The sequence below is a fragment of the Thalassovita sp. genome, assembly GCF_034670005.1.
Taxonomy (GTDB): domain Bacteria; phylum Pseudomonadota; class Alphaproteobacteria; order Rhodobacterales; family Rhodobacteraceae; genus Thalassobius.
Window position 1 is genome coordinate 1 of sequence record NZ_JAXMOH010000013.1, and the last position, 105,277, is coordinate 105,277.

The 105,277-nt window shown below is 59.2% G+C and carries 105 protein-coding genes, 1 tRNA gene and 1 pseudogene; 55 read left to right on the forward strand and 52 right to left on the reverse strand.

All coding sequences use genetic code 11. The annotated features are described in order from the left end of the window. Window positions 1-586: 586 nt before the first annotated feature. The 3 genes from VOI23_RS17110 to VOI23_RS17120 form a co-directional block, all read right to left on the reverse strand. Window positions 587-1,594, reverse strand: coding sequence for an LLM class flavin-dependent oxidoreductase (locus VOI23_RS17110; protein ID WP_323786213.1), 1,008 nt, complete (start codon window positions 1,592-1,594; stop codon window positions 587-589). A 187-nt stretch (window positions 1,595-1,781) separates the two neighbouring features. After that, on the reverse strand, window positions 1,782-4,007 hold the full coding sequence (locus VOI23_RS17115; RefSeq protein WP_323786215.1) for an ATP-binding protein: 2,226 nt from the start codon (window positions 4,005-4,007) through the stop codon (window positions 1,782-1,784). A 68-nt stretch (window positions 4,008-4,075) separates the two neighbouring features. Then, complete coding sequence (locus VOI23_RS17120) at window positions 4,076-4,591, reverse strand: hypothetical protein (protein ID WP_323786217.1); 516 nt, start codon at window positions 4,589-4,591, stop codon at window positions 4,076-4,078. Window positions 4,592-5,261: 670 nt separating this feature from the next. Between VOI23_RS17120 and VOI23_RS17125 the strand changes: the two genes are divergently transcribed. Beyond that, on the forward strand, window positions 5,262-5,822 hold the full coding sequence (locus VOI23_RS17125) for a DUF4202 domain-containing protein (RefSeq protein WP_323786219.1): 561 nt from the start codon (window positions 5,262-5,264) through the stop codon (window positions 5,820-5,822). 6 nt (window positions 5,823-5,828) lie between these two features. Here VOI23_RS17125 and VOI23_RS17130 read toward each other — a convergent pair whose 3' ends face one another. After that, window positions 5,829-6,935: a class II histone deacetylase gene (locus VOI23_RS17130; protein WP_323786221.1), complete on the reverse strand. Its 1,107-nt coding sequence runs from the start codon at window positions 6,933-6,935 to the stop codon at window positions 5,829-5,831. 103 nt (window positions 6,936-7,038) lie between these two features. On the opposite strand from VOI23_RS17130, the gene VOI23_RS17135 reads away from it, so the two are divergent. Further along, a complete protein-coding gene (locus VOI23_RS17135) occupies window positions 7,039-7,299 on the forward strand; it encodes a DUF167 domain-containing protein (protein ID WP_323786223.1) in 261 nt (86 codons plus the stop codon). Here the strand turns inward: VOI23_RS17135 and VOI23_RS17140 are convergent. Next, a complete protein-coding gene (locus tag VOI23_RS17140; RefSeq protein WP_323786225.1) occupies window positions 7,290-7,532 on the reverse strand; it encodes a hypothetical protein in 243 nt (80 codons plus the stop codon). The two genes, VOI23_RS17135 and VOI23_RS17140, sit on opposite strands and share 10 nt — an antisense overlap. 130 nt (window positions 7,533-7,662) lie before the next feature. On the opposite strand from VOI23_RS17140, the gene VOI23_RS17145 reads away from it, so the two are divergent. From VOI23_RS17145 to VOI23_RS17170, 6 genes are all read left to right on the forward strand, one after another. Continuing rightward, the gene (locus tag VOI23_RS17145) at window positions 7,663-8,397 is read left to right on the forward strand and encodes a M48 family metalloprotease (RefSeq protein ID WP_323786227.1); all 735 of its coding nucleotides are present in this window, start codon (window positions 7,663-7,665) and stop codon (window positions 8,395-8,397) included. Window positions 8,398-8,404: 7 nt separating this feature from the next. Then, window positions 8,405-8,758: a YigZ family protein gene (locus VOI23_RS17150; protein WP_323786230.1), complete on the forward strand. Its 354-nt coding sequence runs from the start codon at window positions 8,405-8,407 to the stop codon at window positions 8,756-8,758. Window positions 8,759-9,181: 423 nt separating this feature from the next. Then, on the forward strand, window positions 9,182-9,451 hold the full coding sequence (locus VOI23_RS17155) for a DUF6455 family protein (RefSeq protein WP_323786232.1): 270 nt from the start codon (window positions 9,182-9,184) through the stop codon (window positions 9,449-9,451). Between the two features lie 2 nt (window positions 9,452-9,453). Next, a complete protein-coding gene (locus VOI23_RS17160) occupies window positions 9,454-9,762 on the forward strand; it encodes a DUF6455 family protein (protein WP_323786234.1) in 309 nt (102 codons plus the stop codon). Next, window positions 9,749-10,003: a DUF6455 family protein gene (locus tag VOI23_RS17165; RefSeq protein WP_323786236.1), complete on the forward strand. Its 255-nt coding sequence runs from the start codon at window positions 9,749-9,751 to the stop codon at window positions 10,001-10,003. Before VOI23_RS17160 ends, VOI23_RS17165 begins: the two co-directional genes overlap by 14 nt. A 208-nt stretch (window positions 10,004-10,211) precedes the next feature. Then, window positions 10,212-10,562: a diacylglycerol kinase gene (locus VOI23_RS17170; RefSeq protein WP_323786238.1), complete on the forward strand. Its 351-nt coding sequence runs from the start codon at window positions 10,212-10,214 to the stop codon at window positions 10,560-10,562. A gap of 48 nt (window positions 10,563-10,610) precedes the next feature. Here VOI23_RS17170 and rimO read toward each other — a convergent pair whose 3' ends face one another. Then, window positions 10,611-11,987 (reverse strand): 30S ribosomal protein S12 methylthiotransferase RimO, encoded by a 1,377-nt coding sequence (gene rimO / locus VOI23_RS17175; RefSeq protein WP_323786239.1) that lies wholly within the window; start codon window positions 11,985-11,987, stop codon window positions 10,611-10,613. Between the two features lie 143 nt (window positions 11,988-12,130). Here rimO and VOI23_RS17180 point away from each other — a divergent pair, with 143 nt between their 5' ends. Then, the gene (locus VOI23_RS17180) at window positions 12,131-14,053 is read left to right on the forward strand and encodes an AsmA family protein (protein WP_323786241.1); all 1,923 of its coding nucleotides are present in this window, start codon (window positions 12,131-12,133) and stop codon (window positions 14,051-14,053) included. Here VOI23_RS17180 and VOI23_RS17185 read toward each other — a convergent pair whose 3' ends face one another. The 4 genes from VOI23_RS17185 to VOI23_RS17200 form a co-directional block, all read right to left on the reverse strand. Continuing rightward, window positions 14,054-14,536: a lytic transglycosylase domain-containing protein gene (locus VOI23_RS17185; protein WP_323786242.1), complete on the reverse strand. Its 483-nt coding sequence runs from the start codon at window positions 14,534-14,536 to the stop codon at window positions 14,054-14,056. A gap of 147 nt (window positions 14,537-14,683) precedes the next feature. After that, entirely contained in the window at window positions 14,684-15,610 is a 927-nt protein-coding gene (argF, locus tag VOI23_RS17190) for an ornithine carbamoyltransferase (RefSeq protein ID WP_323786244.1), read from the reverse strand. 102 nt (window positions 15,611-15,712) lie between these two features. Beyond that, window positions 15,713-16,882 (reverse strand): aspartate aminotransferase family protein, encoded by a 1,170-nt coding sequence (locus VOI23_RS17195; RefSeq protein WP_323786245.1) that lies wholly within the window; start codon window positions 16,880-16,882, stop codon window positions 15,713-15,715. Between the two features lie 270 nt (window positions 16,883-17,152). Further along, window positions 17,153-17,938, reverse strand: a complete 786-nt coding sequence (locus VOI23_RS17200; RefSeq protein WP_323786339.1) for an ABC transporter permease — start codon at window positions 17,936-17,938, stop codon at window positions 17,153-17,155. Window positions 17,939-18,086: 148 nt separating this feature from the next. Here VOI23_RS17200 and VOI23_RS17205 point away from each other — a divergent pair, with 148 nt between their 5' ends. Next, window positions 18,087-18,665 carry a GcrA family cell cycle regulator gene (locus VOI23_RS17205; protein WP_323786246.1) on the forward strand — a complete coding sequence of 193 codons (579 nt, stop codon included), beginning with the start codon at window positions 18,087-18,089 and terminating at the stop codon, window positions 18,663-18,665. Window positions 18,666-18,742: 77 nt separating this feature from the next. Here VOI23_RS17205 and VOI23_RS17210 read toward each other — a convergent pair whose 3' ends face one another. From VOI23_RS17210 to hrpB, 3 genes are all read right to left on the reverse strand, one after another. Then, a complete protein-coding gene (locus VOI23_RS17210) occupies window positions 18,743-20,224 on the reverse strand; it encodes an anion permease (RefSeq protein WP_323786248.1) in 1,482 nt (493 codons plus the stop codon). 85 nt (window positions 20,225-20,309) lie between these two features. Then, window positions 20,310-20,768, reverse strand: coding sequence for an NUDIX hydrolase (locus VOI23_RS17215; RefSeq protein WP_323786249.1), 459 nt, complete (start codon window positions 20,766-20,768; stop codon window positions 20,310-20,312). Window positions 20,769-20,874: 106 nt separating this feature from the next. Next, a complete protein-coding gene (hrpB, locus tag VOI23_RS17220; protein ID WP_323786250.1) occupies window positions 20,875-23,325 on the reverse strand; it encodes an ATP-dependent helicase HrpB in 2,451 nt (816 codons plus the stop codon). A 168-nt stretch (window positions 23,326-23,493) separates the two neighbouring features. Between hrpB and meaB the strand changes: the two genes are divergently transcribed. The 5 genes and pseudogenes from meaB (at window position 23,494) to VOI23_RS17245 (ending at window position 26,266) form a co-directional block, all read left to right on the forward strand. After that, a complete protein-coding gene (meaB, locus tag VOI23_RS17225; protein WP_323786251.1) occupies window positions 23,494-24,480 on the forward strand; it encodes a methylmalonyl Co-A mutase-associated GTPase MeaB in 987 nt (328 codons plus the stop codon). A gap of 167 nt (window positions 24,481-24,647) precedes the next feature. Next, a pseudogene (locus VOI23_RS17230) lies at window positions 24,648-24,875 on the forward strand (hypothetical protein); the annotation flags it as partial. A gap of 91 nt (window positions 24,876-24,966) precedes the next feature. Further along, window positions 24,967-25,254 (forward strand): 50S ribosomal protein L28, encoded by a 288-nt coding sequence (gene rpmB / locus VOI23_RS17235; RefSeq protein WP_323786252.1) that lies wholly within the window; start codon window positions 24,967-24,969, stop codon window positions 25,252-25,254. Between the two features lie 114 nt (window positions 25,255-25,368). Next, entirely contained in the window at window positions 25,369-25,707 is a 339-nt protein-coding gene (locus VOI23_RS17240) for a hypothetical protein (protein ID WP_323786253.1), read from the forward strand. A 49-nt stretch (window positions 25,708-25,756) separates the two neighbouring features. Next, window positions 25,757-26,266: a copper chaperone PCu(A)C gene (locus tag VOI23_RS17245; protein WP_323786254.1), complete on the forward strand. Its 510-nt coding sequence runs from the start codon at window positions 25,757-25,759 to the stop codon at window positions 26,264-26,266. A 71-nt stretch (window positions 26,267-26,337) separates the two neighbouring features. Here the strand turns inward: VOI23_RS17245 and VOI23_RS17250 are convergent, their stop codons facing one another. Then, window positions 26,338-27,030: an NAD-dependent deacylase gene (locus VOI23_RS17250; RefSeq protein ID WP_323786255.1), complete on the reverse strand. Its 693-nt coding sequence runs from the start codon at window positions 27,028-27,030 to the stop codon at window positions 26,338-26,340. A gap of 42 nt (window positions 27,031-27,072) precedes the next feature. On the opposite strand from VOI23_RS17250, the gene VOI23_RS17255 reads away from it, so the two are divergent. Beyond that, window positions 27,073-27,510 carry a low molecular weight protein-tyrosine-phosphatase gene (locus VOI23_RS17255; protein ID WP_323786256.1) on the forward strand — a complete coding sequence of 146 codons (438 nt, stop codon included), beginning with the start codon at window positions 27,073-27,075 and terminating at the stop codon, window positions 27,508-27,510. A 49-nt stretch (window positions 27,511-27,559) separates the two neighbouring features. Here VOI23_RS17255 and VOI23_RS17260 read toward each other — a convergent pair whose 3' ends face one another. Continuing rightward, window positions 27,560-28,423, reverse strand: coding sequence for a branched-chain amino acid aminotransferase (locus tag VOI23_RS17260; protein ID WP_323786257.1), 864 nt, complete (start codon window positions 28,421-28,423; stop codon window positions 27,560-27,562). A gap of 182 nt (window positions 28,424-28,605) precedes the next feature. On the opposite strand from VOI23_RS17260, the gene VOI23_RS17265 reads away from it, so the two are divergent. Then, window positions 28,606-29,151 (forward strand): L,D-transpeptidase, encoded by a 546-nt coding sequence (locus VOI23_RS17265; protein ID WP_323786258.1) that lies wholly within the window; start codon window positions 28,606-28,608, stop codon window positions 29,149-29,151. Between the two features lie 117 nt (window positions 29,152-29,268). Here VOI23_RS17265 and trpS read toward each other — a convergent pair whose 3' ends face one another. After that, on the reverse strand, window positions 29,269-30,315 hold the full coding sequence (gene trpS / locus VOI23_RS17270; RefSeq protein ID WP_323786259.1) for a tryptophan--tRNA ligase: 1,047 nt from the start codon (window positions 30,313-30,315) through the stop codon (window positions 29,269-29,271). 72 nt (window positions 30,316-30,387) lie between these two features. On the opposite strand from trpS, the gene VOI23_RS17275 reads away from it, so the two are divergent. Beyond that, window positions 30,388-31,071 (forward strand): rhomboid family intramembrane serine protease, encoded by a 684-nt coding sequence (locus VOI23_RS17275; protein ID WP_323786260.1) that lies wholly within the window; start codon window positions 30,388-30,390, stop codon window positions 31,069-31,071. Between the two features lie 14 nt (window positions 31,072-31,085). Here the strand turns inward: VOI23_RS17275 and murJ are convergent, their stop codons facing one another. From murJ to VOI23_RS17290, 3 genes are read right to left on the reverse strand one after another with little or no spacing between them, the layout of a single operon-like run. Then, window positions 31,086-32,636 carry a murein biosynthesis integral membrane protein MurJ gene (murJ, locus tag VOI23_RS17280; protein ID WP_323786261.1) on the reverse strand — a complete coding sequence of 517 codons (1,551 nt, stop codon included), beginning with the start codon at window positions 32,634-32,636 and terminating at the stop codon, window positions 31,086-31,088. Beyond that, the gene (locus VOI23_RS17285) at window positions 32,633-35,398 is read right to left on the reverse strand and encodes a [protein-PII] uridylyltransferase (RefSeq protein ID WP_323786262.1); all 2,766 of its coding nucleotides are present in this window, start codon (window positions 35,396-35,398) and stop codon (window positions 32,633-32,635) included. Before VOI23_RS17285 ends, murJ begins: the two co-directional genes overlap by 4 nt. A gap of 18 nt (window positions 35,399-35,416) precedes the next feature. Continuing rightward, complete coding sequence (locus VOI23_RS17290; RefSeq protein WP_323786263.1) at window positions 35,417-36,586, reverse strand: penicillin-binding protein activator; 1,170 nt, start codon at window positions 36,584-36,586, stop codon at window positions 35,417-35,419. Window positions 36,587-36,673: 87 nt separating this feature from the next. Between VOI23_RS17290 and rsmI the strand changes: the two genes are divergently transcribed. From rsmI to gshB, 3 genes are read left to right on the forward strand one after another with little or no spacing between them, the layout of a single operon-like run. Continuing rightward, window positions 36,674-37,531 carry a 16S rRNA (cytidine(1402)-2'-O)-methyltransferase gene (gene rsmI, locus VOI23_RS17295; RefSeq protein ID WP_416376546.1) on the forward strand — a complete coding sequence of 286 codons (858 nt, stop codon included), beginning with the start codon at window positions 36,674-36,676 and terminating at the stop codon, window positions 37,529-37,531. Between the two features lie 16 nt (window positions 37,532-37,547). Further along, a complete protein-coding gene (locus VOI23_RS17300; RefSeq protein WP_323786265.1) occupies window positions 37,548-37,955 on the forward strand; it encodes a YraN family protein in 408 nt (135 codons plus the stop codon). Window positions 37,956-38,012: 57 nt separating this feature from the next. Continuing rightward, complete coding sequence (gene gshB / locus VOI23_RS17305) at window positions 38,013-38,948, forward strand: glutathione synthase (protein ID WP_323786340.1); 936 nt, start codon at window positions 38,013-38,015, stop codon at window positions 38,946-38,948. A gap of 22 nt (window positions 38,949-38,970) precedes the next feature. Here gshB and VOI23_RS17310 read toward each other — a convergent pair whose 3' ends face one another. The 4 genes from VOI23_RS17310 to cobU all read right to left on the reverse strand — a co-directional run bounded on the left by VOI23_RS17310 (window position 38,971) and on the right by cobU (window position 42,425). Next, window positions 38,971-40,485 carry a YifB family Mg chelatase-like AAA ATPase gene (locus VOI23_RS17310; protein ID WP_323786266.1) on the reverse strand — a complete coding sequence of 505 codons (1,515 nt, stop codon included), beginning with the start codon at window positions 40,483-40,485 and terminating at the stop codon, window positions 38,971-38,973. Window positions 40,486-40,563: 78 nt separating this feature from the next. Next, window positions 40,564-41,253: a glutathione S-transferase gene (locus VOI23_RS17315; protein WP_323786267.1), complete on the reverse strand. Its 690-nt coding sequence runs from the start codon at window positions 41,251-41,253 to the stop codon at window positions 40,564-40,566. An 81-nt stretch (window positions 41,254-41,334) separates the two neighbouring features. Beyond that, window positions 41,335-41,907, reverse strand: a complete 573-nt coding sequence (locus VOI23_RS17320; RefSeq protein WP_323786268.1) for a histidine phosphatase family protein — start codon at window positions 41,905-41,907, stop codon at window positions 41,335-41,337. Continuing rightward, on the reverse strand, window positions 41,907-42,425 hold the full coding sequence (gene cobU / locus VOI23_RS17325) for a bifunctional adenosylcobinamide kinase/adenosylcobinamide-phosphate guanylyltransferase (protein WP_323786269.1): 519 nt from the start codon (window positions 42,423-42,425) through the stop codon (window positions 41,907-41,909). Before cobU ends, VOI23_RS17320 begins: the two co-directional genes overlap by 1 nt. A 108-nt stretch (window positions 42,426-42,533) precedes the next feature. On the opposite strand from cobU, the gene VOI23_RS17330 reads away from it, so the two are divergent. The 7 genes from VOI23_RS17330 (at window position 42,534) to VOI23_RS17360 (ending at window position 50,221) form a co-directional block, all read left to right on the forward strand. Beyond that, a complete protein-coding gene (locus VOI23_RS17330) occupies window positions 42,534-43,412 on the forward strand; it encodes an RNA polymerase factor sigma-32 (RefSeq protein ID WP_323786270.1) in 879 nt (292 codons plus the stop codon). Continuing rightward, entirely contained in the window at window positions 43,409-44,212 is an 804-nt protein-coding gene (locus tag VOI23_RS17335; protein ID WP_323786271.1) for a ChaN family lipoprotein, read from the forward strand. Before VOI23_RS17330 ends, VOI23_RS17335 begins: the two co-directional genes overlap by 4 nt. A 65-nt stretch (window positions 44,213-44,277) precedes the next feature. Next, window positions 44,278-45,477 carry a bifunctional phosphopantothenoylcysteine decarboxylase/phosphopantothenate--cysteine ligase CoaBC gene (gene coaBC / locus VOI23_RS17340; RefSeq protein WP_323786272.1) on the forward strand — a complete coding sequence of 400 codons (1,200 nt, stop codon included), beginning with the start codon at window positions 44,278-44,280 and terminating at the stop codon, window positions 45,475-45,477. A gap of 1 nt (window position 45,478) precedes the next feature. Continuing rightward, window positions 45,479-45,943 carry a dUTP diphosphatase gene (gene dut, locus VOI23_RS17345; protein WP_323786273.1) on the forward strand — a complete coding sequence of 155 codons (465 nt, stop codon included), beginning with the start codon at window positions 45,479-45,481 and terminating at the stop codon, window positions 45,941-45,943. Next, window positions 45,943-46,995, forward strand: a complete 1,053-nt coding sequence (locus VOI23_RS17350) for a molybdopterin-synthase adenylyltransferase MoeB (protein ID WP_323786274.1) — start codon at window positions 45,943-45,945, stop codon at window positions 46,993-46,995. The genes dut and VOI23_RS17350 overlap by 1 nt, the downstream gene beginning before the upstream one ends. 113 nt (window positions 46,996-47,108) lie before the next feature. Beyond that, complete coding sequence (locus VOI23_RS17355) at window positions 47,109-49,121, forward strand: M3 family metallopeptidase (protein ID WP_323786275.1); 2,013 nt, start codon at window positions 47,109-47,111, stop codon at window positions 49,119-49,121. Beyond that, the gene (locus VOI23_RS17360; protein ID WP_323786277.1) at window positions 49,118-50,221 is read left to right on the forward strand and encodes an FAD-binding oxidoreductase; all 1,104 of its coding nucleotides are present in this window, start codon (window positions 49,118-49,120) and stop codon (window positions 50,219-50,221) included. Before VOI23_RS17355 ends, VOI23_RS17360 begins: the two co-directional genes overlap by 4 nt. A 146-nt stretch (window positions 50,222-50,367) precedes the next feature. On the opposite strand, the gene VOI23_RS17365 is transcribed toward VOI23_RS17360, so the two are convergent. From VOI23_RS17365 to VOI23_RS17405, 9 genes are all read right to left on the reverse strand, one after another. Continuing rightward, window positions 50,368-51,219 (reverse strand): ABC transporter permease, encoded by an 852-nt coding sequence (locus VOI23_RS17365; RefSeq protein ID WP_323786278.1) that lies wholly within the window; start codon window positions 51,217-51,219, stop codon window positions 50,368-50,370. A 4-nt stretch (window positions 51,220-51,223) separates the two neighbouring features. Then, window positions 51,224-52,081 (reverse strand): ABC transporter permease, encoded by an 858-nt coding sequence (locus tag VOI23_RS17370; RefSeq protein WP_323786280.1) that lies wholly within the window; start codon window positions 52,079-52,081, stop codon window positions 51,224-51,226. After that, window positions 52,081-53,199 (reverse strand): ABC transporter ATP-binding protein, encoded by a 1,119-nt coding sequence (locus tag VOI23_RS17375; RefSeq protein ID WP_323786281.1) that lies wholly within the window; start codon window positions 53,197-53,199, stop codon window positions 52,081-52,083. Before VOI23_RS17375 ends, VOI23_RS17370 begins: the two co-directional genes overlap by 1 nt. A 79-nt stretch (window positions 53,200-53,278) precedes the next feature. Then, window positions 53,279-54,358 (reverse strand): extracellular solute-binding protein, encoded by a 1,080-nt coding sequence (locus VOI23_RS17380; RefSeq protein ID WP_323786282.1) that lies wholly within the window; start codon window positions 54,356-54,358, stop codon window positions 53,279-53,281. Window positions 54,359-54,747: 389 nt separating this feature from the next. After that, entirely contained in the window at window positions 54,748-56,244 is a 1,497-nt protein-coding gene (locus tag VOI23_RS17385; RefSeq protein ID WP_323786283.1) for a phosphomannomutase/phosphoglucomutase, read from the reverse strand. A 138-nt stretch (window positions 56,245-56,382) separates the two neighbouring features. After that, on the reverse strand, window positions 56,383-58,155 hold the full coding sequence (locus VOI23_RS17390) for a capsule biosynthesis protein (RefSeq protein WP_323786284.1): 1,773 nt from the start codon (window positions 58,153-58,155) through the stop codon (window positions 56,383-56,385). Beyond that, window positions 58,133-58,792 (reverse strand): ABC transporter ATP-binding protein, encoded by a 660-nt coding sequence (locus VOI23_RS17395; RefSeq protein WP_323786285.1) that lies wholly within the window; start codon window positions 58,790-58,792, stop codon window positions 58,133-58,135. Before VOI23_RS17395 ends, VOI23_RS17390 begins: the two co-directional genes overlap by 23 nt. A 191-nt stretch (window positions 58,793-58,983) precedes the next feature. Next, complete coding sequence (locus tag VOI23_RS17400; RefSeq protein ID WP_323786286.1) at window positions 58,984-60,231, reverse strand: Na+/H+ antiporter NhaA; 1,248 nt, start codon at window positions 60,229-60,231, stop codon at window positions 58,984-58,986. Window positions 60,232-60,401: 170 nt separating this feature from the next. Next, on the reverse strand, window positions 60,402-61,013 hold the full coding sequence (locus VOI23_RS17405) for a uracil-DNA glycosylase family protein (RefSeq protein ID WP_323786287.1): 612 nt from the start codon (window positions 61,011-61,013) through the stop codon (window positions 60,402-60,404). 95 nt (window positions 61,014-61,108) lie between these two features. On the opposite strand from VOI23_RS17405, the gene VOI23_RS17410 reads away from it, so the two are divergent. Continuing rightward, complete coding sequence (locus VOI23_RS17410) at window positions 61,109-61,900, forward strand: SseB family protein (RefSeq protein ID WP_323786289.1); 792 nt, start codon at window positions 61,109-61,111, stop codon at window positions 61,898-61,900. 71 nt (window positions 61,901-61,971) lie between these two features. On the opposite strand, the gene VOI23_RS17415 is transcribed toward VOI23_RS17410, so the two are convergent. From VOI23_RS17415 to VOI23_RS17440, 6 genes are read right to left on the reverse strand one after another with little or no spacing between them, the layout of a single operon-like run. Next, entirely contained in the window at window positions 61,972-62,904 is a 933-nt protein-coding gene (locus tag VOI23_RS17415) for a glyoxylate/hydroxypyruvate reductase A (protein WP_323786290.1), read from the reverse strand. Window positions 62,905-62,907: 3 nt separating this feature from the next. Beyond that, the gene (gene rodA, locus VOI23_RS17420; RefSeq protein WP_323786291.1) at window positions 62,908-64,047 is read right to left on the reverse strand and encodes a rod shape-determining protein RodA; all 1,140 of its coding nucleotides are present in this window, start codon (window positions 64,045-64,047) and stop codon (window positions 62,908-62,910) included. Then, the gene (mrdA, locus tag VOI23_RS17425; protein WP_323786292.1) at window positions 64,044-65,987 is read right to left on the reverse strand and encodes a penicillin-binding protein 2; all 1,944 of its coding nucleotides are present in this window, start codon (window positions 65,985-65,987) and stop codon (window positions 64,044-64,046) included. The genes rodA and mrdA overlap by 4 nt, the downstream gene beginning before the upstream one ends. Further along, on the reverse strand, window positions 65,984-66,523 hold the full coding sequence (locus VOI23_RS17430; protein WP_323786293.1) for a rod shape-determining protein MreD: 540 nt from the start codon (window positions 66,521-66,523) through the stop codon (window positions 65,984-65,986). The genes mrdA and VOI23_RS17430 overlap by 4 nt, the downstream gene beginning before the upstream one ends. After that, window positions 66,516-67,424, reverse strand: coding sequence for a rod shape-determining protein MreC (gene mreC / locus VOI23_RS17435; RefSeq protein ID WP_323786294.1), 909 nt, complete (start codon window positions 67,422-67,424; stop codon window positions 66,516-66,518). Before mreC ends, VOI23_RS17430 begins: the two co-directional genes overlap by 8 nt. A 31-nt stretch (window positions 67,425-67,455) precedes the next feature. Continuing rightward, window positions 67,456-68,502, reverse strand: a complete 1,047-nt coding sequence (locus tag VOI23_RS17440) for a rod shape-determining protein (RefSeq protein ID WP_058262907.1) — start codon at window positions 68,500-68,502, stop codon at window positions 67,456-67,458. Between the two features lie 211 nt (window positions 68,503-68,713). Here VOI23_RS17440 and VOI23_RS17445 point away from each other — a divergent pair, with 211 nt between their 5' ends. Beyond that, complete coding sequence (locus VOI23_RS17445; RefSeq protein WP_323786295.1) at window positions 68,714-69,499, forward strand: 23S rRNA (adenine(2030)-N(6))-methyltransferase RlmJ; 786 nt, start codon at window positions 68,714-68,716, stop codon at window positions 69,497-69,499. Window positions 69,500-69,556: 57 nt separating this feature from the next. Here VOI23_RS17445 and VOI23_RS17450 read toward each other — a convergent pair whose 3' ends face one another. Beyond that, window positions 69,557-70,372 carry a zinc-ribbon domain-containing protein gene (locus VOI23_RS17450; protein WP_323786297.1) on the reverse strand — a complete coding sequence of 272 codons (816 nt, stop codon included), beginning with the start codon at window positions 70,370-70,372 and terminating at the stop codon, window positions 69,557-69,559. Window positions 70,373-70,528: 156 nt separating this feature from the next. On the opposite strand from VOI23_RS17450, the gene VOI23_RS17455 reads away from it, so the two are divergent. The 6 genes from VOI23_RS17455 to VOI23_RS17480 all read left to right on the forward strand — a co-directional run bounded on the left by VOI23_RS17455 (window position 70,529) and on the right by VOI23_RS17480 (window position 74,779). Next, a complete protein-coding gene (locus tag VOI23_RS17455) occupies window positions 70,529-71,206 on the forward strand; it encodes a cell division ATP-binding protein FtsE (protein WP_323786298.1) in 678 nt (225 codons plus the stop codon). Next, window positions 71,203-72,105, forward strand: coding sequence for a cell division protein FtsX (locus VOI23_RS17460; protein WP_323786299.1), 903 nt, complete (start codon window positions 71,203-71,205; stop codon window positions 72,103-72,105). The genes VOI23_RS17455 and VOI23_RS17460 overlap by 4 nt, the downstream gene beginning before the upstream one ends. Beyond that, window positions 72,105-72,845: a lysophospholipid acyltransferase family protein gene (locus tag VOI23_RS17465; protein ID WP_323786300.1), complete on the forward strand. Its 741-nt coding sequence runs from the start codon at window positions 72,105-72,107 to the stop codon at window positions 72,843-72,845. Before VOI23_RS17460 ends, VOI23_RS17465 begins: the two co-directional genes overlap by 1 nt. Further along, on the forward strand, window positions 72,832-73,437 hold the full coding sequence (locus tag VOI23_RS17470) for a pyridoxamine 5'-phosphate oxidase family protein (protein WP_323786301.1): 606 nt from the start codon (window positions 72,832-72,834) through the stop codon (window positions 73,435-73,437). Before VOI23_RS17465 ends, VOI23_RS17470 begins: the two co-directional genes overlap by 14 nt. A gap of 160 nt (window positions 73,438-73,597) precedes the next feature. Beyond that, a complete protein-coding gene (locus VOI23_RS17475; RefSeq protein WP_323786302.1) occupies window positions 73,598-74,278 on the forward strand; it encodes a nitroreductase in 681 nt (226 codons plus the stop codon). 69 nt (window positions 74,279-74,347) lie between these two features. Then, a complete protein-coding gene (locus tag VOI23_RS17480; protein ID WP_323786303.1) occupies window positions 74,348-74,779 on the forward strand; it encodes a CBS domain-containing protein in 432 nt (143 codons plus the stop codon). A 48-nt stretch (window positions 74,780-74,827) separates the two neighbouring features. On the opposite strand, the gene lpdA is transcribed toward VOI23_RS17480, so the two are convergent. The 8 genes from lpdA to mdh form a co-directional block, all read right to left on the reverse strand. Further along, window positions 74,828-76,216: a dihydrolipoyl dehydrogenase gene (gene lpdA / locus VOI23_RS17485; protein WP_323786304.1), complete on the reverse strand. Its 1,389-nt coding sequence runs from the start codon at window positions 76,214-76,216 to the stop codon at window positions 74,828-74,830. Between the two features lie 117 nt (window positions 76,217-76,333). After that, window positions 76,334-77,311, reverse strand: coding sequence for a glycosyltransferase family 2 protein (locus tag VOI23_RS17490; protein WP_323786305.1), 978 nt, complete (start codon window positions 77,309-77,311; stop codon window positions 76,334-76,336). Further along, complete coding sequence (locus VOI23_RS17495) at window positions 77,308-78,144, reverse strand: hypothetical protein (RefSeq protein WP_323786306.1); 837 nt, start codon at window positions 78,142-78,144, stop codon at window positions 77,308-77,310. Before VOI23_RS17495 ends, VOI23_RS17490 begins: the two co-directional genes overlap by 4 nt. Window positions 78,145-78,284: 140 nt before the next feature. Beyond that, window positions 78,285-79,790 (reverse strand): 2-oxoglutarate dehydrogenase complex dihydrolipoyllysine-residue succinyltransferase, encoded by a 1,506-nt coding sequence (odhB, locus tag VOI23_RS17500; protein ID WP_323786308.1) that lies wholly within the window; start codon window positions 79,788-79,790, stop codon window positions 78,285-78,287. Between the two features lie 3 nt (window positions 79,791-79,793). Beyond that, window positions 79,794-82,763, reverse strand: coding sequence for a 2-oxoglutarate dehydrogenase E1 component (locus VOI23_RS17505; protein ID WP_323786310.1), 2,970 nt, complete (start codon window positions 82,761-82,763; stop codon window positions 79,794-79,796). A gap of 216 nt (window positions 82,764-82,979) precedes the next feature. Then, entirely contained in the window at window positions 82,980-83,867 is an 888-nt protein-coding gene (gene sucD, locus VOI23_RS17510) for a succinate--CoA ligase subunit alpha (RefSeq protein ID WP_323786312.1), read from the reverse strand. A 4-nt stretch (window positions 83,868-83,871) separates the two neighbouring features. After that, window positions 83,872-85,065: an ADP-forming succinate--CoA ligase subunit beta gene (sucC, locus tag VOI23_RS17515; protein ID WP_323786313.1), complete on the reverse strand. Its 1,194-nt coding sequence runs from the start codon at window positions 85,063-85,065 to the stop codon at window positions 83,872-83,874. Between the two features lie 296 nt (window positions 85,066-85,361). Next, window positions 85,362-86,324 carry a malate dehydrogenase gene (gene mdh / locus VOI23_RS17520; protein WP_323786314.1) on the reverse strand — a complete coding sequence of 321 codons (963 nt, stop codon included), beginning with the start codon at window positions 86,322-86,324 and terminating at the stop codon, window positions 85,362-85,364. 161 nt (window positions 86,325-86,485) lie between these two features. On the opposite strand from mdh, the gene VOI23_RS17525 reads away from it, so the two are divergent. From VOI23_RS17525 to VOI23_RS17585, 13 genes are all read left to right on the forward strand, one after another. Further along, window positions 86,486-87,238, forward strand: coding sequence for a sulfite exporter TauE/SafE family protein (locus VOI23_RS17525; RefSeq protein ID WP_416376545.1), 753 nt, complete (start codon window positions 86,486-86,488; stop codon window positions 87,236-87,238). Window positions 87,239-87,431: 193 nt separating this feature from the next. Beyond that, a complete protein-coding gene (locus VOI23_RS17530) occupies window positions 87,432-88,289 on the forward strand; it encodes a CoA ester lyase (protein WP_323786315.1) in 858 nt (285 codons plus the stop codon). A gap of 41 nt (window positions 88,290-88,330) precedes the next feature. Further along, the gene (locus tag VOI23_RS17535) at window positions 88,331-88,876 is read left to right on the forward strand and encodes an NnrU family protein (RefSeq protein ID WP_323786316.1); all 546 of its coding nucleotides are present in this window, start codon (window positions 88,331-88,333) and stop codon (window positions 88,874-88,876) included. Between the two features lie 5 nt (window positions 88,877-88,881). Next, window positions 88,882-89,085, forward strand: coding sequence for a DUF1737 domain-containing protein (locus VOI23_RS17540; protein WP_323786317.1), 204 nt, complete (start codon window positions 88,882-88,884; stop codon window positions 89,083-89,085). Then, a complete protein-coding gene (locus VOI23_RS17545) occupies window positions 89,085-90,116 on the forward strand; it encodes a MaoC family dehydratase (protein ID WP_323786318.1) in 1,032 nt (343 codons plus the stop codon). Before VOI23_RS17540 ends, VOI23_RS17545 begins: the two co-directional genes overlap by 1 nt. A gap of 507 nt (window positions 90,117-90,623) precedes the next feature. Continuing rightward, window positions 90,624-91,007, forward strand: a complete 384-nt coding sequence (gene sdhC / locus VOI23_RS17550) for a succinate dehydrogenase, cytochrome b556 subunit (RefSeq protein WP_323786319.1) — start codon at window positions 90,624-90,626, stop codon at window positions 91,005-91,007. 13 nt (window positions 91,008-91,020) lie between these two features. Then, window positions 91,021-91,392, forward strand: coding sequence for a succinate dehydrogenase, hydrophobic membrane anchor protein (gene sdhD / locus VOI23_RS17555; protein ID WP_323786320.1), 372 nt, complete (start codon window positions 91,021-91,023; stop codon window positions 91,390-91,392). A gap of 13 nt (window positions 91,393-91,405) precedes the next feature. Next, window positions 91,406-93,211 (forward strand): succinate dehydrogenase flavoprotein subunit, encoded by a 1,806-nt coding sequence (sdhA, locus tag VOI23_RS17560; RefSeq protein ID WP_323786321.1) that lies wholly within the window; start codon window positions 91,406-91,408, stop codon window positions 93,209-93,211. A gap of 9 nt (window positions 93,212-93,220) precedes the next feature. Next, a complete protein-coding gene (locus tag VOI23_RS17565; RefSeq protein WP_323786322.1) occupies window positions 93,221-94,009 on the forward strand; it encodes an FkbM family methyltransferase in 789 nt (262 codons plus the stop codon). A 77-nt stretch (window positions 94,010-94,086) separates the two neighbouring features. Then, a complete protein-coding gene (locus VOI23_RS17570) occupies window positions 94,087-94,869 on the forward strand; it encodes a succinate dehydrogenase iron-sulfur subunit (RefSeq protein WP_323786323.1) in 783 nt (260 codons plus the stop codon). 104 nt (window positions 94,870-94,973) lie between these two features. Continuing rightward, window positions 94,974-95,195, forward strand: a complete 222-nt coding sequence (locus tag VOI23_RS17575; RefSeq protein WP_323786324.1) for a hypothetical protein — start codon at window positions 94,974-94,976, stop codon at window positions 95,193-95,195. Between the two features lie 124 nt (window positions 95,196-95,319). Continuing rightward, window positions 95,320-96,960 (forward strand): FAD-binding dehydrogenase, encoded by a 1,641-nt coding sequence (locus VOI23_RS17580; protein WP_323786325.1) that lies wholly within the window; start codon window positions 95,320-95,322, stop codon window positions 96,958-96,960. 264 nt (window positions 96,961-97,224) lie between these two features. Continuing rightward, window positions 97,225-98,070 (forward strand): urea carboxylase-associated family protein, encoded by an 846-nt coding sequence (locus VOI23_RS17585; protein ID WP_323786326.1) that lies wholly within the window; start codon window positions 97,225-97,227, stop codon window positions 98,068-98,070. Window positions 98,071-98,127: 57 nt separating this feature from the next. Here VOI23_RS17585 and glyA read toward each other — a convergent pair whose 3' ends face one another. Then, on the reverse strand, window positions 98,128-99,453 hold the full coding sequence (gene glyA, locus VOI23_RS17590; RefSeq protein ID WP_323786327.1) for a serine hydroxymethyltransferase: 1,326 nt from the start codon (window positions 99,451-99,453) through the stop codon (window positions 98,128-98,130). A 100-nt stretch (window positions 99,454-99,553) separates the two neighbouring features. Between glyA and VOI23_RS17595 the strand changes: the two genes are divergently transcribed. Next, complete coding sequence (locus tag VOI23_RS17595; RefSeq protein WP_323786329.1) at window positions 99,554-100,426, forward strand: LysR family transcriptional regulator; 873 nt, start codon at window positions 99,554-99,556, stop codon at window positions 100,424-100,426. On the opposite strand, the gene deoD is transcribed toward VOI23_RS17595, so the two are convergent. The 3 genes from deoD to VOI23_RS17610 form a co-directional block, all read right to left on the reverse strand. Next, on the reverse strand, window positions 100,406-101,110 hold the full coding sequence (gene deoD / locus VOI23_RS17600; RefSeq protein WP_323786330.1) for a purine-nucleoside phosphorylase: 705 nt from the start codon (window positions 101,108-101,110) through the stop codon (window positions 100,406-100,408). The genes VOI23_RS17595 and deoD overlap by 21 nt on opposite strands. A 9-nt stretch (window positions 101,111-101,119) precedes the next feature. Next, complete coding sequence (locus VOI23_RS17605) at window positions 101,120-101,560, reverse strand: GNAT family N-acetyltransferase (RefSeq protein ID WP_323786331.1); 441 nt, start codon at window positions 101,558-101,560, stop codon at window positions 101,120-101,122. A 126-nt stretch (window positions 101,561-101,686) separates the two neighbouring features. Next, window positions 101,687-101,965, reverse strand: coding sequence for an acylphosphatase (locus VOI23_RS17610; protein ID WP_323786332.1), 279 nt, complete (start codon window positions 101,963-101,965; stop codon window positions 101,687-101,689). Between the two features lie 400 nt (window positions 101,966-102,365). On the opposite strand from VOI23_RS17610, the gene VOI23_RS17615 reads away from it, so the two are divergent. The 3 genes from VOI23_RS17615 (at window position 102,366) to VOI23_RS17625 (ending at window position 104,071) form a co-directional block, all read left to right on the forward strand. Then, window positions 102,366-102,599, forward strand: coding sequence for a hypothetical protein (locus VOI23_RS17615; RefSeq protein WP_323786333.1), 234 nt, complete (start codon window positions 102,366-102,368; stop codon window positions 102,597-102,599). Further along, a tRNA-Ser gene (locus VOI23_RS17620) sits at window positions 102,561-102,650 on the forward strand. Before VOI23_RS17615 ends, VOI23_RS17620 begins: the two co-directional genes overlap by 39 nt. A gap of 149 nt (window positions 102,651-102,799) precedes the next feature. Beyond that, the gene (locus VOI23_RS17625; protein WP_323786335.1) at window positions 102,800-104,071 is read left to right on the forward strand and encodes a tyrosine-type recombinase/integrase; all 1,272 of its coding nucleotides are present in this window, start codon (window positions 102,800-102,802) and stop codon (window positions 104,069-104,071) included. On the opposite strand, the gene VOI23_RS17630 is transcribed toward VOI23_RS17625, so the two are convergent. Next, a complete protein-coding gene (locus tag VOI23_RS17630; protein WP_323786336.1) occupies window positions 104,053-104,235 on the reverse strand; it encodes a hypothetical protein in 183 nt (60 codons plus the stop codon). The genes VOI23_RS17625 and VOI23_RS17630 overlap by 19 nt on opposite strands. A gap of 234 nt (window positions 104,236-104,469) precedes the next feature. On the opposite strand from VOI23_RS17630, the gene VOI23_RS17635 reads away from it, so the two are divergent. Then, entirely contained in the window at window positions 104,470-104,871 is a 402-nt protein-coding gene (locus VOI23_RS17635) for an XRE family transcriptional regulator (RefSeq protein ID WP_323786337.1), read from the forward strand. A 5-nt stretch (window positions 104,872-104,876) separates the two neighbouring features. After that, complete coding sequence (locus VOI23_RS17640) at window positions 104,877-105,020, forward strand: hypothetical protein (RefSeq protein ID WP_323786338.1); 144 nt, start codon at window positions 104,877-104,879, stop codon at window positions 105,018-105,020. Window positions 105,021-105,277: the final 257 nt, after the last annotated feature.

Genomic DNA, 105,277 nt, shown 5'->3' on the forward strand with positions numbered 1-105,277 from the left:
ATAACTATCACCGCCCCCATACGAGCCTCGACGGGCTCACCCCGTGGGAATATCATCAACGGTCGAAAGAGAACCAAAACCTGAACAGAGCTAACTTATAATCGAGGACTCTCAGGGGAGCACGTCATCACATAAAAGCGACTCGGGTCAGCGAACGGCTTCATCCACTTGTACAGAGAGCGTGTGCGACTGCGCTAATGCCGCGAACGCTCCCGAACCGGATAGCTCCGCACCGTGATCTGATGCACGTCATTGTGCTTAAAGTCGTCGCTGGAGTTGTTTGTCCCCATCTCGGTTCCCTTGTCTCAAAGTTAGAAGGCAAAGCGTATACATATCGGGGCACCACAAGGCGCCGTGATTCGCGGGATCGTCATACGACTTCCTGACACACTGCAAACTAGGGTCTGGACCAATTAATCGGTCCTGAGCCTCACGCTGACGAGGCCGCCATTCAGGAGCTATTCGCTAACCATGTTGCAAATGGTGTTCTGGCTTGGGCGCTGGTCGATCAGAATGCGCGGATGAGCCGGATGGTTCAGGCCGGGGGGGCAGACATCTGATTTGCTGACCTGACGCATTTGTTGCGTCAACTGGCTTTGACAGGCTCTTGCAGTTCGCTCAGAACGCCAGCGGCGATTTCGAATGACCGAACCCTTGCCGAATGATCGTGGATCATGCCCGTCACCATCAGTTCATCCGGCTGATATTTGTCAAGGATCGCACCTAGCTGCGCTTTGATTGCTGAAGGCGATCCGGCCGCAGAACACGACAGCATATGCTGCACCCGCGCCATGACAGGCGCGGTGATTTTCGAAGCAAGATCTTCGGTCGGGTAAGGCAGTTTGCCACGTCTGTTTGTGATGATGTTCGCGAAGGACAGCAATTGTGACGACCTAAGCAACTCCGCCTCGGCATCGGTCTCGGCGGCGCATACCCCTGCAGCGATCATCGCATAGGGCCGCGAAAGAGCCTCTGACGGCCGGAAATTCTCGCGGTAAAGGTACAAGGCCTCTTCCAGCATGTCCGGCGCAAAATGCGAGGCAAAACAGTAGGGCAGCCCGAGATAGGCCGCCAACTGCGCGCCATATAGGCTGGAGCCAAGAACCCAAACCGGAACATGCGTCCCAACGCCCGGAATTGCGCGAACAGAGGCGCTTTCGGGCATATCCCCCAGGTAGCCAATGAGTTCCTGTACATCATCCGGAAAGCTATCGTTTTGCGACATATGACGCCGCAATGCTCTTGCCGTTGCCATATCTGTACCGGGCGCGCGCCCAAGCCCTAGGTCGACCCGGCCCTGATAGATTGAGGCCAGCGTCCCGAACTGTTCCGCCACCATCAACGGCGCGTGATTGGGTAACATGATGCCACCGGCCCCGATGCGCATGGTCTGGGTAACAGAGGCCAGATACCCGATGAGAACGGCGGTCGCCGAACTGGCGATCCCGGTCATGTTGTGGTGTTCTGCAACCCAGTACCGGAAATACCCGGCCTTTTCGGCAGCAATTGCCAGATCGGCAGAATTGGACAGGGCATCGGTCGCATTTTTCCCCTCGGGAATAGGCGACAAATCAAGCAGCGAGAATTTTTCCATAGTGGCCTCCGTTCGGACGGAAGCTATGGAGGCCGCGTTTCGGAAACAAGGTCAAATTGGCCTTATGTTCGACACGCCTTCAAAGGAACCCGATAGGCTTGGCTATCCAAACCTACGAAATGTCCGTCTGTTCCTGGGGCGCTAACATATTGGTAGAGATAGCGGCGCCGGACTTTGGGGTCTGAGGTTAGTTGACCAACGCCACTTTCTTGTTTTGCGGCGACACATTGCGCAGCCAGAATTCCAGCTTGTCGCCAAGTTCCTCAATCGAGGTTGGCTTGATCAGGAAATCGTTCATTCCCGCCTCAAGGCATTCGACTTTCTGTTCTTCGAACGCATCCGCAGTCAATGCGATGATCGGGGTTTCATTGCGGCCCTGCTCGGTTTCAAATGCCCGGACCTTGCGGGCAAATTCGATCCCGTTCATCACGGGCATGTTGCAGTCGCTCAGGATCAGATCATAAGCGCTGCTGGTCCATTTTTGCAGCCCCTGAGCGCCGTCACCGACGATATCCACCTCATACCCCATACGGCTAAGCTGGGTACGCAGCACCATCTGGTTGATCTGGTTGTCTTCGGCCAACAGGATTCGATTGCGCCTCTGGATTTCTGTCGGTGCGATGAGTTCGGGAATGTCGACGGGGACGCCACGGGCTTCGGTGCGACCGCTGTTTTGCAGCGCGTCCAGCAGGTTGGACGGAAGAAGCGGTTTGGTGTCCAATACCGTGCAATTGGCAGGCAGCGTCAACTCGGGCACGGCTTCGCTGGCCAGTACGATGAAATGCACTCGCGGATTGCTTTCGGTAATACGGATCATATTATCCAGCAGGGTCTGCGAAATCGCATGTTGCAGCAGAACAACCGGCGGGGTGTCGAACGTGTGCAGCAGATCGACGACTTGCTGATAGCTTTGCGCGTCATGATAGACGCCGTTTGCGGTGCGGATATGGCCGCTGAGGTTTCCAGCTTCTTTCGGGTCGTCGAAATAGCCGATCACCGCCTGATGTTCCAGGTCGACCTTATGTTCATGGGTGACGATTTTCTTGATTGGGAAATCGACACTGAAGGTCGATCCGACGCCCGGTTCGCTGCGGACGTGGATGCGACCGGACATAAGTTCGACGATTTGTTTGGATATGGTCAGCCCCAGACCGGTGCCTCCGAACCGGTTCGATGTGTCGGCCGAGGCCTGAGTGTAGGGGGAAAACAGCCGGTCCACCACTTCCTGGCTCATGCCGATACCATTATCTGAAACCTCGAAATAGGCTCGTCCTGCTTCATTCGCCGAAAAGGTAACGTCGACCGCGCCCTTCCTGCCACTGACCTGCCCTGCAGAAAATTTAATCGCGTTGCTGCACAGGTTCAGCAAAACCTGTTTCAAACGGGTACCGTCGGCATGGATGTTTTCCGGCAAATTGGGTGAAAAGGAAAAGGTCAGATCGACATCCTTTTCCACGGCGATCGACGAACACAGCTGAACAGTTTCTTCGATGGTTTGGCGGAAATCGATCGGTGATGGGGCCAGGTCCATCCGCCCCGCTTCGATTTTGGCGATGTCCAGAATATCATTGATGATCGCCAGAAGGGTCGAGGCCGAAGTCGCGATCAACCCGACATTCTTCTTCTGGTCGGGCTTCAGGTCCGACGATGACAGGATTTGGGTTACTCCGATGATGCCCTGCATCGGGGTGCGGATTTCGTGGCTCATCGATGCCAGATATTTTGTCTTGGCCGCGCTTTTTTCCTCGGACTCGATCACTTCCTTGCTGCGTTCAGTCAGCTTGCGTTCCTTGTTGGTCAGCACATATGCGAAAATGGACAGCGCGGCGATCATGATTACGTTGATGGCGAACAGGAAATTAAAATCGCGCTGCACGTTACCGACAAGATTGATTTCCTGCCGCCGGGCGGTCTGATTGGAAAAATCAGACAGGAAGATCAGTTCAGAATTGAATTCGAACAAATAGGCCTGCAACTTATCGGCCAAGCGCCGCCCCTGATCGGGATCGTTCGATGCCAGGTACTGTTTCACTTCCGTGCCGATCAGATCGACCATCCGCGGCAATGTCTCCACTACCGACATGGACCCGCCTTGCGGCAGATCCGACGTATCCCATTTCTGTGTCGGTCCGTCCTGAGTACGGATTTGCAAAATTTCCTGATGGAACAATATTTCTTCACGGGCGCTATCGGATCCGTGCAACCGGTATTCGTTCACCGCATCCAGCAATTTGCGGAAACGGAATTCGACCTGCATCAAAGCACTGATATCATCGTACATCTCTAGATGATTGAAGGTCAGATTGGGTCGGTCACGCTTAACCGCGAACATGAAGGGTAGCGCTGCCAGGTAGATCAGAACCAGAAGGATAGGGAGTTTCTTGATGCCCGCAACTTTCTGAAAGATACTCATTACCCGTCTCCAAATACTCGCCTTACATGCCTATCTCCCCGTGATCGCGTCGGAGGAGCCTGTCCAAATCAGCTTCTTGAAAACAGGTCTTGCCCGTAAATACGGATCGAAGCAGAAGTTTTTTTATCGGAAATCTCATCCAGCACGATCTGCCCGGAACCGTCGTTGGACCAGAATTCAAGCTTGATCGAATTACGCTGCTCTTGTTGCTGCATCTTTTTCCCATATGGCGTCTGGTTTACGGCAGCTTGGATTTCCTCAAGCAGCGTTGCGCGGCCCATCGGGATCGCCAGATCAATGAGCATCAGGCTGTCAGTCGACGTTTTTGATACGACACGGGTGCCTTCCGGGAAACGGAAGAACGTTCCTTGCGCGACCTTGACCGAAGGCCCTTGTTCTGCCCCGCCAGCAGGTCCAATCCTGATTGTCCGGGCAATGTTACCTGTCGCCTGATCTTTGGGTTGTGGCAATGTAGACGTCGCCGTGGATGACGCTTCTTCCGGGCTGGAATAGTTGGCCAAGACCATCAGATGGGCGGAAACAGACCCGACTGCGGCCAATACGGCTATTGGCTTCCACATCATCCCATTGCCCCTTCGCTCAAAGGCGCGTTCGAACGGATTTGCGGATTCTGGAAGTCATGTTCAGAAAACGGCCACGATCCGGCCGCTGCCCAAAATATCAACCCTTTGTTAATACTCGGAAAATCTGTTTTGTAGCAGATAGTCCCAATCATGACATTCTCTTTTTCATGTACGCGAAACAGCAACTTTTATCTTCACTCACTCATCTGATTAACGTCACACATGGCGTTTGGTTTACCCGAAATATCTCCGCAGGCTTGCAACGAGTGGCTATAAAACAACTCAGGGGATAGTTTTGACAAATAGGGTAGGGATTCCTGACATAGTCACAAAAAGTGCAAACAGCAGAACGGCTTCGTCGTTGCGGCAGAGGGAACCCTGTGAATCCAAAGGGTTTGGCCGTCACGACGATCCGGTCGGTCTGTGGGTACAATCGGCCTGTCGCACCAAGACAAATGTCCAGTCGACATGTTACGCCAAAAAAATGACAATTCCCCGGCTAACTCGCCTTTAAGGTAAAGTGCCTCTTTTGTTTGGTGCCAATACTCTTTGACCTGCGGAATGTATCGGACGGCGTTACCGTGGCGAATTGGGGGTATTGTCCCAACCGCTTGCCTTCAGCTACGGTTTGCGCAGTATTGGAACCCACCTGAACCAACACGGAAACCTCATGACCCGCCTGACCGATGCCCTTGCTGCCATCGACGCTGCCAATGCCGCCGATCCGACGCAGGAAAACAACCGCCCCGCGGCATTGCTATATGGAGAGCGGATGAGCGAGGAATTGGCGAAACTTTTCCCGGATGCATCCGAGGTGTTGCAGATCGCGGCCCGTGGACAGCATGTTGAACGTTGGCAATTGCCGCGCAAGGACTATCCCGAAGGCAAGGCCGGTTATTATGCCTGGCGCAAGGAACAGGGTCGCCGGCACGGCGAACGAGTGGCCGGGATCATGGCCGATGCGGGATATCCCGAGGCCGATCAGGACCATGTCCGGACGTTGTTGCGCAAGGAAGGGATCAAGAAAGATCCCGAAATTCAAGCGCTGGAAGACGTGATTTGTTTCACCTTCATTCGGTGGTATCTGAAACCTTTCGCCGACGACCGAAGTCATGAACAACTGGTCGATATCGTCACCAAAACAGCCCGCAAAATGTCCGAAAATGGCAGGGCACGGGCATTGGCCGAATTCGATATGCCAGATGCCCTTGCTGCCGCGTTCCGGGTCTGAGGCGCATTAGCCCAACAGGTCGGCCGCCATTTCACCGATCAAGCCGCTGATAAAGGCGTCGAACCGGGCATTGGGTTGCCGCGCCTTGACGGTCTCGGCCATCGGATCTTCGGCCTGCAGGGTACTGCCGGACAGTTCCTCCAAGACGGCATGACCGCAAAACGGAACATAGACTTCGGAATAGCCGCCTTCATGGACCATGGCCAACCGGCCATCGCACAGATCATCTGCCGCCTGCATGACCTGACGGGTCATCACGCGAAAGGTTTCCGGTGTACACATCATCCGCGACAGCATGTCGTAAATGCTGGCATCGAAACCACAGGCGACGATGATCACATCCGGTTTGAAACGGCCAAGGGCGGGCAGAACGATCCGCTCCATCGTCTCGATATAGCCATTATGTCCGACCCCGGGCGGCAACGGGATATTCATGTTGAAACCTTCACCCTGACCGCTACCGCGTTGTGACAGTTCGCCGGTGTCCAGTGGGTAATTCCATTCCTGATGCAGCGAAATTGTCAAAACGTCGTCGCGGTTCAGGAATATCGCTTCGGTTCCGTTGCCGTGATGGACATCCCAATCCACCACCGCGAACCGCTGCGCCAACCCGGCGGCCTTGGCGGCTTCGATGGCGATGGCGATATTGTTCAGCAGGCAAAATCCGTTCGGCCAGTCCGGCAGACAGTGATGCCCCGGCGGACGCGACAGCGCATAGGCATTGTCCAGATCGCCGCGCAGCACATCGAACAGGGCTGCCTTGGCCAGCCCCGCCGACAGAGCGGCGATTTCGAAACCGCCCTTCATAAAGGGGGTTCGCAGCCCCAGTTCACCGCCGCCTTGATCTGATAACTGTTTGAATTTGAGTAGAAATTCTTCGGGGTGAACGCGGGCAAGGTCATGCCAGTCTGCCGCCGGGGCCTGCCGCATTGCCAATTCACCCGACAATCCGGTGACATCCATCAGGTTCTTCAGTCGGCGTTTGGTTTCAGGATTTTCGGCCAATCCCCCAGCCGCCAGAGGTTGGACATGTCCTCCGAGTGGGAAAGTGACCGCATAGTCCCCGCCGCCATGCCAGAAACAGCGTTCGTCCCAGTAAAATCCCGTGCTCATCCATGTCTCCCTTGCTGTGCCTGCCCAATATTCGCGGCGGAAACGGGGATGTCCATGCCGTCTAAATCCGGTATGGAAAAGCCGGATCAAACGGGGGGGTGGCATGGCACAGGAAGAACTGAGTCATCTGGCTGTGGCAGGGGCTGAAATCGCGGTGCGTGTTACGCCAAAGGCATCGCGGAACAGGATTATTGTGCAGGACGGCGCGATCCGGGTCTATGTCACGACCGTGCCAGAGGACGGCAAAGCGAACGCGGCGGTGCAGAAGCTACTGGCCAAGGCGTTGGGCCTGGCCAAATCCCGTCTGACGCTTGTGCGCGGGCAGACCGCGCGCGACAAAGTGTTTCGGATTAGTCAGTCCTGATCTGCCGGACGCAGTTTATAGACCCCTTCGGGCAGATCCAGCGCGGCTGCTAATTCCTGCACCTGAGACAGTGAAAAGGTAATTTTCTGCACCTTGTCCAGCCGTGCATCATATTGTTCGACCGTGATGCAATCTTCGAAGGCATTGATGGTGATGTCTTCCTGCAAAGGCGTTGAGCCTTCGTCGATCAGGGTGACGACCGTGGCGTCGAAATCGTGTTCAATGGTAAACATGAAATCAGGATACGCTATGTTTGCCCATAGGCAAGCGCGATCATGACCCGATCGCATCGCGGTCGCTTTTCACAGGCTGGTGCTTGCGCTGCGACATGCTAAAATGGTCTTGCATAGCTAAGGAAATTCAATGCGCCGGTTCTTGATCCTTTTGGTCGCTTTGGGGCTGTCGGGTTGCATGGAACCTTCCGCCCCGGCAGACAAACCCGTCCCGACCGAAACCGCAGAAGCTGCAAAAGTGCCTCAAGAACCGTCGCGCAAGGCGGCGAAGATGTTCGTCGATGTCGTGGCAGCGGTCGAACCGGTAGCGGAGGCACTGTGCCATGAACAAGCGCCGCATCTGAATTGCGATTTCAGATTCGTCGTGGATGAAAAGGATGCCGAAGCTGCCAATGCCCATCAGTTCCTGTCGCGCAAAGGACAACCGATCCTGTCGTTCAACTATGCGATGCTCAATACCGTGCGTAACCCCGAAGAGCTGGCCTTTGTCATCGGTCATGAAGCGGGCCACCATATCGCCGGGCATCTCGCCCGGCAGGAAGTCAGTGCCCGGCATGGGGCCAGTGTGATGGCAGAACTGGCCTCGGTGAACGGCGCGACCAGGACGGAAATCAAGAATGCGCGCAAACTGGGCGCTGTGCTGGGCATGTTGCAGTATTCCAAGGAATTCGAACTTGAAGCGGACCAGATCGGCACGATCATTTCGATCCGGGCGGGATACGATCCGCTGATCGGGGTGAGGTTTTTTAATCGTCTGCCCAGCCCCGCAGATGAAATGCTGGGAACGCACCCCCCTAACGGAAAACGGATTGCCCTCGTTCGGCAAACCGCAAGGGAGCATCCGTTGTCTGCCGCGACCTGGTGAAATTGAAATGTTCCAACTTGAAAACGTCGTTAGCGACCGCGGGTCGCGCTACGCTGTGTCGGGCGGGCCGGTCAACGACCCCGGTGATATCGACACCTTCCTCAAAACGCTCAAGCGGCAGAAAAAATATGCCAAGGCCACGCATAATAGCTGGGCGGTGCTGCAGTCGGACGGCACACAGCGAAAGGGCGACGATGGCGAAAGCGGCGCTGGCAATGTGATCCTGCGGATGCTGGAACGTGATGGCGTCACCGATCAGATCGTCGTGGTCACCCGCTGGTATGGCGGCAAGCATCTGGGCGGGGACCGGTTCCGCCATGTGCAGACCTGTGTGAAGGCTTATCTCGACGCGATTGGTTGAACAGAACCCTTAACGGTTCTTCCCCAAGGCCCTGCAGTTTCGATTCGTAAAACGCGCCAAGCCGAACCGTTTTGGGGAAACAGGACGCGACTCGGACGAATTTCCTGCCGTGCCGGTCTGGCCGCAACGATGACCAAAGCCATTGAATCTGATTTTAAAGAAAACGTTGCGGGCGGGCGAACCGGCTTGGCCGAGGCTACGGATACTGTTCTCGGCGGCACAAGTTAGGTCCGCGCAGAAGGCTGGAAAATCGGCTGCGTAGTGCAAAAGAGGGGCGGTGCTACGTTGCCCTGACATCTACTGCAAGGCTAGATTCTTTGCGCCAGAACTCGCCAAGGCAGGAATTCAACGTTCTTGATCCTCGTCAAAGCGCAGGGTTCAGCATCCGGCTAGCCTGTTCAAAATGACGATAGGGAATGGCTGATGAAACCTTTGGGTGGAACCACGCGTCATTACTGGATGGCGCAACGCATGGCGAAGGCCACGCAGACCGATCTTGTTGGACCTCAGAACGCTGGCATTTTGAGTCAGGAAAAATGGGCCGAGATCGTTCAGGCGTGCCGCGGTTGCACTTGGGTTGATGGCTGCGAACGTTGGCTGGCCAGCCATGACAGCAGCAACGAAGTTCCAAAAGAGTGCCCGAATTGCGGGGCGTATATGCAGCTTAAAGCAGCTGCATTGGAGGAGGAATAGCAATGGGTATCGTGACGCCGCTTGGCGATCCTGTTTTTCACTTCTGGCTGACGCGCTCGGTGGCCCGCAGTATCGATGTGAACCTGAGCGATGCGATGAATGCAGGCCAGATCGATCCGCAGGGGTATGTCGAAATGGTGACGCTCTGCCGACAATGCCGTTTCGTATCGCAATGCGAACAATGGCTTGCCGTGAACGGGGCTGGGGCTGAATCGGCACCCGACATGTGTGTGAACGCCGGAAAACTGAATGCTTTGAAGGCCCCTGGGCGGGCCACAGAAAAAAAGGATGCCGACCATGGGAATTTTTAAGAATATCAGCCGACACGCCGCTGTGATGAATCGAATGGCCGAAACGGTGGGCGCGAATTTCGCCAGCAGAATTCAGGCCGACCCGGAATTCGCCTTTCAATACCGCGGTGCCGTGATGCGCTGCAGTTCATGTAAGCATGATGGCGATTGTTCGGTCTGGATGGATCATCATGCCCGTGCGTCTCAAGCGCCGCGCTATTGCCGGAACAAGGACCTGCTGGAAGCGCTTTCCGAACATTGAACGCATCCCTCCCATTGGGAGGCGTGGATGGGCTGACCTTGTAGGGGAAGTAAGCCCATCCGCGCCAGACTCTGTGAGTAGAGCCGCGGCTAGTACGGAGGCTGTGGCGCATTCCGTCGCAAGAAATATCTTTTCTGACAGTTTTTTGCCGTCCGAACCGTCTTGATCGTCTTGCCGGGCAAGTCCATGATTGCGGATCGGAGGAAATATGCTGTATTTTTTCAAACGCTTGCGTCTGCGCGTGATCTGGAGCTGGGCTGGTCTCGCAGAAGTTTGGCGCAACGAATATTCGTTTCGTAGCTGGATCTGGGCCAATATCGCATCAGCCGGCTTGGCTTTCGTCCTGCCACTGACGGGGGGCGAACGGGCGTTGATCTTGGCGCTGGGCATTCTGGTTCTGGCGGCAGAGCTGTTCAATTCGGCCATCGAACGAGTGGTTGACGATATTTCCAAGCAAGAACGCGATCTGGCAAAACAGGCCAAGGATGCCGGATCGGCAGGCGTCGCCGTGGCGGCGATTGCGGTCGGGGTGGCCTGGGTGGCCGTGTTGGTGTGGTGAGGGGCTGAAATCTTCGTCGCGTTGATCAGCCCCTGCGGTTCGGTCTGATCAGGGCTTCAACACGCCCCACAGATCATATTCCCCGGCTTCATCGACCTCGACCCGCACGATATCGCCAATCGACATCCCATCCGTGCCTTCATCAATGAACAGGTTGCCATCGATTTCCGGTGCGTCGGATTTGGTGCGGCAGGTGGCGATGCCGTCGGCGTCGATGTCATCGACGATCACATCCATCACCTGACCGACCTTGGCTTCCAGCTTGGCCTCGGAAATCGCCTGAGCCTTTTCCATGAAGCGGTTCCAGCGGTCCTGCTTGACCTCGTCCGGTACGTGATCGGGCAGGGCGTTCGATCGTGCACCCTCGACGTTTTCGTATTGGAAACACCCGACGCGATCCAGTTGTGCTTCGTCCATCCAGTCCAGCAAGGTCTGGAATTCCTCTTCCGTTTCGCCCGGGTATCCGACGATGAAGGTTGAGCGCAGGGTGATCTCTGGGCAAATGCCGCGCCATTCCGCGATCCGGTCCAGCGTGCGTTCGGCAGCCGCAGGCCGGGCCATCCGGCGCAGGGTGGCCGGGTGGGCGTGTTGAAACGGAATATCGAGATAGGGCAACACCAAACCGTCGGCCATCAGTGGAATCAGGTCACGCACGAACGGGTAGGGATAGACATAATGCAGTCGCACCCAAGCCCCCAAGGCCCCCAGATCGCGCGCCAGATCGACGATATGCGACCTGTGGCCACGTTCCGACCCGTGCTGCCGGTCCAGCCCATAGGCCGAGGTGTCCTGACTGATCACCAGCAATTCCTTGACGCCGCTTTCTACCAGCTTTTCGGCTTCGCGCATCACCGCAAAGGCAGGGCGGCTGACCAGTTTGCCGCGCATATCGGGAATGATGCAGAATTTGCATTTGTGGTTACAGCCCTCGGAAATCTTCAGATAGCTGTAATGGCGTGGGGTCAGGCTGACCCCGCTGGCAGGCAGCAGATCGACAAACGGATCGGGATCGGGCGGCACCGCAGCGTGGACCGCATCCAGCACCTGTTCGTATTGATGCGGTCCGGTAACGGCCAGAACCCGAGGATGTACGCCGGTGATATACTCGGGGTCCGCGCCCAGACAGCCGGTAACAATCACCTTGCCGTTTTCGGTCAGCGCCTCACCGATGGCTTCAAGGCTTTCGGCCTTGGCGCTGTCGAGAAACCCGCAGGTATTCACGATCACCGCATCGGCCCCGGTATAGTCGGGACTGATGCCATAGCCCTCGGCCCTGAGCCGGGTCAGGATGCGTTCGCTGTCGACCAATGCCTTGGGGCAACCCAGCGACACCATGCCGATGGTGGGTTGGCCGTGGCGGCGCGTATCAGAGATGCGGGCACGCGGGGCGAGGTCGGGGCGAAGATTTGGCGGATTCTGCGACATGAGGGGCATATAGGCGAGCAATCGGGCCTAAGCAAAGGGAATTGCCGCAAAGCGGGTTATCGCTGCTTTGTCGTTCAATTCCGTTGTTGTGGTCTTCACCCTGAATTACGCTACATCCAAAGCTCAGGGGCAAGGGGGTTGCGATGCGTTTGGTATTCCGTCTGATCGGGTTTGTTTTCGTGTTGATCGGCGTGGCTCTGGTTGGGGTGATCTTTTTGCCCGGCGATCGGATCGCGCAAGTGGCGGTCGATCAGATCAAGGCGCAGACCGGACGCTCGGTGGTGCTGAAAGGCGAAAGCAAGGTCAGCTATTACCCGGTTCTGGGCATAAGCACCGGGGCGTTGGAAATCGCCAATGCTGATTGGTCCGATAGCGGACCGTTCATGGTCGCCGACCGGTTGAAGGTCGGGGTTGACCTGATGGCGCTGATTGGCGGAGAGGTGAAAATCACCGGGCTGGAAGCGGTCAATCCCGCGATCCTGCTGGAAAAATCAACTGCTGGGCAGGTGAATTGGCAATTGGGCGTCGAAGGGGTCGCGCCCTCTGGTCAGGCGTCGGGCACCAGCAATGCCTTGGCCTTGTCGCTTGACCGGGCTCTGATTTCCGGTGGCAGCCTGCGCTATGTCGATCACGGGGCGGGTAGTGAAACCCGGATCGGCGACATCGCGCTGGATTTGCGATGGCCAGAATATCGCGGCAATGCGGATTTCGATTTGTCGGCCCGGCCCGACGGGGCTGCGCCCCTGTCTGTGACTGGCAATATCGCCGATCTGGCGGCGTTGATCGAAGGCAAGATTACCAACCTGTCGGTCACCGCCAAGGCTGGTGGCGGCCAAGCGACCTTTGACGGTCGGGCCGGGCTGCCCAATCAGGCACAGGGTAAGGTGACGGCCGACCTGCCCGATACGGCTGGGGTCCTGGCGGCGCTGGGCATTGCCGGGGTTGATCTGCCTCAGGGGTTGGGACGCAAGGCGACGGCTGAGGCAGAATTGACGCTGACATCCGCCATGCAATTAAGCTTGCGGTCATTGCAAATCGCGCTGGACCAGAACCGTTTTACCGGCGAAGTCGATGTCGATCTGGCCGCCAATGTGCCGGTCGTGACGGCAAATCTGTCGGCGGGGGTTCTGGACCTGTCCGGCGGCGACGGGGGTGGCGGATCGACCGGCACGACGGGGTGGTCGAAAGACCGGATCGATGCCAGCGCGCTGGGGCTTTTCAACGGACGTGCCACGCTCAGTTTGCAGGGCTTGCGCGTTGCAGGGCTGAGTTTCGGCAAGACGCAGTTGAGTGCCACGGTCGACCAATCCCGCGCGGTGGTGACGCTGGACCAGATGGCGGGCTATTCGGGCGCCTTTTCGGGGCAGGTGGTGGCCAATAACCGCAACGGGTTGAGTGTTGGCGGCAATGTGCGGGTCAGCGCTGTCGAAGTGCAACAGCTGCTGGGGGATCTGGCCGGGATCACGCGGTTTACCGGTCAGGCGCAAGCGTCGCTCGACTACCTTGGGGCGGGTAATTCGGTGCATGCGATCATGAATTCGCTGTCGGGCAACGGGTCTGTCAGCATGGGGCGCGGTACCATCAAGGGAATCGATCTGGACAGCCTGATGCGCAAGGGACTGGCCACTGGAGGGACCACCGTATTCGACAGCCTGTCAGCCAGTTTCACGATGGAAAAGGGCAATCTTTTCAACAAGGATCTGCTGCTTCAACTGCCGGTGATTTCGGCCCGTGGCGAAGGCCGCATCGGACTGGGCGCACGGGACATTGATTACCTGTTCACGCCCAAGGCCGCCAGCGCGTCGAATGAAAACGGCGTGGTTATCCCGGTACGGATCAAGGGGCCTTGGTCGGGGCCGAAAATCTGGCCCGATCTGGAAAAGGCAATCGATCTGAATCTGCAGGACGAAAAGGACGCGCTCCGGCAAAAGGCCGAAACCCGGGTCAAGGATAAGCTGAAGCAAGAGCTGGGCGTCGAGGTGCAAGACGGCGAAAGCGTCGAAGATGCGGTCAGAAAGAAGATCGAGGACGAGGCGGTGAAAGGGTTGCTCAATCTACTGAAATGATCAGCTGCGCAGCCCCGTTTCTTTTAGCATCCCGCGGCGTTTTGCTTCGTAATAATAGCCCCGTGCATACCACATCACTGCCTTGTCTTGGCTGCCCTCGGACACCATCCAGGCCCCGCGAAGATATTTGACCGCGTATTTCAGGTTGGTTTCCGCATCTAGCAAATCCTTGGCGTCGCCGCGAAACCCCATGCCACGTGCTGTTTGTGGCAGGATCTGCATCAGCCCGTAATAGGGGCCGTTGCGTGCCTTCGGCTGGTACATGCTTTCGCGCTGGACCACCTTGTGAACCAAGCCGCGCGGCACGTCGTAATGATCGGCGTATTTGTTGATCAGGCGGCGCAGTTTTACGGTTTCGTTCGGATGCAGCTGCGGTTCGGAGGATCGCGTGGACCGGATTTCGCGCCTGCGCCGACCGCCACAGGCGGACAGCGCGGCGGCGGAAAACAAAATGAGAGCGGTGCGACGTGAGAACGTTGTCATCTCGGGACTCCTGCAAACTGGCCCGGATTTTACAGATCTCTGACAAAGGAGGACAGAGCTGCGCGAAACGGCAGCGGCTTTTTGCCGGCTGATCGCGGCTGGGTGCTGCACAGTCAGGAAGCGCCCAGCCGCGACCGGTGGCCAGTATCAGACTCCAAGGCACCAGCGCATGATCGCCTTTTGCGCATGCAGCCGGTTTTCGGCCTCGTCGAATATCACCGAATGCGGTCCGTCCATCACCGCGCTGGTCGCCTCGTCGTCGCGATGCGCGGGCAGGCAGTGCATGAACAGGGCATCCGGCTTGGCGTGGCGCATCAGGTCTTCGTTGACCTGATACGGCCGCAGCTGGTTATGCCGCCGTTCGCGGGCCGATTGCGGATCATGCATCGACACCCAGGTATCGGTGACGACAAGGTCGGCACCATCCACCGCGGCGAAGGGATCGCGCACGATTTCGACAGCCGCCCCTTTGGCACGGGCTTCTTCGACGAAGGCCATTTCAGGGTCCAGCGGCGGCGGGCCGGTGAAGGTCAGGTCGAACCCGAACTGCCCAGCGGCATGGGCGAAGCTGGCGAAGACGTTGTTGCCATCGCCGCACCAGACCACCTTCTTGCCCTTGATCGACCCGCGATGTTCTTCGAAGGTCTGGATATCGGCCATGATCTGGCAGGGATGGGTACGGTTGGTCAGCCCGTTGATCACCGGAACGGAGGCATATTCGGCCATTTCCAGCAGGGTTTGTTCCTCGAAGGTCCGGATCATGATCAGGTCGACATAGCGCGACAGCACGCGGGCGGTGTCGGCGATGGTTTCACCGTGCCCCAACTGCATATCCGCACCCGACAGGACCATGGTCTGTCCGCCCATCTGGCGCACGCCCACATCGAAGCTGACCCGGGTACGGGTGGAGGGTTTTTCGAAGATCAGCGCGACCATCTGGCCGTCCAGTGGCTGGTCGTCATCCGGGGCACCTTTCGGGCGCCCCTGGCGGGCGGCTTTCATCATTTTGGCGTTGTCGATCATCGCATGCAGATCTTCGGGGGAGGTGCTATTGATATCGAGAAAATGGGTCATCGTTTTGTCTTTCGTCGGAACGGGGAGGGAGCGCTGCCCCCGTCGTGGAAAATCGGAACGGTTTTCAACGACTCCCCCGGGATATTTTGGAAAAGAAGAAGATTATGTCAGGCTTTGCGCAGCTCGGTCGAGGCGGTTGATCGCCTCGTCGATTTCCTCTTCGCTAAGGTTCAGTGGCGGCAAAAGACGGATCACGTTGTCGGCGGCCGGAACGGTGATGACCAAGTTGTCATAACCGGCCTTTACCACGTCGATATTGGTCCGCTTGCATTTCAGGCCCAGCATCAGGCCAGAGCCGCGAACGCTGTCGAAGATATCGGGATGGGCCGCGACCAGCCCTTCCAGTTTTTGCCGGAAATGACCCGAACGGGCGCGCACGCCGTCGAGGAACGCTTCGTCCGAGACGATATCCATGACCGCGCTGCCGACCGCGCAGGCCAACGGGTTGCCGCCATAGGTCGATCCATGGGTGCCTGCGGTCATACCGCTTGCGGCCTCTTCGGTGGCCAGCACGGCACCCAGCGGGAAGCCGCCGCCGATCCCCTTGGCGACCATCATGATATCGGGGGTGATGCCGGCCCATTCATGAGCGAAAAGCCTGCCTGTCCGGCCCATGCCGCATTGCACTTCATCGAGGATCAAGAGGATGTCGTTGTCGTCGCACAGCGTACGCAGCGCCTTCATATCTGCATCGGGCAGTGGCCGGATGCCGCCTTCGCCCTGCACCGGTTCGATCAGGATCGCGCCCACCGTGTCGGTGATCGCGGCTTCGAGCGCGGCCATGTCATCCCACGGAAGGTGAATGAAACCCGGCAGGATCGGACCGAAGCCCTTGGTCATCTTTTCCGACCCCGCTGCGGCGATCCCGGCCGAGGACCGGCCGTGGAACGAACCCTCGAAGGTGATGATGTCGGTCTTTTCCGGTTGGTCTTTATCATACCAGTATTTGCGCGCCATCTTGACCGCCAGTTCGCAGCTTTCAGTGCCGGAATTGGTGAAAAAGACGGTATCGGCAAAGCTCGCATCCACCAGCTTGTCAGCCAGCGCCTGCTGCTGCGGGATGGTGTAGAGGTTCGACACATGCCAAAGCTTGCCGGCCTGATCGGTCAGTGCTGCGACCAGCGCGGGATGGGCGTGGCCGAGGGCATTCACGGCAATCCCGGCACCGAGATCCAGAAAACGTCGGCCATCCGCTTCGATCAGCCAGGAGCCTTCGCCCTTCACGAATGAAAGCGGCGCACGGGAATAAGTCGGCAGGACAGACGGGATCATTGTTTGAATCCTTGTTCCATAGGAGGCCCCGAGGTTGCATCGCGGGGGCCGGGTGTCAACATTTTAGGTAAGGGTTTGCCGCATTTGCGGCGGTTCAAAGCGAATGGGACGTCAGGCGCGAAGGCGTCGGCGTCGAATCGGAGCGATATGTGTGCTTTTGAACATGGACAGGCGAATAGCCTGTTCAATCCCCTCGCGGAAGAGAAAAACCGCATTCTGTGCGGGATTGTGCTGAATGGATCACGGGTGGGCAGTCGCTGCGCCGGCCGATCAGTTTTTCAGACGGTATCCGCTACGGAACATGTTCCAGGCCAGGACGCTGATCGCAATGGTTGACCCAAGCGCCACCAGCAGCGCCAGCCACGGACTGCTGTCAGACACGCCCAGCACACCATAGCGCACCCCGTCGATCAGGTAGAAGATCGGGTTGAAATGGGTCAGTTCCCGGATCACCGGCGGCAGCGCGCTGACCGAATAGAAAGTCCCCGACAGAAAGGCCAAAGGCGTGACGATGAAATTGGTGATCGCCGCCATCTGGTCGAATTTGTTGGCATAGATGCCTGCGGCCATGCCGATCGCCCCCATCAATGCCGCCCCCAGCACCACGAAGGTCAGCGCCCAGATCGGGTGTTGCGGGACAATGCCGAGAAACAGCGCCAACCCGAGGCTGATCGCCAGCGCCACCATCACGCCGCGCGCGATACCGCCGGCCAGATAGCCGATCACAAGTTCGAGCGGCGCCAGCGGTGGCATCAGCGTGTCGACGATATTGCCCTGCACCTTGGAGATCACAATCGAAGAGGAGGTATTGGCAAAGGCATTCTGGATCACTGTCATCATCAGGATGCCCGGTGCAATGAAGGTCGAGAAGGGCACGCCCATGACATCGCCGCGGGCCGTGCCGATGGCGACGGAAAAGATCATTATAAACAGCGCCGCAGTGGTAAGCGGTGCCACCAGCGTCTGGGTCCAGACCGCGAGGAAACGCTGCACTTCGCGTGCCGATAGCGTGTAAAGACCCAGCCAGTTAACGCGTCCGAAACGCCGTGTGCCCATTTCCATACTCGTTGCTCCTTCAGCGGCAGGTCGCCAGACCCGATTCGATGCCTTGTAACTCAGGCATGGATGGATAAAATAGGGGCTGATCTAGAAATATGAGAGCGGCCCGCGCAAGAGGGGCCGCTTTTTAGGTAAGGAAACCGGCATGTCCTGGACCGATGAGCGCGTCGAACTGTTGAAGAAAATGTGGGGCGAAGGGCAATCTGCCAGTCAGATCGCCAAGGAACTGGGCGGGGTCACCCGCAATGCGGTGATTGGCAAGGTGCATCGTTTGGGGCTGTCGAACCGGTCCAGCGGCACCGCCGCGACGGATGCGCCGAAATCCGAAACCAAGGACAAGCCAGCCACCGCCAAGGCCAAGGCCGAAGCGAAGCCCAAGGCGAAGCCGGCCACCGAGCCAAGCGCGCCTGCTGCGGCCACGCGTCCGGTCGCTATGCCCGCGCGCAAAGCGATCATTCCGGCCGGTCAGCCGCTGCCGCCGCAGCCTTCGGCCAATGAAATCAGCCCTGAAGCCTTGGCCAAGGTGAGCGAGATTGAAAAGAAGGCAAAGCGCCTGACCCTGCTGGAGCTGACAGAACGGACCTGTAAATGGCCGGTGGGCGATCCCGCGACCGAAGATTTCTGGTTTTGTGGTCTGCCTGTACAAGCTGGCAAACCCTATTGCGAAGCGCATGTTGGTGTGGCGTTTCAGCCGATGTCTTCGCGCCGCGATCGCCGTCGTTAAACCGCCAAGCAATCAGACAAAAAGAAAACCCCGCAGGTATCTGCGGGGTTTTTCGTTGTGCGGGCAAGGCAGATGAATCAGCCCGCGACGGAATACAGCAAATAGTAGATCAGCGCCGACATCAGCGCGGCGGCAGGGACCGTGATGACCCAAGCAGCAACGATAGTCATGAAATGCGACCGCCGCACCAATTTGCGCCGACGGCGCTCTTCCAGTGCCAGAAACTTGGTCGCAGACTTTTTCTTGTTTTTGGACTGATACCTGCGTTCGGTATGCCATTCGCGGAAAAACCCGACCCCGAAAACCCCGCCGACCGCGATATGGGTGGAACTGACAGGCAGGCCCAGCCAGCTGGCCACGATCACCGTGATCGCGGCGGCCAGCGATACGCAATAGGCGCGCATCGGGTTCAGCTTGGTGATCTGGCTGCCGACCATGCGGATCAGTTTGGGCCCGAACAGGAAAAGGCCAAAGGAAATCCCGAAGGCTCCAATCACCATGACCCAGCTGGGAATGGCAACTTTGGCCGCGATATCGCCCATGGTGGTGACATGGACGATTGCCGCCAGAGGTCCGACCGCGTTGGCAACATCATTGGCGCCATGAGCAAAAGACAACAGTGCTGCGGACAAAACCAGTGGCAGGCCGAACAGTACCTTTAGCGACTTGTTGCGGTTTTCAAGCCCTTCGGACTGTCGTCGGATCAGGGGTTTTGAGACCAGATACAAAATGACACCGATAACCGCACCGATACCGACCGAGGTCGGCAGGTCGATCCTGATGACATGCTTGAGGCCCTTCAGCGACAAATACGCGGCAAAGGCCGCCGCCATGATGCCGATCAGAACCGGCACCCAGCGACGCGCAGCCGCGATCTTGTCCTCAGTGTAGATGATTTTGGCCTTGATGAAGGCCAGAAACAGCGCCGCGATCATCCCGCCCAAAACGGGTGAAATGACCCAGCTCGCGGCGATCTTTGCCATCGTTTCCCAATTGACCGAACTTAGCCCCGCAGCAGCGATACCGGCGCCCATGACGCCACCGACCACGGAATGGGTGGTCGAAACCGGCGCGCCGACCCAGGTTGCCAGGTTGACCCAAAGCGCCGAAGAAATCAGCGCAGCCATCATCACAAGGATAAAAACCGTGGGTTCGGACATTCCAGCGGGATCGATGATTCCCTTGGCGATGGTCGACACCACATCACCGCCCGCCAGCAAAGCCCCGGCGCTTTCGCAAAACGCCGCGATGAAGATTGCACCGCCCATGGTCAAGGCGTTGGCACCGACCGCCGGTCCCATATTGTTGGCGACATCATTGGCCCCGATGTTCAGCGCCATATAGGCTCCGAAAACCGCAGCCGCCGCGACAGTCAATGTGCCCGAGTTCTGACCAAAGAACATGGCCGCGACCAGACCCGCCAAAATGATGAAGGCGAGCGCGATACCCGGCGCCACTAGAGGGCGTGAAACGTAGTTTGCTGCGTATTCGACCTGTGAAATCCGCCCCAGATCTTTGTCGAGCGTCTTCCATTGCTTGCCAGTGTTCGGGTCAGTCATCGTGGTCTCCAGCCTGCTTTCAGTGCGCCCTAGGTGCAGCGCGCGCTCAAAGCAAGGATTTTGTCACAAAACTGTCGCAGAACCGTTACAAAGACAACAGCAGCGCCTTCAGTTCCTTTTCGTCCACCAGCCGCGCCGCGGCTGCCGGAGTGAGCCATTGCCGGGTGCGTTGATCGGCCTCGGGGTAGTCGGTGCACAGCTCATCGACCTCGACCAAGAATACTTCTGCTTCGATCGGGGTGATATGACCGTCATCGTGCAGCTTGTCATAATGGAACCTGCCCAGCGGCGCTTTAGATACTTTACCGGATTTGACGCCTGCTTCTTCCCAGGCTTCCTGCAGGGCCGCGTCGGCATTTGATTTGTTACGGATCGGCCAACCTTTGGGAACGATCCAGCGACCAGTCCCGCGCGATGTGATCAGCAGAACCTGTTTTTTACCGGATTTTTCGCGCACACAAATGGCCGCCACCTGGTTTGCAGGTGGTCGCAGGGCCAATCGACTGGCCAAGTGGGGCCAAGCTTTCTTTGTGCGTTTGGGCATGAACAGCTGCTCGTTCTTGATTGGTGCACGCCTTAGGGGACGTCTTGGCACACTTGTATATCAGAAAGATAACTTGAGTACAAAATATCAGATTTTGAAACGAAATTTAACGTATACGCGGTTTTGCCCTGAGCGTCGGGTCGGCCTGTGTCGGGTCTTCGGGCCAGGGGTGTTTTGGGTATCGCCCGCGCATGTCCTTGCGCACATCCGCATAGGAACTGGCCCAGAACCCGGGAATGTCTCTCGTTGTCTGCACCGGGCGTCCGGCGGGGGATAAAAGCGTGACCTTCAGCGGCGTATGTCCCACCATCGGATGTGTGGTTTGACCGAACATTTCCTGCAGGCGCAGGCTGATTTCGGGAACTTCACCGGAATAATCAATCGGGATCTGCCGCCCGAGAGGGGTGGTGAAATGCGCCGGTGCCGCCCGGTCGAGCGCCTGCATCTGGTTCCAGTCCAGCATCGCCCTGAGTGGATTGAGAAGATCGAACCTCTTCCAGCCCTCGGCGGTTTTAACGCCGGAAAGATGCGGTAGCAGCCAGTCTTCGAGACTGTCCATCAGTGCGGGTTCGGACATGTCGGGCAGGGCGTTTTCGGCGGTGCGCACCAACATGACCCGCGCAACAAACCGTCTTGCGGCGTCAGATGGGGCAAGGCCCAGATCGCGCACCCCGTCCAGCATGGCACGCGCGATGTACTCGGGCGGTGCGTCTTTCCAAACACGGTCGTCCAGGATCACCGCACCCAGCTTTTCCTGCCTGCGTGCAATGACCCGGCGGTCGCGTCGCGACCATTCACAGTGATCGGTCCAACCGATCTGATCGGTAAAAAGGCCGCGCAGCTCGGCCTCGGATATCTGGATCGCCTGGCGGATACGGGCCTCGCGCGGATTGCCGTCAAGATCGGTGGCAACGATCAGCCGCGCCCCGGCAAGCGGATCGTGGTCGTTCATCACTGCGCCCTTGCCACCTGACAGGATATAGCGCGCGGCGTCGCCCTTGCGGCGTAATCCGATCCGGTCGGGATAGGCGAGGGCAGCCATTTCGGCGTCGCTCATCCCTCCTGTGCGGTCGGGCTTCGTCCGCTTGGTCAGCCGTTTCGCCTCTGATTTGATCCGCTCCACAGCACCGCGATTGGCGGGGAAGGGATGGCGGTCGTTGTAGCCGCGCAGGTCGCGCAGGGCCATCAGCCGTAGCGACAGATCCACCGGGGCCGACCGGGCCAGCGGATCGCGGTCGGCCAACAGGGCGGCCAGCAGAGCAGCGTCAGGACCCGCAACGGCCAGCATATGAGCAAGTCGTGGATGCAGTGGCAGCGCCGCCAGGGCGCGGCCATGATCGGTGATCCGGTTCTGCGCATCAAGCGCCTGCAACATCCGCAACAGGGCCTGCGCTTCGGCAAAGGCACCGGGATTGGGGGCGGTGAGAAGGGCCAGGTCGGAGGGCGACGCCCCCCATAGCGCCAGTTCCAGTGCCAGGCCGGCCAGATCGGCGGTTTCGATCTCCGCCGGAGGAAACGGTTGCAGCCCGCCTTCTTCGCCCTTGGTCCAAAGCCGGTAACATTGCCCGTCGGCCACCCGCCCGGCGCGTCCCGTGCGCTGTGTGGCTTCGGCCTTGGTGACTTTTTCTGTCACCAGCCGCGACATGCCCGATCCCGGGTCAAACCGGGCCCGGCGGGATCGGCCCGCATCCACCACCACGCGCACATCCTGAATGGTGAGCGACGTTTCCGCGATCGAGGTTGCCAGCACCACCTTGCGCCCGGTTTTCGCCGGTTCGATCGCGGCGCGCTGCTTGCCGAACTCCATTGCGCCGAACAAGGGACGGATATCGCAATCAGCGGGCAAGCGGCCTTTCAGCAATGCCTCGGTGCGCCGTATCTCACCTTCACCGGGAAGGAAGACCAACACGCCGCCTTCGGTTTCCGCGATGGCCTGTTGGATAAGGCTGGCGGTGGCCTCTTCCAGCCGGGTTTTGGGCGGCAGCGGGCGGTCGAGCCAGCGGATATCGACGGGGAAGGCACGGCCCTGCGAAGTGATCACCGGAACGTCACCCATCAGGGCCGCCACGGGATCGGCGTCGAGCGTGGCAGACATCGCCAACAGGATCAGGTCGTCGCGCAGTGCATCGGCGATCTCGAGGCACAGCGCCAGCCCCAGATCGGCATTGAGCGACCGTTCGTGAAATTCGTCGAAGATGACCGCGCCGATGCCGGAGAGTTCAGCATCTGACTGAATCATCCGGGTCAGGATACCTTCGGTGACCACCTCGATCCTGGTGGATTTCGACACCTTCGCTTCGCCCCGGATGCGGTAGCCGACGGTCTGTCCCACCGGTTCGCCAAGCGTCTGCGCCATTCGTTCAGCGGCAGCACGGGCGGCCAGCCGCCGAGGTTCCAGCATCAGGATGCGGCCTCCGGTCAGATCCGCTTCGAGCATCGACAGCGGCACAACCGTGGTTTTGCCCGCGCCAGGCGGGGCCTGCAGCACTGCGCGGGAATAACGGCGCAGGGCAGCCAACAATTCGGGCAGGGCGGAATGGATGGGCAGGGTCGTCATAGCCTGCTTATCGGGGATGTGCGGGGTGGGGTAAAGGGATGCGCCGGTATAGGGGCGACGCATCGCTGTGCCGATAAGGCCGGTAAACCCGGCTTCTTTTTCGGCTATCGGCTGGACAAGGGGGACCCGGGCAAGGCAAGAAAGTCCCCGGATCAACGGGATGATGCAATGGATATCGCAAAGCTCAGTGACAAGATCGTGACCGGCGACCGCCGCGCCCTGGCCCGCGCCATCACTTTGGTGGAAAGCAGCCGGGCCGACCACCGGGAACAGGCGGCCGAACTGATCGAGGCGCTGAGCCGTAAAACCGATGCGCAGGCCGTTCGCATCGGGTTGTCGGGGACCCCGGGGGTGGGCAAATCAACGTTCATCGAAAGCTTCGGCATGATGCTGACCGGGCAGGGATTGCGGGTGGCGGTTCTGGCGGTCGATCCCAGTTCGGCCCGTTCCGGCGGGTCGATCCTTGGTGACAAGACGCGGATGGAACAGCTGAGCCGCGATCCCAATGCGTTCATTCGTCCATCGCCCAGCGGAACCCATCTGGGCGGTGTGGCGCGACGGTCGCGCGAAGCGGTGGCCCTGTGCGAAGCGGCCGGGTTCGACGTGATCCTGATCGAAACCGTGGGTGTCGGCCAATCCGAAACCGTGGTGGCCGAAATGTCCGATTTGTTCATTCTGCTGCTGGCCCCGGCGGGCGGCGACGAATTGCAGGGGGTCAAACGCGGCATTATGGAAATGGCCGATATCATACTGGTGAACAAGGCCGATGGCGATCTGAAACCCACCGCGATGCGGACCTGTGCTGACTACGCCGGGGCCCTGCGCCTGCTGCGTAAACGGCCCTATGATCCCGAAGGTTTCCCCAAGGCTATGACCGTCTCGGCACTGGAACAGGATGGATTGTCCAAGGCTTGGGAAGAAATGAATACGCTGGTCGATTGGCGCCGCGAAACCGGACATTTTGCTGATCGCCGGGCCGAGCAGGCGCGGTACTGGTTCGAAGAAGAGGTCAGGCAGGCGTTGCTGGCGCAGCTGCGTACCGGTCAGGCCCGCGCCGCGCTGGACCGGATCGGGCAGCGGGTTGCCCAAGGTCAGACCACGCCATCAAAGGCCGCCGCGCAATTGTTGCAGGACCTTCATATATCCTCGGAGTAACAAGCGCGCACTGGTACGCAATCGCCGCCGCAGCGAATTGGCATAGGGCGCATGATGTATTCCGGGATCCCGACCACCTTTTGACAAGGGAATGGATTTCGTGTGTCTGGTTGCCGACAAGCAGCCCTGTATCTCCGCCCCAGAATTTCCCGCAATTTCTACCTTTGGTGATTGCGATTGCCCACCGGCTGTCGACCATCGCCCAGATGGACTGGTTGACCGTGATGGATCAGGGGCGCGTCATCGAAGGCGGCAGCCATGATGAATTGCTGTCCCAAGGCGGGGTCTTTGCTGGGCTTTGGGCGCGACAATCGGGCGGGTTTCTGGGAGAAGAGGCTGAAACGGGTAATCCGCAGGCCTTGGGTCTTGACGCGCCTGCCGATTCCGCCTACTGACGCAAAACGGAATTCAGGGCGCTGCCTGCGGCGGCGTCCATTTATGTTGTAGGGGCCGGAAGCGCTCCGCTGATGAGACGAGGATAGACACATGTCGCGCCGCTGCGAACTGACCGGTATTGGCCCGATGTCTGGCAACAATGTCAGCCACGCCAACAACAAAAATAAGCGTCGTTTCCTGCCCAACCTGAACGATGTGACGCTGCAATCCGAAACCCTGGGACGGGGTTTCAAGATGCGCATCACTGCTGCTGCATTGCGCACAGTTGATCACCGTGGCGGGCTGGACGCGTTTTTGGCCAAAGCCAAGGACACCGAACTGTCGGCCAACGCGCTGAAGATCAAGAAAGACATCGCCAAGGCGCAAGCTACGGCCTAAGTCCTTCTGACAGATTGAATTAGTGCAGCCCTGCCGAATCCGGCGGGGCTGTTTCCTTTTGTCGCTTTCACATTCTCGTTCCGCGCAATATATCTGGCTTTGATGAAACCCGTATTGCGCTCATATCTTGCCCTGGTGCTGGCCGCTCTGTTGACCCTAACCGGTCAGTCGATGGCCGTGGCGCGTGGTATGCCCAATGCTGCGGGTGAAATTGTTCTGTGTACCGGATACGGTCCGGTATCGGTTCTGGTCGACGACGATGGCCAGCCGGTGGGCAAACCGCATATCTGCCCGGACTACGCCCTGTCGCTTTTCGCGTTGTATGATTCACCGCCTGTTCAAGTGTTGCGTCCCTTAGGGCAGGCTGTTGCGCTGCGAATCGAGGCGGGCACAGTGGCGGTTACGAACGATATCGTGCCTGCTACCGCGCGCGGGCCGCCCGCAATTTTCTGACAACTCAAAACCAAACCTTCAACACTCTGTCAGAAAAAAGGAGCGATTCATGTCGTTCAAATCCACTATTCTTGCCGCTGTCGCGGCCACTGTTTTCGCCGTTCCCGCCTTTGCCGAGGGCATCATGGTCAAAGACCCCTATGCCCGCGCATCGTCGATGATGTCGAATTCGGGCGCAGCCTTCATGATGATCGAAAACCACACCGGTCAGGATGATCACCTGATTTCGGCCAGTTCGGACGCGGCCGAGCGGGTTGAACTGCATACCCATATGGAAAACGCCGATGGTGTTATGCGGATGGTGCATGTGGAAGAAGGTTTCGATTTGCCCAAAGACGGTACGATTGCCATGCAGCGCGGCGGCAAGCACGTGATGTTTCTGGGACTGAAAGCCCCGTTCGAACAGGACGATATCGTCACCGTGACCCTGAGCTTTGAAAAGGCGGGGGATGTCGTCGTCGAAGTGCCGGTCGACCTGAACCGCAAGCCGATGGCTGGCAATATGGGGAACGGCAAGATGAATCACGGCAACATGAAGATGGGTCAGCCGTCGAACTGAGCGTTCAGCCGGACCGCAGGGCCCGGCCTTGAAAAAGAAACAGCCGGGCCTCGTGCTCGGCTGTTTGCGATTTAGCCCTTCAACAGGTTCTCCACCCATTGCGGCACGATTTCGGTCGCTTTTCCAAAATGCGTTTCGGAAAAGTCGGACACGACCGAAGAGGGTTCCAAATTCAACTCCACCGTATGCGCACCATTGCGGTCGGCGTCCTGAACAAAGGCAGCGGCCGGATAGACTTCGCCCGACGTACCGATGGCAGCGAACAGATCGGCGTCGCGCAGATGGTCCCAGATTTCGTCCATGTGATATGGGATTTCCCCAAACCAGACGATGTCGGGCCGAATTGCCGGGGTGGTGCAGGACGGGCAGGGATCATCGGGCTGCATGGCGTCCGGGGCGTCCCAGCGATGACCACATTTGGCACAAAGCGCCCCGGCCAGTCGACCATGCATATGCAGCACAGTTCGAGACCCGGCCGTTTCGTGCAGATTGTCAACATTTTGCGTGATGATTACCACGTTGGCGGGATGCTCTGCCTCAAGCCGAGCCAGAGCGGTGTGGGCGGAATTGGGCAGGGCGCGGGTGGCCTGCAAGCGCCGTGCGTTGTAAAACTCATGCACCAGTAGTGGATTGCGCGTAAACCCTTCGGGGGTCGCCACGTCTTCGATCCGGTGCTGCGACCACAACCCGCCTTCGTCTCGGAATGTACCAAGACCGCTTTCAGCAGAAATGCCCGCCCCCGTTAGAATAACGATCTTTTTCATCTCTCCCCCGTGCTGTAAATCTTGTGTCGTAGAGGACTCCTTATGACCAGTCATATCCTATTCGTTTGTCTTGGAAATATCTGCCGATCGCCCGCCGCAGAGGGGGTGATGCGCAAATTGTCGCCCGAATTGCAGATCGACAGCGCAGGAACGTCGGACTGGCATGTCGGCGAAACACCTTATGGTCCGATGCGGCAGGCGGCTTTGCAGCGTCAGATTGATTTGTCGGGTCTGCGCGCACGGCAATTAACGATTACGGATTTCGACCGATTCGACCTGATCCTGGCGATGGACCGGGAAAATCTGGCGAACATCGAAAGCTTGCGGCCCGAAGGTAGCGAAACGCCGGTACGACTGTTCGCAGATTACGCCGGTCTGGCAGGCATCAGAGATGTGCCAGACCCCTACTATACCCGTGATTTCGATGGCGTTCTGGACCTGATAGAAGCGGCCGCGCAGGGGTTACTGGCTGATCTTTAGGCGGTGAAGTCCTTGCCCAGACTTTGATTGCCTCTGCGGAGGCCACTTGTCAGCTGTCCGAATGCGCCCAGTCCCAGTACAGTTCACGGGCGCGTTTGGTGATCGGGCCGACCTCGTATGTCTTGTCATCAAAAGCTGTGACCGGGGTGACCTTGTTCATATTGCCCGACAGGAACACTTCGTCAGCCCGGTCGAAGTCGTCGAAGGTCAGCACTGTCTCATGCACGGTGAACCCGTCTTCACGCAGGTTCTTGATATGGCGCGCACGGGTAATTCCGGACAGGAAGGTACCGTTGGCGATTGGGGTGAACACTTCGCCGTCGCGCACCATGAACACGTTCGCGGTGGCGCTTTCGGCGACATTGCCCATCGCATCGGCGACCAAAGCGTTGCCGAAGCCTTTCGATTTCGCCTCGGCGATCATCCGGGCATTGTTGGGGTACAGGCAGCCTGCCTTGGCATTGCAGACTGCGTTTTCCAGTACCGGGCGACGGAACCTTGTGCGGGTCAGCGTGGTGGAGGCATCAGCGGGGGCCATCGGTACCGCTTCCAGCGAAATCGCGAAACCGGTTTCGCCGGGTTCAGGCATGATGCCGGTGCTGTCGCCGTTGATTGCCCAATACATCGGGCGGATATAGACGGCAGTTCCCTTATCGAAGCCGCGCAGGCCCTCGTGGACGAGTTCCACCATATTTTCGTCGGTGATGGTCGGTTCGATCATCAGTGCCTTGGCGGACCTGTTCACACGGGCGCAATGGGCATCGAGATCGGGCGTTAGCCCGTCGACGAAGCGTGCCCCGTCGAACACAGTACTGCCCAACCACGCGCCGTGATCGGCGGCATTCATCACCGGGTAATCCCCCTGATGCCAAGTGTCTTTGAAATAGGTGCGGATCGTGTTGCTCAGTGCCATGGAATTCTCCTTTGCGGGCAGGTTAGAAGCGCGCGCGTGGAAGGTCCATACCGTAGAGAAACGGACTTGTGTCACGGGGATGCAGCACTGCTGTTTTCATCCCGCATCACACCATATCGTGATTTGCGAATATGACCGTGCACATGGAATTTGCACCCAAAAGAAGTGAACAGGACAATCACATGAACAAGGTTTTTTCGCGCCGAAGCGTCGTCACGACAGCGCTGGCGGCTATGGCCAGTCCGGCGCTCGCGTTGGATGGCGTGCGGCACAACATTTCCGGTTTCCGCGACATCGCTTGGCGGGATCATTTTGAGTCGTTGGGCGTCGGCGTGATCGTGGCCGACACGGCGTCCAGAGCGTTGCATTTCTGGAATGCCGACGAAACGATCTATCGTATTTACCCGACTTCGGTTCCTCTGAGCGAGGACCTGACCCGCCTTGGGTACACCGAAGTCATTCGCAAGGTCGAAGGACCGACCTGGACACCGACCCCATCAATGCGGGAACGCGATCCGAGCCTGCCGCGAATGATCCCAGCCGGGCCCGGAAATCCGCTGGGGACACACGCGCTTTACCTCAGTTGGCAATTTTACCGGATTCACGGCACGCATGACACACGCAAAATCGGGCGGCGGTCTTCGGATGGCTGCATCGGGCTTTATAATGAAATGATCGCCGAATTGTTTGGTATGGCGAAGGTCGGAACCCAGGTTCGGCTGATCTGATTGGTCCGGCCCGTGGACAGAGTGAGGGGGCTTTCCGCCCCCTCTTGGCCTCTGGCCAATTCACCCCTGAAAGTATTTTAACCAAGAAGAAGGCCAAGCGCCTTCCCCCTGACGAGGTCAGGACCGGATCATCCCGACGATGTCGTAGGCTTTGTTCAGGATTGGCGCCGCGATATCCCGGGCGCGTTCGGATCCGCGGCCCAGTATGCGGTCGATTTCAGCCTGATCCTGCATCAGCCGCGACATCTCGGCCGAGATCGGCGCGAGCTTGGCTACGGCAAGATCTGCAAGCGACGGTTTGAAGGATCCAAACTGCTGACCTGCGTGTTCCGCGATCACTTGTTCGGGTGTCAGGTCGGCCAAGGCTGCGTAAATATTGACCAAGTTGCTGGCCTCGGGGCGACCTTCCAGCCCTTCTACCGTGTCGGGCAGCGGGTCGGGGTCGGTCTTGGCCTTGCGGATCTTTTTGGCGATGGCGTCGGCGTCGTCGGTGAGGTTGATCCGGCTCATGTCCGAAGGGTCGGATTTCGACATCTTTTTGGTGCCGTCACGGAAAGACATCACCCGGGTCGCCGCGCCCTCGATAACCGGTTCGGTGATTGGGAAGAAATCGACGCCGTAATCGTGGTTGAATTTCATCGCGATGTCACGGGTCAGTTCCAAGTGCTGTTTCTGGTCCTCTCCCACCGGCACATGGGTGGCGTGATAGACCAGGATGTCGGCGGCCATTAGCGCGGGATAGGCGAACAGGCCCAGCGAGGCGTTCTGTGCGTTCTTGCCTGCCTTGTCCTTGAACTGGGTCATCCGCTGCATCCAGCCCATCCGGGCGACGCAGTTGAATATCCAGGCCATCTGGGCGTGCTCCGGCACCTGGCTTTGATTAAACAGAATCGATTTTTCCGGATCGAGACCGGAGGCGATAAAACCGGCACACAGTTCGCGCGTGGCGCGGGCCAGATCGACAGGGTCCTGCCAGACGGTGATCGCATGCATGTCGACCATACAATAAATCGATTCGATGCCTTTGTTCTGGGCGTCGGCAAAGCGCTTGAGCGCGCCGAGATAGTTGCCCAAGTGCAGGTTGCCTGTGGGCTGGATGCCCGAAAAAACCCGGGGGGTGAACCCGGCATTCGGGGTGGATTGCGTTTGGACCGCATCCGACATGGTATATCTCCGTCTGGATTTATCTGTGCGGCTGGCTTACCCATGGCCCAATGCCCCGTCAAGGAGAGCCCGATGAGCAGTCACAATAACAGCCCCTTAAACCCTTTGCCGCCGGTGGTGGCCGCATTGGCCGTGTTGATTATCGGAATCGAGGTGGTGTTCCAGCTTGGCGCACGCAGTGGCTTTTTTGGACCCGGCGCGGTGGGATGGCGGTTGGAAGCGGTGCAGCGCTACGCCTTCTCTTCGGACATCTTCGGATGGATGCTGTCGAATGGGCGCTGGCCGTTGGAACATGTGATCAGGTTCCTGTCCTATGCCTTTATTCATGTCAGTTTTACCCAGGCGCTGTTCGCGGGGGTAATGGTTTTAGCGCTGGGCAAGATGGTGGGTGAAGTGTTCAGCCAAGTTGCGGTTCTGATGGTCTTTGTCTCCGGTACCGTCATCGGCGCTCTGGCCTATGGCCTGCTGGTAGAGACACCGATCCCGCTGATTGGGGCGTTTCCCGGGGCCTATGCGTTGATCGGAGCGTTCACCTATCTGTTGTGGCTGCGGCTTGGTCAATTGGGCGAACGGCAAACAAGGGCCTTTTCGCTGATCGGACTCTTGATGGGAATCCAGTTGGTCTTTGGTCTGCTTTTCGGGTCTCAGCCCGATTGGATCGCTGATTTGAGCGGCTTTGTATCGGGCTTTGTCCTGTCAGTATTTGTCAGCCCCGGCGGGTTGCGCCGGATGCGCGACCGGATGCGGCACCGCTGAGGATCCGTCAATTCCTAGCCGCCTCGCCGCATCGCGCTTTTGAATTCGGACAGACGGAACGCTCCGATTACCTGACCGATCACGAAGTAGCTGACGATGCCCAGGAACACGAGCGCAGCGAGCGCGCCGTAGCGAATGCCGGCCATGCCAAGGAATGGGGTCAGCAGGACCATGCCGCCCCACAAAATCGCTCCCATCGCCAGCGCGGCGGCGATAATGCGCCAGATACGGGTGCGAAAGCGGGTGTCGAACCGTGCCACATCACCAAAGCGGCGCCCGCCTATTGTTAAAAGGCCCACCATCACCCAACCGGCTAAAGTGGTCGCTATCGCCGAAGCCAGCCAGCCGATGACAAACGCCAAACCGATGGCGATTGCGGCATTTACCACCATCGCCACCAGCGCATAATAAAAGGGTGTGCGGGTGTCTTCGCGGGCAAAGAAAAGCGGTTGCAAGACTTTTTGCATCACGAAAGCAGGCAGGCCGAGTCCGTAAATCGCCACCGCAACAGCGATGGCGGCGCTGTCATCGGCGCGGGTCGCACCGCGTTCGAACAGGACCGAAACCAGAGGTAGCGGAATCACCACCAGAGCCACGGCAGCGGGGATGGTGAGTGCCAGAGATATTTCCGCCGCGCGGCTTAGCGCATCGCGCGACCCGGCATCGTCGCTGTCTTTCAGGCGACGCGACAGATCGGGCAACAGGACAATTCCAATTGCGATGCCAACGACACCGAGCGGCAACTGGTACAGCCGGTCCGCAGCATAGAGCCACCCCACCGCGCGGTCGAAATAGCTGGCCACTTGCTGCCCCACCAACAGGTTGACCTGTACCACGCCACCGGCCAGTGCGGCAGGGATTGCAACCCGCACCAAACGGCGCATTTCCGGGGTCCAGCGTGGCCGCATCCAAGTTAATTGAAATCCGGCGCGCCGGGCTGCGATCCAGACCAAGATCATTTGCGCCACCCCGGCAACAGGGATGGTCCAAATCAAGGCATAGGCGATGTCAAACCCGCCAAGCACGGCAAAGACCATAGAGCTGATCACCAGCATATTCAGCAAGACCGGAGCGGCGGCGGCAGCGGCAAACCGGCCATGGGCGTTCAATACGCCTGATAGCAGCGCCGCAAGCGAAATAAACAGAATATAGGGGAAGGCGATTCTGCCAAAGACCACGGACAGATCGTATTGATCCTGCCCGGCAAAGCCCGACGCCAACCCGTAGATCAGCCAAGGCATCACAAGCTGTGCCAGCAGGGTCAAAAGGATCAGCACCGATGCCAGGCCGGCAAAGGCCTGACTGGCAAATTCGTCTGCTTGATCTTCCCCTTCGCCTGCAAGCCGCTTGGAATATTGCGGGATGAAGGCCATGTTGAACGCCCCTTCGGCAAAGAAGCGGCGGAACATATTGGGCAGGCGGAAAGCGACGACATAAGCTTCATAGGCTGGGCCGGTGCCAAGATAGTTCAGGATGATTGCGTCGCGGACGAAGCCCAGAATCCGGCTGGCCATGGTCCACATGCCGACGGTCAGGAAGCCGGAAACCAAGCGGATCGGCTTCACGATATGGCCCTTTCAGCGCCTTTTTCGATGGCATCGCGCAATTTCTTCACCAGCGTTTTCTGACGCTGTTCGGAATGGAATTTCAACCCGAACATATCCTTGACGTAGAAGCTGTCGACCACCTGTTCGCCGTAAGTCGCGATCACGGCGCTGGCGATATAGACGTTGTTGGCCGCCAGCGTCCGGGTCAGGTCGAACAACAATCCGGGGCGGTCGCGGGTGTCGACTTCGATGATGGTGTAGATATCCGATCCTTCATTGTCGAAGGTGATCGACGTCGGAACCCGGAAGGCGCGTTCACGTTTCTTGATCTTGTCGCGCGACCGCATCGCCTCGGATGTCTTTATTTCGCCCAGCAGTGTTTTGTGGATCATCTGCCGCAACCGTGGCAGCCGGGCCTCCTCATAGGGGTGACCATCGGCATCCTGAACCCAGAACACGGCAGTGGCATAGCCGTCCTTCGAGGTGTAAGTGCGGGCATCGACCACATTGGCCCCGACCAGCGCGAGCGCACCGGCCAGCCGCGAAAAGATGCCGGGATGGTCGATCATGACGAAACAGGCGCGGGTGGCGTCACGGTTATCGTCCAGGTGCAGGTCAATCCGCACTTCGTCATCTGGAATATCGCGCAACAGGTTGGCGATGATGACATGGGTATTGGTATCCAACCCATGCCAATAGGGCGGGTAATGCCGCCCGGTTTCGCGCCGTAACGCCGCCGGGTCCCAGCCATCCAGCGCCTCGCGCAACTGTTTGCGCGCCTCCACACCACGGTTTTTGCGGTTGAGGTCTTCCAGGCCATGCTCCAGCGCATCTGCGGTATCACGGTGCAATTGGCGCAGCAGAACGGCTTTCCAGTTGTTCCATGTTCCGGGGCCGACGCCGCGAATATCGCAAACAGTCAACACGGTCAGCAAATCCAGCCGCTTGCGCGTTTTCACCGCCTTGGCAAAGTCACGCAATGTGCGGGGGTCCGAAATGTCGCGTTTCTGCGCCATGTCCGACATCAGCAGGTGGTAGCGCACCAGCCATTCCACCGTTTCTGAATCGGATTTGTTCAGGCCCAGACGCGGTGCAACCTTGCGGGCGATCTTGGCGCCCAAAACCGAATGATCCTCGTCCCGGCCCTTGCCGATATCGTGCAGCAGAAGCGCGACATAGATCACCTTGCGATTGACGCCTTCCTTCAGGATACGGCTGACCAGCGGTAACGGTTCCACCAATTCGCCATGTTCGATTTCGCTGAGGTTGCGGATGCATTGGATCGTGTGTTCGTCCACCGTATAATGATGGTACATATTGAACTGCATCATCGCCACGATCGGTTCGAATTCGGGGATGAAGGCGGCCAGCACACCCAATTCGTTCATCCGCCGCAGCGCCCGTTCCGGGTTGCCGTGTTTCAGCATCAGGTCAAGGAAGATGCGGCGCGCTTCCTTGTCGTTGCGCATGTCGTCGTCGATCAGGTCCAAGTTCGCCACCACCAGACGCATCGCGTCGGGATGGATCAGCATACCGGTGCGCAGGGCTTCCTCGAACACCCTGAGAAGGTTCATCTTGTCGGCGAGGAAGGCCGTTTCGTCCTCGACCGCCAGCCGACCATGCACCACTCTGTAGCCCTTTTTGACCTTCGGTGTGCGTCGGAAAATCCTTTCCAGAAGCGGCTCGCTTTTGACATGCATCGCTTCCAGCTTGGTCAGGAAAATACGGGTCAGATCGCCGGTGGCAGTGGCATGGCGGAAATAGTCCTGCATGAAATGTTCGACCGCGCGGCGTCCGCCCTTGTCCTTGTATCCCATGCGTTCAGCCACCTCGACCTGCAAATCGAAGGTCAACTGGTCCGAGGCGCGGTTCGTCAGAAGGTGCAGATGGCAGCGTACCGCCCAGAGGAAATCCTCGGCGGTCATGAAGGTCTCGTACTCCTCTTCGGTGAAGACGTCGAGCTTCACCAGGTCTTCGACCTTTTGTACGCCGTGCAGGTATTTGGCGATCCAGAACAGCGATTGCAGATCGCGCAGCCCGCCTTTGCCTTCCTTTACGTTAGGTTCGACCACGTATCGTTGGCCGCCCTGTCGTTTGTGGCGCTGGTCGCGTTCGGTCAGCTTGGCTTCGATGAATTCCGGCGCGGTGTTGCGGAACAATTCCGATGACAACCGGTCGGCCAATTCCCTGGCCAGCGCTTCGTCGCCAGCCAAAAACCGATGTTCCAAAAGCGCGGTGCGGATGGTGAAATCTTCCTTGCCGAGCTTTAGGCAATCGCGCACGGTGCGTGATGCGTGGCCGACTTTCAGCCGCAAATCCCACAGGATATACAGCATGCTTTCGATCACCTTCTCGGCCCATTCGGTAATCCGGGCGGGGGTCAGAAACAGCAGGTCCACATCTGAATAGGGGGCCATTTCGCCGCGTCCGTATCCGCCGACGGCGACAAGGCTCAGGCGGTCGTCGCGGTTGTTTTGCGGGCTTGGATGCATCAGCCGGGTCGCGACGTCCATCGCGACGATGACGATGCAATCGGTTAGCCAGGTATAGGCCCGCGTGGTCGGACGGGCGGCAAACGGATCGGCAGCGAATGCCTCCGCGATTTTCGCCATACCGACCATGCGCGCGTCCATCAGGATCGGCACCACGGCGGCACGGATCGCCGCTTCGTTCTGCGCCGAACCGGTGGCTGCGTCGATTCGCTGCCGGATGGTTTCGGCATCGAAGATGGAATCAGCCGGACAGATCAGTCTGTCCGGCGCTGGGGGGAGGTCAAGCATATGTGGGTCTTCTGTTGGTTAGAAACCGGAACCGGCAAAGCTGCGTGGCGCAGGATCGATCACGACAACTTGCTTGTTCTGAATTTGAGCGACCGCCAGGCCGCGTTCGTTGGTGCCGTCTTCAAGCAGCCTGAAAATGCCGTTCACCCCCTGAAAACCAGCCCCCTGGGTCAGCGCCGCAGCGGTCAGCGCGTCGCTGTTGCCCGCTTGAACCAAGGCACCGATCGCGGCGATCCCATCATAGGACAATCCACCGATCGGATGCGGTGCGGTGCCGAATGCGGTGGTGTAACGGCTGGAAAACCGTTGCGTCATCGGCGGATCGGGCATCGCGAACCAACCGCCCTGAACGCCCGGCAATTCCAGCGTCTGCGGCGGGATATCCCAGCGGGTCAGGCCGATATACTGCGTGGTTTCGGGATCGACACCGGATTCGTCGAGAAGCTGGGTCAACAGAGGCAGCGCACCTTCTGTCAGCGCGGTCATGAACACCGCGTCTGCACCTTTCTGGACTTCGGAACGGATCGCCGGAATGGCCCTGATCACGCCTTGTTGCGATTTTTCATAAGCGACAGCCCCGACCATTTCGGCACCGGAACGTGCGGCGGCGGACTGAACCGCGTTGCGGCCGAGTTGCCCGGCGACGCTGTTGTCATGTGCTACCACGATGCGGCCTTTGCCCTGAGCAGAGGCAAAGCTCACCAGCCGGTCGGCCGTGTTCTGGAAGGTCGGCCCCAGAATGAACAGGTTACCGCCAGCAATCGTGGTGTTGTTGGAAAACGACAAAACGTTGACGCCGCGCGAAGCGACAGCCACCGCTGCGGCATTGGCGGATTCGCCGTAAACCGGGCCGAGGATGATCTTGGCACCGTCTTGCACCGCTGCGAGCGCTTGCCCCCGGGCCTGAACGGGATCGCCTGCGGTCGCATAGACGCGCAGTTCGATATTCACGCCCTCCAAATCCGAAATCGCCAGCCGGGCGGCATTTTCAAGGCTTTGCGCCAACAGGTCGTCACCGGCATTGGGGCTGCCATGGGGTACCAGCAACGCGACCGGGACCGGGGCATTGGTGTTGATCGAAGGGCCGTCGCCGATTGCGACCGGCTGACAGGCAGTGACGGCGAACAGGGACAGCGATGCGGCAAGCGGTGCGATTGCCTTGCGGGCGGCTTTGAAAACGGCGAACATGGATGAAACGGCTCCTTCGTGACCGGCAAAAACACAGCTTGGGTCTTCGATATAGCATAATAAAGACAGTGAGGTTCGGGTCCAGTGGTGAATCTGCAACAGACAAAGCTGGCGCCGGGGTTATACCTGATCGCCACGCCAATCGGCACTGCCCGCGACATCACGCTGCGGGCGCTTGATATTCTGGCATCGGCGGATGTTCTGGTAGCCGAAGATACCCGCAGCCTGCGCAAACTGATGGAAATTCACGGGATCACCTTGGGTGACAGGCCGCTATTGTCCTATCACGACCATAACGGTGCGCAGATGCGGCCGCGACTGTTGGCGTTGCTGGGCGAAGGCAAGTCGATGGCCTATGCATCCGAGGCGGGCACGCCGATGGTCGCCGACCCGGGGTTCGATCTGGCCCGCGCGGCGCGGGCCGGCGGGCATAACGTAACCAGTGCGCCGGGCGCTTCGGCTGTCATTACGGCGCTGACACTGGCGGGTCTGCCGACAGACCGTTTCTTTTTCGCAGGCTTCCTGCCCAATGCCAAAGGTCAGCGGAAAACCGCTTTGGCTGCGGTGAAAGACGTGCCAGGCACGCTGGCATTTTACGAATCGCCCAAGCGCGTTGCCGCAATGCTTGCTGACGCGGCCGAAGTTCTGGGCCCCGAGCGTGAGGCTGCGGTGTGCCGCGAACTGACCAAGAAATTCGAAGAAATCATCCGCGCACCACTGAGCGAGCTGGCTGATATCTGTAAAGAGCGAAGCCTCAAAGGCGAAGTCGTGGTGCTGGTGGATCGCGGACATTTACCGAATATTGGGGATTCCGATCTAGAGCTGAAATTGTCTGAACTTCTGACGCGGATGACTGTACGCGATGCCTCGGATCAACTGGCGGCGGAAACAGGGATCGCGCGGCGCAGAATTTACCAATTGGCGCTGAAACTGGACCGCGCCTGACAAAGGGATAATTTCAGTGGCGGTACAGGGTGAAACCGGCCAAACCAAACCAGAGGCCAAACATGTCTTGCGCGGCAAGGTGGCCTATCTGTCAGGCCTGGCTGCCGAAGAACAGGTTGCGGCAGAGTATCAGACGCGCGGCTACATCCTGGCCCATACCCGTTGGCGCGGTTCCTGTGGTGAAGTCGATCTGATCTTTGCGGACGGGGACGGTTTCGTTTTTGTAGAAGTGAAGAAAAGCCGCTCTTTCGACCGCGCCGCCGAACGGTTGGGCCGGGCACAGATTGCGCGGCTTTGTTCTGCCGCCGAGGATTACCTTGCGCAGCATGACCGTTCGCTGATGACGGATCTTCGTTTTGACGTCGCATTGGTCAATACCCAAGGGGCGATCAGGATTATTGAAAACGCTTTCGGGCATTTCTGATTTGCCTCTGGCCGGTGGTTGCGCCATGTATTTGGCGACACTGAGCGAGGGATGACGATGAAGATCGCTTTTCAGATGGACCCGATCGGGCCTATCGACATCAATGCAGACAGTACGTTCCGGATCGCGGAAGAAGCGCAGGCGCGCGGACATGAGCTGTTTTATTATACCCCGGACTGCCTGTCCTATCAGGAAGGCCGGGTCATCGCGCGCGGCTGGCCGTTAACGGTGCGCCGTGTCGAAGGCGATCACTACAGTCTGGGCAACGAACAAGAAGTCGATCTGGACGATTTCGACGTGGTTTGGCTGCGCCAGGATCCGCCGTTCGATATGTTTTACATCACAACCACCCATTTGCTGCAACGGGTGCACCCGGGCACGTTGGTGGTCAACGACCCGTTCTGGGTGCGAAATTACCCTGAAAAGCTGCTGGTTCTGGATTTCCCTGGCCTGACCCCGCCGACCACGATCGCCCGCGATCTGGCCACCATACGGGCGTTCAAGGAAAAGCATGGCGATATCATCCTGAAACCGCTTTACGGCAATGGCGGTGCCGGGGTGTTCCGGCTGACCGAAAGCGATCGCAATCTTGCCTCACTGCACGAACTGTTCACCGGGTTCAGCCGCGAGCCTTTGATCGCGCAGAAATTCCTGCCCGATGTCAGCAATGGCGACAAGCGGGTGATCCTTGTCGATGGCGACCCGGTAGGCGCGATCAACCGGGTCCCGGCGGCGGGCGAAACACGTTCGAACATGCATGTCGGCGGACGGCCCGAAAAGATCGGCCTGACCGAACGCGATCTGGAAATCTGCGCCCGGATCGGACCGCTGCTGCGTGAAAAAGGGCAGGTTTTCGTCGGGATCGACGTGATTGGCGACTACCTGACCGAAATCAACGTAACCTCACCCACCGGCATTCAGGAACTGGACCGGTTCGACGGTACCAACACGGCGCAGAAGATTTGGGAAGCGATCGAGGCCAAGCGCCGTTGAGACAGATGCGGGGCCGGAGGAATCACGCGTCCTGCAATGACAGGATGCGGTAGGAAATCGCCTCGGCGACGTGGTTGCGCTGCACGCTATCTGTCCCGTCCAGATCGGCGATGGTGCGGGCGACCCGCAGCACCCGATGATAGCCGCGCGCCGACAGACCGAACCGTTCGGCCACTTTGCCCAGTAGCGCTTTGCCCTCGGCATCCGGGTCGGCAATCCGTTCCAGGAGCTCGCCCTCGGCTTCGGCGTTAAGCATCACGCCCTCAACGTCGCGGAACCTGTCGGCCTGAACCTGCCGGGTTTCGGCGACGCGTTCAGCGACTTGCACCGAAGTGTCGCCCGAAGCTGGCAGGTCGAGATCGGTATAGGCCACCGGCGGCACCTCGATCCGCAAATCGAACCGGTCCAGCAGCGGGCCGCTGATCCGGCCCATGTAATCTTCGCCGCAATTGGGGGCGCGATTGCAGGCGCGGGCCGGGTCGGTCAGATAGCCGCATTTGCACGGGTTGGCGGCGGCGACCAGCATAAAGCGGCAGGGATATTGCACATGTGCATTGGCACGCGACACCATTACTTCGCCAGTTTCTATCGGCTGGCGCAGGGTTTCCAGCACTGTGCGGGGAAATTCGGGAAATTCATCCATGAACAAAACGCCGTTATGGGCCAGCGAAATCTCGCCCGGTTTTGCGCTGCGCCCACCGCCGACGATGGCGGCCATCGACGCGGTGTGATGCGGTTCGCGAAACGGCCGCACCCGGGAAATTCCGCCTTCGTCCAGCAGCCCGGCGAGAGAATGGATCATTGACGTTTCCAACGCCTCGACCGCCGTCAGCGGAGGCAGGATGCCGGGAATACGCGCCGCCAGCATCGATTTGCCTGATCCGGGCGGGCCGGTCATCAACAGGTGATGGCGTCCCGCAGCAGAGATTTCCAGCGCGCGTTTGGCCCGTTCCTGACCCTTTACATCGCGCAGGCAGCGACCTGACTGATCCGGCACAACCTCACCAGGCTGGGCCGGGGTCAGGGGGGACTGACCGGTATAATGGCGCACCACATCGGCAAGGCCCGCCGCGGCAATGACCTGACAGGCCCCGACCCAGGCCGCTTCGGCACCTGATGCCTTGGGGCACAGCAAAATCCGGTCCTCGGCGGCGGCGGCCATGGCCGCGGGCAGCGCGCCGATGACGGGGATCAGCGACCCGTCCAATGACAGCTCGCCCAAGGCGGTGGTGCCTTCCACAGCGTCACTCGGTATGATTTCCAAAGCCGCCAGTAGCGCCAGCGCGATCGGCAGATCGAAGTGACTGCCCTCCTTGGGCATGTCGGCGGGCGATAGGTTTATGGTGATACGTTTTGACGGCAGCGCGATGGCCAGCGATCCAAGCGCGGTGCGTACACGGTCGCGCGCTTCTGACACAGCCTTGTCGGGCAGGCCGACGATGGCAAAGGCAGGCAGGCCCGGCGTCACGGCGCATTGCACCTCGACCCGTCGGGCTGTTACCCCTTCGAACGCCACGGTATAGGCCCGGGTCACCATGCAACCACCCCAATTCTTCTTTGGTGATCAAGGTTAACGGTTGCGGGCTTTAGGAATGGTTAACGGGTTTTGCCGTCGTTAGGCGGCGGGGCTTGGCCATGCCTGCGTGGGCAAATCCAATGCATAAGGCACCGGGTCGTAGGATTTGGTCAGCCCCTGTGCGCGCCATCGGCAGAAGGCAGAATCCGCCAAGGTCGTGTCGACATAGCTTTGCGCCAGATCACCCACCGGCAGCGCATAGCCCGCGATCCGCGCGGCGACCGGCGCAAAGAATGCGTCGGCAAGGCTATAGCGGCCGAACAGCCACGGTCCGTCCTGTCCGAATTCGTTTCGCGCTTTGCCCCATAACAATTCCAACCGGTCAAGATCGGCGCGGACCGCGTCGGAAACTACAAAACCCTGATATTGATGTAAGAGCTGCATTGGGCATTCGTCCCGCAACGCGCTGAACCCGGCGTGCATTTCGGCAACGATCCAGCGGGCAAAGGCGCGGGCGTTGGCCTGTTGCGGCCACATCTCGCGGTCGGGATGCCGACTGTTCAGCTCTTCCGCGATGGCAAGCGTTTCGCCGATGATCGTTCCTTCCGCGGTGCGCAGAACCGGGACCAGCCGCGCTGGGGCCAGAGCCGCGAGGTCTTCTTTGAATGTCCCGCCATAAAGCCCGACCATGTGGGTCTGGAACGGCAGGTCAAATTTTTCCAGCATCAGCCAGCCGCGCAGCGACCAGCTGGAAAAGCTTTGGTCGCCGATATATAACTCATATTGCATTCCATGACCTCCTTGGGCAGTATTTGGTCAAGGTAATGGCAAGAAATGATCACAAAAACCAAATAGTTGTTGCTGAGTTGATCACAGAATTTGATTTATTTCACGCGCCTGCCATTCCGTGCCATTCCAATTCAATTCGGTCAGGGACAGATTTTCGATCCGGTGTGAAAATGCCTCGAAGGCACCGATTTTCAGCGCCTTCTGCACTTGGGTCAGGATGACCCCGAAATGAGCGACGGCGACAATATCGCGGTCGGGATGATCGTTCACTAGCTGCGCAACGGCCCGATCGACCCGGGTTGTGACATCGTTCCAGCTTTCGCCGCCGGGCGGGCGAATATCGCCGGGGTTTTCCCAAAAGGAGCGGATATGATCCTGATCCGCCACCGCTTCAAAGCGCTGCAATTCCCACGCGCCAAAATGGATTTCCCGCAAATCGGGACAGTGCGGCAACCGGGTGCGATTGCCGGTGATGGCGTCGGCGGTGGTCACGGCGCGACTCAAATCCGAGGAAATGACGGCTGCCCGTTTCGGCAGGGCGGCCTCAAGCCGTTGCAATTGAGCAGCGTCGGACAGATCGGCGGGAAGATCGGACCAGCCTACCATAGTTTTAGCGTGAGTCGGCCCATGCCGGATCCAGAATACCCGTGCCATCAGATCTGTCCCTTCAAAACCAACGGCAACCCGGCCATCACGGTGACGACCAGATTGGCTTGGGCGGCAATGCGTTGGTTCAGTTTGCCCTGCGTCTCTCTGAACCTGCGTGCCAGCGCGTTTTCGGGAACCACAGACATTCCCACTTCGTTCGTCACCACCACGACCGGCGCGGCGCATTCTCTCAGCGCGGTGATGAAACGTTCCTCCTCGGTTGCCAGATCGGACCCTGCGAGCAGGTGATTGCTTAGCCACATCGTGGCGCAATCGAGCAAAACAACCTGACCTGAACGGGCGTTCGAAAGTGGTGTGACGATATCCAGCGGGGCTTCGATGGTTGACCAAGTGTTACCGCGCTGGTGCTGGTGCCGATGAATCTTGGCCTTCATTTCCTCATCCCAGGCCTGCGCCGTGGCGACATAGACTTTGTCATAACCACTTTGAATCACAGTATTTTCTGCCCAGTCTGATTTGCCAGACCCGGCTCCGCCCAATACCAGCGTTAGTTTATTACGCATTTTTTGCACACCTTATTGTGATCCGGCGCATATTGCGGTGCGTATCATTCCCGCTTGTAATGAAACAACCCTAAGCGCTGAGGCGCTTTTAATTGCGGGGGAACTGGAATGCCACTTGATGCACCAAATGACACCTCCCTGTCCCGCCAGGCCATGAAGGCCGAGCTTCTGGATGCGGAAACCGAACGACAACTGGCCATTGCATGGCGGGATCACCGGGACGAAGCCGCGCTTCATCGGTTGATAAATGCCTATATGCGATTGGCCATTTCCATGGCGTCCAAATTCAAACGCTATGGCGCGCCCATGAACGACCTTATTCAAGAGGCGGGGCTGGGCCTGATGAAAGCTGCGGACAAATTCGACCCTGATCGCGGGGTGCGGTTTTCGACCTATGCGGTGTGGTGGATCAAAGCGTCGATTCAGGACTATGTTATGCGTAACTGGTCGATGGTACGCACCGGAACCACGTCGTCGCAAAAATCATTGTTTTTCAACCTGCGGCGGGTTCAGGCCCAGATGGAGCGCGAAACCCGCGCACGAGGCGAAGAACTGGACCGCTATCAGATGCGGCAAGCGATTTCGATGGAGATCGGCGTGCCCCTCCGTGATGTTGAAATGATGGAAGGCCGGTTGGCGGGATCCGATTTTTCGCTGAATGCGACTCAAAGCAGCGAAGACGAAGGCCGCGAATGGATCGATACGCTGGAAGACGATGGCGCGGGTGCGGCCGAAATTGTCGAGGATCGGCATGATACCAAGGCATTGCGTGAATGGCTGGTCGATGCGATCGGTAGCCTGAATGAACGCGAACGGTTCATCATCCGCGAACGCAAGCTGCGAGAACAGCCACGCACACTTGAATCGCTTGGCGTCGAATTGAAACTCAGCAAGGAACGCGTACGCCAACTGGAAGCGGCAGCGCTGAAAAAGATGAAAAAGCGGCTGGAAGAAGAAAGCCGCGAGGTGCAAGATTTCCTTCTATGAAGATTGTCGGTTTTGGACTTGGTTTGGCCGCGCTGCTGGCGCTGTCTGGGTTTGCGGTTGCCGACCCGGTCGAGGAACTGGTTCAGGACCGCGATGTGGTGGTGTTGGGCGAGGTACATGATAACCCCGCTCATCACCGGGTGCAGGCGCGATTAGCCGGGGTCATTGGCCCTTCAGCGCTTGTTTTTGAAATGCTCACTGCCGATCAGGCGGCACGCATCACCGATGATTTGCGCACCGACGCTTCGGCATTGAAAACGGCGCTGGATTGGGACAACAGCGGCTGGCCCGATTTCGATATGTATTTCCAGATTATGCAAGCTGCGCCGAATGCCGCAATATATGGTGCCGCGATCCCGCGTACTGCAGCGCGCACGGCGATGAAGACCGGGATCGAGCAAAGTTTTGGTCCGGAGGCATCGGACTACGGATTGGACCGGCCCCTGCCAGAAGATCAGCAAATCGTCCGCTTGGCGCTGCAACAAGAAGCGCATTGTAACGCTCTGCCCGAAGACATGTTACCGGTAATGGTCGAATTGCAGCGGTTGCGTGACGCCGAACTGGCGCGAGCAGCGAAGCGGGCGTTGGATGCGACCGGCGGCCCGGTGGTGGTGATTACGGGTAACGGCCATGCCAGGGCCGATTGGGCGGTGCCGTTTTCGCTGCGAAAGCTTGTCGCCGGTCTGAACGTGGTGACCATCGGACAATCCGAAGACGGTCAGAAACCCGATGGCGCGTTCGACGCGGTTCTCGATGCTCCTGCGGTGGACCGGCCCGATCCCTGTGACGCGTTTCGCTAACCCGCCCTTGTCTCTCTATCACGACATGCCTACTGTCCATCGCAACATAGATCGGGGGGGGTAGCATGTTGAACGGCAAGCGCATTTTGTTGATCATCGGGGGCGGTATCGCAGCATTCAAAACGCCCGATCTTATCCGGCGGCTGCGCGAACGCGGGGCGGCTGTGACACCGGTGATGACCCGCGCCGCGCAGGAATTCGTGACCCCTCTGACGATTGCCTCGGTTTCAGGCGAAAAAACCTATACCGATCTGTTCGATCTGACGGACGAAGCCGAGATGGGCCATATTCAGTTGTCGCGCCTTGCCGACTTGATCGTGGTGGCTCCTGCGACCGCCGATCTGATGGCCAAGATGGCGGGTGGGCACGCGAACGACATGGCTTCGACGCTATTGTTGGCGACCGATACGCCGGTGATGATTGCGCCGGCAATGAATGTGCGGATGTGGGACCATCCCGCGACGCAACGTAATCTGGCTCAATTGCAGCGCGATGGGATCACCGTTCTGGGCCCGGACGAAGGCGATATGGCCTGCGGCGAATTCGGACCCGGACGCATGGTCGAACCGATGCAGATCGTCGAAGCGGCCAATACCGCGCTGTCCGATGGCCCGCTGAAGGGAAAACGGATTCTGGTGACATCAGGGCCGACCCATGAACCGATTGATCCGGTGCGCTACATCGCTAACCGGTCCTCTGGGGCGCAAGGCACGGCGATTGCTCGGGCGCTTGCAGCCCTTGGAGCCGAGGTGGTTTTCGTTACCGGACCGGCGGATGTGCCGCCACCTGCCGGGGTCGAGGTGGTCGCGGTTCAAACCGCGCAACAGATGTTGGGCGCGGTACAAAACGCGTTGCCGGTCGACGTCGCGGTATTCGCAGCCGCAGTGGCCGATTGGCGGGTAGCATCGGCATCGTCGTCGAAGATCAAGAAACAAAACGGGCAATTGCCGGTGCTCGAATTCTCTGAAAATCCCGATATTCTGGCGACGGTCAGTCAAATGAAATCGGGCCGCCCGGGATTGGTCGTTGGCTTTGCTGCGGAAACCGACGACGTGATCGCGCATGCGCAGGCCAAACGTGCCCGCAAGCAATGCGACTGGATCGTCGCCAATGATGTCAGCCCCGAAACCGGGATCATGGGCGGCAGTGAAAATGCCGTCATCCTGATCCGCGATGACAGGGTCGAAGAATGGCCAAGGCTGAGCAAGGAAGAAACCGCTAAACGGCTGGCGGCGCGAATCGCCGAAGCAGTGGGAGACGCATGAGATGGTGCAAATCTCTGTAATCTGGGATCAGGGTGCAGATCGGGCGTTACCCTTGCCCGACTATGCGACCCCAGGGGCGGCCGGGGCAGATATCCGTGCCAATTTCGCCCCGGATTTCCGCGAAGAAGGTATGACCATAGCGCCGGGATTCCGGGCGATGATTCAGACCGGGCTCCGGTTCGAAATCCCCGAAGGCTATGAGGTGCAGATCCGACCGCGTTCGGGTTTGGCGCTGAAACATGGGATCACCATTCCCAACAGTCCCGGTACCATCGACAGCGACTATCGTGGCCCCATCGGGGTGATCCTTTACAATGCCAGCAATCAACCCTTCCACGTCGCCCATGGTGACCGGGTCGCGCAAATGGTCGTTGCGCCGGTGGTGCGGGCACAATTTGTTATCACTGACAGCCTGAACGATACCGACCGGGGTGAGGGCGGGTTCGGGTCGACCGGGCACGGCTGATGGGTCTGGTTCTGATCATCGCGGCGGCGCTTTGGGGGATCTGTGCGGTGTTGAAAATACCGTATGCGCTGCGCGGGTTGATGATCGGGCTTCTATGGCTTGCGGTCATCCTTTTGCATCTTTTGCTTCCTGATGGGAACGCGCTGAGACAAGCCACGGGCGGGTCTGCCGCGCCCTGGCTCTTGCTGGGTGGTCTTGCCTTGCTGATACTGATTTACCGCGAAGCGCTGAAATGGGCCCGTAGCCGGGCACAGCCTGAACAGCAGACGAAACCAAATACTGCACGCAGCTTCAGCGAAACCGAACTTAACCGCTATGCCCGCCATATCGTGATGCGCGAAATTGGCGGCCCCGGACAGAAGAAGCTGAAAAAGGCGCGCGTTCTGGTGATCGGTGCCGGTGGGTTGGGGTCGCCTGCGTTGTTGTATCTGGCGGCGGCGGGGGTCGGCACCATCGGTGTGATCGACGATGACGAGGTCGACAATTCCAACCTGCAGAGGCAAGTGATCCACCGCGATACCGATATCGGCAGCGCCAAGGTTTTTTCCGCCAAGGCAGCGATGGAAGGGCAGAATCCCTTTGTGACGGTGCGCCCATACAAGCGGCGACTGGAACCGGAAATGGCAGCAGAGCTGTTTGCTGACTATGATCTGATCCTCGATGGTACCGACAATTTTACCACCCGCTATTTGTCCAACGCGATGGCGGTGAAACTTGATAAACCTCTGATTTCCGGCGCCCTGTCCCAATGGGAAGGACAGTTGAGCGTTTTTGATCCGGCGACCTCGGGTCCCTGCTACCAATGCATTTTTCCCGAAGCGCCCGCACCCGGCCTCGCCCCGTCCTGCGCCGAGGCAGGGGTGATCGGGCCCTTGCCTGGCGTGGTGGGCGCGATGATGGCGGTAGAGGCGATCAAAGTGATCACCGGTGCCGGTGCGGCGTTGCGCAGTGAAATGCTGATCTATGACGCGCTGTGGGGCGAAACCCGCAAGATCAGGTTGAAGAAGCGCGACGACTGCCCGGTCTGCGGCGGGCTTCAAGACCCTCAGTAGCGTATCCCACGGGGCGTTGACGTTGCAGGTGACGGTGATGCAATCCGCGTGAAAGAACAGGGCTGGAAGTCGGAAAACATCGGGCCTACCCTGCCGGGCAAAGGAGACCTTTCATGACCAACCCGCTTCTGTCCCAATGGGATACGCCGTTCGAAATAGCCCCGTTCAACCGGATCGAAGACACCGATTTCGCCCCTGCTTTCAAGCAGGCCCTGGCCGAGCATAATGCCGAAATCGCCGCGATTGCAGGCAATGCCGAAGCCCCGACATTCGCCAACACGATTGAAGCACTGGAAGCCGCAGGCGACGCACTGCACAAGGTTCTGTCGGTTTTCTACACGGTGGCGGGGGCTGACAGTAATCCCGAGCGCGAAAAATTGCAGCGCGATTTTTCCCCCAAACTTGCGGCGCATTATGCGGCGATTTCGTCGAATAAGGCGCTGTTTCAGCGGGTGGAGGATCTGTGGCTGCGCAAGGATGAACTGGGGCTGAGCGCGGAACAGGAACGGGTCCTGATGCTGACCCGCCGCGGTTTTGTGCGCGCTGGCGCAGCGCTGGAAGGCGACGCAGATACACGAATGGCCGCGATCAAGGGGCGGCTGGCGACTTTGGGCACAGAGTTCACCCAGAACCTGTTGGCCGATGAACGCGACTGGTTCATGGAAGTGGCCGAGGACGACCTTGAAGGCCTGCCTGATTTCGTAACGGGTGCGATGCGTGCAGCAGGGGCGGAAAAGGGTGTTGATGGTCCGATTGTCACCACCTCGCGGTCGATCATAACGCCATTCCTGCAGTTTTCGCCGCGCCGCAATTTGCGCGAAAAAGCCTACAAGGCTTTCGTGTCGCGCGGGGCAAATGGCGGCGATCATGATAATCGCGACATCGCTGCCGAAATTCTGAAGCTGCGTGAAGAACGTGCCAAGCTTTTGGGTTACGACAATTTCGCCGCCTACAAGCTGGAAACCGAAATGGCGAAGACACCGGAAAAGGTGGAAGAGCTTTTGCTGGCGGTCTGGCAACCGGCCAAAGCGCGGGCGGAAGAAGACGCCAAGGTGCTTGAGACGATGATGCACGAGGACGGCATCAACGGCGATCTGGAGGCCTGGGATTGGCATTACTACGCAGCCCGTCGGCGCAAGGCGGAACACGACCTGGACGAGGCGGCGCTGAAACCCTACCTGCAGCTCGACCGGATGATCGAGGCCGCCTTTGCCTGCGCCAACCGATTGTTTGGGCTGGAATTCGCGCCGCTTGACGTGGCGCTTTACCATCCCGATTGCCGCGCCTGGGACGTCACCCGGAACGGCAAGCACATTGCGGTCTTCATCGGCGATTACTTCGCGCGCGGATCGAAACGGTCGGGCGCATGGTGTTCGGCGATGCGGGCGCAGGCAAAGTTCCCGAAGGAACAGGCACCGGTCGTCATCAATGTCTGCAACTTCGCCAAGGCCGACCCGGCGCTGTTGTCCTATGACGATGCGCGCACTCTGTTCCACGAATTTGGCCACGCGCTGCACCAAATGCTGTCTGATGTGACCTATGAAAGCATCTCGGGCACTTCGGTGGCGCGGGACTTCGTCGAATTGCCGAGCCAGCTTTTCGAGCATTGGCTGGAAGTGCCTGAAGTGCTGGAAGAATTCGCCACCCATGCCGAAACCAATGAGCCGATGCCCAAGACGATGCTGGACAAGGTGCTTGGCGCGGCGAATTTCGATCAGGGGTTCCAGACGGTGGAATATGTCGCCTCGGCCCTGGTCGATCTTGAATTCCACAAGGGTGCAGCACCGGCCGATCCGATGGCGATGCAGGCCGATGTTCTGGACCGTCTGGGCATGCCAAAACAGATCGCCATGCGTCATGCGACGCCGCAATTCGCCCATGTGTTTTCCGGCGACGGCTACAGTTCAGGTTATTATAGCTATATGTGGTCGGAGGTGATGGATGCCGACGCGTTTGAAGCCTTCGAAGAGGCGGGAGATCCGTTCGATCCCGAAATGGCCCGCGCACTGGAGGACAATATCCTGTCCACCGGTGGGTCCCGTGAGGCGGAAGAGCTTTATACCGCCTTCCGTGGCCGGATGCCGGGGGTCGAGGCGCTGCTCAAAGGGCGCGGGTTGGCGGCATGAAGGGCGCGGATGTCATCGTCATCGGCGGCGGTATCGCCGGGGTCAGCGCTGCCGCGATGCTGGCTGAACATATGTCGGTTCTGCTGCTCGAAGCGGAACCGCGCACGGGGTATCATTCCACCGGACGATCGGCGGCGATTTTCATTCGGAATTACGGTAACGCGACGCTGCGCGCCCTGAACGCGGCCTCGGCACCATTCATGGAATCCCCCGACGGGGTCGCGGACAGTTCCCTGTTGTCGCCGCGTGGCGAATTGCTTCTGGCGGACGAGGAAGAACTGGATGACCTCGACGCCTATGTCGCGGCGGCGACCGGAATGGAAATACTAAGTCCGGCGCAGGCGGTGGAACTGGTGCCTATCTTGCGCCCGGACCGCATCGTCCGGGCGGCCATCGAATGGGACGCGCAGGATATTGACGTGGACCGCATGCTGTCGGGCTATGCGCGGCTGCTGACGGTGCGTGGTGGGCAGATCGTGACCGGGGCGCAGGTGACGGCGTTGCGGCGCAATAGCGATGCCTGGCAGGTCAGTGCGGGCGGCGTGGAATACAGCGCCCCCATCGTGGTGAACGCCGCTGGAGCCTGGGCCGGCGCGGTGGCAACGATGGCTGGGGCGTCGCCCATCGGGGTGCAGCCGATGCGCCGCTCGGCGGCGATCCTGCCTGCCCCGGATGACCATGATGTTCGTCGCTGGCCGCTCTTCGGCAGTATCTCTGAACAGTGGTATGCAAAACCGGAAGCTGGCAAGCTGATGGTCAGCCCGGCAGATGAAGACCCGGTCGACGCGCATGACGCCTGGGCCGACGACATGGTGCTGGCCGAAGGGATGTACCGTTTCGAACAGGCGGTCACCATGCCCGTCACGCGGGTTGAACACAGCTGGGCCGGGCTGCGTAGCTTTGCGCCCGACAGGACCCCTCTGGCTGGTTTCGATCCGCAGGCCGAGGGATTTTTCTGGCTTGCTGGACAGGGCGGTTACGGCGTTCAAACTGCCCCTGCTTTGTCGCAACTGACCGCCGCGTTGATTGTCGGCCATCGCCCGGATGTTTCGCCGGAGGTTGTTGCGGCTCTCGATCCGAAACGGTTCTTGATCACGTAAAGCAGGGAGGGGGGACTGTCCCCTCTGTTGAGCGTTGATATTTACGCAGCGCTTCTTTTCGTGCTGGGCGTTATCCAGCCCGTGGTTCGGAAAGCAATCTCAAAATGGAAATTGGATGCGGTTCTAGACCGGTGTTCTGCCGCTGTTCAATCCTTACGCTGCAGCGCGATCATCATCAGCGCCAGGGCGGACGATCCGATCATCAGCAACAGCGACACCGCGTTGAGCAGCGGCGTCGAGCCCTCTTTCATCCGGTCGAACATCGCGATGGTCAGCGGCGCGTCCGAACCGACCAGCATCAGCGTGGTGTTGAAGTTCTCGAAACTCATCAGGAACGCCACCACGAAACCGCCGATCAGCGCCGGCAGAAGGAACGGCAGGGTGACGGTGCGTACCGCGGTCAGGTGGCTTGCCCCGAGGTTCAGCGCGGCTTCTTCCAGGGAGCGGTCGAATTTGTGCAGGCGGGCAGACACAACCAGCGTTACGATAGTCGTGATGAATGAAAACTGGCCCAAGATGACCAGCGGCAGGCCAGGGCGCAGGGCTTCGATATCCCAACCGATTGTTTCCTCGATCCCGTTGGCGGCGGTCGAGGAAAAGACGAGAATGGAAATGCCAAGCACGATGCCCGGAACCACAAGTGGCAACAGCATCAGCATGTAGAAGAAGCTTTTCAGCCGGAAATCGTAGCGGTTGAACAGGAACGCGTTGGTCGCGCCCAGCCCAACCGACATCAGCGAAACGAAGAACGCGATGAAGGCCGAGTTGCCAAGCGCCCGCAGAATGGGGCGTTCATGGAACACGCCGATCATCGGGCGTTCGCTGCCGAAGAACCAGGCCAGCGTACCGCCTTCCCACGGCAGCGAAGGGAACTGGCTGTTGTTGAAGGCGAAGACCGACACCACCACGAGCGGTAGCGCCAGATAGAGGAAAAACAGCGCCACGTAGGCACGATAGCCATAACGAACAAGGCGGGGTTGGCGGATTGTCGGGATCATTGCGTTACCCCATCGTCTTTTCAAGCGTCTGACCGGACAGCCGCAGGGTGCCCCAGACAATGACCGAGGACAGCAGCAGCAGCATGAAGCCAAAGGCTGCGCCCAGTTCCCAGTTGAAGCGCACGATGAACTGCGAATAGATCAGTTCGGTGAACCACAGGCTGTCCTTGCCGCCCAGCATGGTCGGGGTCAGGTAATTGCCAAGCGACAGCATGAACACCACGATCGACCCGGACACGATGCCCGGCATCGCGTGGGGGATCACGATTTCACGCATCACTGATACACCGTTGCCGCCAAGGTCATAACCGGCCTCGATCACGCTGTCGTCGAGGCTTTCCATCGTGGTGATCAGCGGCACCACCATGAACAGCATCGAGGTGTAGACGAGGCCGACCATCATGGCGACGTCGTTATACAGCATCTCGACCGGCTGATCGGCCAGGCCCGCCCATTGCAGCAGGTTGGAAAACACACCGGTTTCCCGCAGCAGAATCATCCAGCCGAAGGTCCGCACCAGCTCAGAGACCCAGAACGGCACCAGGCACAGCAGGAAAAGCGCCGATTGCAGCCGCCCCTTGGCGATCTTGGCGATGTAGAACGCGACCGGGAACCCGATCAGAAGAGTCATACCCGTTGCCAGAACCGACATCAGCGCGGTCCGCGCAAAGGTCATCATGTAAAGCGGTTCGCCAAAAAACGTCAGGTAGTTGGCAAGGCTGGTGTCGTATTTCCCGACGCCGACACGTTCACGGATCGAGATCAGGAACATGTCGATATGCGGTATGACGATCAGCAGCCCCAGCCACAGAACAAGCGGCGAGAACAACAGGATGAAGCCTAGTTTCGATGCCGCTCGCATTACTGAAACACCTGTGTGAAAACTTCCGATGCTGCAAAGCTGTTGGCCTGTTCACCAGACCAGCCAAGATGAAGCGTATCGCCACGCTTGACGTTGGAGAATTCGCCTGATTGCGGCAGCGTCACCTCGATTTCCTCGCCGCTTTCGGCTTTGAGGATCAGGCGGCTGGCAGCGCCGTTAAATAGAATGGAAGACACCGTCCCGCCCATCTTGTTTTCGAACTGCGCCAGATCGTCGGCAGACCGACTGATGCGGATCGCTTCGGGACGGACGTAGATATCGGCGGCATCCCCGACAGACAGGTTGCGGCGGTGGTCGCTGCCGGTCATCGTCAACCCGGCCTCGGTAATGATCTGAAGTTGCCCCGCCTCGGCGCGGGTCACCTTGCCCCGCCAGCGGTTGCTGTCGCCTACAAACCCCGCGACGAAGGCGCTTTGCGGACGATAATAAAGGTCCTGTCCGGTCCCGACCTGTTCGAAACGGCCGTTGTTCATCACGGCGATCTGGTCGGACATTACCAGCGCTTCGGACTGGTCGTGAGTGATGTAGACAAAGGTCGTGTCGAACGCGGCCTGCAGCGACTTGAGCTCGATTTTCATATGTTCACGCAGCTTGAGATCCAGTGCGCCGAGAGGTTCGTCGAGCAACAGCACATCAGGTTCCAGAACCATGCAGCGCGCGATCGCAACTCGCTGTTTCTGGCCGCCGGACAGTTCATCGACCTTGCGGTGCCCGATATCCGGCAGGCCGATCCGGTCCAGAACCTCGCCGACCTTTCGGGTGATTTCGTCTTTTGCAATCCCCTTGCGGCGCAGCCCGTAGCCGATGTTGTCGGCGATATTCATCATCGGGAACAACGCAAGGTGCTGGAACACCATGTTCACCGGGCGCTTGTTGGGCGGCACGTCCAGCACCGAACGACCCTTGATCCGGATATCCCCCGAGGTTGGTTCGATAAACCCCGCAACCATCCGCATGATGGTGGTCTTGCCACAGCCCGACGGGCCGAGAATGGAAAAGAAGGAACCGGCGGGAACCGAAAAGGACACATCGTCCACCGCAGTGAATGTGTCGAATTTTTTAGTCAGGTTCTGGATTTCAAGATCTTGGGACGTCATGCAAAGCTCGATCAAATTGCTCACCCCCGAACCTTGGGTCCGGGGGTGATCGTTAGTGGTTAACGTGGAAACTGACGGATCAGTTGGCCGCTTTCACGCGGTCAAGCGCCGCGCCTTCGATCATTTCCAGACCGGCGGGAACCGGCGGATACCACTTGATGTTGTCGACGGCTTCGGGTGGGAAGCTGGCCTGGTAGCGGGCTTTCAGATCGGCCGAAACGAATTCGTCCGCGCCCTTCGAAGCGGTGAAGTTGCCCGCCGCATCGGTGATCTTGGCGGCGATTTCCGGGCGCATCACGAAGTTGATCCAGTCATAGGCTGCGTCGTCGGCTTTGCCCTTGGCTGGCAGAACGAAGGTGTCAATCCAGCCCAAAGCGCCGGAAGCAGGTGCCACGAAGGTGATATCGGGTTTGTCGGCGTTTAGCTTCCAGCCGCCGGTATCCCAAGCCATCGAGGCAACGACTTCGCCCGAGCGCAGCAGCCCCATCAGTTCGTCGCCGCCGCCCCAGTAGGTTTTGACGTTGGCTTTGCAGTCGATCAGCTTGGCTTCGACTTGGTCGATGACTTTCTTATAGGCGGCCTCGTCGCCATAGGCGGCGAACGGGTCCAGACCCATGGCATAGCCAAACCCGATCAGGGTCGGGCGCTTCAGGCGGTAGGACACCTTGCCCGCGACGTCGGCGCTGCACAGATCGGTATAGTCCTTCACGCTGCCCGCCATGGCGGTGTCGACGACCAGACCCGAAGTGCCCCAGACATGCGGCACACCGTAAACTTCACCATCGACGGTGGTGTTGGCTTTGGTCGCGTCCAGCATCGATCCGATGAACTGGCCGGCGTCGATCTTGCTCAGATCAATCGGCTTGTAGATGCCGAATTCCGCCTGCGGGCCGGCGATGCGGTCCTGACTGGGTTGCGCCAGATCGAACCCACCGCCACGAGTAGCGCGCAGTTTTGCGATCATTTCTTCGTTGTTGGACAGGGTGACCTCGACGGTGTGGCCGGTTTCCTTTTCGAACAGGGCAACCACGTCTTCGGGTGCATAGCCGCCCCAGGTCAAAAGGCGCAGCGTGTCGGCATGGGCGATGCCCGCTAGACCGATTGCGACGACGCTGGCAGTAGAGAGGAGCGTTGCCGCCCTTTGGCAGATGGATTTCATGATAACCTCCAGGTGATTTCTTTGCGTTGTTCCGGACACGCGCCAATGCAAATCCGGAACCGCGACAAAGACATTCGAATGATATTGACCAATCAGTCAAATTAAACCGATGACAGATTCGTATGTCAATTGTGTAACGACACGCCCTCATCCGGCATTTGCCCGAAGACAGGGGCGCGCACCCAGTGCCGAGGCAAAGAGGTTGATTGAAATTACAAGCGGCGCGCATCGAAGAATATGTGGATGAACCGCCTGTTATCACGGCGTATAGTCCCCGAAAGGGTAATCAATGGCCGGGCAGGGGGCCTGCCCCTTCTGCGCGTGCGGCGTGCTTTCACCCCGGGAAGTTTTAAAAAAGTAGAAACGCCGGGACGTAGTCCGCCCCGGGACTAAATCTTCTGATCGTAATCACCGACCAGCGGTTCGGTGCGGATTACGGCATCAATCTCTTCAAAGATCGCGCGCATTTCTTCTTCGCTTTCGCTCGATTCGATGACCACCACCAGGTTCGGGGTGTTCGACGACGCCCGCACAAGGCCCCAAGAGCCGTTTTCAAGGATCACTCTGGCACCGTTGACTGTCACGACCTCTTTGATCGCTTTACCTGCGAAGCTGTCACCAGCCTCGCCCTTGGCGATCAGCTTTTCCACCAGCCGATCCAGTACGGCGTATTTTTCGGTGTCGGCGCAGTAGGGTGACATCGTCGGCGTCGACCAGGTTTTCGGCAGTGCCTTGCGCAGGTCGGACATTTTCATGTCCGGGTTGCGGTCCATCAGCTTGCAGATTTCCACCGCCACCCGCATGCCGTCGTCATAGCCGCGCCCGATATCGCCAGCGAGGAAATAGTGGCCGGATTTTTCAAACCCAGCCAGCGCGCCCAGGGCATGGACACGGCGCTTCATGTGGCTGTGGCCGGTTTTCCAGTAATCGGCCTTGATGCCGTATTTCTTCAGCTCGGGATCAGAGGCGAAGAGCCCGGTGGATTTCACATCCGCCACGAAGGTCGATCCAGGGTAAAGCTTGGCCAGGTCGCGGGCCATGATCACGCCCATCTTGTCAGCGAAAATTTCTTCGCCTTCGTCATCGACCACGCCGCAGCGGTCGCCGTCACCGTCAAAGCCAAGGGCGAAATCGGCGCCGCTGGCTTTCACGCTGTCGGACATGTCGTGCAGCATTTCCATCGCTTCGGGGTTGGGGTTGTAATGCGGGAAAGTGTAATCGAGCCGGTTATGACTTGGCACGACTTCGACACCGATACGTTCAAAAAGCTCCGGGCCAAAGGCCGAGGCGGTGCCGTTGCCGGTGGCGCAGACGACCTTCAGCTTTCGGGTCATTTTGAAATCGCCCACGAGGTCATCCATATAGGCATCGAACACGCCGTCGACGATTTCATAGCTGCCGCCGGGGGCTGCTTCGCCTTTGCCTTCCAGCACGATATCCTTCAGCTCCGACATCTCGTCGGGACCGTGGGTCAATGGTCTCTGAAAACCCATCTTTACCCCGGTCCAGCCATTGGGATTATGCGAGGCGGTGACCATCGCCACGGCGGGCGCGTCGAGATGGAACTGACTGAAATAGGCCATCGGCGTGATGCAGGGGCCGATATCCTTGACCTGGATGCCGGCCTGGATCAGCCCGATCACCAGCGCCTGCTTGATCGCCAGCGAATAGTCGCGGTAATCGTTGCCGACCGCGATCACCGGATCGAGCCCGTGTTTGCGCATCTGGGTGCCAATGCCAAGCCCAAGTGCAGTCATCCCCGGCAGATTAATTTCATCGGGATATTTCCACCGCGCATCATATTCGCGAAAACCGGTCGGCTTGATCATCGGGTCTTTGAGGAATTCCCAAGTGTTGGGGGTGACTTCGAAATTGGGCTTGGTCACTGTAAGGCTCGCTTCGAGATTGAAATTTCTGCTGACTTGTATGCCCAGCATATGGCGGGAATACAACAAAATGGCTGACTTTTTCTGGCTATGTGAGCGGGACTGTCTGCAAATGCCGCAGACAGCCCCGGATACAGATCAGGAGGAAACCTGTTCGCGCAGGATTGATGCGGTGAGCGACAGCATCAAATAGACCCCGGACAATACCAGAAAGGCCAGAATCGTGTTTTCGAAGGCGCGGGGATAGGCTGGTGCGTCTGGGGCCACCGGGCGCACGGAGGTGGTTAGATAACGCACCTGACGGTTGGCCTCCATGGCGGTCTGCTTTTCATTCTGCAGCGCCGATTGCAGGAAAAGGTCGGCAGTGGCCAGATCGGCCTGCGCCATCTGGATTTGAGCCGCCTTGGCGGCCAGAGAGGTGTCGCCGTCTTTTGCCTGGTTAAGGCGTGATTTTTGCCGATCCAGTTCTTCCCGCAGCAGACGGGTTTCGGTTTCCAGCGCTTGCACTTTCGATTTGTTGGGACGCGGGTTGTTGAGCTGCGTTTGCAGTTGCAACTCCTTGTCCTGAAGCTGCATTTCCACGTTGTTGACCAGCGCCCGGATGCTGGCCATTTCACCTTCGGGATCGAGCAGGGTGCCTTCTTGCAGTGAAACGAGCTTCTGCTGCGCTTCGCGGCGTTCCTTGCTGGCTTGTTCCAAAGTGGTGCGGGCCTCGCGCATCTGGTCTTCGCGCTTGCGCCGTGACAGGTCGTCGACCCGGTGTTCGGCGTAGGAAATCAGATGCTCAGAGAAGGCGGCGCTGACCTGCGGGTCCGCGGCGATCACTTCCATCTTGATCACCCCTTCGGTGGGGTCATAGCCGATTTTTACATAGCGTTTGAAAAGCTTATAGGCTGTTTCATCGGATGCATCAGGTGGCAGCCGCTTGATCGGGTCGATGAAGTCCTGGCTGAAATGCGCCTTGAAGCCCATGTCCTGATCCAGCCTCTGCATCGCATCGCGCGACATCAGATAGCTTTGCACCGCGATCGCATCCTGATTTGTGGCGAATTGCGTGCCCGATAGCAGCCCGCCCAAGGCGGACCCGCCGGTGGCGTCGGCTTCGAGGATTAAGAATTCCGCTTTGGTCGCGTAAAGCGGCGAGGCGATGAAATAGAAATACCAGCCGACAAGGATCGTCGGAAGGAAGATGAAAAAGCCCAGTCGGGTCAACAGAAGCATCAGCTTGCGCTGCCGCCGCCGTGCGATATCGCGCTGAATTTGCATGATCTCGGCGCTGCGCCGATCTGCCGGGGCGAGTTCGGTCGAAGGCAGGTTTTTGTCGGGCGATGGCACGGTTTGCGGTAATTGTTGCTGAGCCGTTTTCGCCGGCAACTGGTCCATTGCATCTGGCGGGTCGTCCTGAGGCACGACAAGTTCCAGCATGGTTGAGCGTTCGAACGGATCAATCCCGTTAGCGCGTAGCAACCGGACCGCGTCGAAATCCGAAGTCGGTGCCAGCCCGTGTTTTTGTGCCACCCGGCGCGCCATGCGCAATTGACGGCCAGTCAGCCCTTCTTTGCGGATCGCGTCGATTTCCTGATCTACCTGAGTTTCGGTCGCAGAGGACACCATGCCCTGCATTGCGGGGTCCTGAGGCTGTTTCTGGGGTTGGGGACCGCGTTCCACCTGCAATTTGCGGGCCTGTGGTCTGTTCTGTGCCGCGCCATTTCCGGCGGCGGCTCCGGCTTCGGACCGCGCCCGCACGTCAGATATGTAATTGCGCGTCGGTTGACCGGGGGCGGCAGTCTTTTGTGCCGGAACCTGTTCCGGGACATCTTGCATCGGGTCCGCCAACGGCTGTGCGGCCGCGTTGCCGGTCGGCATGGTGCGACGGATGCGGAATTTCTTAGCCTTGGGTTTCATAGTCATAGAGCTGTTTCGCTTCTTCCAAGGAGTCAAACATTTGCAGCTTGCCATTCGTCAGAACGGCCGCTGAACGGGCAAATTTTTCCAACGTCGCGGGCTGGTGCGAGACGATGATCACGGTTGTGGTACGCAGGCGTTCGCGCAGGATATCGCCGGCTTTCTTGTTGAATTCGACATCGGTTGATCCGGGCATGCCTTCGTCGATCAGATAAATATCGAACTCCAGCGCCAGCAGCAATGCAAAGGAGAACCGCGCCTTCATCCCCGACGAATAGGTGCCCAAGGGCTGATCGAAATATTCTCCCAGGCCGCAAAGCCAGCGGCAGAAAGCTTCGACATAATCGGGGTCCAGACCGTAGAGGCGGGCGATATAGCGGCTGTTTTCCACCGCCGAATGCTTGTTAACCACGCCGCCCATGAACCCCAGTGGGAACGACACCCGGCATCCGCGGCGGATCACACCTTCGTCGGGTTTTTCTAATCCTGCCATCATGTTGATGAGGGTCGTTTTGCCTGTGCCATTGGGGGCCAGAATGCCAAGCGATTGTCCCAATTCCACACGGAAAGATACGCGGTCAAGGATCACCTTGCGCTGGGTTCCGGTCCAGAAGGACTTGCTGACATTCTCAAATTCGAGCATCGCGGGCTTGGTTCCTCCTCATGGTGCCCAGTTTGGCGGTCTGATCTTAAAGAATCCTTTGCCGCTTCGTTAACGACCAGATTGGCACGTAAGTATAGTCATGCCACCCCATAGAGGGCAAAATTAGGGCTAAACATAGAAAAAACCGGCACCTTTCAGCACCGGTTTTCCAATTGACGTTAGACTTCGCCTCAGAGTTCTTGCTTAACAACTTTGAAGAACTTGCCGGCGAGAACCGAAAGTCCGGCAGCGCTGAAGCTGAACAGTGCCCCCATTTTCGCAGCGTCCTGAACCGGTCCGCCGGGGAAAGCGACCGAGGCCACGAACAGCGACACGGTAAAACCGATAGCCGCCACGCAGCCGATCACCAGCAAATCAACGGTGCGCATGCCCTGCGGCAGACCGAGGCGCAGAACATGTGCGCCAATGACGCCGAAGATCAGGATCCCGACGGGCTTGCCAAGCAACAGACCGAATAGCACCAGATAGGTCGGTTCCGAAATCGATGAAAACTCCACCCCTGCATTCAGCAATCCAAAGAAGAACAGGATGATTTCAACGGGATGTTTCAACAAATGTTCGATCTGGTTCAGCAAATCCGACAAATACTGTTCGGCTTCGCTGAAAATGCCAAAGGCGCGATCGGCATGTGGAATGGTCGGCACAATTGGCAACAGACCCAAAGCGGGGTGAATGCCGGCTTCCTGAAATCCAAACCAGCTGGCGCAGCCAGCGATCAGATAGGGCCAGAAGTTTAGCTTTTGCCGCACCCAGGTCGAGTTCGGACGGGCGTGGTTGCCGCGATCCAGATACCGTGGCAGCCAGTTTGCCAGCACAAAAACGGCAATCGCGGCACCCAGTGACAGCAGCAGCCATTCCGGCGCCAATTCAGATGACGGATAGAATATGGCCAGAATGATCAGCCCGGCGGCATCGTCTGCAATCGCCAGCAGGAGCAGGAAGCGGACGGCAGGATGACCAGCGCCAAAGACCATTCTGCCAACCAGATAGGAAAACGCGATATCGGTGGCGGTCGGGATCGCCCAGCCATTTTGAACGTCGCTGTAGGTATCGGGCCAGATAAAATAAGCCATGCCCAGATAGACTGCAATTGGTCCCAACATACCGCCCACAGTGGCGAAAAGCGGCGTTGCCGCCTTTTTCCCCCGCAACGACCCGTTTTTCAGGATGATGGCTTCCCAGACTTCTTTTGCGGCAATGGCAAAGAAAAACGCCATCAACACATCGTTGACGAGATAATGCAAAGTCAGGGTGCGATGGCCGTCATGCAGATGACCGATCGGCGCATAGTCCCAGATCGCAAAATCGACAAGTTGGTGATAGCTGTGCGCGTCCAGATTTGCCCAAATCAAGGCTGCCACTGCACCGAAAATCAGCAGCAGGGAGTAGTTGGTTAAGAAGTTCCAGACGCGATACATGTAATCTCCAACCTCTAGCCCTTGGAATTTTCGCGACAATTAGGCGAATTAGCGTGGATCGGCAAGGTTTTACGCAGCTAAAATTGATAGATAGCGGCGTCCGGGCCACGAAAGAACGGCTACAGGCGCTTGCTTGCCGATGACGCGTTCTCGTTTGGTGCGGACAATGCTTATGGATTATGCGGCTGTCCGATCCGGTTAGAGTTCATCGCGGCGCGCACCGCTGCTTTCAGTTCTGGCAGCAGTTCGGTTTCAAACCAGGGATTGCGGCGCAGCCAGCCGGTGTTGCGCCAGGACGGGTGCGGCAACACAAAGATGCCGGGCGCGTAGTTTTGCCAGTTTCGCACGGTCTCTGTCAGCGGGCCTTTCACTCCGAGATGGTTGCGATGGGCATAAGCCCCGACCAGAACCCTGAGCTGTAGCGCTGGCAGAGCCGCCATCACCCTTTCTTGCCATGTCCCGGCGCAGATCGGCGGTGGCGGCAGGTCGGCGCGTTTGGCGCTGTAACCCGGAAAGCAGAATGCCGCCGGTACGCAGGCGACACGATCCAGGTCGTAGAATTCCTCGGGGCTGAGGCCCAGCCAATCTCGTAGCCGGTCGCCGGAGCGGTCGAAGAACGGCTTACCTGTCTCATGCACTCGCAGTCCTGGTGCCTGGCCCGCGACGAGCACCCGGGCCGAGGGCCGGAACCACGGGACCGGACGAGGGGCGTGCCGGGTTGCTGTCGCGGCGAAACGGTCTGCGCAGATGCGGCAGGCGGCGATGTCTTCGGTCAGGCCCATGTATCTTTCCTCGTCCTGCGACTATTCGCGGGGCGGTTTATGCTTGCTCAAAGATGGGGGCCGAAGTACCGCAGGGCAAGCGGAAAGGATGACCGATGACCGACCTGACAGCACTGGACAACGCCCATGCCGCTATGGCGATGGATGATGCGAATGACGCGGCAAGACTGCGGTTTTACGAACGTCTTGCCGATAGTGAGCTGTTTTTGTTGCTGAGCGAAGAGCCCGTGGACGATAACGTGACGCCCGAACTGTTCGACCAGTCCGATCACCGGTTCGTGCTGGTCTTCGACCGCGAGGAGCGGCTGACGCAATTCACCGGCTCCCCTGCACCCTACGCCGCCCTGTCAGGGCGGGTGATTGCCGGGCTGCTGGCAGGACAGGGGATCGGACTAGGGGTCAATCTGGATGTCGCGCCCTCGTCAATCCTGATCCCGCCCGAGGCGGTCAACTGGTTGGCCGAAACCTTGGGTCATGCGCCGGAAGAAGCCGAGGCTCGGATCGAGGAAATCGGTCGCCCGGTCGGTTTGCCCGAAGCTCTGCTACAGGGTTTGGATGCCAAGCTCGCCACTGCGGCAGGGTTGGCGCATTCGGCCTATCTGGCTGCGGCGACATACGAAGGCGGCGGTCGCAACCATCTGCTTACCTTTGTCGATGCCGTGCCGGGGGCCGAAGAGGCGCTGGCCAAGGCGGTGTCAGAAGCCCTGACATTTTCTGGTGTCGAAGCCGGGGCGCTGGATGTCAGTTTCGTGCGGGCCAGCGATCCGCTGGCGGCGAAACTGGCACAATGGGGATTGCGGTTCGATCTGCCGCAGCCGGAACAGCCTCAGGAAATCGGTCGCACCGCGCCCGGATCGGACCCGGACAAGCCCCCCATTCTGCGCTGATCGCGTGTCGCACCATACAGCGCGTCTGCTTTGCTGGCCCATTGACCAACAGCGGGGCTTGCCGGGGTTTCCTAGTACCCCGCCCTACGATCCACCAGATGTAAAAACGGCTCTCCTGCCTCTCCGCGCCGGATGTTTTCGGCGATCACTTCCGAAGCGGTTTCAGGACGCGTTTCCGATGCGATATGCGGCGTCACCGTCACATTCGGATGCGCCCAGTAGGCATGTTCGGCTGGCAGAGGCTCAACGCGGAACACATCGAGCGTAGCACCGGCGATCTTGCCATCGTCCAGTGCGTCCAGCAACGCGTCGTCATCGATCAACTGACCACGGCCGGGATTTACCACGAAGGCCCCTTGTGGCATCCAGCTCAGGCTTTCGGAATTCAGCACATTTTCAGTGGCCGGGGTGAAGGGCAGCAGCAATACCAGGATATCGGCCTGTTCCAGCGTCGCTTTCAGCCCGGCGTCTCCGGAATAGCAATTGATGCCGTCAATCTGTTTAGGAGTGCGGCTCCAGCCGCTGACCGGAAATCCCAATTCGGCCAAAGCCTGCGCGCAGGCGCTTCCAAGCGCGCCAAGCCCCAGCACGCTAACCCGTCGGTCGCGCGCCAGCGGCGGCACCCGGGGTAGCCAGTCGCCGTCCTGATGCCGGAGCGTGTAATCGATATCCAGGTGATGGCGCAGCACATGGCCAGTCACCCATTCCGTCATGCCCTGCGTCAGACCGAAATCGACCATACGGGCCAACGGTATGGTCAAGGTTTCGTTGTTGGTGATCGATTCCACCCCGGCCCAGAGGTTCAAAACGGCCTTGGCGCGACTAAAGGGGGTGAAATCCTGCAGCGGACTCGAAGGCGCATAAACGATATAATCCACGTCTTCCGGCGGCAGATCGCGCGACAGGTTGGCGGTGACCCCGGCATCGGTCAGCGCCTTTTCCAATGGGCCCTTGTAGACGTCCCAATTGGTGTCGTTATGGGCGAACAGAACATTGACCGGCATGTGTTACCTCGGCTTGTGAATATGTGCGCTTTGAACCAAACCGAAAGCGGCCAGAAGTACAAGCATTGCCGACCCACCATAACTGACCAGCGGTAGTGGCACCCCTACCACCGGCGCCAACCCCATTACCATCGACATGTTGACGGCGAAGAACAGGAAGAACGTCACCGCGACGCCCAGCGTCAGCAGGGACGAAAACCGGTCCTTGTTCGACATGGCCGATGAAATGCAAAAGATGATGATCAGAAGGTATAACGTCAGCAACGAAAAGGCACCGAGGAACCCGAACTCTTCGGCCAGGGTGGTAAAGATGAAATCGGTATGTTTTTCGGGCAGGAAGTTCAGACGCGACTGGGTGCCCTGCATGAAGCCGCGCCCGGCCCAGCCGCCGGACCCGAGCGCGATCTTTGACTGGGTGATGTGATAGCCCGCGCCCAGCGGATCGCTGGACGGATCAAGGAAGGTATCGATCCTGCGGTATTGGTAATCCTTCAACAATTGCCAGCCGGTGCCCCGGGATTGAAATACGGCGGTTACCAACCCCATTCCCATCCCGATCACGGCAGCGAAATAACCCCAATGTACACCTGCGAAAAACATCATCGACGCTCCGGCAAAAACCAGCAGCAAAGAGGTGCCCAAATCGGGTTGCTTCAGAACCATCGCGGTTGGCAGCAGGATCAGAAACACCGGGATCGCCACCCAGACCGGCCGCGACACTCGTTTCAGAGGCAACCAGTCGTAATATGCCGCAAGCAGCATTACCAAGGTGATCTTGGCCAATTCCGAAGGTTGCAGCCGCATGAACCCCAGATCAATCCAACGCTGCGCGCCCATTCCCACTGCGCCGAACAAATCGACAAAAAGCAGCAATAACAGCGCTCCGAAATAGGCAACCCCGGCCACGTTGCGCCAGAACCAGATCGGCACCATACCGATCATCACCATGACCACCATGCCGACGGCAAACCGTTTCATCTGCGGCGCTGCCCAGGGCGTGAAGGACCCGCCCGCCACAGAATACAGCATCAGAAACCCGAAACTTGCCACCGCGGTCAGCAACAGCGCCAATGGCCAGTTAAGATAAAGCAGCTTGCGCAGGCCCGCCGGTACGGTTTTGACGGAATATTCAAGATAGCTCATGCGCGCTCCCGGTCGGTGCTGAGGAATTCGCGTCGTTCCCGGCGCAGCCTTTCCTGCTGCGCTTTGATCCGGGACCGGTCAGCGCTGGGATAGGCTTCGAGCGGCGGGTCGCCTTCATAGAGAGCCTGCAACGTCACATCACGGGCGATGGGCGCGGCCGCAGTCGATCCTCCGCCACCATGTTCGACGACCACCGATACCGCGTATTTGGGTGACTTGTAGGGCGCAAAATCGACGAACAGGGCATGATCGCGCCGTTCCCATGGCAGGTCGCTGTTACTGGTCACTCCACGGGCGCGTTCGGCGGTGGTGATATTGCGCACCTGACTGGTACCGGTTTTCCCTGCCATGCGGAACGCATCTTCTATGATGCGGCTGCGATAGGCGGTTCCCCGGCGGTTGTTTGACACCGCGAACATCGCTTTGCGTACCTGTTTCAGCAGTCCTTCGTCCACGGCCAGGGTTTCGCCACCGCGATGTGGCTGTTCGACGCCGTCGATGGTCTTGATCAGCCGGGGTTCGACAGCACGACCGGTGGCAAGACGCGCGCTCATCACAGCCAGTTGCAAAGGCGAGGCCAACACATATCCTTGCCCGATCGAAGCGTTGACCGTGTCACCGATCACCCAGTCCTGATCATAGGTTTCTTTCTTCCATGCTTTGGTCGGGGCGCGGCCCCTGGCAACGGCCGACATCGGGATGTCAAAGCGCTGACCCAGGCCAAGCTGTTCGGCCATGGCCGAAATCTTTTCGATCCCAACCCGCATGGCCAGATCATAGTAATAGACGTCACAGCTTTCCCTAAGCGACGTTTGCAGGTCGACATGGCCGTGACCGGCCCGTTTCCAACAATGGAACCGCCGGTTGGACACTTCGATATGGCCGCGGCAGTAAACGGTTTCATCGGGCGTCACCACGCCGGCATCCAGCGCCGCCAGGGCTGTGACCATCTTGAAGGTCGATCCGGGCGGGTACAGCCCCTGCACCGTTTTGTTCGCCAGCGGGCGATAGGGGTTTTCTGTCAGTGCCTTGTAGTCGGCGACCGATATGCCTCGCACGAATAGGTTGGGGTCGAAGGTCGGGGCAGAGGCACAGGCCAAAATATCGCCTGTATCGCAATCCAATACCACTGCGGCGGCGCTTTCCTGGCCCAGCCGGGCCTGAACATAGTTCTGCAACCGGTGATCGAGGGTCAGTTGCAGATTTGCGCCCGCCTGACCTTCGCGTCGATCCAGTTCCCGCATGACGCGGCCAACCGCGTTCACTTCAACCCGTTTCGCCCCAGCCTTGCCGCGCAGTTGCTCTTCCAGCTTGGCCTCAAGCCCGACTTTGCCGATCTGGAACCGAGGAATGCGCAGCAGTTGATCAGGGTCTTCGATCTTGCTGAGGTCGTAATCAGAAACTGGCCCTACATAGCCCGCGACATGGGCAAAATCCGGGCCCAGCGGATATTGGCGCGACAATCCGACTTCTGGGGTTATTCCGGGCAGGGCAGGGGCGTTGACCGCGATCCGGCTGATTGCTTCCCAACTGACCCGGTCGGCTACGGTTACCGGCAAAAACGGCGCACTGCGCTTCATTTCGCTTAGGGCGCGATTAAGCTCTTCTTCATCCAGCTCGACCAATGCTGATAACCGGCGGATCACCTCGTCCACATCGCCTGCGTCTTCGCGCACGATGCTGATACGATAGCTTGGTTCGTTCTTGGCAATGACCATGCCGTTTCGGTCGAAAACTTCGCCGCGCGCGGGTGGGATCAGACGGATATTGATCCGGTTTTCTTCGGCCAGCAGGCGGAATTCATCGGCCTGATCCACCTGCATGTAGCGCATCCTGAGCGCCAGCAGACCACCGAAACCGATTTGCGCACCTCCCAATAAAAGGGCGCGGCGGGAAATCTTGCGGGCGCTGTCGATGCTTTCGCGGGGGGACCGTCTCATGACCGGTGTCTCAGCGCTTCGGCGTCATTGGCCGCAATGGGGCGCACCCCGAACAGGTAATGTGATAGCATCGCGATTATAGGATAGGTCAGTATGGTCATGATCAACTGGATCAGCGTCAGACCCACCGGGGCCTGCGGGATCAACAGGACCGCCAGCACCAGCCGATTGCCCAGCATGACAAGGATCAGCGCGCCGGATACCGTCAGCCATTCCACCGGGAAGGTCTGGTCGCGCAGGCTGCGCGACCGCCGTTTGAGCGCTTCACTGGCCAGCACTGTCAGCGCCGCCAACAATCCAGGCGGGCGCTGAAACAGCAGATCGCCAAGCAGGAAAACCACCGCGATCAAAATCGCCGGTACGTAATCGGGGCGGCGTACCGCCCAGGAAAAGGTGATCAGGATCAGCAGATCGGGACCGGTCCAGCGTCGCGGCACCGTTTCCAACGGCAAGAGCTGAAAGAACACGATTGCCAGCGCCAGCACAACATAGGCCAGCTGCATGGTCCAGCGGCGGGATGTCAGCGTTTCATTCATTGCTCGCTCCCTCCGTATGGTCGGCAGCGGCCAGCGGAGCACCATCCGGAATGATCAGAGAACCCGGATCACTGATCGTTTCGGTCCCTGGGTTGCGCAGTACACGCAGGAATTCCAGTCGTTCGTAATCGGCTGACAGGCGTACCCGCATCCGGCCACCGGGGTCCTGTGCTACCTGCCCGATCAAAAGGCCCGCAGGAAAGACACCGCCATCGCCCGAGGACACCACCCGGTCGCCCGGGCGGACCAGATCCGGATCTTCCAGAAACGTGATCGGTGGCGCGGCGGTATTGTCGCCGACAATCATCGCATGCTGATCCGAAGGCTGTATCATCACCGGAATCCGGCTGGACGTATCGGTCAGCAGGATCACCCGCGATGTGTTCTTGCCGACCCCGGAAATCCTCCCGACCAGGCCGATCCCGTCCATCGTGGCCCAGCCGTCGACGATGCCGTCGCGCGCGCCCACATTCAGCAGCACCGATTGACGGAATGGCGATCCGCTATCGGCCAACACCACGCCGGTGACATAGGTCAGGCGCGGGTCGAGCCGGACCTTGTTCAGGTCCAGCAAGCGCGCGTTTTCCTGTTCCAGCTGCAGCGCGGCCTCTTTCCAGGCCTTCATCTGCTGCAACTCGCGGCGCAATTCGCGGTTCTGTTCGACGATGCGTTGATAAGATTGAAAGTCGTGGATCAGGTTTACCGTTCCGGTCACCGGGGCCATGGCCCAGTCGAAACTGGGCACCACCTTGTCGACTACCTGCGCCCGGAACCGCTCAACCCGAGGGCTGTCGATTCGCCATACCAGGAAAATCCCAATCAGGCAGAGTACGATCACCCCCGTCAGCAACCGCTTCAGGGGTCCCAGATAATCTTCACCCTGTGATCTGTCTTTCGCCAAGGATAGCCCTTTTTAACAAAAGTTGGGCCGGTTAGCTGTCGTAGTCAATCGCGTGCCGCAGTTGTTTTTCGTATTCCAGCGCTTTACCAGTGCCCAGTGCCACGCAGTTGAGGCTCTCATCCGCGATCGAAACCGACAGGCCGGTCGATTCACGCAGCGCAAGGTCAAGATCGCCCAGCAACGCGCCGCCCCCGGTCAGCATCACGCCCCGATCGACAATATCGGCTGCCAGGTCCGGCGGGGTGGCTTCCAGCGCGGTCATCACCGCTTCGCAGATCTGCTGCACTGGTTCTGACAGCGCCTCGGCCACCTGGGCCTGACTGATTTCGGTTTCCTTCGGGACGCCGTTCAACAGGTCGCGGCCGCGAATCTGCATTGATGCGCCGCGCCCGTCATCGGGCATCCGGGCGGTGCCGATGGTGGTCTTGATCCGTTCGGCGGTGCTTTCGCCGACCAGAAGGTTCTGGTTGCGGCGCAGGTAGTTGATGATGGCTTCGTCCATCCGGTCGCCTCCGACGCGGACAGACCGGGCATAGACGATGTCACCCAGGCTCAGCACCGCGACTTCGGTGGTGCCGCCGCCGATATCGACAACCATGTTACCGGTCGGGTCGGTAATCGGCATACCAGCACCGATCGCGGCGGCAATCGGTTCGGCGATCAGCCCGGCCCGACGGGCCCCGGCCGACAGAACGGATTGACGGATCGCGCGTTTTTCCACCGGCGTGGCGCCATGCGGCACGCAGACGATGATTTTCGGTTTCGAGAAGGTTGACCGTTTATGCACCTTGCGGATGAAGTGCTTGATCATTTCCTCGGCGACGTCGAAATCGGCAATAACGCCGTCGCGCATCGGGCGGATTGCTTCGATCGACCCGGGTGTTCGGCCCAGCATCAATTTGGCGTCTTCGCCCACCGCGAGAACCTTTTTCACGCCATCCTTGACGTGATAGGCCACCACCGACGGTTCGCTTAGGATGACGCCGCGGCCTTTGACATAGACCAGCGTGTTTGCCGTACCCAGGTCGATCGCCATGTCTGACGAAAACAGGCCCGGCAGTTTGTCGAAGAATGCCATGCGGATGGTGCCCTTTGGTAAAATACCCTTTGCGCCTCGCGACTCTCTGGTCGGGAGGCAGATGCTGTTATAGGGGCAGGGGGCACAATGGAAAAGGGTCGATCCGGAGTAAATCAGCGTCTTTTCGCCCAGCCTGCCCGGAAAGCAGGCAAAGGCCGATTGCCATGGCATTGCCTGACACCGTATCAGCACAGCAAAAGAAGGCGCGGACATGCTGTCATATCAACATATCTATCATGCAGGGAACCTGGCGGATGTGCAGAAACATGCGTTGCTGGCCCGGATGCTGACCTATATGACCGCCAAGGACAAACCGCTGAGCTATTTCGAAACCCATGCCGGGCGCGGTCTTTATGCGCTCGATGCGGACGAGTCGCTTAAAACCGGCGAAGCAGCGGCGGGTATTGATGCGGTCGAGGCGCTGGGCTGGTTTCCCGAGGATCATCCCTATGCGGTCGCGCTGGCGCAGGTCCGGGCCCGTTTTGGCGACCGTAGCTATCCCGGCTCGCCGATGCTGGCGGCACAATTGCTGCGACCGCAGGACCGCATGACCTTGGCCGAACTGCATCCGCGTGAATTCGAAGCGCTGAAACAGAGTCTGAGCGGCTCAGGTGCGCGCTGCCTGAAACAGGATGGGTTCGGAATGCTTTTGGCTGAAACCCCACCCGAACCGCGCCGGGGTCTGGTGCTTATCGACCCCAGTTATGAGCTGAAAAGCGACTACGACATGTTGCCCGATTTTGTCGCGAAACTGCATCGCAAATGGAATGTCGGGGTGGTGGCATTGTGGTATCCGATCCTGACCAGCGGTGCGCACCAGCCGATGCTGAAGGTGCTGGAAGCCAGAAATTTGCCCGGTGCTTTGCGCCACGAGGTTCAGTTCGGACCGGCAAGGCCCGGGCATCGGATGATCGGATCGGGCCTTTATGTGATCAATACACCCTATGGCACTCATGACGAGGCCGACCGCCTGTCGGACCTGTTCGCAACGCTTTAACTGAGCGGAGAACAAAGGCGAAATCTGTGTCAGATTTCGCCTCTGGCGTACCGATCCTCAACCGGCCGTTTCGGAACTGAGCGATTCCAGTTTGACCAGCAATGCCTGAATCTGTGCGTCCAGCACCCCTCGCGCCTGATCGACGGCGACGACATAGGCTGTCAGAACCGGTTGTAATGCAGGGACCTTTGTTCCGATCGGACCGGAATAAAGATAAAGCAGCCAAAACGCTGCCGCCACCAAAATGGCCAGCATGAAACCACGTCTGAAACCGCTGCGGCGTGGCTGTGTTCCAACATCAGTCGGCGTACCGGGGGCCGCGTGGTCATCCGCTACGGCCGGGCGGCGGTCCGAGGCGGCGCGCAGAGATGAATTGATTTCGTCGATATCAGGCAGCAGGTCGCGGCGCGATGACGGTGCGTCTTCGGCCAGGGCCTCGGTTTCTGTTTCCCGGTCTTCGGAGGTTCCGCGCATTCGCGCCATCCGTGCCTGTGCTTGGCGCGACCGTCGGGTTGTTTCATCTTCGGGGTCGCTTAGCCCCAGTTCCGGCTGGCTTTCCAACCCGACACTGCGCTCGGCTTCGCGGACCCGCGCTTCGCGTTCAGCTTCGGCTTTCAGAACTTCGGCAATCGAGGGGTCTAGCTGGCGTCGTTTTGGTGATCCGGCCTCCGGAGCGGGGTCTGGCGTCAGCCCGACATCGGGCAAAATCCCGTCTTCCATCTCCTGCGCGCCCGTGTGAGCAGCATCGTCGTCTGGGTGATGCTGGAACCAGGTCTGACCGCAATTGGAACATTGCACGTCGCGACCCGCCACCGGGACCACGCCATCAGGCACTTCATACTGCGCGCCGCAATTCGGGCATGTAAGCCGCATTTCGCCCCCTTTGACCCTGTTCTGCCGGGTTTCCTGTCGAGGCCGACTATATGGCGGATCAAACAGATCGAAAAGTGTAAAGGTAGACAGAGCTTTGCCGCATTGCATCTGCGCTGCGCCTCGTGCAGAAAAAGGCAGCGTTCAAAGGGGGCGGCGGTGATCGAGTTAGAAAACGTAGCCTATAGTTACGGCGGTGGCGAATTGCTGAGTGAAATCTCGGTCAAACTGGCGCCAGGGTCGTTCCATTTCCTGACGGGCCCGTCAGGCGCAGGTAAAACCACGTTCATGAAACTCTGCTACGGCGCGTTGCTGCCCACAGCCGGGCATGTTCGCTTGTTTGATCAGGATGTCCGACTGATGGATCGCGACGATATCGCATTCAATCGGCGCAGGATCGGTGTGGTGCATCAGGATTGTCAGTTTCTCGATCACCTGCCTGTGCATGAAAATATCGCGTTGCCGCTTTCCGTATCGGGGCGCGACAGTCTGGACGAGCAAGCCAACCTGAAGGAGCTGGTGACCTGGGTCGGGCTGAAATCCCGGGCCGGGGCATTGCCGCCAGAATTGTCGGGGGGCGAACGACAGCGCGCGGCGCTGGCCCGTGCGGTGATCATGTCCCCCGATGTGGTGCTGGCGGATGAACCGACCGGCAATGTCGATTGGGAAATGTCCCAGCGGCTGCTGCAATTGCTGATCGAACTGAACCGGATGGGGAAAACCATTCTGATTGCCACCCACGATCTGAACCTGATCCGTGCCGCCAAAAGCCAGGTGCAGGCGCGGGTACTGCGGATCGCCAACCGGCGGGTGCAACTGGCGGGGGCGGATCTATGAAGCTGCTGTCCCGTTTTTCCACGATTTTTGTTGGTGACGTTCAGGCCGACCGGGTGGTGCCACCCACCGGGTTTACCGCGAACCTGACCATTTTCAGCGCTGCCGCGATGGGGTTTCTGGCGGTCTTCGCGCTGGCGCTGTCGCTGGCGGCGGGACGGTTGGCGGATCGCTGGAGCAATGAACTGGCCCGTAGTTCGACCTTGCGTATTTCCGCCCCGGCCGACCAGATTGACACCCAGATCGCCGCAGCTTTGCGGGTGCTGGAAACGACCCCAGGCGTGGCGACCGCCAGAGCGCTGAGCGACGATGAACAGCGCGCCTTGCTTGAACCGTTTTTTGGTCCCGATCTGCCGCTGGAAACCTTGCCCATTCCCCAGCTCATCGAGATCAATGAAACGGCTCAGGGCTATGACCCGACAGGTTTGCGGCTGAGGTTGGCGGCCGAAGTTCCCGGCGCCGTGCTGGATGACCATACCCGCTGGCGCAAGCCGCTGGTCCGGGCCGCATCGCGGTTGCGATTGTTGGGCTGGACCGCCTTTTTGCTGATCGGTGGTGCGATGGCGGCGATGATCACCTTGGCGGCGCAGTCGGCGCTTGCGGCCAATACTCAGGTGATTTCGGTGCTGCGTCTGGTCGGGGCGCAGGACAGCTATATCGCCGGGGCCTTCGTACGGCGTTTCACCTTGCGCGGATTCACCGGGGCGGCCATCGGAATGGTGGCCGGTGTCATCGCCGTTTCCCTGCTGCCTGCAGCGCAGGATGAGGGTGGGTTTTTGACGGGTCTTGGCTTTCACGGGGCGCATTGGCTCTGGCCGCTGTTGATCCCGATGATCGGCGGCATCGTCGCCTTTGCCGCCACCCGCGCCGCGGCGCGCCGCAAACTCAAGGAATTGCCCTGATGGCCTATGCATGGCGATGGTTCCGCAGCCTGATTTTCGTTGGTCAGATGTACGCGATGATGGGGATCATGGGTGTCGTGTTTTTTCCCTGGGCTGTCTTCAGCCGAAAAGGCGCTTTTTTCACCTGCAAAGCCTATTGCCGCTGGGTTCTCTGGACGGCCCGTTGGATGATTGGATTGCACGGCGAAATCCGTGGCGAGGTGCCAACTGACGAGGTGATGATCGCGGCCAAACATCAATCCTTTTTCGACATCCTGTTGATTTTCCATGCCCTGCCGGCGGCGAAATTCATCATGAAGCGGGAATTGCTGTGGACGCCGATCATTGGTCAATACGCCTATCGCATCGGTTGCGTTCCGGTCGATCGGGGCAAGCGTGGCCTGGCGATCAAGAAGATGGTCGCGGACGTCGCCAAAGGCACGCAATTCCCCGGTCAACTGGTGATTTATCCGCAAGGCACCCGCGTCGCGGCGGGGGATTACAAACCCTACAAGGTGGGCACGGCAATATTATCGGAAGAACTGATGCAGGATTGTGTGCCGACCGGCACCAATGTGGGCGTGTTCTGGAAACGCACAGGGATTTACCGCAAACCCGGGCGGGCGGTGGTTGAATTTCTGCCACGTATTCCCTGCGGATTGCCGCGCCGGGAATTCATGGCGCGCTTGGAGGACGAGGTTGAAACAGCATCGAATGCCTTGATGCGCGAAGCAGGGTTTGATCCGGATGAAATGGATTGACAGCATAGAAACGCTGGAGGCGCTTTATGGCGAACCGGGCGAGGCGTCGCTGAAGAAGGTGGCGCGGCGGATGACGCCGGAATACCGTCGCTGGATCGAGGCGTCTCGCTTCTGCATGATTTCGACCGTGGGGCCCGAAGGCGCTGATGGCAGTCCGCGCGGCGATGATGGTCCGGTGGTTTTGGAACTCGACGTACATACACTGGCGCTGCCCGATTGGCGCGGCAATAACCGGATCGACACGCTGCGCAACATCGTGCGCGATCCGCGTATCGCGCTGATGTTCCTGATACCGGGATCGTCCAACGCGGTGCGGATCAATGGCGAGGCGCGGGTGACGGCGGATGCCGATCTGCTCGCCCGTTTCGACCGCAACGGCAAACAGCCGCGTTCTGTGATCGTGATCCGCATCCAGGAAATCTACACCCAATGCGGCCGCGCGATCCTGCGCTCGCGCTTGTGGTCGGGCGAAGATGAAAGCGCCGACCTGCCCACGGTGGGGCAGATCCTGTCGGCGATGACCGAGGGCGATTTTGACGGCGAAAGCTATGACCGCGACTGGGCCGGACGCGCCGCGCAGACCATGTGGTGAGTCCCCGGATTGCTGCGATCCCTGGCAATACCGGCAGGGTTTTTGCAACGTGGTGAACAAGGCATTTTGGCTGCGGCGTACTGTGACGCCGCGTCCTGCGTTGACCCGGCGTCGCAATTGTCCAACCCTTGTCACCGGAAGAGGACAAAGGGAGCACGATATGGAACTGGAACAGGCCATGATGGGGCGGCGCAGCATACGGGGCTATAAACCGGATCCGGTGCCGCGCGAGCTGTTAGAGGACATCATTGCGCTGGCAGGCCGAGCACCGTCCTCGATGAACACGCAGCCCTGGCATTTCCACGTTCTGACCGGCGAACCGCTGGAGCGGGTCCGGCAAGGCAATTCGGAACGGATGCTGGCGGGCGTTCCGCCGCAACGGGAAATTCCAGATCATGGTGCCTATGAGGGCGTCCACCGGGAACGACAGGTGGAGATCGCCAAGCAGCTGTTTGCCGCGATGGGCATCGCCCGCGAAGACAAGGAAATGCGGCAGGACTGGGTGATGCGCGGGTTCCGCCAGTTCGATGCGCCGGTGTCGATCGTGGTGACCTTTGACAAATCGGCGCAGATGCACGGCACCATTGCGCATTTCGATCTGGGGGCCGTGACCCACGGGTTGGTATTGGCGGCATGGGACCGGGGTTTGGGAACGGTGATCAATGGTCAGGGCATCATGCAATCACCCGTCGTGCGCGAAGTGGCGCAGATTCCCGACGATCAGGTGATCATGACCTGCGTGGCGCTGGGCTGGCCGAATGAAGATTTCCCGGCCAATGCGGTGAAGTCGCTGCGCCGCCCGGTCGCAGAGACCACCCGCTTCATCGGGTTTCCCGAGTGATGCGACTTGCGGGCTTGTGGCCCGTGTGTTCTCTGGTGTTATCACAATCTGGGCGCTAGGACTGGACGCATGAGCACAACAACCATTCGAAATATCCTAGGCGCGCGTAAGGTGCATTCCGTTTCGCCCGGGACCTCTATTCAGGATGCGGCCCGTCTGATGGCCGAACTGAATGTGGGGGCTCTGGCCGTTCTCGAGGGCGGGTCGCTCAAGGGGATCCTGTCGGAACGCGATATCGTGTTTCGTGTCGTGGCTCAGGGCCTGCCCTTGTCCGACACCCCGGTCGGCACTGCGATGACAGCAGATCCGGTGACCATCGATATTGACGACGCGGTTTCCGAAGCGTTGGTCGTTCGTCTGGGAGAAACCTTTCGGCATCTGCCGGTAATGGAGGCGGGGCAATTGGTTGGCCTGTTGTCCTACCGCGATATTCCGGCGGAATATGCGATGCTTTACGAACGGTTCCGCGAAATGTCGGGCGCGCGTGCCGATCAGAGGTGAAAGGCCACCCTTTCGGGTGGCCTTTGTTGCGTCGGTTTGTGCGGCTGATCAGGCGTGGATCGCGCCGTCGCCGCAGGCCAGCGCGGCTTCGCGCACGGCTTCAGAGAAGGTCGGATGGGCGTGGCAGGTCAGCGCCACGTCTTCGGCCGAAGCGCCGAATTCCATCGCCACACAAATCTCGTGGATCAGGTCGCCAGCGCTGGGGCCGATGATGTGGCAGCCCAGAACCCGGTCGGTTTCGGCATCCGCCAACAGCTTGACGAATCCTTCTCCCTGGAACACCGCCTTGGCGCGGGCATTGCCCATGAAGGAAAATTTGCCAACCTTGTAGGCGCGGCCTTCTTCCTTCAACTGGTCTTCGGTCTTGCCCACGGAGGCAACTTCAGGCGCGGTATAGATTACGCCGGGGATCACGTCGTAATTCACATGACCCGCTTTGCCGGCAACGACCTCGGCGCAGGCCATGCCTTCGTCTTCGGCCTTGTGCGCCAGCATCGGACCGTCGATCACGTCGCCGATCGCATAGATACCTTTGACATTGGTCTGCCAGTGCCCGTCAGTCTTGATCTGGCCGCGCGGGCTGATGTCCACGCCAAGCGCTTCAAGGCCGAGCTGATCGGTGAAGGGTTTCCGGCCTGTCGCAACCAGAACCACGTCGGCATCGAGCGTGGCCTCACTCTCATCCTTGCGCAGCTTGTAGGTGACTTTGGCCTTGGTCTTGGTGGCGTCGACCTTCTGCACTGCTGCGCCCATGATGAAGTCGAGCCCCTGCTTTTTCAGCATTCTCTGGAAGGTCTTTTGGACTTCAGCGTCCATGCCCGGGGTGATTTGATCAAGGAATTCGACCACCGTGACCTCAGACCCCAAACGTTTATAGACGGAGCCCAGTTCCAGCCCGATTACACCGGCGCCGATCACCACCAGTTTCTTTGGGACTTTCGGCAATTCCAGCGCACCGGTGGAGCTGACAACCACTTTCTCGTCGATCTCGACCCCGGGGATCGAGGCGGCTTCGGACCCGGTTGCGACGATGATGTTCTTGGCGTCATGGACCTCGTCGCCGACCTGTACCTTGCCAGCGGCGGGGATAGAGGCCCAGCCCTTGATCCAGTCGATCTTGTTCTTCTTGAACAGGAATTCGATACCTTTGGTGTTGCCCGCGACGACATCGTCCTTGTAGGCCAGCATCTGTTTCCAATCGACCGAAGGGCTTTTGCCCTTCAAGCCCATTTTGGCGAAGTTGTGTTCCGCCTCGTGCAACTGGTGCGAGGCGTGCAGCAGCGCCTTGGAAGGGATGCAGCCGACGTTCAGGCAGGTGCCGCCCAGGGTGTCGCGGCCTTCGACACAGGCGGTTTTCAGGCCCAGCTGGGCGCAGCGGATCGCGGCCACGTAGCCGCCGGGGCCGGCGCCGATTACGATTACGTCATATTGTGCCATTGGGTGTCTCCGTCAGGTCTTTGAGGGTGGTGTTGCGTGTTGGCAGGCGGGGCGGGGGCTGTCTGCCCCCCACGGCCCTTGCGGGCCTCCCCCGAGGATATTTTCGAACAGAAGAAGTCATGAGGTGGCCTGCTTGGTCCAGGCGCGGCGGGTTTGTGGGGTCAGGATCGCGGCGCGACGGGTTTCGAACCAATCCTGACAGGCGCGTTCGGCGGCGGTAATCCGGGGATCGCTGCGCAGCGCGGCAAGACGGCGGTGAGTGTCGGGCCAATGGCGCAGGATGGTGCGGTCTTCGACGTCGTTGCGGTTGGCCTGCCGGTGCCAGGCAGAGTGCAGGTGGTATTTATGGTTGCCGGATTTGCCTTGTCCGTCCCCCCGGTCGTTTTTCATCAGGAACAGGTCCTGCGACTTGACCCCGTAATGGTTCAGCCGCGCATTGCGGGCGCGGCACGATACGTCCCGGTCGCGGAAGCGGGCGGATTTGGCGTCGTAAAGCGTGCGATTGGACAGCCATTCGTCATCCGGGGACAGCACCAGCGGGTTTTTGGCCAGCGGTTCCAGCGGGTTGTGATCGGTGGCGCGGGCAAAGCTGGCGACGCGGAACAGGCATTTGGATTTGGTTTCGCCCGGCGTTGGGCCGGGTTCGGCGCGTGTGAAGCTTTGCAGCACTGACGCGCCCGGGGTCCAGTCGGTCAGGCCATTGTCGCCGAAAGCGCGCCAGCAGATCGGGATCACATCGGCGCGGCCGACAAGGGTCAGCAGGTCGGCGATTTTGCTGTCACCGAGATCAATCAGCAGGAATTCGTCACTGTCGATATGCAGGCACCAGGTAAAGCCGTTGTCGCGCAGCCAGGCCAGCGCCAGATCCATGCCGTGATCCTGCGGGCTGGCGCCTTCCGGCACGGTTTGGCGGATATGGGTGATCTGGCCGAGATCGGCCAGCCGGTCGAGCAAAGCGTCGGAGCCGTCGGTATTGTCGTTGCTGACGATCAGGATCGCGTCAAAGCCCAGACCCTGATGATAGGCGATCCATTCCAGCACGAAGAGACCTTCGTTGCGCATGCAGGAGACGAGGGCGGTTTTTTCGGGGGTCATGTCAGGACGCCCTTCCAGCGCATCCAACCGAGATAGAGAAATGGCAAGATCAGGATGACGGCCCAAAGGATCAACCGTCTAGCTGCTTCCATGTTGACGGTATCGCGGTTTGCTGGATCGGTGAAGGCAAAGGCCAAGCCGACCGGCCAGAGCACGAATGCAGCAGGCACGAGAAGTGAGACCCAAACGGCTCGGGCCGACATTTTCATGGTTGCTAAATAGAGCCAGACACTGACACCAATCGGAGGAAGCGTGAACAGCGCCATTTTCCAGGGTGCGTCGAAAACCGGCGACGGGGCTGGCTGCCCCGTAAGTGCCCCGACGAGGATGAGAAGCTGAACAGATGTGAGCAGGACGCAAAATGCGCACAGAATCCAGATGCCGATCGGTCGTTTCACCGCGACCGACTTTGCGTCCTGAATAATAGAAGGGCCTGAAATCTTGCGCCGGAACACGAATTGTATCGTCGTGATGGCAGCGATTGTGGAGAGCCCGATTGCAGAGCGAACCAGGGCATGTTCGTCATTGCTTTCACTCGGTATCAAAGCGGCGACGAAAAGAAGTATGAAGATGAAAAGCCAGAAGAAAGCGAGAATTCCAAGGCGTTTCCTCGCCTGAGGCGAATGCTGGATCACATGCCTGGCAGTTGTGAAGTACACCCATGTCACAAAAAAAGTGACGACACCGAGCTGTACCAAGGCGGTCGCGAAATAGTCCTGTGCAGTATGGAAGATCAAGGTCCAAGCGTTAAAGCCGATCAGCGCCGTGCAGAAGAGCACGGACCAGGCGACGAACAGTTTTTGCCAAATCGAACTTTTTTCAAAATCGGTCATAACGCTTCCTGATGACTACGCGGTTCCGCTTTTTTAATTTCGCATAGCAGAAGGCCGCTATAGGAGGCCGTTCTTAGCAAGGCGGGCTGAAGCCCGCCCTATCGCGTTTTCCGTAGGCCGGGCTTCAGCCCGGCACCGCATTACAGATCCATCAGCAACCGGCGCGGGTCTTCCAGCGCTTCCTTGACGCGCACCAGGAAGGTTACGGCGCCCTTGCCGTCGACGATGCGGTGGTCGTAGCTGAGCGCCAGGTACATCATCGGTCGGATCTTGATTTCGCCGTTGATGACCATCGGCCGGTCCTGGATCTTGTGCATGCCGAGGATGCCTGATTGCGGCGGGTTCAGGATCGGCGAGGACATCAGCGACCCGTAGACACCGCCGTTGGAGATGGTGAAGGTACCGCCCTGCATTTCGGCCATGCTGAGTTTGCCGTCGCGGGCGCGCCTGCCTTTTTCGGCGATCGCTTTCTCGATCTCGGCAAAGGACATCTGGTCGGCATCCCGGATCACCGGAACGACCAGGCCCTGCGGGGTGCCGGCGGCGACGCCCATATGGACGAATTTCTTGTAGACGATGTCGGTGCCGTCGATTTCGGCGTTGACCTCCGGCACCTCTTTCAGCGCGTGGCAGCAGGCTTTGGTGAAGAAGGACATGAAGCCCAGCCGCACACCGTGCTTCTTCTCGAACAGGTCTTTGTATTCCTTTCGCAGCGCCATGGTCTCGGTCATGTCCACCTCGTTATAGGTGGTCAGGATCGCGGCGGTGTTCTGGGCATCCTTCAGGCGCCGCGCGATGGTTTGGCGCAGGCGGGTCATCTTGACGCGTTCCTCGCGGGCGGCGTCATCGGCATTGACCGGACCGCGCGGCATTGCGGTCGGGGTGCTGACAGCGGGCGCGGTGGCGGCGGCAGCGACGGCCTTGGCCACGTCTTCTTTCATCACCCGGCCATCCTTGCCGGTGCCAGTGACGGCGTCGCGGCCGATGCCAGCCTCGGCCATCGCTTTCTTGGCCGAGGGTGCGTCTTCGACATCCTTGCCACCGGCAGCGGGCGCGGCGACCGGGGCGGGATGCATTTCGGATTCGGACGGTGTCACGATACCTGCGGCCCCGGCGGAAATCACCGCCAGCTTTGCGCTGGCATCCACGGTGGTACCTTCGGCGGCCACGATTTCAGCCAGAACGCCAGCGGCGGGGCTGGGCACTTCGACCGAAACCTTGTCGGTTTCCAGTTCGCACAGCATTTCGTCCTGCGCCACGGCATCGCCGACCTTCTTGAACCAGCTTGAAACGGTGGCTTCGGTCACCGATTCACCAAGAGCGGGCACCATCACATCGACCGATTTTCCTTCGGCTGAGGCAGGGGCCGTTTCTGATTTGGCGGCCGGGGCAGGGGCGGCGGCTGCCGCGCCTGCGGAGATGCTTGCCAGCAGAGCATCGACGCCCACGGTGGTGCCTTCGGCGGCCACGATTTCGGCCAGCGTGCCCGCGACGGGGCTGGGGACTTCGACGGTCACCTTGTCGGTTTCCAGCTCGCACAGCATTTCATCGGCGGCAACGGTATCGCCGGGTTTCTTGAACCAGGTGGCAACCGTCGCTTCGGTGACGGATTCGCCGAGGGTGGGGACACGTACTTCGGTCGTCATCGGTTAATTTCCTTCGATGGTCAGCGCGTCGTTGACGAGCTGTTGTTGCTGGGCTTTGTGCTGGCTGGCCAGACCGGTTGCGGGCGACGCCGAGGCGGCGCGACCGACATAAGTCGGGCGGGTATGCTTGGCGCCGATCCGGCTCAGAACCCATTCGATATTGGGTTCGATGAAGTTCCAGCCGCCTTGGTTCTTGGGCTCTTCCTGGCACCAGACCATTTCGGCATCCTTGAAGCGTTCGAGTTCCTTGACCATCGTCATGGCGGGGAACGGATAAAACTGTTCGACCCGCATCAGATAGACATCATCAAGTCCGCGCGCATCGCGTTCTTCCAGCAGGTCAAAGTAGACCTTGCCGGAACACAGAACGACGCGCTTGATCTGGTCGTCCGCGGCCAGTTTGGTATCCGAATGCCCTTTTTCGGCGTCATCCCACAGCACGCGGTGGAAGGACGAACCGGTCTGGAAATCCTCGGCATCGGAAATGCACAGCCGGTGACGCAGCAGTGATTTCGGCGTCATCAGGATCAGAGGTTTGCGGTAGGTGCGGTGAAGTTGGCGGCGCAGGATGTGGAAATAGTTCGCCGGAGTGGTGCAGTTCGCCACGATCCAGTTGTCGCCGCCGCACATGGTCAGGAAGCGTTCCAGGCGGGCCGAACTATGTTCCGGCCCCTGGCCTTCGAACCCATGCGGCAGCAGGCAGACCAGGCCGGACATACGCAGCCACTTGGCTTCACCCGAGCTGATGAACTGATCGAACATGATCTGGGCACCGTTGGCAAAGTCGCCAAACTGGGCTTCCCACATGGTCAGGGCATTCGGTTCGGCCAGCGAATAGCCGTATTCGAAACCCAGAACTGCATATTCGGACAGCATCGAGTCGATGACTTCGTAACGGGCCTGACCTTCACGAATGTGGTTCAGCGGGTAGTAGCGTTCCTCGGTGTCCTGATTCACCAGCCCCGAATGGCGCTGCGAAAAGGTGCCTCGAGTCGAATCCTGACCCGACAGGCGTACCGGATATCCTTCGGTCAGAAGTGATCCAAACGCCAGTGCTTCACCGGTCGCCCAGTCAAACCCTTTGCCGGTTTCGAACATCTTCTTCTTGGTTTCCAGCAGCCGGGCGACGGTTTTATGCAGCGGGAAACCTTCCGGCGCACGGGTCAGCGAGTCGCCAACCTGAGCCATGGTTTCCGCTGAAATTGCGGTCTGACCGCGCTGGTATCTATCGCGCTCTTGCTTGTCGAGATGCGACCAGCGACCGTCCAGCCAATCGGCCTTATTCGGTTTGAATTCCTTGCCCGCTTCGAACTCTTCGTTCAAATGGGCCTGGAACGACGCCTTCATGTCCTCGATCTCGCCCTCGGGGATCAGCCCGTCCTGAACAAGGCGTTCGGTGTAGAGCTGAAGCGTGGTCTTGTGTTTCTTGATCTGGTTGTACATGAGCGGATTGGTGAACATCGGCTCATCGCCTTCGTTATGGCCGAAGCGGCGATAACAGAAGATGTCGATCACAACATCCTTGTGGAATTTTTGCCGGAATTCGGTTGCCACCTTGGCGGCGTGCACCACCGCTTCGGGATCGTCGCCGTTCACGTGGAAAATCGGCGCTTCGACCATCAGTGCGATGTCGGTGGGATAGGGTGACGACCGCGAAAAATGCGGGGCTGTGGTAAACCCGATCTGGTTGTTTACAACGATATGGATGGTGCCGCCGGTCTTGTGGCCGCGCAGGCCAGAGAGGCCAAAACATTCTGCCACGACACCCTGACCGGCAAAGGCCGCGTCGCCATGCAGCAACACAGGGATCACCGATACGCGTTCGGTATCGCTCATCTGGTCGGTCTTGGCGCGGACCTTGCCCAGCACCACCGGATTCACCGCTTCCAGATGCGACGGATTCGCGGTCAGCGACAGGTGGACCTTGTTACTGTCGAATTCGCGGTCGGATGACGCGCCGAGATGGTATTTCACATCGCCCGAGCCATCGACGTCTTCGGGTTTGAAACTGCCGCCCTGGAATTCGTTGAAAATGGCGCGATAAGGTTTTCCCAACACGTTGGCCAGAACCGACAACCGGCCCCGGTGCGGCATCCCGATGACGATTTCCTTTGCCCCAAGGCTACCACCGCGCTTGATGATCTGTTCCATTGCCGGGATCAGCGCCTCACCGCCATCCAGACCGAACCGTTTGGTCCCCATGTATTTCACATGCAGGAACTTCTCGAAGCCTTCGGCCTCGACCAGCTTGTTCAGGATCGCCTTGCGCCCTTCGCGGGTAAAGGTGATTTCCTTGTTGAAACCTTCGATCCGTTCTTTCAGCCAGCCGGCTTCTTCCGGGTTCGAGATGTGCATGTATTGCAGCGCGAAAGTGCCGCAATAGGTGCGCTTCACGATATCCAGAATTTGCCGCAGCGATGCGATCTGAAGGCCCAGAACATTGTCGATGAAAATCGGCCGGTCCATGTCGGCTTCGGTAAAACCATAGGATTTCGGATCGAGTTCGGGATGCGGGTTTTCCTCTTGCATACCCAGCGGATCCAGATCGGCCACCAGGTGACCTCGGATCCGGTAGGCACGGATGATCATCAGCGCCCGGATCGAATCCAAAACAGCGCGTTTGACGTCTTCATCGCTGAGCTTCACCCCTTTTTCGGCAGCTTTGGCGGCGATCTTCTTGCCTGCTTCCTTGCCTTCCTTGACGGGGGCTGCGGGCCATTGACCGTCCAGAGCGGCGGTCAGATCGTCGTTCGGGACCGGCGGCCAGTCGGCGCGTGCCCAGCTTGGGCCCTGCGCTTCGGCCTTCACGTCCATGTCCGCGTCGCCCATCTGGCGGAAGAATTCCTGCCACGCCTCGTCCACGGCGTTGGGGTCATTGGCGTATCGAGCGTAAAGCTGTTCGAGATATTCCGCGTTATGCCCCTGCATGAAGCTGGAGGCGTGGAAAGTATCGTTGGGAGACTGGTCATTCATGGCGCTGTTCCTCGAATGAGGCGGGGGGTGAGGAGGAATTAATTGAGCGGATCAGAGCGAAGCAGCGCTCCTCCCCAGAAACTCGTTGTCTGATCGGCTTTCTTGACCGATGCGACGGTGATCGGGACCAAAGCCCCGATCAAGGCGACGAAGAGCATAGCCGCGGGAATGTCCCGTCTGCGGCATTGCCCGTTATGGTCGCGTAGCGGGTCCATATCAGCCCAGTTCGATCGCTTTCAGCACGGCTTCGCCTAGCGTGGCAGGGCTGTCGGCAACTACGATCCCGGCGGCTTTCATCGCCTCGATCTTGTCTTCCGCGCCACCTTTGCCACCGGCGACGATGGCACCGGCATGGCCCATGCGACGACCCGGAGGGGCGGTACGTCCGGCGATAAAGCCAGCGACCGGCTTCCAGCGGCCCTTCTTCTTCTGTTCGGCGAGGAATTCAGCGGCTTCTTCTTCTGCCGAGCCACCGATTTCACCGATCATGATGATCGACTGGGTTTCATCGTCGTCCAGGAACATGTCCAGCACGTCGATATGTTCGGTGCCCTTGATCGGGTCGCCGCCAATGCCGACTGCCGAAGACTGGCCCAAACCGATGTCGGAGGTCTGCTTGACCGCCTCATAGGTCAGGGTACCCGAACGCGATACGACGCCGACCGACCCACGCTGGTGAATGTGGCCGGGCATGATGCCGATCTTGCAGGCGCCGGGGGTGATGACGCCGGGGCAGTTGGGCCCGATCAGGCGCGATTTGCTGTCTTCCAGCGCGCGCTTCACCTTCATCATGTCCAGCACCGGGATGCCTTCGGTGATGCAGACGATCAGTTCCATTTCCGCGTCGATCGCTTCGAGGATCGAGTCGGCCGCGAAGGGCGGGGGAACATAGATCACGGTGGCGTTGGCTTCGGTTTTCGCCTTGGCTTCGTGCACCGAGTTGAAGACCGGCAGGCCCAGATGGTCCATGCCGCCCTTGCCGGGGGTCACGCCGCCGACCATTTTGGTGCCGTAAGCAATGGCCTGTTCGGTGTGAAAGGTGCCTTGCGAGCCGGTCAGGCCCTGACAGATTACCTTGGTGTTTTCGTCTACGAGTACTGCCATTGTTTTAGCCCTTCACCGCTTTCACGATCTTTTCTGCGCCGTCGCTGAGGTTGTCAGCCGCGATCACGTTCAGACCCGAGGTGTTGATGATTTCCTTGCCGGCATCCACGTTGGTGCCTTCCAGGCGGACGACCAGCGGGACCTGCAGGCCGACTTCCTTCACCGCGGCGACCACGCCTTCGGCGATCACGTCGCAGCGCATGATGCCGCCGAAGATGTTGACCAGGATGCCTTTGACGTTCGGGTCCGAGGTGATGATCTTGAACGCCTCGGTGACCTTTTCCTTGGTGGCGCCGCCACCCACGTCGAGGAAGTTGGCCGGTTCTGCGCCGTAGAGCTTGATGATGTCCATCGTGGCCATCGCCAGACCGGCACCGTTCACCATGCAGCCGATTTCACCGTCGAGCGCAATGTAGTTCAGGTCGTACTTGGAGGCTTCGAGTTCTTTCGGGTCTTCTTCGGTTTCGTCGCGCAGTGCTGCGACATCGGCATGCCGATAGGTCGCGTTGCCGTCAAAGCTCAGCTTGGCGTCGAGCACCTTCAGATCGCCATTGTCCATCACGATCAGCGGGTTGATTTCCAGCATCTCCATGTCCTTCTCGACGAAGGCTTGATAAAGCTGACCCATCAGTTTGACGCATTGCTTGATCTGCCCGCCGGTCAGCCCGAGGGAGAAAGCGATGCGGCGGCCGTGGAAGGGCATGTAGCCGGTGGCCGGATCGACGGAGAAGCTGAGGATGCGTTCAGGGGTCGATGCAGCGACTTCTTCGATATCCATCCCGCCCTCGGTCGAGCAGACGAAGGAAATCCGCGACGACTGGCGGTCAACCAGCAGCGCAAGATACAGTTCGCGTTCAATGTCGGACCCATCTTCGATATAGACGCGGTTGACCTGCTTGCCCGCCGGGCCGGTCTGATGGGTGACAAGGGTGCGGCCCAGCATCTTCTTGGCTTCTTCGGCAGCTTCTTCCACCGACTTGGCCAGACGCACGCCGCCTTTTTCGCCAGCGTCGGCTTCCTTGAAGGAGCCTTTGCCGCGGCCACCTGCGTGGATCTGCGCCTTGACTACCCAAAGCGGGCCGTCGAGTTCGCCAGCGGCAGTTTTTGCGTTCTCGGCCTTCAGGACGACACGTCCTTCCGATACCGGGGCGCCGTATTCGCGAAGCAGTGCTTTCGCCTGATACTCATGAATGTTCATGAAATTGTCCCGTCTTGCTACGATTGGGCTTGGTCTGACACAGGCCAACGCAATGTTTAATTGTTTTTTTAGGCGGCAGCGGGATTTGGGGACATTTTCTGCGATTTGTGATCACAGCATTGAAAAGTGTGATCACAAATTAGCTGTCGCCATAAAATATAAGTCAAAAGACAGAATCAAATCGAATTTGGCGGACGGGTGCAGGTTAATTGCATCTGTCAATCAAAGCTAATGGGCTCTCATAACGAAGGGGGCGCTGCCAGCAGCGCCCCCTTGTAAATCTGTTAACGATGACCTCAGGCCAAAGAAGGATCGATTTCCTTACAGGCAGAAACCAAACCTTTTACGGCATCGACCGACTTGTCGAACATGACCTGTTCTTCTTTGGTCAGCTTGATGTCGATGACCTTTTCGATGCCACCGGCACCGATCACGGTGGGTACGCCGACATACATGTCCTTGACGCCGATTTCGCCTTCGCAATAGGCGGCGCAGGGCAGAACGCGCTTCTGGTCCTTGAGGAAGGCTTCGGCCATTTCGATGGCCGAGGTGGCGGGCGCATAGAAGGCCGAACCGGTTTTCAGCAGGCCAACAATTTCGGCACCGCCATCACGGGTACGCTGCACGATGGCGTCCAGCTTGTCCTGCGTGGTCCAGCCCATTGCGACCAGATCAGGCAGCGGGATGCCGCCAACGGTCGAATAGCGCACCGACGGCACCATGGTGTCGCCGTGGCCACCCAGAACGAAGGCGGTGACGTCTTTCATCGATACGCCGAATTCCACCGACAGGAAGTGGCGGAAACGGGCGCTGTCCAGAACACCGGCCATGCCGCAGACCTTGTTCGCGGGAAGACCCGAGAATTGTTGCAGGGCCCAGACCATCGCGTCCAGCGGGTTGGTGATGCAGATCACGAACGCGTCCGGTGCGTGATCGCGGATGCCTTCGCCGACCGACTTCATGACTTTCAGGTTGATGCCCAGCAGGTCATCGCGGCTCATGCCGGGTTTGCGCGGCACGCCTGCGGTTACGATGCAAACGTCGGCCCCGGCGATGTCCTCGTAGGACTGGGTGCCTTTCAGCGTCGCGTCGAAGCCTTCCGAGGGGCCCGATTCAGCGATGTCCAACGCTTTGCCTTCGGGGGTACCTTCGGCAATGTCGAACAGAACGACGTCGCCGAGTTCTTTCAGGGCTACGAGGTGGGCAAGGGTGCCACCGATCTGTCCTGCGCCGATGAGGGCGATCTTGGGTCTGGCCATGGAATTTATCTCCGGTCCGTTGAGAAATCGCGCATGGGGTAGACCCTTCCGGTCATTCACGCAAGGGCGCTGCGATGCGGCACCGGTATTTTTGTGACTGTCATATGACAAATTTTGCAGATAAATCAGGGGCGATAGCGTGAATAGCAGAGATTTGGGAAATGCAGATGGACTTGGCCACTTTGGCGATCGCCGCCGCCGCCGTGGTGTTTGCGGGCATTTCCAAGGGCGGTTTCGGGTCGGGGGCGGCATTTGCCTCGGCAGCGATTCTGGCCATCGTGATGGAACCGGGACAGGCCATCGGCATCATGCTGCCGCTGTTGATGCTGATCGATGTGTCGACCCTGCGTCCCTATTGGAAAAAGTGGAGCTTGCCCGAGGCGCGGGTGCTGATTCTAGGATCGGTGCCCGGGATCGTGGCGGGCGGATGGCTGTATCAATCGGTCGATGCGGATGTGTTCCGGATTCTGATCGGCGGCATCGCCGTGGCTTTCGTGGCGTGGCAACTGGCGCTGAAGCTGAAACTGATCGGTGCGCCAAAGCGGGCGATGCCGGTTTGGGGCGGGGCAGTCGCCGGGGCGGTGGCGGGGTTCACCAGTTTCATCAGTCATGCGGGCGGACCGCCGGCGGCGGTCTATCTGCTGTCACGGGGTCTGGGAAAGACACCGTATCAGGCGACCACGGTTCTGACCTTCTGGGCGGTCAACCTGGCCAAATTCGTCCCCTATTTCCTGCTTGGGATTTTCAGCGTGCAGACCTTCATGGCCGATCTGGTGCTGGCGCCCTTCGCTTTGCTTGGCGCGTGGATCGGCGTGCGGTTGCATTACCGCATCCCGGAAACCGCGTTTTTCGGCCTGACCTATATGTTGCTGATCCTGACCGGGACGAAACTGATCTGGGATGGTTTGACGTAGACGTTGCGCGGGTTGCGGTACCTATCCGTTTGAGGGCCTGTCCCCGATGCGGCAAAGCTTCCGCCCCGGCCTTGAAGTCGCGGTTAACGTAACGTCCCGGGGGCTACGTATTTCTGCGATGCGGCAAAAATATGCTTGAAGTTTTTGGCAAAAAATGCCCAATTCCGCGCAAGATTGTTGCGAGGAGATGAAAATGGACATGACCGCCCGCCCTTATCGTTCGGTTCTTTATATTCCCGGGTCCAAGGACCGGGCGCTGGACAAAGCGCGCGGTTTGGCTGTTGATGCGATCATCTTCGATCTCGAAGATGCAGTAACACCAGACGCCAAGATCGAAGCGCGCACCACGCTGAAAGCGGCGCTGGATCAGGGCGGCTATGGCAACCGGGCCAAAATCATCCGGATCAACGGGCTGGATACGGAATGGGGCAAAGGCGATGTCGAGGCTCTGCGCGATGCCGATGCCGATGCGTTCCTGCTGCCCAAGGTGGACAGCGCCGCCGATGTGCAGGCGCTGGCCGATCTGCTGGGCAACGGCAAACCGATCTGGGCGATGATGGAAACCCCGCTGGGGATCATGAACGCGCTGGAAATCGCCGCGCATCCTCAACTGGCCGGTTTCGTGGCGGGCACCAACGACTTGGCAAAAGAATTGAATTGCCGTTTCCGCGCCGACCGGTTGCCGATGCAAATGGCGCTGCAGACCATCCTGATGGCGGCGCGGGCGCATGGCGTGGTGGCCATCGACGGCGTCTATAACCAGTTCAAGGATGATGAGGGGCTCAAGGCCGAATGCGATCAGGGCCGCGATCTGGGTTATGATGGCAAGACGCTGATCCACCCGGCGCAAGTGGAGGTGACCAATGCCGCCTTCGCACCGTCGGAGGCAGAGATCGACCTGGCCAAGCGCCAGATCGCGGCGCTGGAAGAGGTCGAAGCGGCGGGGCAGGGCGTTGCGGTGGTTGACGGCAAGATCGTCGAGAATTTGCATGTCGAAACCGCGAAAAAGACCCTCGCCAAGGCCGCAGCTATTGCCGATCTGGCTAAATAGGGCACATTAGCGCCCAGACATCCCAATTTTTGGAGGGTTCCATGATCTGGCTTATTCTGGGCGTGCTGCTTTGGTCGGGCGCGCATTTGTTCAAACGGTTGGCGCCCGAACTGCGCGCATCATGGGGCGAAAAGGCCAAGGGCCCGATCGCGTTGGTGCTGCTTCTGTCGCTGGTGTTGATGGTGGTCGGGTACCGCATGTCCGATGGCGCCGTGTTCTGGGGACGATCCCCGATGCTGGCCGGGATCAACAACCTGCTGATGCTGGTTTCGATCTATTTCTTTGCTGCCGCCGGTATGAAAACCCGCATCACCGCGAAGGTACGCCATCCGCAGCTGGCCGGGGTCAAGGCCTGGGCTCTGGGGCACCTGATCGTCAATGGCGACGTGCCGTCTTTCATCCTGTTCGGTGGTCTAATGATCTGGGCGGTCTTTTCGGTCATTCAGATCAATCGGACGAAACCGGAGTGGACAAAACCGACCGAATTTTCGACTGGTAAGGAAATCGGTGCCGCCGTCGGGACCGTGTTGGTGTTCGGCGCGATTGCGATGATCCACACTTGGCTTGGTTATAACCCGTTTGGATGAGACCCATGAAGCTTTATCGTTTTCTGACTGCTGACGACACATCGGCCTTCTGTCACAAGGTGACCGAGGCTTTGAACAAAGGCTGGGCGCTGCATGGCGATCCGACATATGCCTTCGATGCGGCCAACGGGGTGATGCGCTGTGGGCAGGCCGTGACCAAAAGCGCGCCCGGCGAATACCACCCCGAACTGAAACTTGGAGACCAATGATGGCAAAGACCAATGCAGGCCGTTTTTTCGAGGATTACAAACTGGGCGACGTGATCGCCCATGCGGTTCCGCGCACTGTGGGCGAAGGCGAGCGTGCACTTTATCACGCGCTCTATCCCGCCCGTCACGCGCTCTATTCCTCGGATGAATTCGCCCGCGATTGTGGTCTGGAGGCGAGCCCGCTTGACGATTTGGCCGCGTTCCACGTGGTGTTTGGCAAGACGGTGCCGGATGTGTCGCTGAACGCGGTGGCGAATCTGGGCTATGCCGAAGGCCGCTGGCTGCAGCCGGTCTATCCCGGCGACACTTTGCGGTCCGTGTCCGAGGTGATCGGGCTGAAACAGAATTCCAATGGTAAATCCGGCGTCGTTTACGTGCGTACCCGTGGCATGAACCAGATGGGCGAGGTGGTGCTGGATTACGTCCGCTGGGTGATGGTGCGCAAACGCGATCTGGACGCGCCTGCACCTGAAACGGTGATTCCCGAACTGAGGCAGGTGATCCCGGCCGAAGATCTGGTGATCCCTGAAGGTCTGGATTTTTCGAATTACGATTTTGTTCAGGCAGGCGAACCGCATCGCTGGGGCGATTACGAAATCGGTGAAAAGATCGATCACGTCGATGGTGTGACGATCGAGGAAGCCGAACACATGCTGGCAACACGGCTATGGCAGAACACCGCCAAGGTGCATTTCGATGCCACTTTCCGTCCCGACGGACAACGGCTGATCTATGGTGGACATGTGATCAGCATGGCGCGCGCGCTGTCCTTCAACGGGCTGGCAAATGCGCAGATGATCGTCGGCCTCAATGGCGGCGCCCACGCCAACCCCTGTTTCAGCGGACTGACGGTGAAAGCGTGGTCCGAAGTTCTGGACAAGGCCGAAACCAGTGCGCCGGGTGTCGGCGCGATCCGGTTGCGTCTGGTCGCCACCAAGGGGGGGGATCCCTTCGCGTTGAAGGGTGAAGATGGAAAGTACCAGCCCGAGGTTCTGCTGGACCTTGATTATTGGGCCTTAATGCCGGTGTGACGCCTACGATTTGGTCAGAAGCAGAGGATCTGCTTCTGTCCCGCTCGCGCTGCAAGCCGATACGGTCGATATCTAGCCGTCTGGTTCGTGGAGAGATATTCGGGCCACGATATTCAAGGGAATCTGTGGAACGACATCTCCGCGCCGAGCACGATCCGGCATTTCCTGCCCCGCAATGTCGGTTCGGTTGGCTTTGAGAGACGCTTGGCCTCTTTCACCCAAATCCCGGATTTGTTTGTAGAAGAAAGCTTTGCGATCACGGTCAGGCCGATCTGTCGCTTTTCTGCCTTGCGGCGACATTTTGCTGCGAGGCAGAATCAAGCATATTTCCGAGTAAAACTATCGGAATATTTTTTGTGATCACGCAGGGTTTGGCTGTGATCACAAAAGGTTGGATTTTTGAATTTTCTGTAAAGTTTAGCGCTCTAGCTGCACCCGTTCCGCGTGACATGAGCGAAAAAAACGGTAAGAAGGGGATTAAGCAAGGGAACCCTGAAAGGATCTGATATGGCTGATGTGAAAAAGGCCGAGCGCCCGCTTTCTCCGCACATCCAAATCTATCGCCCGCAGCTGACAGCGATTACTTCCATTCTGACGCGGATCACCGGCAATGCCTTGGCTATCAGCGCGCTTTTGGTTGTTTGGTGGTTGCTGGCCGCAGCGACGAGCGCAGAATATTATGCCACGGCCAATGCCGTGATGACCTCATGGTTTGGCGATCTGGTCATGACGCTGTCGGTGCTGGGCCTGTGGTATCATTACCTCGCAGGTCTGCGGCATCTCGCTTTCGACGCAGGTCGCGGGATGGATCTCCCCACCGCTGAAAAGCTGGGCTGGGCCTGCCTGATCGGCTCTGTCGTGCTGACCATCCTGACCCTTATTCTCGTGTAAACGGAGCCCACCCATGCGTTATCTGACCGCCCGTAAACGCGCCGAGGGCAAAGGCGCTTCCCATACCGGGACCGAACATCACTGGTACATGACTGTCAGCGCCGTGGGCCTGGCCTGCATGATCCCGGTTTTCATTCTCATCTTTGGCCGCGCCCTCGGCGCTTCGCACGAAGATGTTCTGGCCACCTTTTCACGCCCCTTCACGGCGGTTCTGACCGGATTGGTCCTGGTGGTCGGTCTGCGTCACTTTGCAAAAGGTGCGCAGATGATGATCGAAGACTATTCGCACGGCACCACGCGCAAGCTGCTGGTGATGTTCGTGATCGGCCTGTCCTACGTGCTGACCGCATTCGGTCTGTTCGCCCTGGCCAAGATCGCGCTCTGAAGGAATTAGAAAAATGGCTGCATACGAATTTGAGACGCACGAATATGACGTGGTTGTCGTCGGTGCCGGTGGCGCCGGTCTGCGCGCCACTTTGGGCATGGCTGAACAGGGTCTGCGCACCGCTTGTGTAACCAAGGTGTTCCCGACCCGGTCGCATACCGTGGCAGCACAGGGCGGTATTGCCGCATCGCTGTCCAACATGGGCCCCGACAACTGGCAATGGCATATGTACGATACCGTCAAGGGATCGGACTGGCTCGGTGATACCGACGCGATGGAATACCTTGCCCGCGAAGCGCCCAAGGCGGTCTACGAGCTGGAACATTACGGCGTGCCGTTTTCGCGCACCGAAGAGGGCAAGATCTATCAGCGGCCCTTTGGCGGTCATACCACCGAATTCGGTGACGGCCCGCCGGTACAGCGCACCTGTGCCGCCGCCGACCGGACCGGCCACGCGATCCTGCACACGCTCTATGGCCAGTCGCTGAAGAACAACGCCGAATTCTACATCGAGTATTTCGCCATCGACCTGATCATGTCCGATGACGGGCAATGTCAGGGTGTGGTGTGCTGGAAACTCGATGACGGCACCATGCATGTGTTCAACGCTAAGATGGTGGTGTTGGCAACTGGCGGCTACGGCCGGGCGTTTTTCAGCGCAACCTCGGCCCATACCTGCACCGGCGATGGTGGCGGCATGGTGGCGCGCGCTGGTCTGGCGCTGCAGGACATGGAATTCGTGCAGTTCCACCCGACTGGCATCTACGGCTCGGGCTGCCTGATCACCGAAGGCGCCCGTGGCGAAGGCGGTTACCTGACCAACTCCGAAGGCGAACGTTTCATGGAGCGTTACGCGCCCCAGTACAAAGACCTCGCACCGCGCGATTACGTATCGCGGTCGATGACGATGGAAATCCGCGAAGGCCGCGGTGTGGGCGAGCATGGCGACCACATCCACCTGAACCTGTCGCACCTGCCTGCCGAAGCGCTGGCCGAACGTCTGCCGGGCATTTCGGAAAGCGCCAAGATCTTTGCCGGTGTCGATGTGACCAAGGAACCGATCCCGGTTCTGCCGACCGTTCACTATAACATGGGCGGCATCCCGACCAATTATTGGGGCGAGGTTCTGAACCCGACCAAGAAAGACCCGACCGCGATTGTACCGGGCCTGATGGCTGCGGGCGAAGCTGGCTGCGCTTCTGTGCATGGGGCCAACCGTCTTGGGTCGAATTCGCTGATCGACCTTGTGGTGTTTGGCCGCGCGGCGTCGATCCGTGCCGGTCAGGTGGTCGATGCGGACGCGCCGAATCCGGAACTGAATCAGGCTTCGATCGATAAGGCGTTCGAACGCTTCGACAGCTTGCGCAACGCCAAGGGCACAATCCCGACCGCCGATCTGCGGTTGGAAATGCAGCGGACCATGCAGGCGGATGCGGCAGTGTTCCGTACCGACAAGACCCTGCAAGAGGGCGTCGAGAAAATGACCGCGATCGCCGCCAAGATGGACGATCTGAAAGTCACCGACACCTCGCTGATCTGGAATAGCGATCTGATGGAAACGCTGGAATTGGCCAACTTGATGCCGAATGCTCTGGCCACCATCGTTGGGGCCGAGGCGCGCAAGGAAAGCCGTGGCGCCCATGCCCACGAAGATTATCCGAACCGCGACGACAAAACCTGGCGGGTCCACACCGTCAGCCGTGTCGATGGCAACAAGGTTGATCTCAGCTATCGTCCGGTGATCGTCGATCCTCTGAGCACCGAGGAAGAAGGCGGCATTTCGCTGGCGAAGATCGCGCCCAAAGCGCGGACGTTCTAAGGAACCGCGATGGACCGCAATCAGCAAAAGCACCTGCGCAAGGCATTTCAGGTCGCCGGACCCAAGGTCCGGCGCCATCTGAGGCCGTTGCTGCCGCAAAGCGCGGTCAGCTTTGCAGGGGTGGAACTGCTGGTGAATCCACAGGACAACTACACTGAGCAATGCATCTGGCTGAACGGAGAACCGCCCGAGGCGCAATCGTTGAAAGCGCTGACGGATATGATTGCCGGCAAGCGGGCGCTGGTGCTGGATATTGGCGGCAATTGCGGTGCGTTTGCCGTGCCGCTGGCCCGTGCCGCCGGTGCAGGGTCACGGGTGATCGCCTTTGAACCCAACCCGGTGATGCTGGGGCGGCTGGGCGAAAACGTGCGCCGCAACGATCTTGGCCATGTTGTGCGCATCGAAGGTTGCGCATTGGGGGCCGAGGAGGGCGAAGCCAAGCTGATGCTGCGGGCCGGGAATTACGGTCAGGCATCGCTGCGCGGCGTCGCCGCTGGCAAGGTCGACGGCGCGGTCTGCGTACCGGTCCGACCCTTGGCCCCGTATCTGAAGGGCGCCGACGATTACGATGTCTGCGTCATGAAGATAGATGTCGAAGGGTTCGAGGATTCGGTTCTCAACCCTTGGCTCGATCAAGCAGGCGAGGCTGACATGCCCGACGCGATCCTGATGGAAACCGAACACGCCAAGGAATGGGATACCGACCTGATCGGCCGGATCACCGCCGCCGGGTACAGCGCCGCATTCGAAGGCGAAGGAAACACTTTGTTTGTCCGCGACGCGGGCCGACTGAACTGAATCAACGCGGCCTGGCCGCAGCAAGATTGAACAGGGCTCCGGGCCAATTCCGGCGCCGCATTACAGGAGAAGCGACAATGGTCCAGCTGACGCTCCCGAAGAATTCCCGGGTTCGTACCGGGAAAACCTGGCCCAAGCCCGAAGGTGCCACCAATCCGCGCAAGTTCCAGATTTATCGCTGGAACCCGGATGATGGCGAAAACCCCCGGGTGGATTCCTATTTCATCGACATGGATAAATGCGGTCCGATGATCCTTGACGCGCTGATCAAGATCAAGAACGAGATCGATCCGACCCTGACCTTCCGCCGGTCCTGCCGCGAAGGCATCTGCGGGTCCTGCGCGATGAACATCGACGGCATCAACACGCTGGCCTGTATCTACGGCATGGACGAGGTAAAGTCGGACACGGTCAAGATCTATCCGCTGCCGCATATGCCGGTGGTCAAGGACCTGATCCCCGATCTGACCCATTTCTATGCCCAGCATGCCAGCATCATGCCGTGGCTGGAAACCAAGACCAACCGCCCCGCGAAAGAGTGGAAACAGTCGATTGAAGACCGCAAGAAACTTGACGGCCTCTATGAATGCGTGATGTGCGCCAGCTGCTCGACATCCTGTCCCAGCTATTGGTGGAACAGCGATAAATACCTTGGTCCGGCCGCTTTGCTGCATGCTTATCGCTGGATCATCGACAGCCGGGATGAGGCCACCGGCGAACGGCTGGACGATCTGGAAGATCCGTTCAAACTGTATCGGTGCCACACGATCATGAACTGCACCAAGACTTGCCCCAAAGGTCTCAACCCGGCTGCGGCGATTGCCGAGATCAAGCGCATGATGGTCAACCGCACCGTGTAAGGTTTTGTACGATCCAAACCATTAAAAAGGTCCGCCATCTGGCGGACCTTTTTCTTTGCCTATGGTCAAATCTGCAAATGCTGCATAGCGGCAGGGCATGATTGGTGGATGTTATTTTCGGCCCGATCTCTATCTTCAAGGTCACAGGGAGGGATCATCAAAGAACCGAGGCTATGATGTCCGAAACCGCTAAAACCCAACAAGAGCAAGCCCAAGAAGCGCTGGCATGCCTGGAACAGGCATATGCCTATTACACAGCTGAAACCGCCTTAGCGCCCAGGGGTGAAGAGTTCGTGGAATATTACGAATACGCTGCAGCCGCCTGAATCGTGGCTCCCATCAGTTAGAGATAAAAGGCGTACCCGCAATCGGGCGCGCCTTTTCTTTACGCAAGGTCCGTGTTTGCGAATGCCTTTCCTCGGCCTAGCCTGACCGTCGGGAGGAATAATCATGGTCGATGTTATCGTTGTGGGCGCAGGCCTTGCCGGTCTTGTCGCAGCATCCGAAGCCGTGGCCCGCGGGCGCAGGGTTCTGTTGCTGGATCAGGAAGGGGAGCAAAGCCTTGGCGGACAGGCCTTTTGGTCGCTCGGCGGGCTGTTTATGGTTGATACGCCGGAGCAACGACGTATGGGCATACGGGACACCCTTGCGCTGGCAACCACGGACTGGATGGGCAGCGCCGGTTTTGACCGCGCCGAAGATGCCAATCCCCGCAGGGTGGCCGAGGCTTATCTGGATTTCGCGGCGGGCGAAATGCGCCCGTGGCTCAAAAGCCTCGGTATGCGCTGGTTCCCGGTAGTAGGCTGGGCCGAACGGGGCGGGGCGCTGGCCAACGGGCATGGTAATTCGGTGCCGCGGTTCCATGTGACATGGGGCACCGGGCCGGGGGTGGTTGCCCCGTTCGAACGGTTGGTGCGTGCGGCGGCGGCGGATGGTCGGCTCAATTTCGGGTTCCGCCACCGGGTTACGGATTTGATCTTGGAAAATGGTTCCGTGGCTGGTGTTGCGGGCGAGGTGCTGCGCCCTGACAAAGCCGACCGTGGGCGTTCCACCACACGCGACGCCGTCGCGCGGTTCGAACATCGCGCCGGGGCGGTGATCGTGACTTCGGGCGGGATTGGCGGCAATCACGACATGGTGCGGGCGCAATGGCCTGTTGACCGGTTGGGCCCGGCACCACGGCGGATGGTGGCGGGGGTGCCCGATTACGTCGATGGCGAGATGCAGCAGGTTGCCAAAGCGGCAGGCGCTGCGGCGATCAACGAAGACCGGATGTGGCATTACACAGAAGGGTTGGTAAATTGGAATCCGATCTGGCCCAATCACGGCATTCGTATTCTGCCCGGTCCCAGCTCGGTCTGGTTCGATGCTCTGGGGCAGCGGATGCAGGCCCCCTGCCTGCCGGGTTTCGACACGTTGGCGACCTTGCAGCGTATCTTGTCGACCGGGCACGAACATAGTTGGTTCATCCTGAGCCAGAAGATCATCGAAAAAGAATTCGCATTGTCAGGCAGCGAACAGAATCCCGACCTGACAGCGGGCAAGTGGTCGGCGGTGATCAAGGCGCGTTTGGCGGGCAAGGGGGCCCCGGCCCCGGTCGAAGCATTCAAAACGCATGGCGAGGATTTCATCGTCGCAAAGACCCTGCCTGACCTGATCGACGGCATGAACCGGCTGACCCCCGATGCGCCAATGGACCCGGCCCGGATCGCCGCGCAATTGCTGGCGCGCGATGCCCAGATCGACAATGAATTCGCCAAGGATGCGCAAGTGATCGCGATCCGGCAGGCCCGTGCCTATCGTGGCGACAGGCTGATCCGAACCGCGAAGCCACATAAAATCCTCGATCCTGCCAACGGGCCGCTGATTGCGGTGCGGCTGAATATCCTGACCCGGAAATCGTTGGGTGGGCTGCATACCGACCTTAACGGGCAGGTTTTGCGCCCGGACGGATCAGCCTTTGCGGGGCTTTATGCCGCGGGCGAAGTTGCCGGTTTTGGTGGCGGTGGCTATCACGGTTATAACGCGCTGGAAGGGACGTTTCTGGGCGGCTGTATCTTTTCCGGGCGGATGGCGGGGCGGGCGGTCTGACTTTCGCCTTTGGTTCGAACCCTGTAAACGGGCGGCATGATTTACCCTATCGGTCTGATTGTCGCCTTCATCCTGATCATGATCTTTTCGAACCGTCGGACGCGGCACTGCAAATGGCGCGCCGACCGGCGCGGTGACCGCGATGGGCAAAGCTGTTATCGCTGTGCGGTTTGCGGCGCCGAAAGCTTTACAACGGACCATTCCCCGCCCAAGGTTTGTTACGCAAAAACGCCGCCCCCCGTTTTCTGATGTCCCGAGGTCGACATGACTGACATTCCCGCCGATGCCGAGGCCCGCCGTGCGATTGCGCCGGTGATTGCCTATCCCAACGACACATTGCCGAAGTGCGATCTGGACCTTTACCGTGCCGCCCGCGCCGGGGCGCGGAAAGTTGACGAGGTGATGGTCGCGCCGCGCGATGCAGGCAGTTTCCGGGTCACGGCGGGGCAGTTTTTCCGCATCAGTTCGGTTGAGGGCGCGCAGGTCGGTGATTTGAACCTCTGGAACGCGAATGATCTGTCAGAACGGTTTTATTCCGGCAAGACAAGGGCGTTGCACGGAACGCATCTGACGGTGGGCGAACGGATGTGGTCGACCTTCCCCCATTTGCGCCCGCTGGCGACGATCGTTGACGATACGCTGGACTGGTACGGAATCGATCCTTTTGGCGGATCGGTGCATGACGTCATCGGCACCCGCTGCGATCCCTATACCCATAACCTGTTGACCGGCGGGCAATATCATCATTGCTGTCATTCCAATCTGACCCGGGCGTTGGCCGATGCGACCGGTATGAGCCTGACCGACGCGGAACCGCATGTGCATGACGTGCTGAATGTTTTCATGTGTACCGGGTTTACCCGCGACACGGGTCAGTATTTCATGAAAGCCAGCCCGGTCCGGCCTGGCGACTATCTGGAGTTTTTTGCCGAGATCGACCTGCTGGGGGCGCTGTCGGCCTGCCCGGGCGGGGATTGTTCAGCTGAACATTCCAGCGACGCGACCGCCTGTTATCCGCTGCTGATCGAGGTTTTCGCCCCCGACCCGGCGGCGCTTCGGGGCTGGGAGCCGCCGCAGGTGAATGGCTACGACCGCAGCCACGGGCGGTAAGGCCGGACCGGGGCGCTGCCCCGGACCCCGGAGTATTTTTGCCAAGATGAAAACCGACTAGCCCGCGTTGATAAAATGCAGCTTGTCGAAGCCTTGCCGCCAGGCGGCGACCTCGGCGGCCAGCGTTTCCGGCGCGTTCGAGCGCAGGGCGCTGGCGATCAGCCGGGCCAGTTCCGGCATATGGGCGGGGGTCATGCCCCAGCGGACCAGTTCCGGCGTCCCGATGCGCAGACCGTTCATGTCACCGTCCAGTTCTGGCAGGGGTAATCCGATTCCACAGGTCAGGAACCCCGCCTTGCGAAGGGTTTTCGAAGCTGCCTGACCGCCGCCGAAAGGGTCCGCTTCCAAAGCGAACTGATGCGATGTGGTGGCACCCTTTTCGGCGGCAAAAACTGGTAGCCCGAGGTCGCCAAGCGACTTGGCCAGCGCCTGTGCGGTGTCGATCATCATCCGGGCATAGCCGGCACCCTGATCGCGCCAATCCAGCATGGTCATCGCCAGAGCCGCGGATTTGGCCGCATCGAAATTCGCGGTCATGCCGGGAAAGGCAATCGCGTCGAGCCGTTCGGCAATGTCGGCATCATTGCTGACGATCAAACCCGAAGGAGGACCGCCGAGCGATTTGTAGGTGCTCATCGTCATCAGATGCGCGCCTTGATCCAGCGGATTGGGCCAGGCGCGCCCGGCGATGATCCCGCATTGATGGGCGGCATCGAACAGGACATAGGCGCCGACCGCATCGGCGATGGCGCGGATTTCGGCGACCGGATGCGGAAACAGGTTCAGGCTGCCGCCGATGGTGATGATCCGGGGTTTGACCCGTTCGGCCAGCTCCGCCAACCCGTCGAGATCGACGCTGTAGCCGTCGGCATCGACCGGGGCGGCATGGCTTTGCAGCCCGTAAAGCCCGGCGCAACCGGCCGCGTGATGGGTGACATGACCGCCAATAGTGGCGGGCGGGGTGATGATCGCATCGCCCGGTTTCGCCAGCGCCATGAAGCCGTAAAGATTGGCGATTGCGCCCGAGGGCACCCGGATTTCGGCATATTGGGCGCCAAAAATCTCGGCGCTGAGTTCGGCCGCGATCACCTCGATTTCCTCGATCGCTTCGAGCCCCATTTCGTATTTGTCGCCGGGATATCCAAGCGAGGGCCTTGTGCCGAGCCCGGAGGCCAGCAGCGCCTCGGCGCGCGGGTTCATCACATTAGTGGCGGGGTTCAGGTTGAAGCAATCGCGTTCATGAATCGCCCTGTTGCGGGTCGCCAAGGCATCGATCCGGTCCGCAAGATCGGCGCTGGTGCTGTTGGACACCTTGGCCGACAGGGTCTGGATAAAGGTTTCGCACAGGGGCGGAACCCAGTCGCGCGGGGCCAGATGCGGCATGACGGTCTCCTGTTTCCAATCAATGCCACAAAACCCGGTTCCGCAGTATCGCGCAAATCAGATTTCATCTATTCTATGCCCAGAAAAACTGAGTCTGCTAATGCCTGTTCATCCGCCACGCCCCACCGGTCCGCCATTGAATGCCCTGCGTGCTTTTGAAGCTGCCGCCCGTCTGGGCGGGTTTTCCAAAGCAGCGGAAGAGTTATGCGTGACCGCTGGGGCGGTGGCGCAGCAGATCAAGGGGCTGGAAGACTGGGCCGGTGCGGCGCTGTTCGACCGGCAACCGCAAGGGGTGGTTCTGAACGATCTGGGGCGGCAGGTTTTACCGCTGGCTGAACGTGCCTTCGATCAATTGGCGGCCACGGTGCAGGAAATCCGCGCCGTCGCCAGCCCCAACCGACTGCATATCGCGGCCCTGCCCGCCGTGGCGCAGCTGTGGCTGTCGCCGCGTTTGCCGGCCATCCGCCGGGCGCTGCCGGATCTGGTGATTTCGGTCACGGCGCTGGAACAGGTGCCGAACCTGGCGCGAGATCCTTTCGACCTGACCTTGTTTCTGGGTGATCCAGAAGAAGGCCAGATTATTGCAATGGACGAAATTTTACCGGTTTGTGCCCCTGCTGTGGCAGAAGGATTGGCGCAGATTGCGGATCTGGCACAAGTGCCCTGTCTGTCCGACAGCAGCTGGTCGCAGGATTGGGCGGTCTGGCTGAAAGTACGGGCCGGGGCGGAGGCACCGCAACTGCACGGACCGGTCTTTTCGCTTTATGCGCTGGCGGTGCAGGAGGCGGTGAACGGGGCCGGGGTGTTGATGGGACATCAAAGCTTGATCGAACAGGATCTGAAAGCGGGCCGTCTGGTCTGTCCTTTCCCGCAGGCTGTACCAACGGGAAAGGCGCTCGTTTTGACCGCGCGCAACCCGATGCGGCCCCCGCTGGCGCGTCTGATCGGCGAATTATGCGAAAGCGGCCTCTAGCGCGATTTCGACCATGTCGCCAAAGGATCGTTCGCGGTCCGCCGACGGCAGGGCTTCATGGCGGATCAGGTGATCGGACACGGTCAGAACGGCCAGGGCCCTTACGCCATAGCGCAGCGCCAGATTATAAAGCTCGGCCGCTTCCATTTCGACCCCCAGAATGCCGTGGCGGGTCATCTGGTCGTTCAGATCGGGGCGTTCGTCATAGAACACATCGGCGGAATAAATGCCGCCGACATGGGTTGAAACGCCCTTGGCTTCAGCCGCGTGCGCGGCGGCTTTCAGTAGCGACCAGTCGGCCGAAGGGGCAAAGTTGAAGACCCTGAAAATACCGGAGGAGGGGGTCGAGACCGACGAGGCGGTCATGGCCAGGATCAGGTCACGCAGCTTCACCTTGTCTTGCATGCCACCGCAGGATCCGATGCGGATCAGCGTTTTCGCGCCGTAATCGCGGATCAGTTCATTAGCATAGATCGACAGGGACGGCATTCCCATGCCGGACCCGTGGATGGTCACCGGATTGCCCTTGTAGTGGCCGGTGAAACCCAACATTCCGCGCACATCATTAACCAGTTTGGGGGCATCCAGAAAGGTTTCCGCCGCCCATTTGGCGCGATAGGGATCGCCCGGTAACAGGACAGTTTCCGCGATTTCTCCGGGCTTCGCCCCGATATGGATGGTCATGGCGGTTTCCTAACGTTGGTATTTGATGAACGGGGTCAGCGTTGCGATCCGGTCGTAGAGTTTCCGCGCGGTGTGGTTAAAGTCCTGCGTCATCCAGTAAACCGAAGGTGCGCCGTTTTCATCCGCAGCCTTGTACACCGCCTCGATCAGGGCGCGGCCAATGCCCTTGCCGCGTACCTCCGGATCTGCATAGAGATCCTGCAGGTAACACACATCCTCCAGTCGCCAGTTATGGGCGTGAAAGATGTAGTGCACCAGCCCGACGGGCCTGTCATCCACCAGCGCCAGCAAGGCGTTCTGATTGTCCCGTTCCGGATCAATCAGCCGGGCAAAGGTGGCCTGATAGACCTCTTCCGGAACCGAGCTTTGGTAAAATTCAAGGTAAGCGGTCCACAGACGCCGCCAGTCGGTTTCGTCAGCGGCGCAAAGCGGGCGGATGTCCAATGCCATTCAGTATCCTCATCCTCTTGGTTTTAGGGCACAATGCAGAAGCCGTCCGCATATGGCAACCTTAGGGTGATGCTGACGTAGCCAGAGGGCAGGACACCGCGCCAAACCGCCCGTCGCGGTGTTGGATCAGCGCCGGATGCGAAAGCCTTTCAGGGTTGTGTCATGATCGGCCATTTCGGTCTGCACATCACTGACCGAGGCCGCGCCGGGCCCTTCCCACAATTCATCAATCATTGTCTGAACCGCGTCTTTTTCACCATCGAACAGGGCGCTGACCGATCCGTTATCTTCGTTGCAGACCCATCCTGACAGTCCCAACCGGTCTGCGCGGGAACGGGTCCAGGCCCGAAAGGCGACTCCCTGAACATGGCCCGTGACGCGGGCTTTCATGGCGATCTGATCCATGACGTGCTCCGTTTTCGACAAGGACAAAGGTAAGCTGGAACAGGTGAGTCGGGCAAGCGGCGGCATGCATGTGGAGGCCACGGTCAGCCGCCATCGGAGACGTAACGCTTAAGGTCCGGTCTACACTTTGATGGTCGCATCCTTGATTGAGCTGATGGGAGTGGGTGGAAATCGAAAATCCCAGAAGTTTCGGTCGGTGATGCAATCACGATTGCCCCTCAGCCCATCCGGCGAACACGCCATCTTCGCGGCGTGGGGCTGGGTTTGAGTGCTGGTCCCTCTGCAACAAAGGAAGGTCTCCGACCTGCCTCGGTTGGATGGCAAAGTCCTTCCTGTCTGGTCGCGAAAAGACCCTGTTTGGCCGGTTTAGACCTGCAGTCGATGCTTGGACTGTGCCTAATTGCAAGGGATCGAGTACCGGCAGGGTCTGATCAGCATTCAATCAGGCGGGGTGCATTTTTCCGACCACATGCATCAAACAGCGCGTGGACGCTTTGAGACCAGCAAGGAAGCGAAATTATCCAGTGTTATCGGCCTGAAGTTTGTGACGATTTTCGCCTTGTTTTCCGGAAACACTGTCGTTAAACGGGTCGGCGGAGACGTGGCCGAGTGGTCGAAGGCGCTCCCCTGCTAAGGGAGTAGGCCCGGAAGGGTCTCGAGGGTTCGAATCCCTTCGTCTCCGCCACCAAACATCATTGCGGACATCGATAATGTGGTTGAAAATCAAAGAGATTTTCTTGATGATCGTCGATTCTCGTGTTTGCTGTTTTAAATTTTGCTATACAAATCGCTATACATTTTGCTCTACATTTGCTGCAAAGCGGTGAGGTGACTATGGCGATCAAGCGCAGAGGCAGAAAGCTGTCCCTCTATAAAAGAGTGCCCAAGAGATATGAATCGGTAGAGCAGCGCAAGTTCGTTTGGCTTTCACTTCACACTGATAGCGTGTCCGAAGCCGAGACCAAAGCAGGCCTGGCTTGGGAACAACTGATTGCAGGTTGGGAGGCTAAGCTGGCAGGTGATACATCGGATGCCGAACAGCGTTTCGAGTCCGCCCGTGAACTAGCGGAGGTCCGAGGATTTCGTTACATGCGCGCGGAAAAGGTCGCGAAGTTGCCCACGGAAGAGCTGCTGGCCAGGATCGATGCGGTGCCGGTCAGCAAGGGCAGGCCGGATCTGAAGGAAGCGGCTGCGCTACTCGGCGGGGCTAAGGAGCAGGAGATCACCGTCACGCGTGCCCTGATGCTTTACTGGGATTTGGCGCGCGAAAAGACGATCGGCAAGAGCGCTGATCAGCTCCGAAAATGGAAGAATCCGCGCAAGAAAGCTGTTCAGACTTTTGTGAAAGTCGTGGGCGACAGGGCTCTCTCCGAGATCACTGGGGACGACATGCTCGACTTCCGTGCCTGGTGGTTGGACAGGATCGAAAACGAAGGGCTGTCACCCGGCAGTGCGAACAAGGACCTCATTCATCTCGGCGACGTCCTGAAGACCGTGAACAAGATGAAACGGTTAAACCTGGTTCTCCCCCTGTCCGATCTCAGCTTCAAAGAAGGGGAAGCCGTGCAGCGGCCTCCATTTTCTGATGCCTGGATAAAAGACAAGATCTTGGCGCAAAGTGCCCTCGACGGTCTGAACAAGGATGCTCGCTGTATCCTGCTTGCCATGGTCAACACGGGTGCGCGGCCGAGCGAATTGGCTGCTCTGACTTCCACTCAAATCCGGTTGGACGGTAACGTGCCGCATATTTCGATTGAGCCGGTAGTGCGTCAGCTCAAGAGTGCTAACGCTCGCCGCATTATTCCACTTTGTGGGGTCAGTCTTGAGGCTATGAGTGCATGCCTGGACGGCTTCCCTCGATACAGTGACAGCTCTGCCAGCCTGTCGGCAACAGTGAACAAGTACTTGCGTGAAAATGGCTTGATGGAAACGCCAAGGCACACACTATACGGTTTGCGCCATAGCTTTGAGGACCGCATGCTGGCCGTAGGTGTCGACGAGCGTATCCGGCGAGATCTGATGGGGCATGCGCTTGATCGCGAAAGGTATGGCAAGGGGGCGAGCCTGGAGCACCTGCAAGTGCTTATTCAGGCGACGGCTTTGTAGCGCTCGGCGATGGCCTTGGCTCGCTGTATTGCGTCATCCTGCATTTCAAAGAGAGCGATCTGGCGTTCGATCCGTTCGAAGACCGGCAGGTAGACCGGGTCCTCGATGACCAATGCGGCCACTTTGCTGTATGCGGCCTTCAGCTTTTCCAGATCAACACTCATACTTTCGCTATAGCAACGAGCCGACCGGATGCAGAAAATTCTTGAAAGTTCCTAGTGGTGTTGCTGCTGCGTCACGCTCCTCGGGCAAAAGGGAGGAGGTGGCAGCGGGGAAGAGCAACTCTTAGCTTTGATAATTCCCGCGATTACAGAGCGTTCCTGCCGCTCATCCCCATACATGCCATCGCCAAAATGTAGATGTGCAGCATGTGCTGCGTCACATCTGAGAGAGCGAGAATGACCAAGAAACCGCATGCAGACACCAGGTTGGCGAAATACGTAGAACGCCGGGTGCTCGAATTGAAACACACCAAATCCCAGTTGCAGATCGCCGGCGAGGCCGGCTTCCCGAACCCCAACATGATCACGATGATCAAGACCGGCGCCACCAAGCTGGCATTGGACCGGGTGCCCTCTATGGCACGTGCGTTGGAATGCGATTCCGCATACCTGATGCGCCTGGCGCTGGAGCAGGCGATCGGCGATACCGCCGCCCAGGCCATCGTAGAGATCTTCGGTACGCCGGTAACCAACAACGAGCTCGGCTGGCTGCAGGCGATCCGAGAGGCATCGAACAACACTGATCCCCGGCTGACCAGCAGGTCGCAGGCGGCGATCAAGGCAATTTTCGGGAGGTAGACGCCATGTATGATCAAGAAGATGACCTTACCCCCAACGAGCGCACCTGGCTGGAATTCCTGCGACTGATCGGCGGCGGTAGCGACCCGCAGCCGACCTTGCGCCGCGTTCAGCTTCTGCGGCGTCTCTGTGCGCTCCGGCGGGCATAGGATGATTGTGGATTAGGTTGGCGGCGAGGAATGGCTCGACCACCGCGCCTCGCCGGATCCCACTAGGGGCAGTTGGCCCTACGTTTACATTGGGGTTGCCACGGGTTTACGTGACCAAAATAGTCGGAAATGTCCGTCGTCAGAGTTTTTCGGAATGCTGAGCTTGTTTCGTAACGGAGGCTCTGGTTCGGTTTGTATTTGAGTTTATGCGGCAGCGGATTGGTGCTGCAAGCGACGTTTTCGGATCGTCTGTTTCT

Coding starts and splice junctions, on each gene's coding strand:
- VOI23_RS17110 (WP_323786213.1), bottom strand. CDS start 1,594: ATGGAAAAATTCTCGCTGCTTGATTTGTCGCCTATTCCCGAGGGGAAA.
- VOI23_RS17115 (WP_323786215.1), bottom strand. CDS start 4,007: ATGAGTATCTTTCAGAAAGTTGCGGGCATCAAGAAACTCCCTATCCTT.
- VOI23_RS17120 (WP_323786217.1), bottom strand. CDS start 4,591: ATGATGTGGAAGCCAATAGCCGTATTGGCCGCAGTCGGGTCTGTTTCC.
- VOI23_RS17125 (WP_323786219.1), top strand. CDS start 5,262: ATGACCCGCCTGACCGATGCCCTTGCTGCCATCGACGCTGCCAATGCC.
- VOI23_RS17130 (WP_323786221.1), bottom strand. CDS start 6,935: ATGAGCACGGGATTTTACTGGGACGAACGCTGTTTCTGGCATGGCGGC.
- VOI23_RS17135 (WP_323786223.1), top strand. CDS start 7,039: ATGGCACAGGAAGAACTGAGTCATCTGGCTGTGGCAGGGGCTGAAATC.
- VOI23_RS17140 (WP_323786225.1), bottom strand. CDS start 7,532: ATGTTTACCATTGAACACGATTTCGACGCCACGGTCGTCACCCTGATC.
- VOI23_RS17145 (WP_323786227.1), top strand. CDS start 7,663: ATGCGCCGGTTCTTGATCCTTTTGGTCGCTTTGGGGCTGTCGGGTTGC.
- VOI23_RS17150 (WP_323786230.1), top strand. CDS start 8,405: ATGTTCCAACTTGAAAACGTCGTTAGCGACCGCGGGTCGCGCTACGCT.
- VOI23_RS17155 (WP_323786232.1), top strand. CDS start 9,182: ATGAAACCTTTGGGTGGAACCACGCGTCATTACTGGATGGCGCAACGC.
- VOI23_RS17160 (WP_323786234.1), top strand. CDS start 9,454: ATGGGTATCGTGACGCCGCTTGGCGATCCTGTTTTTCACTTCTGGCTG.
- VOI23_RS17165 (WP_323786236.1), top strand. CDS start 9,749: ATGGGAATTTTTAAGAATATCAGCCGACACGCCGCTGTGATGAATCGA.
- VOI23_RS17170 (WP_323786238.1), top strand. CDS start 10,212: ATGCTGTATTTTTTCAAACGCTTGCGTCTGCGCGTGATCTGGAGCTGG.
- rimO (WP_323786239.1), bottom strand. CDS start 11,987: ATGTCGCAGAATCCGCCAAATCTTCGCCCCGACCTCGCCCCGCGTGCC.
- VOI23_RS17180 (WP_323786241.1), top strand. CDS start 12,131: ATGCGTTTGGTATTCCGTCTGATCGGGTTTGTTTTCGTGTTGATCGGC.
- VOI23_RS17185 (WP_323786242.1), bottom strand. CDS start 14,536: ATGACAACGTTCTCACGTCGCACCGCTCTCATTTTGTTTTCCGCCGCC.
- argF (WP_323786244.1), bottom strand. CDS start 15,610: ATGACCCATTTTCTCGATATCAATAGCACCTCCCCCGAAGATCTGCAT.
- VOI23_RS17195 (WP_323786245.1), bottom strand. CDS start 16,882: ATGATCCCGTCTGTCCTGCCGACTTATTCCCGTGCGCCGCTTTCATTC.
- VOI23_RS17200 (WP_323786339.1), bottom strand. CDS start 17,938: ATGGGCACACGGCGTTTCGGACGCGTTAACTGGCTGGGTCTTTACACG.
- VOI23_RS17205 (WP_323786246.1), top strand. CDS start 18,087: ATGTCCTGGACCGATGAGCGCGTCGAACTGTTGAAGAAAATGTGGGGC.
- VOI23_RS17210 (WP_323786248.1), bottom strand. CDS start 20,224: ATGACTGACCCGAACACTGGCAAGCAATGGAAGACGCTCGACAAAGAT.
- VOI23_RS17215 (WP_323786249.1), bottom strand. CDS start 20,768: ATGCCCAAACGCACAAAGAAAGCTTGGCCCCACTTGGCCAGTCGATTG.
- hrpB (WP_323786250.1), bottom strand. CDS start 23,325: ATGACGACCCTGCCCATCCATTCCGCCCTGCCCGAATTGTTGGCTGCC.
- meaB (WP_323786251.1), top strand. CDS start 23,494: ATGGATATCGCAAAGCTCAGTGACAAGATCGTGACCGGCGACCGCCGC.
- rpmB (WP_323786252.1), top strand. CDS start 24,967: ATGTCGCGCCGCTGCGAACTGACCGGTATTGGCCCGATGTCTGGCAAC.
- VOI23_RS17245 (WP_323786254.1), top strand. CDS start 25,757: ATGTCGTTCAAATCCACTATTCTTGCCGCTGTCGCGGCCACTGTTTTC.
- VOI23_RS17250 (WP_323786255.1), bottom strand. CDS start 27,030: ATGAAAAAGATCGTTATTCTAACGGGGGCGGGCATTTCTGCTGAAAGC.
- VOI23_RS17255 (WP_323786256.1), top strand. CDS start 27,073: ATGACCAGTCATATCCTATTCGTTTGTCTTGGAAATATCTGCCGATCG.
- VOI23_RS17260 (WP_323786257.1), bottom strand. CDS start 28,423: ATGGCACTGAGCAACACGATCCGCACCTATTTCAAAGACACTTGGCAT.
- VOI23_RS17265 (WP_323786258.1), top strand. CDS start 28,606: ATGAACAAGGTTTTTTCGCGCCGAAGCGTCGTCACGACAGCGCTGGCG.
- trpS (WP_323786259.1), bottom strand. CDS start 30,315: ATGTCGGATGCGGTCCAAACGCAATCCACCCCGAATGCCGGGTTCACC.
- VOI23_RS17275 (WP_323786260.1), top strand. CDS start 30,388: ATGAGCAGTCACAATAACAGCCCCTTAAACCCTTTGCCGCCGGTGGTG.
- VOI23_RS17285 (WP_323786262.1), bottom strand. CDS start 35,398: ATGCTTGACCTCCCCCCAGCGCCGGACAGACTGATCTGTCCGGCTGAT.
- VOI23_RS17290 (WP_323786263.1), bottom strand. CDS start 36,586: ATGTTCGCCGTTTTCAAAGCCGCCCGCAAGGCAATCGCACCGCTTGCC.
- gshB (WP_323786340.1), top strand. CDS start 38,013: ATGAAGATCGCTTTTCAGATGGACCCGATCGGGCCTATCGACATCAAT.
- VOI23_RS17310 (WP_323786266.1), bottom strand. CDS start 40,485: ATGGTGACCCGGGCCTATACCGTGGCGTTCGAAGGGGTAACAGCCCGA.
- VOI23_RS17315 (WP_323786267.1), bottom strand. CDS start 41,253: ATGCAATATGAGTTATATATCGGCGACCAAAGCTTTTCCAGCTGGTCG.
- VOI23_RS17320 (WP_323786268.1), bottom strand. CDS start 41,907: ATGGCACGGGTATTCTGGATCCGGCATGGGCCGACTCACGCTAAAACT.
- cobU (WP_323786269.1), bottom strand. CDS start 42,425: ATGCGTAATAAACTAACGCTGGTATTGGGCGGAGCCGGGTCTGGCAAA.
- VOI23_RS17330 (WP_323786270.1), top strand. CDS start 42,534: ATGCCACTTGATGCACCAAATGACACCTCCCTGTCCCGCCAGGCCATG.
- VOI23_RS17335 (WP_323786271.1), top strand. CDS start 43,409: ATGAAGATTGTCGGTTTTGGACTTGGTTTGGCCGCGCTGCTGGCGCTG.
- coaBC (WP_323786272.1), top strand. CDS start 44,278: ATGTTGAACGGCAAGCGCATTTTGTTGATCATCGGGGGCGGTATCGCA.
- dut (WP_323786273.1), top strand. CDS start 45,479: ATGGTGCAAATCTCTGTAATCTGGGATCAGGGTGCAGATCGGGCGTTA.
- VOI23_RS17350 (WP_323786274.1), top strand. CDS start 45,943: ATGGGTCTGGTTCTGATCATCGCGGCGGCGCTTTGGGGGATCTGTGCG.
- VOI23_RS17355 (WP_323786275.1), top strand. CDS start 47,109: ATGACCAACCCGCTTCTGTCCCAATGGGATACGCCGTTCGAAATAGCC.
- VOI23_RS17360 (WP_323786277.1), top strand. CDS start 49,118: ATGAAGGGCGCGGATGTCATCGTCATCGGCGGCGGTATCGCCGGGGTC.
- VOI23_RS17365 (WP_323786278.1), bottom strand. CDS start 51,219: ATGATCCCGACAATCCGCCAACCCCGCCTTGTTCGTTATGGCTATCGT.
- VOI23_RS17370 (WP_323786280.1), bottom strand. CDS start 52,081: ATGCGAGCGGCATCGAAACTAGGCTTCATCCTGTTGTTCTCGCCGCTT.
- VOI23_RS17375 (WP_323786281.1), bottom strand. CDS start 53,199: ATGACGTCCCAAGATCTTGAAATCCAGAACCTGACTAAAAAATTCGAC.
- VOI23_RS17380 (WP_323786282.1), bottom strand. CDS start 54,358: ATGAAATCCATCTGCCAAAGGGCGGCAACGCTCCTCTCTACTGCCAGC.
- VOI23_RS17390 (WP_323786284.1), bottom strand. CDS start 58,155: ATGACTATGAAACCCAAGGCTAAGAAATTCCGCATCCGTCGCACCATG.
- VOI23_RS17395 (WP_323786285.1), bottom strand. CDS start 58,792: ATGCTCGAATTTGAGAATGTCAGCAAGTCCTTCTGGACCGGAACCCAG.
- VOI23_RS17400 (WP_323786286.1), bottom strand. CDS start 60,231: ATGTATCGCGTCTGGAACTTCTTAACCAACTACTCCCTGCTGCTGATT.
- VOI23_RS17405 (WP_323786287.1), bottom strand. CDS start 61,013: ATGGGCCTGACCGAAGACATCGCCGCCTGCCGCATCTGCGCAGACCGT.
- VOI23_RS17410 (WP_323786289.1), top strand. CDS start 61,109: ATGACCGACCTGACAGCACTGGACAACGCCCATGCCGCTATGGCGATG.
- VOI23_RS17415 (WP_323786290.1), bottom strand. CDS start 62,904: ATGCCGGTCAATGTTCTGTTCGCCCATAACGACACCAATTGGGACGTC.
- rodA (WP_323786291.1), bottom strand. CDS start 64,047: ATGAGCTATCTTGAATATTCCGTCAAAACCGTACCGGCGGGCCTGCGC.
- mrdA (WP_323786292.1), bottom strand. CDS start 65,987: ATGAGACGGTCCCCCCGCGAAAGCATCGACAGCGCCCGCAAGATTTCC.
- VOI23_RS17430 (WP_323786293.1), bottom strand. CDS start 66,523: ATGAATGAAACGCTGACATCCCGCCGCTGGACCATGCAGCTGGCCTAT.
- VOI23_RS17440 (WP_058262907.1), bottom strand. CDS start 68,502: ATGGCATTCTTCGACAAACTGCCGGGCCTGTTTTCGTCAGACATGGCG.
- VOI23_RS17445 (WP_323786295.1), top strand. CDS start 68,714: ATGCTGTCATATCAACATATCTATCATGCAGGGAACCTGGCGGATGTG.
- VOI23_RS17450 (WP_323786297.1), bottom strand. CDS start 70,372: ATGCGGCTTACATGCCCGAATTGCGGCGCGCAGTATGAAGTGCCTGAT.
- VOI23_RS17460 (WP_323786299.1), top strand. CDS start 71,203: ATGAAGCTGCTGTCCCGTTTTTCCACGATTTTTGTTGGTGACGTTCAG.
- VOI23_RS17465 (WP_323786300.1), top strand. CDS start 72,105: ATGGCCTATGCATGGCGATGGTTCCGCAGCCTGATTTTCGTTGGTCAG.
- VOI23_RS17470 (WP_323786301.1), top strand. CDS start 72,832: ATGAAATGGATTGACAGCATAGAAACGCTGGAGGCGCTTTATGGCGAA.
- VOI23_RS17475 (WP_323786302.1), top strand. CDS start 73,598: ATGGAACTGGAACAGGCCATGATGGGGCGGCGCAGCATACGGGGCTAT.
- VOI23_RS17480 (WP_323786303.1), top strand. CDS start 74,348: ATGAGCACAACAACCATTCGAAATATCCTAGGCGCGCGTAAGGTGCAT.
- lpdA (WP_323786304.1), bottom strand. CDS start 76,216: ATGGCACAATATGACGTAATCGTAATCGGCGCCGGCCCCGGCGGCTAC.
- VOI23_RS17490 (WP_323786305.1), bottom strand. CDS start 77,311: ATGACCCCCGAAAAAACCGCCCTCGTCTCCTGCATGCGCAACGAAGGT.
- VOI23_RS17495 (WP_323786306.1), bottom strand. CDS start 78,144: ATGACCGATTTTGAAAAAAGTTCGATTTGGCAAAAACTGTTCGTCGCC.
- odhB (WP_323786308.1), bottom strand. CDS start 79,790: ATGACGACCGAAGTACGTGTCCCCACCCTCGGCGAATCCGTCACCGAA.
- VOI23_RS17505 (WP_323786310.1), bottom strand. CDS start 82,763: ATGAATGACCAGTCTCCCAACGATACTTTCCACGCCTCCAGCTTCATG.
- sucD (WP_323786312.1), bottom strand. CDS start 83,867: ATGGCAGTACTCGTAGACGAAAACACCAAGGTAATCTGTCAGGGCCTG.
- sucC (WP_323786313.1), bottom strand. CDS start 85,065: ATGAACATTCATGAGTATCAGGCGAAAGCACTGCTTCGCGAATACGGC.
- mdh (WP_323786314.1), bottom strand. CDS start 86,324: ATGGCCAGACCCAAGATCGCCCTCATCGGCGCAGGACAGATCGGTGGC.
- VOI23_RS17525 (WP_416376545.1), top strand. CDS start 86,486: ATGCAGATGGACTTGGCCACTTTGGCGATCGCCGCCGCCGCCGTGGTG.
- VOI23_RS17530 (WP_323786315.1), top strand. CDS start 87,432: ATGGACATGACCGCCCGCCCTTATCGTTCGGTTCTTTATATTCCCGGG.
- VOI23_RS17535 (WP_323786316.1), top strand. CDS start 88,331: ATGATCTGGCTTATTCTGGGCGTGCTGCTTTGGTCGGGCGCGCATTTG.
- VOI23_RS17540 (WP_323786317.1), top strand. CDS start 88,882: ATGAAGCTTTATCGTTTTCTGACTGCTGACGACACATCGGCCTTCTGT.
- VOI23_RS17545 (WP_323786318.1), top strand. CDS start 89,085: ATGGCAAAGACCAATGCAGGCCGTTTTTTCGAGGATTACAAACTGGGC.
- sdhC (WP_323786319.1), top strand. CDS start 90,624: ATGGCTGATGTGAAAAAGGCCGAGCGCCCGCTTTCTCCGCACATCCAA.
- sdhD (WP_323786320.1), top strand. CDS start 91,021: ATGCGTTATCTGACCGCCCGTAAACGCGCCGAGGGCAAAGGCGCTTCC.
- sdhA (WP_323786321.1), top strand. CDS start 91,406: ATGGCTGCATACGAATTTGAGACGCACGAATATGACGTGGTTGTCGTC.
- VOI23_RS17565 (WP_323786322.1), top strand. CDS start 93,221: ATGGACCGCAATCAGCAAAAGCACCTGCGCAAGGCATTTCAGGTCGCC.
- VOI23_RS17570 (WP_323786323.1), top strand. CDS start 94,087: ATGGTCCAGCTGACGCTCCCGAAGAATTCCCGGGTTCGTACCGGGAAA.
- VOI23_RS17580 (WP_323786325.1), top strand. CDS start 95,320: ATGGTCGATGTTATCGTTGTGGGCGCAGGCCTTGCCGGTCTTGTCGCA.
- VOI23_RS17585 (WP_323786326.1), top strand. CDS start 97,225: ATGACTGACATTCCCGCCGATGCCGAGGCCCGCCGTGCGATTGCGCCG.
- glyA (WP_323786327.1), bottom strand. CDS start 99,453: ATGCCGCATCTGGCCCCGCGCGACTGGGTTCCGCCCCTGTGCGAAACC.
- VOI23_RS17595 (WP_323786329.1), top strand. CDS start 99,554: ATGCCTGTTCATCCGCCACGCCCCACCGGTCCGCCATTGAATGCCCTG.
- deoD (WP_323786330.1), bottom strand. CDS start 101,110: ATGACCATCCATATCGGGGCGAAGCCCGGAGAAATCGCGGAAACTGTC.
- VOI23_RS17605 (WP_323786331.1), bottom strand. CDS start 101,560: ATGGCATTGGACATCCGCCCGCTTTGCGCCGCTGACGAAACCGACTGG.
- VOI23_RS17610 (WP_323786332.1), bottom strand. CDS start 101,965: ATGGATCAGATCGCCATGAAAGCCCGCGTCACGGGCCATGTTCAGGGA.
- VOI23_RS17625 (WP_323786335.1), top strand. CDS start 102,800: ATGGCGATCAAGCGCAGAGGCAGAAAGCTGTCCCTCTATAAAAGAGTG.
- VOI23_RS17630 (WP_323786336.1), bottom strand. CDS start 104,235: ATGAGTGTTGATCTGGAAAAGCTGAAGGCCGCATACAGCAAAGTGGCC.
- VOI23_RS17635 (WP_323786337.1), top strand. CDS start 104,470: ATGACCAAGAAACCGCATGCAGACACCAGGTTGGCGAAATACGTAGAA.
- VOI23_RS17640 (WP_323786338.1), top strand. CDS start 104,877: ATGTATGATCAAGAAGATGACCTTACCCCCAACGAGCGCACCTGGCTG.